This window comes from Microbacterium xylanilyticum (assembly GCF_054654695.1).
In genome coordinates this window covers 2,635,319-2,745,935 of sequence record NZ_BAAIEN010000002.1, presented here as the reverse complement: position 1 = coordinate 2,745,935, position 110,617 = coordinate 2,635,319, and the positions used below count along the sequence as shown (strand labels likewise).

108 protein-coding genes, 2 pseudogenes and 2 riboswitches (2 of these 112 cut by a window edge) are annotated in these 110,617 nt (G+C 71.0%); of the genes and pseudogenes, 61 read left to right on the top strand and 49 right to left on the bottom strand.

From position 1 onward, the window contains the following. Together ACYQ1L_RS13825 and ilvA are read left to right on the top strand one after the other, a co-directional pair. A protein-coding gene (locus ACYQ1L_RS13825) for an AI-2E family transporter (protein WP_460004656.1) crosses the window boundary here: on the top strand, positions 1 to 984 show its 3' portion. It extends 213 nt beyond the left edge of the window; only the last 984 of its 1,197 coding nucleotides appear in the window; its start codon lies beyond the left edge, outside the window; the stop codon is at positions 982 to 984. Continuing rightward, entirely contained in the window at positions 981 to 2,246 is a 1,266-nt protein-coding gene (gene ilvA / locus ACYQ1L_RS13820) for a threonine ammonia-lyase (protein WP_460004655.1), read from the top strand. Before ACYQ1L_RS13825 ends, ilvA begins: the two co-directional genes overlap by 4 nt. 61 nt (positions 2,247 to 2,307) lie before the next feature. Here ilvA and greA read toward each other — a convergent pair whose 3' ends face one another. Continuing rightward, on the bottom strand, positions 2,308 to 2,796 hold the full coding sequence (gene greA / locus ACYQ1L_RS13815) for a transcription elongation factor GreA (protein WP_159575413.1): 489 nt from the start codon (positions 2,794 to 2,796) through the stop codon (positions 2,308 to 2,310). An 88-nt stretch (positions 2,797 to 2,884) separates the two neighbouring features. Then, complete coding sequence (locus ACYQ1L_RS13810; protein ID WP_460004654.1) at positions 2,885 to 3,271, bottom strand: DUF4307 domain-containing protein; 387 nt, start codon at positions 3,269 to 3,271, stop codon at positions 2,885 to 2,887. 156 nt (positions 3,272 to 3,427) lie between these two features. On the opposite strand from ACYQ1L_RS13810, the gene ACYQ1L_RS13805 reads away from it, so the two are divergent. Then, positions 3,428 to 3,691 carry a hypothetical protein gene (locus tag ACYQ1L_RS13805; protein WP_460004653.1) on the top strand — a complete coding sequence of 88 codons (264 nt, stop codon included), beginning with the start codon at positions 3,428 to 3,430 and terminating at the stop codon, positions 3,689 to 3,691. Between the two features lies 1 nt (position 3,692). On the opposite strand, the gene trhA is transcribed toward ACYQ1L_RS13805, so the two are convergent. Further along, positions 3,693 to 4,430, bottom strand: a complete 738-nt coding sequence (gene trhA / locus ACYQ1L_RS13800) for a PAQR family membrane homeostasis protein TrhA (RefSeq protein WP_460004652.1) — start codon at positions 4,428 to 4,430, stop codon at positions 3,693 to 3,695. Between the two features lie 104 nt (positions 4,431 to 4,534). Here trhA and ACYQ1L_RS13795 point away from each other — a divergent pair, with 104 nt between their 5' ends. From ACYQ1L_RS13795 to phoH2, 3 genes are all read left to right on the top strand, one after another. Further along, positions 4,535 to 5,320, top strand: coding sequence for an isoprenyl transferase (locus ACYQ1L_RS13795; protein WP_460004651.1), 786 nt, complete (start codon positions 4,535 to 4,537; stop codon positions 5,318 to 5,320). 146 nt (positions 5,321 to 5,466) lie between these two features. Next, positions 5,467 to 6,582 carry a PLP-dependent aminotransferase family protein gene (locus ACYQ1L_RS13790; RefSeq protein ID WP_460004650.1) on the top strand — a complete coding sequence of 372 codons (1,116 nt, stop codon included), beginning with the start codon at positions 5,467 to 5,469 and terminating at the stop codon, positions 6,580 to 6,582. Between the two features lie 262 nt (positions 6,583 to 6,844). Beyond that, the gene (gene phoH2 / locus ACYQ1L_RS13785) at positions 6,845 to 8,131 is read left to right on the top strand and encodes an RNA 5'-3' helicase PhoH2 (protein ID WP_460005828.1); all 1,287 of its coding nucleotides are present in this window, start codon (positions 6,845 to 6,847) and stop codon (positions 8,129 to 8,131) included. Between the two features lie 123 nt (positions 8,132 to 8,254). Here the strand turns inward: phoH2 and ACYQ1L_RS13780 are convergent, their stop codons facing one another. The 6 genes from ACYQ1L_RS13780 to xseA form a co-directional block, all read right to left on the bottom strand. Then, on the bottom strand, positions 8,255 to 9,085 hold the full coding sequence (locus ACYQ1L_RS13780; protein ID WP_460004649.1) for a DUF559 domain-containing protein: 831 nt from the start codon (positions 9,083 to 9,085) through the stop codon (positions 8,255 to 8,257). Positions 9,086 to 9,354: 269 nt separating this feature from the next. Further along, complete coding sequence (locus ACYQ1L_RS13775; RefSeq protein WP_460004648.1) at positions 9,355 to 10,749, bottom strand: class II fumarate hydratase; 1,395 nt, start codon at positions 10,747 to 10,749, stop codon at positions 9,355 to 9,357. A gap of 41 nt (positions 10,750 to 10,790) precedes the next feature. Then, on the bottom strand, positions 10,791 to 11,441 hold the full coding sequence (locus ACYQ1L_RS13770) for a carbonic anhydrase (protein ID WP_460004647.1): 651 nt from the start codon (positions 11,439 to 11,441) through the stop codon (positions 10,791 to 10,793). After that, positions 11,438 to 12,091, bottom strand: coding sequence for a DUF4245 family protein (locus ACYQ1L_RS13765; protein WP_460004646.1), 654 nt, complete (start codon positions 12,089 to 12,091; stop codon positions 11,438 to 11,440). Before ACYQ1L_RS13765 ends, ACYQ1L_RS13770 begins: the two co-directional genes overlap by 4 nt. Then, a complete protein-coding gene (locus ACYQ1L_RS13760) occupies positions 12,088 to 12,351 on the bottom strand; it encodes an exodeoxyribonuclease VII small subunit (RefSeq protein WP_460005827.1) in 264 nt (87 codons plus the stop codon). The genes ACYQ1L_RS13765 and ACYQ1L_RS13760 overlap by 4 nt, the downstream gene beginning before the upstream one ends. Before the next feature lie 15 nt (positions 12,352 to 12,366). After that, complete coding sequence (gene xseA, locus ACYQ1L_RS13755) at positions 12,367 to 13,698, bottom strand: exodeoxyribonuclease VII large subunit (protein WP_460004645.1); 1,332 nt, start codon at positions 13,696 to 13,698, stop codon at positions 12,367 to 12,369. 222 nt (positions 13,699 to 13,920) lie between these two features. Here xseA and ACYQ1L_RS13750 point away from each other — a divergent pair, with 222 nt between their 5' ends. The 6 genes from ACYQ1L_RS13750 (at position 13,921) to ACYQ1L_RS13725 (ending at position 18,865) form a co-directional block, all read left to right on the top strand. Further along, on the top strand, positions 13,921 to 14,937 hold the full coding sequence (locus ACYQ1L_RS13750; RefSeq protein ID WP_159577411.1) for a 4-hydroxy-3-methylbut-2-enyl diphosphate reductase: 1,017 nt from the start codon (positions 13,921 to 13,923) through the stop codon (positions 14,935 to 14,937). Positions 14,938 to 14,991: 54 nt separating this feature from the next. Next, positions 14,992 to 15,759, top strand: a complete 768-nt coding sequence (locus tag ACYQ1L_RS13745) for an IclR family transcriptional regulator (RefSeq protein ID WP_460004644.1) — start codon at positions 14,992 to 14,994, stop codon at positions 15,757 to 15,759. A gap of 174 nt (positions 15,760 to 15,933) precedes the next feature. Further along, complete coding sequence (locus ACYQ1L_RS13740) at positions 15,934 to 16,941, top strand: thiamine pyrophosphate-dependent dehydrogenase E1 component subunit alpha (protein ID WP_460004643.1); 1,008 nt, start codon at positions 15,934 to 15,936, stop codon at positions 16,939 to 16,941. Beyond that, the gene (locus ACYQ1L_RS13735; RefSeq protein ID WP_460004642.1) at positions 16,938 to 17,993 is read left to right on the top strand and encodes an alpha-ketoacid dehydrogenase subunit beta; all 1,056 of its coding nucleotides are present in this window, start codon (positions 16,938 to 16,940) and stop codon (positions 17,991 to 17,993) included. Before ACYQ1L_RS13740 ends, ACYQ1L_RS13735 begins: the two co-directional genes overlap by 4 nt. Further along, positions 17,990 to 18,220 (top strand): lipoyl domain-containing protein, encoded by a 231-nt coding sequence (locus ACYQ1L_RS13730; protein WP_460004641.1) that lies wholly within the window; start codon positions 17,990 to 17,992, stop codon positions 18,218 to 18,220. The genes ACYQ1L_RS13735 and ACYQ1L_RS13730 overlap by 4 nt, the downstream gene beginning before the upstream one ends. Before the next feature lie 90 nt (positions 18,221 to 18,310). Then, entirely contained in the window at positions 18,311 to 18,865 is a 555-nt protein-coding gene (locus ACYQ1L_RS13725) for a DUF6264 family protein (RefSeq protein ID WP_460004640.1), read from the top strand. Positions 18,866 to 18,921: 56 nt separating this feature from the next. On the opposite strand, the gene ACYQ1L_RS13720 is transcribed toward ACYQ1L_RS13725, so the two are convergent. Further along, a complete protein-coding gene (locus ACYQ1L_RS13720) occupies positions 18,922 to 19,512 on the bottom strand; it encodes a DUF4822 domain-containing protein (protein ID WP_460004639.1) in 591 nt (196 codons plus the stop codon). A 253-nt stretch (positions 19,513 to 19,765) separates the two neighbouring features. On the opposite strand from ACYQ1L_RS13720, the gene ACYQ1L_RS13715 reads away from it, so the two are divergent. Together ACYQ1L_RS13715 and ACYQ1L_RS13710 are read left to right on the top strand one after the other, a co-directional pair. Beyond that, a complete protein-coding gene (locus ACYQ1L_RS13715; RefSeq protein WP_460004638.1) occupies positions 19,766 to 20,269 on the top strand; it encodes a sigma-70 family RNA polymerase sigma factor in 504 nt (167 codons plus the stop codon). Further along, on the top strand, positions 20,266 to 20,940 hold the full coding sequence (locus ACYQ1L_RS13710) for a zf-HC2 domain-containing protein (RefSeq protein WP_460004637.1): 675 nt from the start codon (positions 20,266 to 20,268) through the stop codon (positions 20,938 to 20,940). Before ACYQ1L_RS13715 ends, ACYQ1L_RS13710 begins: the two co-directional genes overlap by 4 nt. Before the next feature lie 131 nt (positions 20,941 to 21,071). Here the strand turns inward: ACYQ1L_RS13710 and fbaA are convergent, their stop codons facing one another. Next, a complete protein-coding gene (gene fbaA, locus ACYQ1L_RS13705) occupies positions 21,072 to 22,100 on the bottom strand; it encodes a class II fructose-bisphosphate aldolase (protein ID WP_460004636.1) in 1,029 nt (342 codons plus the stop codon). Positions 22,101 to 22,284: 184 nt separating this feature from the next. On the opposite strand from fbaA, the gene glpX reads away from it, so the two are divergent. Both glpX and ACYQ1L_RS13695 read left to right on the top strand, forming a co-directional pair. Further along, complete coding sequence (glpX, locus tag ACYQ1L_RS13700) at positions 22,285 to 23,277, top strand: class II fructose-bisphosphatase (RefSeq protein WP_460004635.1); 993 nt, start codon at positions 22,285 to 22,287, stop codon at positions 23,275 to 23,277. 170 nt (positions 23,278 to 23,447) lie between these two features. Next, a complete protein-coding gene (locus tag ACYQ1L_RS13695) occupies positions 23,448 to 23,660 on the top strand; it encodes a UDP-N-acetylmuramyl pentapeptide phosphotransferase (RefSeq protein WP_159575438.1) in 213 nt (70 codons plus the stop codon). Here ACYQ1L_RS13695 and ACYQ1L_RS13690 read toward each other — a convergent pair. Then, a complete protein-coding gene (locus tag ACYQ1L_RS13690; protein WP_460004634.1) occupies positions 23,635 to 24,921 on the bottom strand; it encodes a DNA recombination protein RmuC in 1,287 nt (428 codons plus the stop codon). The two genes, ACYQ1L_RS13695 and ACYQ1L_RS13690, sit on opposite strands and share 26 nt — an antisense overlap. A 56-nt stretch (positions 24,922 to 24,977) precedes the next feature. After that, positions 24,978 to 25,580, bottom strand: a complete 603-nt coding sequence (locus tag ACYQ1L_RS13685; RefSeq protein WP_460004633.1) for a 3'-5' exonuclease — start codon at positions 25,578 to 25,580, stop codon at positions 24,978 to 24,980. An 81-nt stretch (positions 25,581 to 25,661) separates the two neighbouring features. On the opposite strand from ACYQ1L_RS13685, the gene ACYQ1L_RS13680 reads away from it, so the two are divergent. Continuing rightward, positions 25,662 to 26,393, top strand: coding sequence for a class I SAM-dependent methyltransferase (locus ACYQ1L_RS13680; RefSeq protein ID WP_460004632.1), 732 nt, complete (start codon positions 25,662 to 25,664; stop codon positions 26,391 to 26,393). Between the two features lie 36 nt (positions 26,394 to 26,429). Here the strand turns inward: ACYQ1L_RS13680 and ACYQ1L_RS13675 are convergent, their stop codons facing one another. Continuing rightward, positions 26,430 to 28,076, bottom strand: a complete 1,647-nt coding sequence (locus tag ACYQ1L_RS13675; RefSeq protein WP_460004631.1) for a histidine-type phosphatase — start codon at positions 28,074 to 28,076, stop codon at positions 26,430 to 26,432. 153 nt (positions 28,077 to 28,229) lie between these two features. Here ACYQ1L_RS13675 and ychF point away from each other — a divergent pair, with 153 nt between their 5' ends. Further along, positions 28,230 to 29,300: a redox-regulated ATPase YchF gene (ychF, locus tag ACYQ1L_RS13670; RefSeq protein WP_460004630.1), complete on the top strand. Its 1,071-nt coding sequence runs from the start codon at positions 28,230 to 28,232 to the stop codon at positions 29,298 to 29,300. A gap of 39 nt (positions 29,301 to 29,339) precedes the next feature. Here the strand turns inward: ychF and ACYQ1L_RS13665 are convergent. The 3 genes and pseudogenes from ACYQ1L_RS13665 to ACYQ1L_RS13655 all read right to left on the bottom strand — a co-directional run bounded on the left by ACYQ1L_RS13665 (position 29,340) and on the right by ACYQ1L_RS13655 (position 34,241). Beyond that, positions 29,340 to 30,517 (bottom strand): annotated as a pseudogene (locus tag ACYQ1L_RS13665) (IS3 family transposase). Between the two features lie 320 nt (positions 30,518 to 30,837). Then, a complete protein-coding gene (locus tag ACYQ1L_RS13660; protein ID WP_460004629.1) occupies positions 30,838 to 33,600 on the bottom strand; it encodes an N-6 DNA methylase in 2,763 nt (920 codons plus the stop codon). Positions 33,601 to 33,731: 131 nt separating this feature from the next. Continuing rightward, complete coding sequence (locus tag ACYQ1L_RS13655) at positions 33,732 to 34,241, bottom strand: recombinase family protein (protein ID WP_460004628.1); 510 nt, start codon at positions 34,239 to 34,241, stop codon at positions 33,732 to 33,734. A 56-nt stretch (positions 34,242 to 34,297) separates the two neighbouring features. Here ACYQ1L_RS13655 and ACYQ1L_RS13650 point away from each other — a divergent pair. Then, positions 34,298 to 35,490 (top strand): IS3 family transposase gene (locus ACYQ1L_RS13650; protein WP_460002364.1). Its coding sequence is split into 2 segments (ribosomal slippage): positions 34,298 to 34,582 and positions 34,585 to 35,490, totalling 1,191 coding nucleotides; the frame shifts between segments, so codons are not numbered across the junction. Positions 35,491 to 35,500: 10 nt separating this feature from the next. Here the strand turns inward: ACYQ1L_RS13650 and ACYQ1L_RS13645 are convergent. After that, entirely contained in the window at positions 35,501 to 35,698 is a 198-nt protein-coding gene (locus tag ACYQ1L_RS13645) for a recombinase family protein (protein ID WP_460004627.1), read from the bottom strand. Further along, positions 35,695 to 35,853: a hypothetical protein gene (locus tag ACYQ1L_RS13640; RefSeq protein ID WP_460004626.1), complete on the bottom strand. Its 159-nt coding sequence runs from the start codon at positions 35,851 to 35,853 to the stop codon at positions 35,695 to 35,697. The genes ACYQ1L_RS13645 and ACYQ1L_RS13640 overlap by 4 nt, the downstream gene beginning before the upstream one ends. A gap of 93 nt (positions 35,854 to 35,946) precedes the next feature. Between ACYQ1L_RS13640 and ACYQ1L_RS13635 the strand changes: the two genes are divergently transcribed. Continuing rightward, the gene (locus tag ACYQ1L_RS13635) at positions 35,947 to 37,344 is read left to right on the top strand and encodes an FRG domain-containing protein (RefSeq protein ID WP_460004625.1); all 1,398 of its coding nucleotides are present in this window, start codon (positions 35,947 to 35,949) and stop codon (positions 37,342 to 37,344) included. 142 nt (positions 37,345 to 37,486) lie between these two features. On the opposite strand, the gene ACYQ1L_RS13630 is transcribed toward ACYQ1L_RS13635, so the two are convergent. Then, positions 37,487 to 38,167 carry a class I SAM-dependent methyltransferase gene (locus tag ACYQ1L_RS13630; protein ID WP_460004624.1) on the bottom strand — a complete coding sequence of 227 codons (681 nt, stop codon included), beginning with the start codon at positions 38,165 to 38,167 and terminating at the stop codon, positions 37,487 to 37,489. A 51-nt stretch (positions 38,168 to 38,218) separates the two neighbouring features. Here ACYQ1L_RS13630 and ACYQ1L_RS13625 point away from each other — a divergent pair, with 51 nt between their 5' ends. After that, positions 38,219 to 38,980 carry an alpha/beta fold hydrolase gene (locus ACYQ1L_RS13625; RefSeq protein ID WP_460004623.1) on the top strand — a complete coding sequence of 254 codons (762 nt, stop codon included), beginning with the start codon at positions 38,219 to 38,221 and terminating at the stop codon, positions 38,978 to 38,980. Positions 38,981 to 38,983: 3 nt separating this feature from the next. On the opposite strand, the gene ACYQ1L_RS13620 is transcribed toward ACYQ1L_RS13625, so the two are convergent. Continuing rightward, a complete protein-coding gene (locus ACYQ1L_RS13620) occupies positions 38,984 to 39,763 on the bottom strand; it encodes an alpha/beta fold hydrolase (protein WP_460004622.1) in 780 nt (259 codons plus the stop codon). Positions 39,764 to 39,848: 85 nt separating this feature from the next. Here ACYQ1L_RS13620 and ACYQ1L_RS13615 point away from each other — a divergent pair, with 85 nt between their 5' ends. Together ACYQ1L_RS13615 and ACYQ1L_RS13610 are read left to right on the top strand one after the other, a co-directional pair. Beyond that, positions 39,849 to 41,621 carry a GNAT family N-acetyltransferase gene (locus tag ACYQ1L_RS13615; protein ID WP_460004621.1) on the top strand — a complete coding sequence of 591 codons (1,773 nt, stop codon included), beginning with the start codon at positions 39,849 to 39,851 and terminating at the stop codon, positions 41,619 to 41,621. 63 nt (positions 41,622 to 41,684) lie between these two features. Continuing rightward, a complete protein-coding gene (locus ACYQ1L_RS13610; protein WP_460004620.1) occupies positions 41,685 to 41,846 on the top strand; it encodes a hypothetical protein in 162 nt (53 codons plus the stop codon). A gap of 53 nt (positions 41,847 to 41,899) precedes the next feature. On the opposite strand, the gene ACYQ1L_RS13605 is transcribed toward ACYQ1L_RS13610, so the two are convergent. Then, a complete protein-coding gene (locus ACYQ1L_RS13605; RefSeq protein WP_460004619.1) occupies positions 41,900 to 42,277 on the bottom strand; it encodes a VOC family protein in 378 nt (125 codons plus the stop codon). Between the two features lie 59 nt (positions 42,278 to 42,336). On the opposite strand from ACYQ1L_RS13605, the gene ACYQ1L_RS13600 reads away from it, so the two are divergent. From ACYQ1L_RS13600 to ACYQ1L_RS13580, 5 genes are read left to right on the top strand one after another with little or no spacing between them, the layout of a single operon-like run. Continuing rightward, a complete protein-coding gene (locus ACYQ1L_RS13600; RefSeq protein ID WP_460004618.1) occupies positions 42,337 to 42,690 on the top strand; it encodes a DUF2695 domain-containing protein in 354 nt (117 codons plus the stop codon). A gap of 19 nt (positions 42,691 to 42,709) precedes the next feature. Next, positions 42,710 to 43,285: an alpha/beta fold hydrolase gene (locus ACYQ1L_RS13595; RefSeq protein ID WP_460004617.1), complete on the top strand. Its 576-nt coding sequence runs from the start codon at positions 42,710 to 42,712 to the stop codon at positions 43,283 to 43,285. Further along, on the top strand, positions 43,285 to 43,839 hold the full coding sequence (locus ACYQ1L_RS13590) for an isochorismatase family protein (RefSeq protein WP_460004616.1): 555 nt from the start codon (positions 43,285 to 43,287) through the stop codon (positions 43,837 to 43,839). The genes ACYQ1L_RS13595 and ACYQ1L_RS13590 overlap by 1 nt, the downstream gene beginning before the upstream one ends. 42 nt (positions 43,840 to 43,881) lie before the next feature. After that, positions 43,882 to 44,706 (top strand): DNA-formamidopyrimidine glycosylase family protein, encoded by an 825-nt coding sequence (locus ACYQ1L_RS13585; protein ID WP_460004615.1) that lies wholly within the window; start codon positions 43,882 to 43,884, stop codon positions 44,704 to 44,706. 48 nt (positions 44,707 to 44,754) lie between these two features. Continuing rightward, positions 44,755 to 45,360, top strand: coding sequence for a DUF1345 domain-containing protein (locus ACYQ1L_RS13580; RefSeq protein ID WP_460004614.1), 606 nt, complete (start codon positions 44,755 to 44,757; stop codon positions 45,358 to 45,360). Between the two features lie 132 nt (positions 45,361 to 45,492). On the opposite strand, the gene ACYQ1L_RS13575 is transcribed toward ACYQ1L_RS13580, so the two are convergent. Then, positions 45,493 to 45,792 (bottom strand): Fe-S cluster assembly protein HesB, encoded by a 300-nt coding sequence (locus ACYQ1L_RS13575; protein ID WP_159575462.1) that lies wholly within the window; start codon positions 45,790 to 45,792, stop codon positions 45,493 to 45,495. Positions 45,793 to 45,971: 179 nt separating this feature from the next. Between ACYQ1L_RS13575 and ACYQ1L_RS13570 the strand changes: the two genes are divergently transcribed. Then, positions 45,972 to 46,130 carry a hypothetical protein gene (locus ACYQ1L_RS13570; protein WP_460004613.1) on the top strand — a complete coding sequence of 53 codons (159 nt, stop codon included), beginning with the start codon at positions 45,972 to 45,974 and terminating at the stop codon, positions 46,128 to 46,130. Positions 46,131 to 46,153: 23 nt separating this feature from the next. On the opposite strand, the gene ACYQ1L_RS13565 is transcribed toward ACYQ1L_RS13570, so the two are convergent. Further along, entirely contained in the window at positions 46,154 to 47,647 is a 1,494-nt protein-coding gene (locus tag ACYQ1L_RS13565) for an MDR family MFS transporter (RefSeq protein ID WP_460004612.1), read from the bottom strand. A gap of 276 nt (positions 47,648 to 47,923) precedes the next feature. Between ACYQ1L_RS13565 and ACYQ1L_RS13560 the strand changes: the two genes are divergently transcribed. Then, entirely contained in the window at positions 47,924 to 49,798 is a 1,875-nt protein-coding gene (locus tag ACYQ1L_RS13560) for an ABC transporter ATP-binding protein (protein WP_460005826.1), read from the top strand. A 71-nt stretch (positions 49,799 to 49,869) separates the two neighbouring features. On the opposite strand, the gene ACYQ1L_RS13555 is transcribed toward ACYQ1L_RS13560, so the two are convergent. From ACYQ1L_RS13555 to ACYQ1L_RS13525, 7 genes are all read right to left on the bottom strand, one after another. Further along, positions 49,870 to 50,643 (bottom strand): SDR family NAD(P)-dependent oxidoreductase, encoded by a 774-nt coding sequence (locus tag ACYQ1L_RS13555; RefSeq protein WP_460004611.1) that lies wholly within the window; start codon positions 50,641 to 50,643, stop codon positions 49,870 to 49,872. 60 nt (positions 50,644 to 50,703) lie between these two features. Beyond that, on the bottom strand, positions 50,704 to 51,645 hold the full coding sequence (locus ACYQ1L_RS13550; RefSeq protein ID WP_460004610.1) for a glycosyltransferase family 2 protein: 942 nt from the start codon (positions 51,643 to 51,645) through the stop codon (positions 50,704 to 50,706). 186 nt (positions 51,646 to 51,831) lie between these two features. Further along, positions 51,832 to 53,031 (bottom strand): cysteine desulfurase family protein, encoded by a 1,200-nt coding sequence (locus tag ACYQ1L_RS13545; protein ID WP_460004609.1) that lies wholly within the window; start codon positions 53,029 to 53,031, stop codon positions 51,832 to 51,834. Then, positions 53,028 to 53,900, bottom strand: a complete 873-nt coding sequence (nadC, locus tag ACYQ1L_RS13540) for a carboxylating nicotinate-nucleotide diphosphorylase (RefSeq protein ID WP_460004608.1) — start codon at positions 53,898 to 53,900, stop codon at positions 53,028 to 53,030. The genes ACYQ1L_RS13545 and nadC overlap by 4 nt, the downstream gene beginning before the upstream one ends. Then, positions 53,897 to 55,447 carry an L-aspartate oxidase gene (nadB, locus tag ACYQ1L_RS13535; RefSeq protein WP_460004607.1) on the bottom strand — a complete coding sequence of 517 codons (1,551 nt, stop codon included), beginning with the start codon at positions 55,445 to 55,447 and terminating at the stop codon, positions 53,897 to 53,899. The genes nadC and nadB overlap by 4 nt, the downstream gene beginning before the upstream one ends. Beyond that, a complete protein-coding gene (nadA, locus tag ACYQ1L_RS13530) occupies positions 55,447 to 56,766 on the bottom strand; it encodes a quinolinate synthase NadA (protein WP_460004606.1) in 1,320 nt (439 codons plus the stop codon). Before nadA ends, nadB begins: the two co-directional genes overlap by 1 nt. Then, positions 56,763 to 57,524: an NUDIX hydrolase gene (locus tag ACYQ1L_RS13525; protein WP_460004605.1), complete on the bottom strand. Its 762-nt coding sequence runs from the start codon at positions 57,522 to 57,524 to the stop codon at positions 56,763 to 56,765. Before ACYQ1L_RS13525 ends, nadA begins: the two co-directional genes overlap by 4 nt. A 107-nt stretch (positions 57,525 to 57,631) precedes the next feature. On the opposite strand from ACYQ1L_RS13525, the pseudogene ACYQ1L_RS13520 reads away from it, so the two are divergent. Then, positions 57,632 to 58,378: pseudogene (locus tag ACYQ1L_RS13520) on the top strand (DUF817 domain-containing protein); the annotation flags it as partial. Here the strand turns inward: ACYQ1L_RS13520 and ACYQ1L_RS13515 are convergent. Next, positions 58,366 to 58,506, bottom strand: a complete 141-nt coding sequence (locus ACYQ1L_RS13515) for a hypothetical protein (protein WP_460004604.1) — start codon at positions 58,504 to 58,506, stop codon at positions 58,366 to 58,368. The pseudogene ACYQ1L_RS13520 and the gene ACYQ1L_RS13515 sit on opposite strands and share 13 nt — an antisense overlap. A gap of 36 nt (positions 58,507 to 58,542) precedes the next feature. After that, a riboswitch (glycine riboswitch) is annotated at positions 58,543 to 58,636 on the top strand. Between the two features lies 1 nt (position 58,637). Next, positions 58,638 to 58,742: riboswitch (glycine riboswitch) on the top strand. Positions 58,743 to 58,796: 54 nt separating this feature from the next. Between ACYQ1L_RS13515 and gcvT the strand changes: the two genes are divergently transcribed. The 8 genes from gcvT to ACYQ1L_RS13475 all read left to right on the top strand — a co-directional run bounded on the left by gcvT (position 58,797) and on the right by ACYQ1L_RS13475 (position 68,509). After that, a complete protein-coding gene (gene gcvT / locus ACYQ1L_RS13510) occupies positions 58,797 to 59,903 on the top strand; it encodes a glycine cleavage system aminomethyltransferase GcvT (RefSeq protein WP_460004603.1) in 1,107 nt (368 codons plus the stop codon). Further along, entirely contained in the window at positions 59,900 to 60,277 is a 378-nt protein-coding gene (gene gcvH / locus ACYQ1L_RS13505; RefSeq protein ID WP_460004602.1) for a glycine cleavage system protein GcvH, read from the top strand. Before gcvT ends, gcvH begins: the two co-directional genes overlap by 4 nt. 56 nt (positions 60,278 to 60,333) lie before the next feature. After that, a complete protein-coding gene (gcvP, locus tag ACYQ1L_RS13500; protein WP_460005825.1) occupies positions 60,334 to 63,150 on the top strand; it encodes an aminomethyl-transferring glycine dehydrogenase in 2,817 nt (938 codons plus the stop codon). A gap of 218 nt (positions 63,151 to 63,368) precedes the next feature. After that, a complete protein-coding gene (locus tag ACYQ1L_RS13495; protein ID WP_460004601.1) occupies positions 63,369 to 64,217 on the top strand; it encodes a peptide ABC transporter substrate-binding protein in 849 nt (282 codons plus the stop codon). 183 nt (positions 64,218 to 64,400) lie between these two features. Next, a complete protein-coding gene (locus ACYQ1L_RS13490; RefSeq protein ID WP_460004600.1) occupies positions 64,401 to 65,327 on the top strand; it encodes an ABC transporter permease in 927 nt (308 codons plus the stop codon). Further along, the gene (locus ACYQ1L_RS13485; RefSeq protein ID WP_460004599.1) at positions 65,320 to 66,261 is read left to right on the top strand and encodes an ABC transporter permease; all 942 of its coding nucleotides are present in this window, start codon (positions 65,320 to 65,322) and stop codon (positions 66,259 to 66,261) included. The genes ACYQ1L_RS13490 and ACYQ1L_RS13485 overlap by 8 nt, the downstream gene beginning before the upstream one ends. Continuing rightward, complete coding sequence (locus ACYQ1L_RS13480) at positions 66,258 to 67,931, top strand: dipeptide ABC transporter ATP-binding protein (RefSeq protein WP_460004598.1); 1,674 nt, start codon at positions 66,258 to 66,260, stop codon at positions 67,929 to 67,931. The genes ACYQ1L_RS13485 and ACYQ1L_RS13480 overlap by 4 nt, the downstream gene beginning before the upstream one ends. Positions 67,932 to 67,936: 5 nt before the next feature. Beyond that, positions 67,937 to 68,509 (top strand): PH domain-containing protein, encoded by a 573-nt coding sequence (locus ACYQ1L_RS13475; protein ID WP_460004597.1) that lies wholly within the window; start codon positions 67,937 to 67,939, stop codon positions 68,507 to 68,509. Positions 68,510 to 68,703: 194 nt separating this feature from the next. Here ACYQ1L_RS13475 and ACYQ1L_RS13470 read toward each other — a convergent pair whose 3' ends face one another. Next, on the bottom strand, positions 68,704 to 69,543 hold the full coding sequence (locus ACYQ1L_RS13470; protein WP_460004596.1) for a type IV toxin-antitoxin system AbiEi family antitoxin: 840 nt from the start codon (positions 69,541 to 69,543) through the stop codon (positions 68,704 to 68,706). A 358-nt stretch (positions 69,544 to 69,901) separates the two neighbouring features. Then, entirely contained in the window at positions 69,902 to 70,699 is a 798-nt protein-coding gene (locus ACYQ1L_RS13465) for a CPBP family intramembrane glutamic endopeptidase (RefSeq protein WP_460004595.1), read from the bottom strand. A 117-nt stretch (positions 70,700 to 70,816) separates the two neighbouring features. On the opposite strand from ACYQ1L_RS13465, the gene typA reads away from it, so the two are divergent. Then, complete coding sequence (typA, locus tag ACYQ1L_RS13460) at positions 70,817 to 72,727, top strand: translational GTPase TypA (protein ID WP_460004594.1); 1,911 nt, start codon at positions 70,817 to 70,819, stop codon at positions 72,725 to 72,727. 114 nt (positions 72,728 to 72,841) lie between these two features. Here typA and ACYQ1L_RS13455 read toward each other — a convergent pair whose 3' ends face one another. Beyond that, a complete protein-coding gene (locus tag ACYQ1L_RS13455; protein WP_460004593.1) occupies positions 72,842 to 73,390 on the bottom strand; it encodes a helix-turn-helix domain-containing protein in 549 nt (182 codons plus the stop codon). 65 nt (positions 73,391 to 73,455) lie between these two features. On the opposite strand from ACYQ1L_RS13455, the gene ACYQ1L_RS13450 reads away from it, so the two are divergent. The 7 genes from ACYQ1L_RS13450 (at position 73,456) to ACYQ1L_RS13420 (ending at position 78,522) form a co-directional block, all read left to right on the top strand. Beyond that, positions 73,456 to 74,196 (top strand): AzlC family ABC transporter permease, encoded by a 741-nt coding sequence (locus ACYQ1L_RS13450; RefSeq protein ID WP_460004592.1) that lies wholly within the window; start codon positions 73,456 to 73,458, stop codon positions 74,194 to 74,196. Beyond that, positions 74,193 to 74,507, top strand: a complete 315-nt coding sequence (locus tag ACYQ1L_RS13445; RefSeq protein ID WP_460004591.1) for an AzlD domain-containing protein — start codon at positions 74,193 to 74,195, stop codon at positions 74,505 to 74,507. The genes ACYQ1L_RS13450 and ACYQ1L_RS13445 overlap by 4 nt, the downstream gene beginning before the upstream one ends. A gap of 9 nt (positions 74,508 to 74,516) precedes the next feature. Then, on the top strand, positions 74,517 to 74,978 hold the full coding sequence (locus ACYQ1L_RS13440) for a histidinol dehydrogenase (protein WP_460004590.1): 462 nt from the start codon (positions 74,517 to 74,519) through the stop codon (positions 74,976 to 74,978). Between the two features lie 9 nt (positions 74,979 to 74,987). Continuing rightward, a complete protein-coding gene (gene fdxA, locus ACYQ1L_RS13435) occupies positions 74,988 to 75,308 on the top strand; it encodes a ferredoxin (protein ID WP_045251441.1) in 321 nt (106 codons plus the stop codon). Positions 75,309 to 75,312: 4 nt separating this feature from the next. After that, positions 75,313 to 76,425, top strand: coding sequence for a succinyldiaminopimelate transaminase (gene dapC / locus ACYQ1L_RS13430; protein ID WP_460004589.1), 1,113 nt, complete (start codon positions 75,313 to 75,315; stop codon positions 76,423 to 76,425). 141 nt (positions 76,426 to 76,566) lie between these two features. Then, positions 76,567 to 77,862 (top strand): citrate synthase, encoded by a 1,296-nt coding sequence (locus ACYQ1L_RS13425; protein ID WP_460004588.1) that lies wholly within the window; start codon positions 76,567 to 76,569, stop codon positions 77,860 to 77,862. Between the two features lie 306 nt (positions 77,863 to 78,168). Further along, positions 78,169 to 78,522 carry a cupin domain-containing protein gene (locus ACYQ1L_RS13420; RefSeq protein ID WP_460004587.1) on the top strand — a complete coding sequence of 118 codons (354 nt, stop codon included), beginning with the start codon at positions 78,169 to 78,171 and terminating at the stop codon, positions 78,520 to 78,522. A gap of 105 nt (positions 78,523 to 78,627) precedes the next feature. Here the strand turns inward: ACYQ1L_RS13420 and ACYQ1L_RS13415 are convergent, their stop codons facing one another. After that, positions 78,628 to 80,007: a DEAD/DEAH box helicase gene (locus ACYQ1L_RS13415; RefSeq protein WP_460004586.1), complete on the bottom strand. Its 1,380-nt coding sequence runs from the start codon at positions 80,005 to 80,007 to the stop codon at positions 78,628 to 78,630. A gap of 218 nt (positions 80,008 to 80,225) precedes the next feature. After that, on the bottom strand, positions 80,226 to 81,629 hold the full coding sequence (locus ACYQ1L_RS13410) for an MFS transporter (RefSeq protein WP_460004585.1): 1,404 nt from the start codon (positions 81,627 to 81,629) through the stop codon (positions 80,226 to 80,228). 138 nt (positions 81,630 to 81,767) lie between these two features. Here ACYQ1L_RS13410 and ACYQ1L_RS13405 point away from each other — a divergent pair, with 138 nt between their 5' ends. Continuing rightward, entirely contained in the window at positions 81,768 to 82,337 is a 570-nt protein-coding gene (locus tag ACYQ1L_RS13405; protein WP_460004584.1) for a TetR/AcrR family transcriptional regulator, read from the top strand. A 4-nt stretch (positions 82,338 to 82,341) separates the two neighbouring features. Here the strand turns inward: ACYQ1L_RS13405 and dapD are convergent, their stop codons facing one another. Next, a complete protein-coding gene (gene dapD, locus ACYQ1L_RS13400; RefSeq protein WP_460004583.1) occupies positions 82,342 to 83,295 on the bottom strand; it encodes a 2,3,4,5-tetrahydropyridine-2,6-dicarboxylate N-succinyltransferase in 954 nt (317 codons plus the stop codon). A gap of 65 nt (positions 83,296 to 83,360) precedes the next feature. Between dapD and dapE the strand changes: the two genes are divergently transcribed. From dapE to ACYQ1L_RS13385, 3 genes are all read left to right on the top strand, one after another. Next, entirely contained in the window at positions 83,361 to 84,434 is a 1,074-nt protein-coding gene (gene dapE, locus ACYQ1L_RS13395) for a succinyl-diaminopimelate desuccinylase (protein ID WP_460004582.1), read from the top strand. After that, positions 84,427 to 85,665 (top strand): hypothetical protein, encoded by a 1,239-nt coding sequence (locus ACYQ1L_RS13390; protein WP_460004581.1) that lies wholly within the window; start codon positions 84,427 to 84,429, stop codon positions 85,663 to 85,665. The genes dapE and ACYQ1L_RS13390 overlap by 8 nt, the downstream gene beginning before the upstream one ends. 79 nt (positions 85,666 to 85,744) lie before the next feature. Beyond that, positions 85,745 to 85,918: a DUF3117 domain-containing protein gene (locus ACYQ1L_RS13385; RefSeq protein ID WP_159575493.1), complete on the top strand. Its 174-nt coding sequence runs from the start codon at positions 85,745 to 85,747 to the stop codon at positions 85,916 to 85,918. A gap of 84 nt (positions 85,919 to 86,002) precedes the next feature. Here the strand turns inward: ACYQ1L_RS13385 and ACYQ1L_RS13380 are convergent, their stop codons facing one another. After that, positions 86,003 to 86,638, bottom strand: a complete 636-nt coding sequence (locus tag ACYQ1L_RS13380; protein ID WP_460004580.1) for an O-methyltransferase — start codon at positions 86,636 to 86,638, stop codon at positions 86,003 to 86,005. Between the two features lie 97 nt (positions 86,639 to 86,735). Here ACYQ1L_RS13380 and ACYQ1L_RS13375 point away from each other — a divergent pair, with 97 nt between their 5' ends. After that, complete coding sequence (locus ACYQ1L_RS13375; protein WP_460004579.1) at positions 86,736 to 87,203, top strand: twin-arginine translocase TatA/TatE family subunit; 468 nt, start codon at positions 86,736 to 86,738, stop codon at positions 87,201 to 87,203. Between the two features lie 39 nt (positions 87,204 to 87,242). On the opposite strand, the gene ACYQ1L_RS13370 is transcribed toward ACYQ1L_RS13375, so the two are convergent. From ACYQ1L_RS13370 to ACYQ1L_RS13360, 3 genes are read right to left on the bottom strand one after another with little or no spacing between them, the layout of a single operon-like run. Beyond that, the gene (locus ACYQ1L_RS13370; RefSeq protein WP_460004578.1) at positions 87,243 to 88,370 is read right to left on the bottom strand and encodes an Mrp/NBP35 family ATP-binding protein; all 1,128 of its coding nucleotides are present in this window, start codon (positions 88,368 to 88,370) and stop codon (positions 87,243 to 87,245) included. Then, positions 88,367 to 88,888, bottom strand: coding sequence for a DUF1003 domain-containing protein (locus ACYQ1L_RS13365; RefSeq protein ID WP_460005824.1), 522 nt, complete (start codon positions 88,886 to 88,888; stop codon positions 88,367 to 88,369). The genes ACYQ1L_RS13370 and ACYQ1L_RS13365 overlap by 4 nt, the downstream gene beginning before the upstream one ends. Next, on the bottom strand, positions 88,888 to 90,159 hold the full coding sequence (locus tag ACYQ1L_RS13360) for a magnesium transporter (RefSeq protein WP_460004577.1): 1,272 nt from the start codon (positions 90,157 to 90,159) through the stop codon (positions 88,888 to 88,890). The genes ACYQ1L_RS13365 and ACYQ1L_RS13360 overlap by 1 nt, the downstream gene beginning before the upstream one ends. 88 nt (positions 90,160 to 90,247) lie before the next feature. Here ACYQ1L_RS13360 and ACYQ1L_RS13355 point away from each other — a divergent pair, with 88 nt between their 5' ends. The 3 genes from ACYQ1L_RS13355 to ACYQ1L_RS13345 are packed head-to-tail and all read left to right on the top strand — an operon-like array spanning position 90,248 to position 92,906. Further along, the gene (locus ACYQ1L_RS13355; protein WP_460004576.1) at positions 90,248 to 91,021 is read left to right on the top strand and encodes a YflT domain-containing protein; all 774 of its coding nucleotides are present in this window, start codon (positions 90,248 to 90,250) and stop codon (positions 91,019 to 91,021) included. After that, on the top strand, positions 91,018 to 91,731 hold the full coding sequence (locus ACYQ1L_RS13350; RefSeq protein ID WP_460004575.1) for an alpha/beta hydrolase family protein: 714 nt from the start codon (positions 91,018 to 91,020) through the stop codon (positions 91,729 to 91,731). The genes ACYQ1L_RS13355 and ACYQ1L_RS13350 overlap by 4 nt, the downstream gene beginning before the upstream one ends. Beyond that, positions 91,728 to 92,906, top strand: a complete 1,179-nt coding sequence (locus ACYQ1L_RS13345) for a MalY/PatB family protein (RefSeq protein WP_460004574.1) — start codon at positions 91,728 to 91,730, stop codon at positions 92,904 to 92,906. The genes ACYQ1L_RS13350 and ACYQ1L_RS13345 overlap by 4 nt, the downstream gene beginning before the upstream one ends. Positions 92,907 to 93,067: 161 nt before the next feature. Here the strand turns inward: ACYQ1L_RS13345 and ACYQ1L_RS13340 are convergent, their stop codons facing one another. Both ACYQ1L_RS13340 and ACYQ1L_RS13335 read right to left on the bottom strand, forming a co-directional pair. Next, positions 93,068 to 94,498, bottom strand: coding sequence for an aminopeptidase P family protein (locus ACYQ1L_RS13340; protein ID WP_460004573.1), 1,431 nt, complete (start codon positions 94,496 to 94,498; stop codon positions 93,068 to 93,070). A 105-nt stretch (positions 94,499 to 94,603) separates the two neighbouring features. After that, positions 94,604 to 96,115 carry a S8 family peptidase gene (locus ACYQ1L_RS13335; RefSeq protein WP_460004572.1) on the bottom strand — a complete coding sequence of 504 codons (1,512 nt, stop codon included), beginning with the start codon at positions 96,113 to 96,115 and terminating at the stop codon, positions 94,604 to 94,606. A gap of 173 nt (positions 96,116 to 96,288) precedes the next feature. Here ACYQ1L_RS13335 and ACYQ1L_RS13330 point away from each other — a divergent pair, with 173 nt between their 5' ends. Next, complete coding sequence (locus ACYQ1L_RS13330) at positions 96,289 to 96,684, top strand: DUF3054 domain-containing protein (RefSeq protein ID WP_460004571.1); 396 nt, start codon at positions 96,289 to 96,291, stop codon at positions 96,682 to 96,684. A gap of 100 nt (positions 96,685 to 96,784) precedes the next feature. Here the strand turns inward: ACYQ1L_RS13330 and ACYQ1L_RS13325 are convergent, their stop codons facing one another. After that, a complete protein-coding gene (locus ACYQ1L_RS13325) occupies positions 96,785 to 97,819 on the bottom strand; it encodes an endonuclease/exonuclease/phosphatase family protein (protein ID WP_460004570.1) in 1,035 nt (344 codons plus the stop codon). Between the two features lie 130 nt (positions 97,820 to 97,949). Here ACYQ1L_RS13325 and ACYQ1L_RS13320 point away from each other — a divergent pair, with 130 nt between their 5' ends. Continuing rightward, the gene (locus tag ACYQ1L_RS13320; protein ID WP_460004569.1) at positions 97,950 to 98,834 is read left to right on the top strand and encodes a PHP domain-containing protein; all 885 of its coding nucleotides are present in this window, start codon (positions 97,950 to 97,952) and stop codon (positions 98,832 to 98,834) included. A gap of 162 nt (positions 98,835 to 98,996) precedes the next feature. On the opposite strand, the gene ACYQ1L_RS13315 is transcribed toward ACYQ1L_RS13320, so the two are convergent. After that, positions 98,997 to 100,517, bottom strand: a complete 1,521-nt coding sequence (locus ACYQ1L_RS13315; protein WP_460004568.1) for a DEAD/DEAH box helicase — start codon at positions 100,515 to 100,517, stop codon at positions 98,997 to 98,999. Positions 100,518 to 100,716: 199 nt separating this feature from the next. On the opposite strand from ACYQ1L_RS13315, the gene ACYQ1L_RS13310 reads away from it, so the two are divergent. Then, positions 100,717 to 101,430 carry a ferritin-like fold-containing protein gene (locus tag ACYQ1L_RS13310; protein WP_460004567.1) on the top strand — a complete coding sequence of 238 codons (714 nt, stop codon included), beginning with the start codon at positions 100,717 to 100,719 and terminating at the stop codon, positions 101,428 to 101,430. A gap of 18 nt (positions 101,431 to 101,448) precedes the next feature. Here the strand turns inward: ACYQ1L_RS13310 and ACYQ1L_RS13305 are convergent, their stop codons facing one another. Next, positions 101,449 to 101,736 (bottom strand): hypothetical protein, encoded by a 288-nt coding sequence (locus tag ACYQ1L_RS13305; RefSeq protein ID WP_460004566.1) that lies wholly within the window; start codon positions 101,734 to 101,736, stop codon positions 101,449 to 101,451. 16 nt (positions 101,737 to 101,752) lie between these two features. Beyond that, positions 101,753 to 101,977: a DUF3107 domain-containing protein gene (locus ACYQ1L_RS13300; RefSeq protein WP_159575509.1), complete on the bottom strand. Its 225-nt coding sequence runs from the start codon at positions 101,975 to 101,977 to the stop codon at positions 101,753 to 101,755. Between the two features lie 178 nt (positions 101,978 to 102,155). Here ACYQ1L_RS13300 and ACYQ1L_RS13295 point away from each other — a divergent pair, with 178 nt between their 5' ends. After that, on the top strand, positions 102,156 to 105,398 hold the full coding sequence (locus ACYQ1L_RS13295) for an ATP-dependent helicase (protein WP_460004565.1): 3,243 nt from the start codon (positions 102,156 to 102,158) through the stop codon (positions 105,396 to 105,398). After that, positions 105,395 to 108,937: an ATP-dependent DNA helicase gene (locus ACYQ1L_RS13290; protein ID WP_460004564.1), complete on the top strand. Its 3,543-nt coding sequence runs from the start codon at positions 105,395 to 105,397 to the stop codon at positions 108,935 to 108,937. Before ACYQ1L_RS13295 ends, ACYQ1L_RS13290 begins: the two co-directional genes overlap by 4 nt. Here ACYQ1L_RS13290 and ACYQ1L_RS13285 read toward each other — a convergent pair. Next, complete coding sequence (locus tag ACYQ1L_RS13285) at positions 108,883 to 110,322, bottom strand: phosphotransferase (protein ID WP_460004563.1); 1,440 nt, start codon at positions 110,320 to 110,322, stop codon at positions 108,883 to 108,885. The genes ACYQ1L_RS13290 and ACYQ1L_RS13285 overlap by 55 nt on opposite strands. A 68-nt stretch (positions 110,323 to 110,390) precedes the next feature. Between ACYQ1L_RS13285 and nudC the strand changes: the two genes are divergently transcribed. Further along, positions 110,391 to 110,617, top strand: partial view of an NAD(+) diphosphatase gene (gene nudC, locus ACYQ1L_RS13280; RefSeq protein ID WP_460004562.1) — the 5' end (the start) only. 730 nt of this gene lie beyond the right edge of the window; the window shows 227 of its 957 coding nt (coding positions 1-227); it begins with the start codon at positions 110,391 to 110,393; the stop codon falls past the right edge of the window.

Sequence of the window (110,617 nt, the reverse complement as noted above, 5' to 3'; positions counted from 1 at the left end):
ATCGCCATCCTTCTCACGGCCCTGCTCTGGCCCGTGTTCAGCGCGATGCTGCGGGCGCGCTGGCCGCGCTGGCTCGCGATCGTCGTGGCGCTGATCGGCACCGTCGCGATCGTGGGTGGCCTGCTGTGGCTCGCGGTCTGGCAGATCACGCAGCAGTGGCACGGCGTGCAGGCGCGCACCGTCGCCGCCTGGGACCAGCTGCAGCAGTTCCTCATCGACGGACCGCTGCACCTCACCCGAACGCAGATCACGGATCTGCTCGACCAGGGCGCGAAGTTCCTCAGCGAACAGGGCGAGCTGCTCAAGTCGGGGGCGATCGCCGTCGGCTCGACGTTCGGGCACGTCGCGACCGGCGCCGTGCTGACGCTGTTCATCCTGCTCTGCCTGCTCGCCGACGGCGGCGGCATCTGGGCGTGGACGGCGAAGCTCTTCCCTCGGGACTCGCGCCGCGCGATCGACGCCGCCGCGCGCAACGGCTGGGCGACCGTGATCAACTACGCCCGTACGCAGATGCTGGTGGCGTTCATCGACGCGCTCGGCATCGGCCTGGGCGCCTTCCTGCTCGGCGTGCCGCTGGCCGTCCCCGTCGCCGTGCTGGTGTTCCTCGGATCCTTCATCCCGATCGTCGGCGCCGTGGTCACCGGCACCCTCGCGGTGTTCCTCGCGCTCGTCTACAACGGCCCGTGGATCGCCCTGTGGATGCTCGTCGTGGTGCTCGCCGTGCAGCAGATCGAGGGACACATCCTGCAGCCGATCCTGATGGGGTCGGCGGTCAAGGTGCACCCGCTCGCCGTCGTGCTCGTGGTGGCCGGCGGTGCGCTGATCGCGGGCATCCCCGGTGCGCTGTTCGCGGTGCCGCTCGCGGCGTTCGTGAACGTGGCGGCCGTGACCATCAACTCCGGTGCCTGGCGCACCGGCGCCGATCCCGACGGCGACTACATCTGGCGGACCGTGCCGCGGGCGCGGAGAAGGAGTGCGCGATGACGCAAGCGATGACGAATGAGACCACCCCCGCTTTCGCCGGGATCCCGACGCTCGCCGAGATCGAGCAGGCCGCCGCCGGACTGGACGGCGTCATCGTGCGCACCCCGACGCTGCCGTCGGTGGCGTTGACCAGGGTGCTCGGCTCCCCGGTGACGCTCAAGATGGAGAACCTGCAGCGCACCGGTTCGTTCAAGATCCGCGGCGCCGTGCACCGCCTCTCCCGGCTCACGGCGGAGGAGCGCGCCCGCGGCGTGGTCGGCGCGTCCGCCGGCAACCACGCCCAGGGCGTCGCGCTGGCCGCGCAGGCGCTGGGCATCCCCGCGACGATCTTCATGCCCATGGGCGTGCCCGTGCCGAAGCTCCTCGCGACGCGCGGCTACGGCGCCGAGGTCGTGCTCGAGGGGGAGACGGTCGCCACGTCGCTGCGCCTGGCCGCCGAGTTCGCCGAGCGCACCGGCGCGGTGCTGATCCCGCCGTTCGACCATCGCGACATCGTCACCGGTCAGGCCACGCTCGGCCTCGAGCTCATGGAGGACGTCCCCGACGTCGAGACGATCCTCGTCGGCATCGGCGGAGGCGGCCTCATCGCCGGCGTCGCCGCGGCCGTCAAGGCCCGCGCCGCGGAGCAGGGTCGCACGGTGCGCATCATCGGCGTGCAGGCGGAGAACGCCGCCGCCATGGGTCCGTCGCTGGCCGCAGGGCATCCGGTCGAGATCGTCACGCAGCCCACGATCGCCGACGGCATCCTCGTCGCCCGGCCGGGTGACGTGCCGTTCGCGATGATCCAGGAGCTCGTCGACGAGGTGGTGACCGTGAGCGACGACGACATCGCGCGGGCGCTGCTGCTGCTGCTGGAGCAGTCGAAGGTGGTCGTGGAACCGGCGGGTGCGGTCGGGGTCGCGGCGATCCTCGCGGGCAAGGTGAGCGGGACCGGCAGGACGCTCGCCGTGCTCTCCGGCGGCAACATCGACCCCCTGCTGCTGCAGCGCGTGGTCTCGCACGGTCTGGCCGCCTCGGGCCGCTACCTGACGCTGCGCATCCCGCTGCCCGACCGCCCCGGCCAGCTGGCCCGGGTGTCCGAGCTCATCGCGCACGCCGGCGCGAACGTGATCGAGGCGATGCACACCCGCCATGGTCACGGCCTGCAGATCAACGACGTCATCCTCGAGCTCAGCGTGGAGACCCGCGGCCCGGAGCACTCCCAGCTCACGCTGGACACGCTGCGGGCGGCCGGCTTCGAGCCGGTGGTCGTGCAGGACTGACCGCAGACGACGAACCCGCCGGCCCTCGATGGCGCGGCGGGTTCGTCATGCGGGATGCGGCTCAGCCGACGAAGGTCTCCACCTTCAGGATCTCGACCTCGATGGAGCGGCCGTTCGGCGCCTCGTACGAGGTCTTGTCGCCGACCTTGAGACCCTGGATGGCGGATCCGAGGGGGCTCGCCTCGCTGTAGACGTCGAGGTCGGTGCCGCCGGCGATCTCGCGGCTGCCGAGGAGGAAGACCTCCTCGCCGCCGGCGACGGTGGCGGTGACGACCGTGCCGGGCTCGACGATGCCGCGGCTCGGCGGGGCTTCGCTGACCTTCGCCGTCTTCAGCAGCGTCTCCAGGGTGCGGATGCGCGCCTCGATCTTGCCCTGCTCGTCCTTGGCGGCGTGGTAGCCGCCGTTCTCCTTGAGGTCGCCCTCCTCGCGTGCGACCTCGATGCGCTTGGCGATCTCCTCGCGGCCGACCGTGGAGAGGTTCTCCAGCTCCGCGACAAGACGGTCGTACGCCTCCTGCGTGAGGAAGGGGACCTGTGCGTCGTTCGACACGGTGAACTCCTTGCGAATCGGATCCGGGAGATCCCGGATATGCCAAGACGCCCCGGCACCTGCCGGGGCGTCGATCAACAGGATGAGCCTAGGACACCCAGCAGGAGTTCACCAAACCCGTCGTCGCGGGCGCGACGATCGGGACGTGCTCGGTGAAGGCGCGCATGTGCGTGTCGGAGGCGGGGTAGGAGACCAGACGCCACCCCACGATCCCGAACTCCTCGTCCTGGGCCTCCACGATGCAGTGCACCGGCCGGTTGACCGGCGCGGAGATCTGGAAGGACACGGTGACGCTGTGGTCGTCGACGAGGTGGTAGCCGGTTCCCGTGACGTCGACGGTGTCGGCCGAGCCCTGCCAGGTCCACCACCCGAACACGCCGACGACGACCGCGGCCACGGCGATCACGATGATCATCGGGAGACGACGGCGCCGTCCGCGGCCGTAGCGCTCGTCGAGCTGGGCGGGGGTCGTCACGGCGGGGTGCATCCGATCGTTAGGCTGGTGGTTCCAGGTTATCCCGCGCGCGGCCCTGCGCCCGACCGGCCGGACGACCCCGGAAGCCCACGGCGACGGCGGGCTCGACCCTGAAGGGCCCGCCGGCCCGGAGGGCTGAAGACGAAAGGCGATCCGATGCTCGAGACGATCCTGGCTGCTGCGACGGCGACCCCCACTCCCACCCCGACTGTCGACCCGAATCTGGTCACGCCGGGTCCCGTGGGCTTCGTGATCGTGGCGGTGGTCGTCGTCTTCGCCGCACTGCTCATCTGGGACATGCAGCGCCGCATCCGGCGGGTGCGGTACCGCGAGGAGGTGCGCGCCGAGCTCGACGCCGAGGAGGCCGCAGCGCGCGGCGAGACCGCGCCGGACGCCGGCGAGGACGGCCCGAAGGCCTGACTCAGCCCGGGAAGCCCAGCGACGGGTGCAGGGGCGCCAGCGAGATGAGCAGGCACGCGGTCCAGTGGCAGAGGAACGCCAGCACCGTGCACACGTGGAAGATCTCGTGGAAACCGAACTTCCCCGGCCACGGGTTGGGCTTCTTCAGCGCATAGACGATCGCACCGCCGGTGTAGAGCAGTCCGCCCACGCAGACCAGCACCATCATCGCGACGTTGGCGTTCACCAGATCCACGATGTACATGACCGCCGCCCAGCCGAGCAGCAGGTAGAGCGCGACGTACAGCCAGCGCGGGGCGTGGATCCAGAACACCCGGAACAGGATCCCCAGGATCGCCCCCGACCACACCAGCGTCAGCAGCAGCATCCCCTTCGCCGGCGGCAGCGCCAGCGTCGCGAGCGGGGTGTACGTGCCCGCGATCAGCAGCAGGATGTTGGCGTGGTCGATGCGCTTGAGCACCGCCTTGGTCTTCGGCTTCCAGTTGAAGCGGTGGTACAGGGCCGAGTTGCCGAACAGCAGCATCGAGGTCACCATGAACACCGCCGCCGCCCACTTCGCGACCCCGCCCTGGGCGAGCACGATGAGCACGATCCCAGCCGCGATCGCGACGGGGAAGGTGCCGGCGTGGATCCAGCCCCGCCAGGTCGGCTTGATGTCGATCTGCGCGTCGACGGCGGCGGCCTCCAGGAGAGGCAGCTGGGGCACTTCCGGTGCAGCGGTTCGGGTCGCTCTGCGCATGCTTGCACTCTAGGCCGCGGCGCATGCCGTACGCCGTACATACCCCGTGTGCGACATGGGAACGCGCTGATCGTGGGACGTCGTGCGCGCGGTAGCGTATTCACGTGAGCGCACGGTCCGATCAGTCCGGGAACGGCCCCCTCTATCGGCTGTACACCCGACGGCTGCGACGGAGGCTGGATCCGCAGTCGGTGCCGCATCACATCGCGATGATGATCGACGGCAACCGCCGGTGGGCGCGGCAGCTCGGGTACGCGACGCCGGCGCACGGGCACCGGGCGGGCGCGGCGAAGATGCGCGAGTTCCTGGGCTGGTGCGACGAGCTCGGGGTCGGCGTGGTGTCGCTGTACCTGCTCTCGGCCGACAACCTGCGCAAGCGCGACTCCGCCGAGCTCGCCGACCTCATCGAGATCATCGGCGAGCTCGCCGACGCGCTGTCCCGCGAGGGCAACTGGCGCGTGAAGCACGTGGGCCGCGCCGAGATCCTCCCGCCCGAGCTCGCGCGGGTGCTGGCCGAGGCCGAGGAGCGCACCCGCAGCCACACCGGCCTGCACGTGAACCTCGCCGTCGGCTACGGCGGACGCAATGAGATCGTCGACGCGGTGCGGTCGATCCTCGCCCAGCACGATGCCTCCGGCGGCACGATGGAGGACCTCGCCGCCCATCTCACCCCGGAGATGATCGGCGAGCACCTCTACACGGGCGGGCAGCCGGATCCCGATCTCGTCATCCGCACCAGCGGCGAGCAGCGCCTCAGCGACTTCCTGCTCTGGCAGAGCGCGCACAGCGAGTTCTACTTCGTGGAGGCGCTGGGGCCGGATCTGCGTCAGGTCGACTTCCTGCGCGCGATACGCGACTACGCCGACCGCGACCGCCGCTTCGGGCGCTGACGGCCCCCTGCGGGCGCCTCGCGGCGTTGTCGTCGGCGGCGCACCATCGTGCGCCTTCCCTCCTCCGCCGTGCGAGCCGCTCCGCAGGGCCACTCACCGGCTGGTGGCCTTCAGGGGCGGCGTCGGCCCCGTGTCAGACTGGCGGGATGCGTGCGATCGACGAGTACACGGCCGCCTTCGGCGAGGACCCCGGGTATCTGAACTGGGCGGCGTTCGGGCCGATGTCCCCGGCGGCGACGACCGCCCTGCGCGACACGGCGGCGTTGCTCGCGACCGGACGGGCGGACGACATCGCCGCGGCGTCCGGGAACGACGCTGCGGCGCGGCGCGACGTGGCGGCCCTGCTCGACGCGGACGCGGATGAGGTCACCCTGCACCCGTCGTCCACGCATGCGCTGCAGCAGGCGCTCGCCGGGCTGGACGGCACGGTCATCGCCTCCGCCGCGGAGTTCCCCAGCGTCACGATCACCCTCGACCGCGCCGCGTCCGCCTCGGCGGGGCGGCTCGCGCCGCGGTGGATCTCACCGGCGGGCACCCGGGTGACGCCGGACGCCGTCGCCGCGGCACTGGATCCGGCGGTCAGCGCGCTCGTCGTCAGCCAGGTGGACTTCCGCTCCGGCTACCGTGCCGACCTGGGGGCCCTGCGTGAGACGCTCGGCCCCGAGCGGCTGCTGATCGTCGACGCCGTGCAGTCGTTCGGCGTGGTGGACGAGGACTGGGCGGTCGCCGACGTCGTCGTGGGGCACGGCTACAAGTGGCTGCGCGCGGGCCGGGGCACCGGCTTCGCGCGTTTCACCGCGCGTGCCCGCGAGGCGATCCGCCCCGTGCTGAGCGGGCGGATCGCGACGGCCGCCGCAGGTCTGCCCGCCGACGCGCTGCCCGAGCCGGCGGCGTCGGCGCAGGCGTACGCCGTCAGCGCGGCGGATCCGCTCGCCTCCGCACGGCTCGCCGCGGCGGCCGCGGAGCTCCGCGCGGTGGGCGTCGCGGACGTCGCCGCGGTGCTGGCCGCGCGCGTCGACGCGGTGCTGGACATCGCCGACCGGCATCGGATCCCGGTGACCTCGCCGCGGGAGACCGTGCGGCGCGCCGGGATCGTGGTGCTGGCGCCGCGGGATCCGGAGCGGCTCGCTGCAGCGCTCGCGGCCGCAGGCGTCGCCGTCACCGTGCGCGACGGGGCCGTGCGCGTCTCACCGCACGCGGGCACGTCGGCGGACACCCTCGACCTTCTCGACGACGCGCTCGCCGACGTCGCGAACAGTTAACACGGACTTAACCGAACAGAGGGCGTGTCCCTCCTGCGCGATGTCGGCGGGGGGTCTTACGTTCATGGCATCGGACACGGCGTCCGATCGAGTCGGCCTCAAGGATCGCGACTCGTGGCCCTGGTCGACTCGCCTAGCACCGGGAGAATTCCCGGGTCGGGAGAGGGTTGTGGCCGCACGCACCGCACTGAAGAGCAGCACCCGCACCAGCGCCGCCAGTGAAACGGCAGGACCTCGAGGAGGTGCAACGCCCGACCAGGATCTGAAGACGTACGTGCTCGACACGTCCGTGCTGCTGTCGGATCCGCAGGCGTTCTTCCGCTTCGCCGAGCACTCCATCGTCCTGCCGGTCGTCGTGATCGGCGAACTGGAGGGCAAACGTCACGATCCCGAACTCGGATACTTCGCCCGGCGCGCGCTGCGCCACCTCGACGAGTTGCGCATCGAGCACGGCCGGCTCGACTTCCCGGTCCCGATCGGCGACGGCGGCACGCTGAGGGTCGAGCTGAACAACACCGACCTCTCGGTGCTGCCCAGCGGCATCCGTCTCGGCGACAACGACAGCCGGATCCTCGCGGTCGCCATGCACCTCGCGGGCGACGGTCAGGACGTCACCGTCGTCTCCAAGGACCTCCCGATGCGGGTCAAGGCGGCCTCGCTGGGCATCAACGCCGAGGAGTACCTCGCCGAGCAGGCCGTGGACTCCGGCTGGACCGGGATCAGCTCGATCTCGCTCTCCGGCGACGAGATGAGCGACCTGTACGAGAGCGAGGTCGGCACGAGCGAGGAGGCGATCGGCCTCCCCGTGAACACCGGTCTCATCATCCACTCGGAGCGGGGCTCGGCCCTCGGCCGCGTGACCGGCGACGGGGAGTACTCGCTGGTCCGCGGCGACCGCGAGGTGTTCGGCCTGCACGGACGCTCGGCCGAGCAGCGCATCGCGATCGACCTGCTCCTGGATCCCGACGTCGGCATCGTCTCGCTCGGCGGCCGCGCGGGCACCGGCAAGTCGGCGCTCGCCCTGTGCGCGGGCCTGGAGGCGGTGCTGGAGCGCCAGCAGCAGAAGAAGATCATCGTGTTCCGCCCGCTGTTCGCCGTCGGCGGCCAGGAGCTCGGGTACCTGCCGGGCGACAAGGACGAGAAGATGAGCCCGTGGGGGCAGGCGGTGTTCGACACGCTCGGATCCGTGGTCTCCGGCAACGTCATGGACGAGGTCGTCGAGCGCGGAATGCTCGAGGTGCTGCCGCTCACCCACATCCGCGGTCGCTCGCTGCACGACGCGTTCGTGATCGTGGACGAGGCGCAGTCGCTGGAGCGCAACGTGCTGCTGACGGTGCTGAGCCGGATGGGCCAGAACTCCAGGGTCGTCCTCACGCACGACGTCGGCCAGCGGGACAACCTGCGCGTCGGCCGCCACGACGGCATCGCGAGCGTCATCGAGACCCTGAAGGGCCACAACCTCTTCGGGCACGTGACGCTGCAGCGCTCCGAGCGTTCCGCGATCGCCGCCCTCGTCACCGAGCTGCTGGAGGGCGGAGAGCTCAGCTGACGCCTGGGCGCCGGCCCGCGCGACGCGACGGGCGCGACGCCTGCACGATCCCGCGACGGATGCACGACGGATCCGCGACGCGGGCCGTGCAGGCGTCGCATCGTCGTGCAGGTGTCGCGGCGTCTAGGCATTGATGCGCGCGAGGGCGGCCAGGATCGCCGCCTGCACGGACGGCCAATCGTGCACGACTTGGGCGTAGTCGAAGCGCAGGGTCTCGTATCCGCGCGCCGACGCGGCTGCATCTCGTCGCAGATCCTTGTGGCGTTGCACGGATCCGTCGTGGTTCTCCTTGCCGTCGACCTCGATGATGAGCCAGCCGCCGGCGACGAAGTCGACGTTGCCGACGCCAGGGACGCTCACCTGGCAATCCAAGCGGATCCCCAGCAGGTGCAATCGCAGCCGCAGAAGCGACTCGAGTCCGCTGTCCGCGTCATGGCGCGCGAGGTCGACCAGCCAGCGTGCGGTGCGGGGCAGTGCTTCTCGGATCCGATGTCGCCCGGCGGAGCTCAGCAGGCCCTTCCGCCAGGCGGACTCGAAGGAGGCGAAGAACGCCTCGTCCCCGTCACACCGGTGGAGGTGGACCAGCGCGCTCTCCACATCGACGACGCCGAAGCGAGTGTCTCCGTCGAAGAAGTGGCTGACGCATCGACATCCTGCGTGCCGATGCACCCGACCGTTCCGGCCCACCCACACGTGCGGAGGGAGATCCTTGTGAAGCACCCAGACGCCGCGCGTGACCAATGCGGTACCGCAGGTCAGCGAGCCGCCGTGCATGGCGGCTTCCAGAACATCGAGACGCGCGCCGGGGGCGGCGAATACTCCGGCGCGTACACGTCGTATCCGCCCCGCCGCGACGGCTCGTGCGAGCGCACTCCGGGTGAAACCGAACGGGCGGAGATGGTCGCCGCGGGCGACGCCGCCGAGTCGAGCGAGAGTGATGGCCGGATCCAACATGCCAACCACTCTGGAGACCCCGCGCACCAGAGCGAGGGGTTCACTCGAAATCGGTGTCGTGGACGCCGCGCGCCCTCATTGTGCAGGACGAGCGACCGCGGCGCTCGCACGATCGTGCTGCGGATGGGCGATGGATCCGGCCGATTGGTCGTGCAGGCGTCGCGAGGTCGTGCAGGCGTCGCACGCCCGGCACGGCACAGACGTGAACGCGCCGCGAAACGACGGATGCCGCGCCCCGGAGGGGACGCGGCATCCGTGCGAGTGGGGGATCAGCCGGCGTGCGTCATCGACAGCAGGTCGAGCTTGGCGTCGAGGTCCTCGAGGGTGATCTCGCCGCGCTCCACGTAGCCGAGGTCGATCACGGCGTCGCGGACCGTGATGCCCTTGGCGACGGAGTGCTTGGCGATCTTGGCGGCGGCCTCGTAGCCGATGACCTTGTTCAGCGGCGTCACGATCGACGGGCTCATGCCGGCGAACGCGGCGGCGCGCTCGAGGTTGGCCTGGAGGCCGTCGACGGTCTTGTCGGCGAGCACGCGGACGGCGTTGGAGAGCAGCCGGATCGACTCGAGCAGCGCAGTGCCCATGACCGGGATCGCCACGTTCAGCTCGAACGAGCCGGAGGCGCCGGCCCAGGCGACGGTCGCGTCGTTGCCGATCACACGGGCGCACACCATGAGCACGGCCTCGGGGACGACCGGGTTGACCTTGCCCGGCATGATCGAGGAGCCCGGCTGCAGGTCGGGGATGTGCAGCTCCCCGAGACCGGTGTTCGGGCCCGAGCCCATCCAGCGCAGGTCGTTGTTGATCTTGGTCAGCGAGACTGCGATGGTGCGCAGCGCGCCGGACGCCTCGACGAGGCCGTCGCGGTTCGCCTGGGCCTCGAAGTGGTCCTTGGCCTCGGTGATCGGCAGCTCGGTCTCCGCCGCGAGCAGCGCGATGACCTTCTGCGGGAAGCCGAGCGGCGTGTTGATGCCGGTGCCGACAGCGGTGCCGCCGAGCGGAACCTCGGCGACGCGGGGGAGGGCGGCCTGCACGCGCTCGATGCCGAGGCGGATCTGGCGGGCGTAGCCGCCGAACTCCTGGCCGAGGGTGACCGGGGTGGCGTCCATGAGGTGGGTGCGGCCGGACTTCACGGCGTCCTTCCACAGCTCGGCCTTCGCCTCGAGGGCGACGGCGAGGTGGTCGAGCGCGGGGATCAGCGTGTCGATGAGCGCCTGGGTCACGGCGATGTGCACCGAGGTCGGGAACACGTCGTTCGACGACTGCGAGGCGTTCACGTGGTCGTTCGGGTGCACCGTCGCCCCGAGGATCCGCGTCGCGAGGGTCGCGAGCACCTCGTTCATGTTCATGTTCGACGACGTGCCGGATCCGGTCTGGTACGTGTCCACCGGGAACTCGCCGTCGTGCTTGCCCGCTGCGACCTCGTCGGCGGCCTGGGCGATCGCGTCGGCGATGGCGCCGTCGAGCGTGCCGAGCTCCTTGTTGGCGAGGGCGGCGGCCTTCTTGATCCGGGCCAGCGCGGCGATCTGCGCGGACTCCAGGCCCTTGCCGGAGATCGGGAAGTTCTCCACCGCGCGCTGGGTCTGCGCCCCGTAGAGCGCGTTCACGGGCACGCGCACCTCGCCCATGGTGTCGTGCTCGACGCGGTATTCGATGTCGGTCACTGCTGTTCCTCCAGATGTGACGGGATGATGTGGGGGGATGTTCAGGGGGCGTCGCTCAGACCCGCGGTGACGACGGGCACGGCCGTGCCCTCGTTCAGGCGGTAGTTGGCGCCGACGATGCCGAGACGGCCGTCCGCCACAGCCTGGGCGATCAGCTCCGAGGACTGCAGCAGGTCGCGCACGGTGTTGCGCAGGTGCTCCTGGCCGACGAGCTCGGGATCGATGTCGGCCACGGTGGATCCGCCCTGCTCGGCCAGCACCTTGCGCGCCGCCGGGACGATCGGGGCGACGAGCTTCCAGATGTGCGGGGGGAGCGGGGCCGCGTCGATCGCGGTGCCGTCGATGGCCGCGCGCACCGCGCCGCAGCTGTCGTGCGCGAGGACGACGATGAGCGGCACGCCGAGCACGGCGACGGCGTATTCCAGGCTGGCCACGATCGACTCGCCGATGACCTGCCCGGCGTTGCGCACCACGAACAGGTCGCCGAGGCCCTTGTCGAAGATGATCTCGGCGGCCAGGCGCGAGTCGGAGCAGCCGAACAGGGTGGCCATCGGCGCCTGCCCGTCGACCAGCTCGTGGCGCTTCCCGACGTCCTGGTTCGGGTGCTCGGGCGTTCCGGCGACGAAGCGCCGGTTCCCTTCGACCATGAGCCGCCAGGCCTCGTCAGGGGTCAGGGTGGTGGTGTCGGTCATCGTCCGCCTTTCAGGTCATCGATCTGGGGGCTTATCTTCGCGACCAGCTCGGCGGTGCCGGCCTTGCCGAGGGCGCCGTAGACGAGGACGTAGTCCTTGCCGATCTGGGTGCCGAGGGCGTAGTCGATGTTCGCCGACTGGTCGGGGTGGGGGAAGACGTACTCGTCCCACGTGCGCGCGCCGATCTTCACGACGCCCTCCGGCGCCGTGCCGCGCAGGGGCGTGAGGGCCCAGCCAGCGTCGGCGTCGAACGCCTGCGCGATGTGGGCGTAGCCGCGGGCGTCGTCGGCCTGTGGCGCCACCGTGATGTCCCACACGACGGGCTTGCCGTCGATGAGCACGGCCTTGTTGACGCGCCAGTTGTTCGGCGGCTTCGGCAGGAGGACGGGGCGGTTCAGAGTGTTCTCCGCGTTCTTCGCCGCCGCAGGGAGGTCGACCGCGTTGGCGCCCGTGAAGTCGCCCCGGGGCACGATGAGCACGATGAGCAGGACCACGCCGACGGTCGCGATGAGAGCGGCGATGAGCCCGCGGAAGGTCTGGCTGGACCGGTAGGCGGCGGAGGAGGCCGCCTTGCGGTCCGCGGTCTCCTGGGGAGTCTCCGGACGTCCCAGCTCGGCGACCACGGGCGGCTGTTTCGGTGTGCGGCTCATCGCTCGCCCTCTTCGCCCTCGACGCGCGAGCGGGCGGAGTCGAGACGGCGCTTGGCGCCGAGGAGCCACTCCTCGCAGCGCGCGGCGAGGGCTTCCCCGCGCTCCCACAGGGTGAGCGACTGCTCCAGCGTCGGCGCGCCCTGCTCGAGCTCGGCGACGACGCGCACCAGTTCGTCCCTGGCCTGCTCGAAGCTCAGCGACGCGGGATCGGCGACGGTCGGCGCAGAGGTCCCTGCGGAGGCGGACGGCTCGTTCGACACAGTCACGCCACCATCCTACCGGCGCTCATCCGGCGCCCCGCCCGGTGCGACCGGGCCCGCACCGGTCGCGCCGGGGTCGGGCGACTCCGCGATCTCGCCCTCGGACAGCGCGCGCAGCGACCCGCGGTCGACCGTCACCGTCAGCACGGTGCCGGCCGGGGCGTCGGCGGCATCGCGCACGATCCGACCGTCGTCGCGGTGCGCGATGGCGTAGCCGCGGGCGAGGGTCGCAGCGGGGGAGAGCGCGCGCAGCGAGGCGCGCAGCTCCGCGGTGCGGCGGGCGGCGGCGTCGACCGTGCGACCGAGCGCATCGCGGGAGCGGGCCGCGAGCAGCCACACCTCCTGGGCGCGGCGTTCGATGAGCGGATCCGGGTCGCGCAGCACCGGCCGCGAGCGCAGCTGCTCGAGCTGTGCGATGTCGTGCGCGATCCGCTGCGACACCCGGGTGGTGGCCCTCGCCCGCAGCTGCGCGACGAGCGCGCGCTGCTCGCCCACGTCCGGCACCACGCGCTTGGCGGCGTCGGTGGGGGTGGAGGCGCGCAGATCGGCGACGTCGTCCAGCAGCGGGTGGTCGTTCTCGTGCCCGATCGCGCTCACCACCGGGGTGGCCGCGGCGGCGACGGCCCGCACGAGGCGCTCGTCGCTGAAGCCCAGCAGGGTCTGCGGATCCCCGCCGCCGCGGGCGATGATGATCACGTCGACGTCGGGATCCGCGTCCAGCCGCTTGAGCGCGGCGAGCGTCTCGGGCACGCACCGGTCGCCCTGCACGGCGGCGTGCACGGTGCGGAAGCGCACCTGCGGCCAGCGCAGCTCGGCGTTGCGGTGCACGTCCTTCTCGGCGTCGGAGTTCTCCCCGGTGATGAGCCCGATCACGTGCGGAAGGAACGGCAGCGGCTTCTTGCGGGAGGCGTCGAACAGGCCCTCCTGGCGCAGCTGCACGCGCAGCCGCTCGAGCCGTTCGAGCTGATCGCCGAGTCCGACGTGCTTCATGGCCGAGACCGTGAAGCTGAAGTCGCCCGCCTTGACGAAGTAGTCGGCCTTGACCGCGGCGACGACGTGGTCGCCGACGGCCAGGTCGGCCGGGATCCGCGCGCGCACGCTCGACCAGATCCGGATCGAGATCTGCGCGTCGGAGCGGCTGTCCTTGAGCCGGGCGAAGACGTTGCCGGCGCGCAGATTCCAGCTGGTGATCTCGCCCTCGACCCACACCGTGCCCCACTGGGCGACGAAGTCGCGGATGGTGGCGTTCAGCCGGGCGATCGAGGTCGGCGCATCCGCGGTGGAGTCGCGCGGGGAGACGGCATCGGCGGGCGGGGTCTCGCCGGCGACTGCGTGGAAGACGGTCATCGCATCCTGTCGGTCGGGCCGCGCGCAACCGCGCAGCCGCCCCCTGGGCGGGGAGGGGAGAGGGCGGGTTCAGGATAACTCGGGCCCCCGACGCGGTGCGGCCCGGGCGGACGGAGCAGGGCCATCCCGGCCTCCTGCCAGGAGGGCGCCGATAGAATCGAGGACGTGAGCTCACCCGTCGCGCTGCCCGTGCCGCAGATCCCCCGTCGCCGTCCCGAGGGCGTGCGCGAGCCCCTGCAGGACCGTCCGGTCGACGGCGCCAAGCGCGTGCTGCTCGCGGCTCCGCGCGGATACTGCGCCGGGGTCGACCGTGCCGTGGTCGCCGTGGAGAAGGCGCTGCAGCGCTACGGCGCCCCCGTGTACGTGCGCAAGCAGATCGTGCACAACATCCACGTGGTGACCGAGCTCGAGGCGCAGGGCGCGATCTTCGTCGACGAGGTGGACGAGATCCCCGAGGGCTCGCACGTGGTGTTCAGTGCGCACGGCGTCTCCCCGATGGTGGTCTCCGCGGCGGAGGACCGCCATCTGCACGCGATCGACGCCACCTGCCCGCTGGTGACGAAGGTGCACCGCGAGGCCGTGCGCTTCGCCCGCGACGACTACGAGATCCTGCTCATCGGCCACGACGGGCATGAGGAGGTCGAGGGCACCGCCGGCGAGGCGCCGGACCACGTCACCGTGGTGAACTCCCCGGCCGAGGCCGACACGGTCGAGGTGCGCGACCCGAGCAAGGTCGTCTGGCTGTCGCAGACCACGCTGTCCGTCGACGAGACCATGGAGACCGTGAACCGGCTGCGCACGCGGTTCCCCGAGCTGCAGGATCCGCCCTCCGACGACATCTGCTACGCCACGCAGAACCGTCAGGTCGCGATCAAGAAGGTCGCGGCCGAGGCGGATCTGGTGATCGTGGTCGGATCCGCGAACTCGTCCAACAGCGTGCGCCTGGTCGAGGTCGCGCGCGAGTACGGCGCCAAGGCCGCCTACCGCGTGGACTACGCCGACGAGGTGCGCCAGGAGTGGCTCGACGGCGTGGCCACGGTGGGCGTGACCAGCGGCGCCTCCGTGCCGGAGGTGCTGGTGCAGGAGGTGCTGGCCGCGCTCGCCGAGGCCGGCTACGGCGATGTCGAGGAGGTGCGCACGGCCGAGGAGGACCTGATGTTCTCGCTGCCGAAGGAGCTGCGCCAGGACGTCTCCGGGCAGCGCGACGAGCGCGCTCTGGGCGGGCGCACCTCGCGCTGAGCAGGGCCGCCGCCGCGGTATCCTGACCGGGAACGGGTGGACGAAGGCGGCACCATGCAACGCGAGCAGACGCTGATCGGCTCGGTCCAGCGCGCCCTGTCGCTGGTCGACGTCGTCGCGAACTCGGCGCGCCCGGTGCCCGCCAAGAGCCTCGCCGCCGCCTCCGGGCTGACCCTCGGCACGACGTACAACCTCGTGCGCACGCTGGTGCACGAGGGCTACCTGCAGACGGAGCCCGACGGACTCGTGCTGGGTCCGCGGTTCCCCGGCTTCAGCGCGGAGCGCGACGGGCGCGGCGTGTTCCTCGCCCGCGTCAGGGCCGCCCTGAACGAGGCGACCGATCAGCTCGGCGTCACCGCGTACCTCTCCCGGTACAGCGACGGCGAGGTGCACCTCATCGACATCGTGGACGCGCGGCGCAGCCCCCGCGTGGAGCTGTGGGTGGGCCTGCAGGACAGTGCGCACGCCACCGCCCTGGGCAAGCAGATCCTCACCGAGCTGCCGCGCGAGCAGCGCCTCGACTACCTGGCCCGCCATCCGCTGGGCGAGCTCACGCCGCACACCATCAGCGACCGGCGCGCCCTGCTCACGCAGCTCGAGCATCCGCGGGACTGGACGCTGGAGCGCGAGGAGTACGCCATCGGGCACACCTGCGTGGCCGTGCCTGTCAGCGCGCCGGGGGTGACGGCCTCGCTCGCGGTCTCCGTGCCGACGGACCGCCGCGACGTGCAGATCGACGACCTCGCCCGCCGGCTCGGCGTGATCGCGGGCCGCCTCTCGCTGCAGCTCGGCGCGGACCGCTTCGGCCAGTTCCAGGTCTGATCGGCGACGACGACAGTCCCGACCGCCGCCGTTCACGACCCCGGGCGATTTCACCATCTGAAACGCCTTCAGCATGTGAAAACGCGGCACTGCCGCGCCCGCGGCGCGCTGCCTACCGTGTGATCCAAGACCCCTGGGGCCTCGACGACGAGGTCCCGACCCGAGGAGGAGATCATGGTCGATCGATCCACGCTCACGGATCCGGAACGCGTCGCGCTGTATCGCACGATGGTCCTGATCCGCACCTACGAGGAGGCGATCCTGCGCGAGTACCACGCGGACAAGTCGCCCGGCTTCGACATCGGCGCGGGCCTGGTGCCCGGCGAGATGCACCTGTCGGCGGGGCAGGAGCCCGTGGCCGCCGGCATCGGCGCGCACCTCAGCGCCGACGACGCGCTCACCGCCACGCACCGCCCGCACCACGTCGCGATCGCGCACGGCATCGACCTGCGCGCGATGACGGCGGAGATCTTCGGACGCGAGACCGGCCTCGGCCGCGGCCGCGGCGGGCACATGCACCTCTTCGACCCCGCCACGCACTTCTCCTGCTCCGGCATCATCGCCGAGGGCCTGCCGCCCGCACTCGGCCAGGCGTTCGCGTTCCAGCGCGCCGGATCCGATCGCGTCGCCGTGGCGGTCACCGGTGAGGGCGCGGCGAACCAGGGGGCCTTCCACGAGTCGCTCAACCTCGCCGCCCTGTGGAAGCTCCCCGTCGTCTTCGTCGTCGAGGACAACGACTGGGGCATCTCCGTGCCGCGTGCCGCGTCGACGTCGGTCGCCTCCAACGCCGACCGCGCCGCCGCGTACGGCATGCCCGGCGTGCGCGTCGAGGACAACTCCGTCGAGGGCGTGTGGCAGGCGGTCGGCGAGGCCGTCGGCCGGGCGCGCGCCGGCGACGGGCCGAGCCTCATCGAGGTGCACACGCTGCGGCTGTGGGGCCACTTCGAAGGGGACGCGCAGGGGTACCGCAGCGACCTCGAGGGCGTGCCGGGACGGGATCCCATCCCGACGTACCGCGACGCGCTGCTCGCCGACGGCGCGCTCACCGAGGCCGACGCGGCGGCGATCGCGGCGGCCGCGGTCGACCGCGTCGAGGACGCGATCGCCTACGCCAAGGCCTCTCCCATCCCCGACCCCGCCGACGCCCTCGCCTACGTCTTCGCCGAAGGAGCACGCTCATGAGCACCACCATCGATCTGCCCGCGACCCTGCCCGTCGAGCCGGAGCCGGGGCGGCGCAAGCTGTCCACGGCGAAGGCGGTCTCCGAGGCCATCGCCCAGCAGATGCGCACCGACGACGGCGTCTTCGTGATGGGGGAGGACGTCGGCGCCTACGGCGGCATCTTCTCCGCGACGACGGGACTGCTCGACGAGTTCGGCCCCACCCGCGTGCTGGACACGCCGATCTCCGAGACGGCGTTCATCGGGCTCGGCATCGGTGCGGCAGTCGAGGGCATGCGGCCGGTCGTCGAGCTCATGTTCGTCGACTTCTTCGGCGTCTGCATGGACCAGATCTACAACCACATGGCGAAGATCCACTTCGAGTCCGGTGGCAACGTGAAGGTGCCCATGGTGCTGATGAGCGCGACGGGCGGCGGCTACTCCGACGGATCCCAGCACTCGCAGAACCTGTGGGGCACGTTCGCGCATCTTCCCGGCATGAAGGTCGTCGTCCCGTCCAACCCGTACGACGCGAAGGGGCTCATGACCGCCGCGATCCGCTCGGACGACCCGGTCGTGTACCTGTTCCACAAGGGCGTCATGGGGCTCGGCTGGATGAAGAAGAACCCGCGCTCGATCGGCGCCGTGCCCGAGGAGGCGTACGAGGTTCCGATCGGCAAGGCGCGGGTGGCGCGGGAGGGCAGCGACGTGACGATCGTCACACTGTCGCTCTCGGTGCACCACAGCCTCGACGTGGCGGAGAAGCTCGCCGCGGAGGGCATCGGCGTCGAGGTCATCGACCTGCGCAGCCTCGTGCCGCTGGATCGCGATGCGATCCTCGCCTCGGTGTCCAAGACGGGCCGGCTGATCGTCGTCGACGAGGACTACCAGTCCTTCGGGGTCAGCGGCGAGGTCATCGCCTCGGTCGTGGAGCGCGATCCGGCCGCACTGAAGCACGTCTCCCGCGTTGCGGTGCCCGACGTGCCGATCCCGTACGCGAGCGCGCTCGAGTGCGCGGTGCTGCCCACGCCCGCCCGCATCGAGGCGGCCGTCCGCGAGGCGATGGCGTCATGACCGAGGTGACCTTCCCGGAGATGTCCGCCGAGGCCGGTGCGACGGGGGTGATCGTCACCTGGTTCGCATCCGAGGGGGAGCAGGTCCAGGCCGACGACCTCATCGCCGAGGTTGCGATGGACAAGGTCGACATGGAGATCCACGCCGAGTCATCGGGGATCCTGCGCATCGTGGTCCCCGAGGAGACCGAGGTCGCGCAGGGCAGCGTGATCGCCCGGATCGAATGACGGACTCGGATCCCGCCCCGTGAACCCCGGCGGGGCCTCGCGAGCCGTGCTCCCACGACGCTCCGAGGCCCCGCCGGTACCATGGGGCGCGTGTCCGATCCTCGTCCGCACCCCGCCGATTCCTCCCCGCCCCGCCCGCAGTTCGGCGAGTACGCGACCCCGGAGGAGCAGAGCCGGCGCGCCGGGCGCCCCCTCCCGTCGCCGGTTGTGCCCGCTCCGGTGCCGAGCGCGGAGCCCGCGGTCACCGCGGCGCCCGCGGAGAGCCGGCCGGCGCACCCGGTCGACCGGATCGCGTCGATCGCGCTGCTGGCCTACGGCCTGTGGAACGTGATCACCTCGATCTTCCAGTTCCTGAACCCGTCTGCGATCATGGCGACGATGCTGCAGGCGCTGGGGATCTCCGGGACCTTCTCGAACTACGAGCAGGCGAGGGTCTGGGGCATCGTCGCGGGGGCGATCCTGATCGCGGGCTGGCTCGTGACGGCCGCGTGGACCGTGCAGCGGCTGCGCCGGGGCAGGCTCACCTGGTGGGTGCCGGTGCTCGGCGGCGTCGTGTTCGTCATGCTCTCGTCGTTCTGCATGATGGTGCCGTTCTTCTCGGATCCCGCCGTGGTGTCGTTCCTGAACGGGCAGCTCAAGAAGTAGTCCGTCGACGCGAAGAGGCCGGCTCCTGGAGGAGCCGGGCTCTTTCGATCCGTGGATCAGCGGGCGTTGCCGTTGTTGAAGTGGTAGTCGCCGTTGCCGGTCGCGCTGCTGCCGTTCGCGCCGGGGCCGCGGCCGTCGGTGCCGGGCTCGACGTGGTTGGTCTTCGTGTGCACGATGTCGTAGTAGACGCTCGTGTCGGCCGCGTTCGGGAACACGCGGTACGTGAAGACGTTCTTGTTCAGCTCCACGATCGGGACGACGCGCTGGAACAGCACGTTTCCGTTCGCGTCCTTGGCGGCGATCCAGCGGGTGGCGCCGTCGGCGGGCACGTCCCAGTCGCCGTGCATCTTCGGGCTGTCGTCGAGGTTGTACATCGTGAAGGTGCCGTCGGCCTTGAAGTACGCCCAGCCGACGAAGTTCTTCACGGCCGGGTCGTCGAGGGCGACGCGGTCGCCGTGCGCGTCGAGGGCGCTCGTGGTCTTCCAGGGGGTGGACGCCAGGGTCTGGAACGGGGTCAGCGCCTCCGCGGCGAAGGGTGCGGTCACGGCGGCCGGGGCCGCGGCGGCGGCGGTCGTGGGGACGACGGCCACGGCGGCCAGGGCGATGGTCGACGCGGCGATCAGCTTGCGGGAGAAAGTGATGTTCATGTCCTCCACGCTACGAACCGGCCCTCACCCGCCACATCAGCCGATCGGCTACTTCGGGGATGCCCGAGCGGATGATCCGGTGCCGGCATGCGGGGCGATCATCGTGATCGCCGCGGATCGGAGGGCGGGAGCGCCGTCATACTGGGGGAACGACGCGGGAGCGCCGGTTCGTCGCATCCGCGGGAGCGGCGGATCCGCGCAGCGTGATGAACCTTCGGGCCGCGGATCTCGTTTTCCCCGATGAGGAGGTTCGATGGACGACGACGACGAGCGGCTGGCCGCGCTCTACGACGTGCACGCCGGTCCCATCCGCCGGTACGTCATTCGGCTCACCGGCAGCAGCTCGTCCGCGGACGACATCGTGCAGGAGACCCTCCTGCGAGCGTGGCGCACGCCGCGGATCCTGGAGCAGGAGGCGGCGACGACCCGCGCCTGGATGTTCACCGTCGCCCGGCACCTCGTCATCGATGAGGCGCGCAGCGCCCGCCGGCGCCACGAGCATCCGGTCGCCGAGGTGCCGGAGCGCATCGCCGGGGACGCCACGGACCGGCTGTTCGATGCGATCCTCATCGAGGATGCGCTCGCCGAGCTCAGCGCCCAGCACCGGGCCGTCATCGTCGCCGGCTACTACGGCGGGCGCAGCGTCGACGAGATCGCGCAGGAGCTGGGGATCCCCTCCGGCACGGTGAAGTCTCGGATGCACTATGGACTGCGGGCTCTGCGGCTCGCCCTGCAGGAGAGAGGGGTGATCCGGTGAGCGTCGATCCGGACCCGTTCGCGACCTGGGATGCCGCCTTCGCCATGGGCGCCCTGTCCGCGGCCGACCGCGCGCGCTTCGAGGCGCACCTCGCGGAGTGCGCCGACTGCCGCGCCGCCGTGGCCGAGCTCACCCCGACGGTCGGTCTGCTTTCGCGGCTCAGCGCCGAGGACGCGGGCCGGATCGGGTCCGCCGTACCCGATCCGGCCGCCCCGAAGCTGCTGTCGATCGCGCACGCACGGCGCCGGCGTCGCCGCCGCGCGCTGTGGGCCGGCGTCGGCATCGCGGCCGCCCTGGCGATCGCCGTGCCCGTCACCGTGGTCGCGATCGCACCGCGGCCCGCCGTGTCGGTGGTCCTGGAGGGCGCCGCGTCCGTGCCGGTCAGCGCCACGGTGTCGCTGACTCCCGTGGCCTGGGGCACGCAGATCGACATGGCGTGCCTGTACGGCGCGGACGCCCCCGATTCCGGATGGACGTACGTGCTCACTGTGGTGCAGCGGGACGGCACCACGTCGGACCTGTCCACGTGGAAGGTCCAGCCTGGCCTCACCGCGAAGCTCTCCGCAGGCACCGCGACGGCACTGGGCGACATCCGCGCGGTCGAGATCCGCACCGCAACGGGCGCCGTCGTCCTCAGTCACGACATCCGCGGCGGATCGTCCACGGGCTGAACCGGACCGCGCGCAGAGGATCGGACGGGTCCAGGACGGGCCCGGCAGCCGGATCCGCGGCTGCCCCCCAGACGGCGGGAGCGCCGCCGGGACGGATCCCGACGGCGCTCCTGGATGCGGCTGTGCTGCGATCAGCTCTTCGACTGACCGTACGAGCCGAGCTGGCGCGTCGACTCGATGACGCGCTGGGCCATGGCGGTCTCGGCGACCTTGCCCCACGCGCGGGGGTCGTAGAGCTTCTTGTTCCCGACCTCGCCGTCGACCTTGAGCACGCCGTCGTAGTTGCTGAACATGTAGCCGGCGATCGCGCGCGTGAACGCGTACTGCGTGTCGGTGTCGATGTTCATCTTCACGACGCCGTTCGCGACCGCGAGCGCGATCTCCTCGTCGGTGGATCCGGATCCGCCGTGGAAGACGAGGTCGAGCGGCTTCGGGCCGGTGCCGTACTTGGCGGCGACCTGCTCCTGGATCTCGCCGAGCAGCTCCGGGCGCAGCTTGACGTTGCCCGGCTTGTACACGCCGTGCACGTTGCCGAAGGTGAGTGCGGCGATGTAGCGGCCCTGGTCGCCGAGGCCCAGCGCCTGCACCGCCTGGTCCACGTCGGCGAAGGTCGTGTAGAGCGCCTCGTTCGAGCCCTCGTGCTTGACGCCGTCCTCCTCGCCGCCGACGACGCCGATCTCGACCTCGAGGATCGCGTTGATCGCCTTCATGCGGGGGAGGAGGTCCTTCGCGATCTCGATGTTCTCCGTCAGCGGCACGGCCGAGCCGTCCCACATGTGCGACTGGAAGATGGGGTTGCGGCCGGCCTTGACCTCCTCCTCGGAGGCGGCGATGAGCGGCTCGACGAAACCGGCCAGGGCGTCCTTCGGGCAGTGGTCGGTGTGCAGCGCGACCGTGACCGGGTAGGACTTGGCGATCTCGGTGGCGAACTTGGCGAAGGCGAGGGCGCCCGTCGCACGCGCCTTGACCGTCTGACCGGCGAAGTAGTCGGCGCCGCCCGTGGTGACCTGGATGATGCCGTCGGAGCCGGCCTCGGTGAGACCCTGCAGCACGGCGTGGATCGTCTGCGAGCTGGAGACGTTGAACGCGGGGTAGGCGAATCCGCCTGCCTTCGCGCGGTCGAGCATCTCGGCGTACTGCTCCGGGGTGGCAACGGGCATGGCTTCTCCTGTGCTGGATGACGGGGGTCGGTGCCACTCTAGCGCCGTAGGATCCGCGATTCAGAGCGGATGACTTCCCGCCCGCGACGGCGGATCTTCCGCTCGGTAAAGAAGCCGCGATCTTTCATGATCTGAGCCCAGAAATCTGCGGATCCGTAACCGCGCGGCCCCTACGCTGAGTGCCATGGTGAGCCTCACAGCCGATCTCAGCCCCCTCAGCCCTGACCGCAACCTCGCGCTCGAGCTAGTCCGTGCGACGGAGGCGGCGGCGATCCGCGCCGTCCCGTTCATCGGGCGCGGCGCGAAGGAGGCGGCCGACGGCGCCGCGGTCGATGCCATGCGCGCTTTCCTCGGCACGGTCGACTTCGACGGACGCGTGGTGATCGGCGAGGGGGAGAAGGACAACGCCCCGATGCTCTTCAACGGCGAGCACGTCGGCAGCGGTGTCGAGTGGGCGCAGCAGTACGACATCGCCGTCGACCCGATCGACGGCACCACGCTCACCGCCGACGGCCGGCAGAACGCGGTCTCCGTGATCGCAGTGTCCGACCGCGGCACCATGCTCGACGCGTCGAGCGTCTTCTACATGGACAAGCTCGTCACCGGCCCCGCCGGTGTCGGGGTCGTCGACATCCGGCTCCCCGTCGCGGAGAACATCAAGCGGCTGGCCGGGGCGCTCGGCAAGCCCGTCCAGGAGATCGTCGTCTCCGTGCTGAACCGCCCCCGCCACGAGAAGCTCATCCAGGAGATCCGCGAGGCCGGCGCCGGCACGCGCCTGATGAGCGACGGCGACGTGGCCGGCGGCATCAACGCCGCCCGTCACGGTGCGCGCACCGACATGTGCATCGGCATCGGCGGCAGCCCCGAGGGCATCGTCACCGCGTGCGCGATCAAGGCGCTCGGCGGGCACATCCAGGGACGCCTGTGGCCGCGGGACGACGACGAGCGCCAGCGCGGGATCGACGCCGGTCTCGACATGGACAAGGTCTACGAGGCCGACGACCTGGTGCGCGGCAACAACACCATCTTCGTCGCGACGGGCGTGACCGACGGGCAGCTCGTCGCCGGCGTCCGCCGCGAGGGCGACTACCTCTACACCGAGAGCGTGGTGCTGCGCAGCGCGTCCGGCACGCTGCGCCGCATCGCGTCGGAGCACCTCGTCTCGAAGTGGCTCTGACGCGAGCGTGACCCTGCGGCGGCCCGACGAGCTCGGCCGCCGGCGCCGGGGATAACGACCTGATCGCATTCCGTCTGATTCATCCACCACCTGGCACAATGGTGGAGGCGCCTTCGGCGTGCACGGCGCATTCGGCGCGACGCGGAATGCGGAGCAGGAAGGTGATGAGGATGGCTGCGGAGAACATCTATCGCCATGAGACCGTGACCGACACCGGCACGGTGAAGGTCGTCGAGATGGAGGCGTCCCGCCGCCCCGACGTGCTCTTCCGCGTGCGCCGCGAAGAGGGCCACGAGATCAGCGCCTGGTGGATGATCGGCGCCTTCGTCCTCTTCTCCGCGACCGTCGTCTTCCTCCTCAGCGGGGTTCCGGGGAGCGCCTGACCTCCTCCGCCGCGTCGCCGGCTGCTGCGTCGCCGGGCGTGGCCAGCCGCGCGCGCAACTCGCCGACGTCCGCCTGAATGCCGTCCGTCGCATCGACGACGGGCACCGTCAGCTCCTCCGCCGTGAACCTGCGCGTCGCGCCCGTCACGAGCGTCGGTGCCGCCAGTGCCTCGGCGTCCACGCCGGGGAACTTCCGGGCTGTCACGAGCACCCGACCCTCGAGCGAACCGGCGAAGCGGTTGTAGCTGTCGACGGTGCGCTCCAGCGCGCGGCGCAGGTCGTCGGCATGGCCGGCGAGCACGCCGAGCCGCTCGTACAGCTGCGTGCCGAGGTCGAGCAGCACGGCAGCCTCGGCCGACAGCTCCTGCTGCTTCCAGGTGTAGGCGACGGTCTTCAGCACGGCCCACAGGTTCACCGGGGTGGCCAGTGCCACCCGCTTCGTGAAGGCGTAGTCGAGCAGGGCCGGATCCTCGTCGAGGGCCGTCGACAGCAGCGACTCACTGGGCAGGAAGCAGATCACGAACTCGGGGCTGGTCTCGAGCCCCGACCAGTACGCCCGCTTGGCGAGCGCGTCGACGTGCGCGCGGACCGCCTTGACGTGCTGCTGCATCAGCGTGCGGCGCTGCGGATCCTCGGTGCCGAGGGCGCCGGCGGCGAGGAAGGCGTCCAGCGGGGCCTTCGCGTCGACCGCGATCGAGGCGCCGCCGGCGAGACGGATGACCATGTCGGGGCGGCCCTGACCGGCGTCGGACCGGATCGTGGTCTGCAGGTCGAAGTCGACGTGCCGGGTGAGACCCGCCGCCTCCACCACGCGGCGCAGCTGGGTCTCTCCCCATACCCCGCGCGCGGAGGTGGAGCGAAGGGCCCCGGCCAGCGACTCCGTGGTGGAGCGCAGCGCCTCGCCGCTCTCCTCGGCGCGGCGCAGCTGCTCGCTGAGCTGGCCGAACTGCGCATGCCGCTCCCGCTCCAGCACGGTCACCGTCTGCTGCATGCGGTGAAGGCTCTCGCGCACCGGGGCGAGGGCGGTGAGCACCGCGTTCTCCTGTCGCGCCCGCTCCGCCGCGTCGTGCTGCTGCAGCCGCGCGTGCTCGACCGCGTCACGGTACAGATCGTGCTGGCGGTCGCGCTCCTCGCGCACCACGGCGAGCTCGGCGTCGGCGCGGGCGAGGTCTGCCGCGCCCCGGCTGCGACCCAGGTACCAGCCGACGGCGAGGCCGGCGGCCGCGGCGACAGCGGTGATGAGCAGTGCGAACGCGTCCATGCGTCCATGATGGGCGGGGCCTCCGACATCGCCGGGGGACGCGCCGTCGGGCGGCCTCAGGCGGCGGCGGGCACCTTCGCCGGCGCCGCCGGGGCGAGCGGCCCGCCGACGGCCACGCCGACCCGCTCCGCGAGCTGCTGCACGGTGCCGGATCCGGTGCGCCGCGCCGCGTCGATCACGATCTGCGCGCAGGCGCGGGCGTCGGCGAGTGCGTCGTGGTGCGGGAACTCGCCGAACCCGGCGGCCGCCGCGGCGACCGGCAGCTTGTAGGACTCGAGGTCGTAGACCTTGCGCGCCACTGCCAGGCTGCACAGCGAGCGGTACGGCGGGCAGTCGTCGCCCGTGGCCTCGCAGGCGCGGCGGATGACGTTGAGGTCGAACCCGGCGTTGTGCGCCACGAGCACGTCCGCCCCGGCGAACGCGCAGAGCCGGTCGAGCTGCGCGCTCCAGTCGTCGGCGTCGGCGACCTCGTGCGCCTGGATGCCGTGGATCCGCACGTTCCACTCCTGGAACTGGTCGTGCCCGGCAGGCGGACGGATCAGCCATCCGGTCTGCGCGACGACGACGCCGTCCCGGACGCGGACCAGGCCCACCGAGCACGCGGAAGCAGGGGAGGAGTTCGCCGTCTCGAAGTCGATCGCGGTGAAGTCCAGAGCCACGCCTCCACCCTCCGCCGACGGCGCCCGATGGCCGGGCAGGCGCGCCGCGGAGGCCGAGATCGGCGGGCGTAGTCTCGAGCCATGGTGGAACGTGCGACGAGCTTCGGATCCGAGACGGGCAGCTACGAGAAGGGCAGGCCGGAGTACCCGGCCGAGGCGGTGCGGTGGATGCTCGAGGTAGTGCCGGAGGGCGCCGCGATCGTCGACATCGGCGCCGGGACGGGCAAGCTCACCCGGGCCGTGCGGGCGCTCGGAACCGTCGTGACGGCCGTGGATCCGGATCCGCAGATGCTCGCGGTCCTGCGCGAGAAGACGCCCGGGGTCGAAACGGTCGCGGGCACGGCGGAGGCGCTGCCGCTCGCCGACGCCAGCGCCGATGCGGCCGTGCTCGGGCAGGCGTGGCACTGGGTGGATCCGGTGGCGGCGTCGGCGGAGATCGGCCGTGTGGTGCGTCCCGGCGGGGTGCTCGGGCTGATCTGGAACGTGCGCGATGAGCGCACCGACTGGGTGCGCCGGCTCTCGACGGTCATGCACGGGAGCCCTGCGGAGGAGATGGTCGCGAGCAATGCGGTGCGTGTGGCGGCACCGTTCGGGCCGCTCGAGGAGCGCCGCTGGGAATGGACCAGGGAGATGACCCGCGCCGAGCTGCATGCCATGGCGAGCTCGCGCAGCTATCTCATCACGGCCTCGGACGAGGAGCGCGCGCGTGTCGCCCGCGGCATGGACGAGCTGTTCGACGAGCTCGGACTCGCCGACGGCGGCACGCTGACCATGCCGTACGTCACCGCGGCCTATCGGGCGACCCGCGACTGACCCCGGGCGTCGGCGGCCCGGGGTCAGTCGCGCGGCTCAGCGCCGGCCGGGGCCGCCCAGCAGCGGGCTCTCCGTCGTCGCGATCCCGGACAGGCAGCGCTTCAGCTCCGTCAGCTTGACCCAGTGGGATCCGGGAGCGACCGGGCTGCAGCCGTCGCGGAACGGCACCTCGCGCTCGTCGACCAGCATGCGCACGAGCGGCGTCCACCGCTTCCTCGTGGACGGATCGACGCCCGGGCGCTGCACGGCGTCCCACTGCACGTTCGCCGCCATCGGCGAGACGAGCGATCCCCGCCACGGGTTCGTCGCCGTGTCGTACACGTCGGCCGGCGACGCCGGGGCGGCCACGTCCGGGGCCTGGACCGTGGACCCGGGCAGGTGCAGCAGCGCGGCGAACGGCATGATCGTCTCGGCGTGCGCGAAGCGGAAGGTGGCGGCGACGTCGCCGCCGGCAGCGCGCGCGTCGATCACCGAGAAGAAGTCGTCCAGCAGCGGCTGCGCCACGCGGTAGGTCTCGTCGTGGCCGGCGAGGCTCGGCCCCTTCTCGTAGAAGTCCTCGGCGTCCAGCAGCGTGGCGAACCACTGCGCGTCCGCCTCCCGGCCCGCGAAGTACGGCGAGAAGTCGAAGGCGTGCGGGGGCATGTTCTCCTCCTCCATATCCGCGGCGATGATGTACAGGTTGTACAGCGTCATCGCGGCGTCGACCGGGGTCTTGATCGACTTCATCGGGTCGCCGCACGCGTCCGGATCCGCGACGGGATCGGCGCCGGGCGCGCACGCGCGCGGGCCGCCCTTCGTGCCGTTCGCCGTGTTGTACCAGCGGTGCGCGGCGTCCGTGCCGATCGCCGCGATGAACGCGGGCGTGAAGATCCCAGAGAGCACGTCTTCCGCGCTCGTCACCGAGGCGGGCAGCGACTCGATGTAGTCCATGGCAGCCGCGATCGTGCCGCCGTCGGCCGTCTGCGCCGCGATGTAGTCCTCGTACGCCTGGGCGCGGAGGCGCTCGGGTGAGCCCGCGGCCTTCTCGGTGCCGTCGGGGTTCTCCACCTTGTGGAAGTAGAGCAGGTCGGGTCGGGACTCGAGCGGCACGTCCGCGGATGGGGTGCGCGACCCGCTCGCCGCGTCCGAGAATCCGCGGAGGAAGTTCTCGCCGGATTCGGTGGCGCGAGCCTCGCCCGAGGTCTCCGCGACGATGCGGTCCTTGTGCGCGGCGGCTGCGGCGAAGAGCCCGGCGTTGCGCTGATACGCCCGCGCGCCGATGCCCTGGTGCTGCGCGGCGCCCTGGCCGGTGAGCATGCCGTACCCGTTCTCCACGTTCGCGGCGGTCAGGGCGTCGATGTTCGCGAGCAGCGCTGCACCGATCTCGGGGGAGCGGAAGCCGCCCTCCACCTGAGCGGTCTCCGCCATGCGCCGCAGCAGCGCGTCGTACTTGTAGCCGGCGAGTCCGCGGGACCCGTGCCGTGCCACCGACTCGGTGGCCAGGGGCCGGTACCCGGAGGGTGCCGGCTGGTACGCCGCGATGTCGTCCGCGGTCGGAGCGATGTACGGCTGCTTGCTGCTGTAGCGGTTGTCGGATTCGGTTCCGAGGGCGGACGCCGGCGGCGCGGCGATGCCGGCGACGAGCGCGCCGAGGGCGACGGCGGCGAGTCCGGCGCGGACGCGGCGGAGAGCAGGGGCGGGCACGATTCCTCCTGGTGACGGGTCGCGGCGCGCGAAGGCGCGCGCCGCCGCTCAGCGTCCCGGCGCCGCGTGAACGGGAGGTGGACGGCCGGTGGCCGGACCGTTGCCGCATCCCCGGATCCTGAGCGGGTACGCGCCCCGGTAGACTCGTACCCCGTGGCTCTCACCATCGGAATCGTCGGCCTGCCCAATGTTGGCAAGTCCACCCTCTTCAACGCGCTGACCAAGAACAACGTGCTCGCGGCGAACTACCCGTTCGCGACCATCGAGCCGAACGTCGGCGTGGTGAACCTGCCGGACGCGCGGCTGAACAAGCTCGCCGAGATCTTCGGCAGCGAGCGGATCCTGCCGGCCACGGTGTCGTTCGTCGACATCGCCGGCATCGTCCGCGGTGCGAGCGAGGGCGAGGGGCTGGGCAACCAGTTCCTCGCGAACATCCGCGAGGCGGACGCGATCGCGCAGGTGGTGCGCGGCTTCGCGGACGACGACGTCGTGCACGTCGACGGCGCCATCGACCCGAAGAACGACCTCGAGACGATCAACGCCGAGCTCATGCTCGCCGACCTGCAGACGCTGGAGAAGGCGATCGTGCGCATCGAGAAGGAGGTGCGCGGCCGCAAGACCGACGCCTCGGTGCTGGAGACGGCGAACGCGGCCAAGGACGCCCTCGAGCGCGGCCAGCTGCTCTCCACGAGCGGCATCGACCTCGCTCCCATCAAGGAGCTCGGCCTGCTCACCGCCAAGCCGGTCATCTTCGTCTTCAACGTCGACGAGTCGGTGCTCACGGATCCCGACCGCAAGGCCGAGCTCGCAGCGCTCGTCGCGCCCGCGCAGGCGATCTTCCTGGACGCGAAGATCGAGTCCGAGCTCATCGACCTGGATCCGGAGGACGCGGCGGAGCTGCTCGCCTCCACCGGTCAGGACGAGTCGGGCCTCGACCAGCTCGCCCGCATCGGCTTCGACACGCTGGGCCTGCAGACCTACCTCACGGCCGGCCCGAAGGAGGCCCGCGCCTGGACGATCGGCAAGGGCTGGAAGGCCCCGCAGGCCGCCGGCGTGATCCACACCGACTTCGAGAAGGGCTTCATCAAGGCCGAGGTCATCTCGTTCGACGATCTGGTCGCGACCGGATCCGTCGTTGAGGCGCGCGCCAAGGGCAAGGCGCGCCTCGAGGGCAAGGACTACGTCATGCAGGACGGCGACGTCGTGGAGTTCCGTCACAGTTAGGCATTTGGGCGTGAAGCAGGAATCGGTGACAGATTCGGTTTAGGCCGCGAGAGATTGCGGCTCGGTTAGCTTGGCTTCGAAGTCGATCGGCGTCAACCCGCCGAGGGTGTCCTGTGCTCGTTGGCGGTGATACTTCCGCTCGATCCAGACGACGATCGCGAGGCGCAGTTCCTGCCGGGTGGCCCACCGCTGCTGGTTGAGGACGTTCGTCTGCAGCAGCGACCAGAACGACTCCATGGCGGCGTTGTCTCCGGCGGCGCCGACGCGACCCATCGATCCGACCATGTCATGACGGCGCAGCTCGCGGGCCATCGCCCTGCTGCGGAACTGGCTGCCCCGGTCAGCGTGCAGGATGCACCCGGCGACCTCACCGCGACGAGAGACGGCGTTGCGGACGGCATCGACGGCGAGCTTCGCGGTCATCCGGTCGCTGATCGAGTAGCCGACGATGCGGTTGGAGAACACATCCTTGATCGCGCAGCAGTAAAGCTTGCCTTCGCTCGTCCGATGCTCCGTGATGTCCGTGAGCCACAGCCGGTTCGGGGCATCGGCGCGGAACACCCGCTGCACGTGATCGTCGAACACCGGCGGGCCGGTCTTCTTGCCCTTCCCACGTCGCCGGCGCTGCGCGGACGAGAGGATCCCGGCCTGCGAGCACAGCTTCCACGCCGTGCGCCGGCTCATCCGCCATCCCGCCCGGCGGGCTTCGTCGGCGAGGTATCAGTATCCGAACGTCGGGTCGTCGTGATGCGCGTCATGCAGCGCGTTGATCCGATACGCGCGGAGCATGTCCGCGTCCCTGACGGGATCGTTTCGCCACCGGTAGTAGGGCTGTCTTGCGAGCTTGAGGACCCGGCACGACACCGTCACGGGAATCCCCGCGTCGGCGAGCTCAGATACGAGCGGGTACGTCATTTTGGGGAGCCACCGAGTCTCAGGTTCGCCTGCGACAGATACGCCGCCGCTCGCCGGAGGACCTCGTTCTCCTGCTCGAGGAGGCGGATCCGCTTCTTCAGTTCACGTGCCTCGGCAGCGTCCGCGGCGGTCTGACCAGGACGGTTGCCTTCCTCGACGTCGGCCTGACGGAGCCAGTTCTGCAACGTCGCCTCGCTGATACCGAAGTCGGTCGCAACCTGCTTGATGGTGACGCCGCTCTCGCGGCTGCGAGCAACCGCGACAACGTCTTCGCGGAACTCTCTGGGATAGGGACCGGGCATGATGACATCCTTCCCGCCAGCGCCTCCCAGCACTAACGATCAGTTGTCACCGATTCGTTCCTCACGCCCGCACGAACACAGGCGATGCGTGGGCAGATCGCGATGAGGACACGCGGATCGACCGCTTGTAGAGTGCCCCGCCGTTTGGACACCCAAGGTTCGACTTTCACCACAGTGCAATCCGTTGAGCCGCGGCGTTGCCTGAAGGGCCCCCTTCATGCATCTCTACCCGGGCGGTCTGCGTAGGCGAACTCGACTACGCACCCGGACAACCCCAGGCGGGTTTCCCCGCGAAACCTGAGCTGGCCATTACTTGTCTGTCACACGCCAGCGACGCCCGCGCTATCAACTTCGAGCTCGCCGTCCTCCGAGAGAGCAGTCACTTCAGCGTTGAGACCCTGAAACAGCTCCGCCTCAAGCACAGCCACTTGATCAAGAAGCTGCTCGATTTGTTCTACCTGGACCCGACGTCCCTCCAGAACGCGCCCCTGTTCCTCCAGTGAGGGGAGCACGATGAGAATTCGCCCGAGCTCGTCTTCCGTAATGGCGGGATAATTCCCTCCGCTCTGGCGGTAGTACATCTGGCGGCGACTCGCTTCGCTACGCAACGCGTACCAGAGGTACTCCGGGTGTACCTGGGTCTCATCTACATCCCGCAGGACACTAAAGCCCGTAGTCGCTACAGCGCCGTCGAAGGTGCTGTCCAGGAGCACAATGGCACCGCGATCTGGACGCGTGAGGCTGACCAATAGGTCTCCATCGCGTACCAGCATCCGCGCGCGGGACGGAGCGTCGGCCACGGCCTTCACCGATGCTCGCGCTCGCCCCCAGCGCCGATCGACTCCGCCGATCTCGATATAGCGGAAGCTGTCGCCGTCCGCCTTCTTAGGGTTCCACCGCTCGTCGGAAAAGTTGACCAGCTTGTCGAGCGTCGTCGCGCCGCGACGAATCAAGTCATCGATCATGGCAAGGTGCTGTGGATGGTTGTACTGGACGTCCATCCGAACAGAAAGGTCCCCGTGCCGGGCAATGTAGGTCGTCTCGGGGTCCGTGCCCGCGGGCAGCAGTTCGTCGCTGTGCAGCGCCACCGCTCGTTGAAAGTAACGCCACACGGCCAACAGTCCAGAGTCCGGTAGGACCCGCCGCCCCTGCTCTTCCCATTGAGCCTTGCCGCCTACAGTGGCGCGTGCAACGAGATGGACGCGCGTCGACAAGAGGTCAGTCCTCCGAGTCTCAGTGCGCTCACTCGACGATGCCTCGTCAATCTCGACGTCGTAGAGAGTTCGGCCTGCTGCGTCGTATCCAACAGATTGCACGGACGCCATCAGGACCGCGGCATCCGACAACGAGGCCGCACTCTCATCCTCTCCCAGCCGTCTCACGAAGATGATGCTGGTCTTCACATTCGCGTTGTAGTGACTGAAAGCATGCTCCGGCAGACTCACGACCGCCATAACTTGGAAGTGCTTGAGCATCCACTCTCGTACAGGCTTCAGCGAACCGTTATTGAGGATGCCTTCGGGAAGAATGATTGCCGCTCGACCGGAGCCGGGCTTCAAGAACTGGTGGATCCGTTCAAGGAAGAGGATCTCCGTCTTGACGTCGCCGCGCGCAGGGTTCTTCTTCGATGAGATCGACCGCCGTGGTGCCCCAACGGCGGCGCGCAGGTCGTACTGGTCGAGGAAGTCATCGCCTTTCTCGCTCGACTTCACCGTGGCCCCGAACGGCGGATTCGAGAGAACGACGTCAAATGAACCCGCGGTCAGACCCTTGCGTTCGGCGCTCAGCTTTCGCATGAAGTCAAGCGCGTCGTGACCGACGACGTTCGTGTGGCCGTCGTCATGGATGATCATGTTCATCTTGGCGACGCGCGCAAGCTGTTCGTTGATCTCGATGCCGAAGAGGTTGTTCTGCGCAAAGTCATGCCACATGCGGTAGTGCGCGTTGAACTGCTCCGGGTCCACGTTGTGATCCGGGTACATGTCGTTGGCCTGAGTCCGCACGAGGTCCAGAGCGTGCAGAAGGAAGCCACCCGAGCCGCACGCCGGGTCCAGCACGCGGTCGTCAGTGCCAGGCTCGAGCGCTTCGACGCAAAAGTTGATGAGGTCTCGCGGGGTGAAGTACTGACCAAAGTCACCCTTGAAGAACCCGCCCATGAAGGCTTCGAACGCCATACCTTTGGTGTCCAGGTCGGTCTTACTCAGGCTGATCGCTTCGATGTGCTCAACCAGAGTCGCCAGCGGCGCAGCGGCGACCTTGAGCGAATCCTCGAACACCTCAGGGTCACGACGCTGCTCGCTCGCGTACAGCGCCACGAGACGTGATCTAAGTTGGTCGTTCGTCTCGTCCGTCTTGCGCTGGAAACTGTACGGCTCGCCGACCTTGGCGTGGCGCTTCTCGTCCTGCACTTTGATGAACACAATCTTGCAGAACTCGTCAAACGCCTCGATGGGGCTGCGCTTGCCGCCCTCCCAAAGGGTCTGATGACACTTACCGATGACTGTCCGCAGTGCGTCACGGCTAACGGGCGCGATATCAGAACCGGCGACCCCCCGCAGGTATCTCCAATCGGGCGCTTTGCCGTAACGCTTCGGAAGATCGGCAATCCGGTTTCGATTGCGCTCGAGAACCTTGGCTGATGTGAAGTCGAGGATGCGGCGCGTGAGGCCGGCGACGGCTGCGGCGTAAGGTGCGCCAAGATTGGAGCGATTACCACACGCCTGCTCGACGGCCTGGTCGAAGACCTTGTCAGTGACACCGCCGGGTTTGCACTCGATAACGATGAACGGGTCCTTCTGTTCATCATCTCGATACACCACTAGGTCGGCCTTGTCGCTGGCAGTCCGTCGTGGGACGACGACCTCGAAACCGATCCGCTCAGGGGCGTACTCGTAGCGGTAGATCAGCTCTGCAAACAGCCCGGCCCGGACCTTTTCCTCAGGGTCAGACCACCTTTCAGTGTGGCCTGAGGGATGGTAAACGATCCGGGTGATGCCCCGGACTTCCCGGAAGCTGATATGGCCGTCCGCAAGCGCGTCCGCGATGAGGTCTTCGGAGGTCAATATGCTGTCCTTGGTCGTCATCCGCCTGTATCGATCCAGCGTCTCGCGCAGCGCACGAGGAGCCAGATCCAACTATCACCCTAACTAGAAGAGACCCAGTGGCTGGGAGGCACGGCCGCATCCGTACCGCCTGCGGCCCGGTCGCGACTTGATCAGTGAACCGCTACTTCGCCCCGCCAACGGGATGTAAGACGTCTCTGGACCTTGCAGACCGCGTTTTCGGTCCACAGGACTCCGGTAGCCGTGGTGAGACCTTCAGCGTTGAGCGCGGCAGCAGTTGCCCCTAGAGTGTTCGTCGCTCGAAGCTGTAACAGGCGTGCCGCCGTGGCTTCGGGGAGCGTCGACATCCGGCCCATGTGACGACCGGCTCGCTTCGCCGCCTGCATCGCGGCAGATGTGCGCTCGCCAATTACGCGGCGCTCCCACTGCGCGACCGACATCATCACGTTGGCGACCAGCTCGCCCGTGGGGCTGGAGGTGTCCACGCCGAGGTCGATAGCGACGAGTGCCCACTTGCGCGCGCGGGCAAGCTCCAGCACGCCTGCGAAGTCAACGACGCTACGGCTCAGGCGGTCGAGCTTGGCAACCACGATGCCGTCAACGTCGCGGCGCTTCGGGCTGACGTTGAGTCGGTCGAGCGCGGCCTGTAGGGACTGCTGCACGAATAGGTGACATCTGATCTGGCTTGCCCGAGGGGTTGGCCTGGAAGGATGTTGCTGTGCCGAAGCCCTACCCCACTGAGTTCCGTGACGATGTCGTGCGCGTCGCGCGAAATCGTGAGCCCGGTGTGACGATCGAGCAGATCGCGAAAGACTTCGGTGTTCACCCCATGACGTTGCAGAAGTGGATGCGTCGCGCCGACATCGACGAGGGAGCCAAGCCCGGCCAGTCCCGAACCGAGGCGGCCGAGATCCGCGAATTGCGGAAGCGAAACCGGCTCCTCGAACAGGAGAACGAGGTCCTGCGGCGTGCGGCGGCGTATCTGTCGCAGGCGAACCTGCCGGGAAAAGGTTCTACCCGCTCGTGACGGAGCTCGCCGCCGCAGGGATTCCTGTGACGGTGACGTGCCGGGTATTGAAGCTCTCCCGCCAGCCCTACTACCGCTGGCTGGCGAACCCCATCACCGATAGTGAGGTGGTGGAGGCGTATCGCGCGAACGCGCTATTCGACGCGCACCAGGACGACCCCGAGTTCGGGCACCGCCTCCTCGCCGACGAGGCCCGCGACAACGGAGAGGCGATGTCGGATCGGACGGCGTGGCGGATCGCGTCGAGTAACGGCTGGTTCAGCGCGTTCGGCAAGCCCAAGCGCGGCAAGGGCCGCCGACCCGGCCCTCCCGTCCACGACGACCTGTGCGCGGTCGTCGACGAGGACGGGCGTGTGCGGCACGTGTTCACAGCGGAGGCGCCGAACGAACTGTGGCTGACCGACATCACGGAACACCGGACCGCGGAGGGCAAGCTCTACCTCTGCGCCATCAAGGACGTCTACTCGGGACGGATCGTCGGGTACTCGATCGACTCCCGGATGAAGTCCCGTCTGGCCGTCCAAGCCCTCGAGAACGCTGTTGCGATGCGCGGCGACGTCGCCGGATGCATCGTGCATTCCGACAGGGGATCTCAGTTCCGAAGCCGGAAGATGCTCCGCGCCCTCAGCCGGCATCGCATGGTCGGGAGCATGGGCAGAGTAGGGTCCAGCGGAGACAACGCAGCTATGGAATCGTTCTTCGCGCTGCTGCAGAAGAACGTCCTCAACCGCCGAACCTGGACCACCCGCGAGCAACTCCGCATCGCGATGGTGACCTGGATCGAACGGACCTACCACCGTCGCCGACGCCAGGCACGCCTGGGCCGTTTGACGCCCATCGAGTTCGAGACCATCATGAACACGACCGTCGCACTGGCGGCGTGACTATAACCTGTCACCTATCCGTGCAGCAGTCCCGTAGTTGGGGCCGGTCGAGCGACTTAGCGCTAAGGCCTGCATCCTCGTACCAAACGATGTCCCAGCCCTGGGCGTCTGCGTAGCGCTGGATGGTCTCGCGCTGGGCCTCCAATCCCAGGCCGCTGTTGGCCTGCTCCTCGGTGCTGACCCGCAGGTAGCCGATCATGGTCGTCATTGCTCGTCCTCCTCTACCTCGTGGAAGCTCGCGTCTGCTGCCGTCTGCCGGGGAGTGCGCTTGCCGCCCTCGGCTGTCGTCCAGGTGTACTCGTCCTGCCAGCGGTCGCAGAGAGACGCCCGTTGTGGTTTGTCGCCGGGGCTTTCGGTTCCCAAGAAGCGCTCCTTTCAGTCGGTAAATCAACCGATTGTTGAAGCTTTTATGGCCTGATAGGGACCCTTCGAGCAAGCGGCGCGATAACCTCAGCTGTGACCAAGGACGACCCCGAGGACGACACGCCGGCAGAGGCATCCTCGCAGGCCCAGCCCGACGATGAGACCGGAGGGCCCAGCGCCGATGGGACCGGCCCTGGACCTGCTAACCCCACCGCCGCTGGCACAGACCAGTACGGTGCGATCATCAAGTCGATCCTTCTGGGCGCCGAAGCCACGCGCGGGATGCGGGAACAGATGGCCGCCACGCTCGCGCCCGCGATCAGGTCGATCCGGGAACAAGTAGCCAAGGATGCTGCGGCGTTTGCTCTAGGACTCGAGGCCTACAGGTCGAGCCTTCCTTCGCCCGAGGTCATCGCGGGCCTCGCGCGTCAGCTTGATCAAGCACCGGCGCTGACCCGCGCGAGCGACTTTGAAGAGCCAGGCCCGCCCCAAGGGGTCTACTCGGACGCGATGATTTCGGCTGCCAGCTACTTTGCGGGGACTGAGGAGGTCATTGAATCTTTTGATGATCTGCATGCGGCGATAACCAAACTGATCTCCAAGACGCCTGATCTTCCGCTTGTGTGGCGCGGGGTACGGAACGCCGAGTGGGGGCTGCATAGCCACCTTTACCGACACCTAATGCAGGTAAACGGCGTTGTGCCGCCCGCACAGCGGCCAGCGCAACCGCAGCCCTATCCGGACGAGGACCAGATGGTTACCGCCGAAACGGAAGTTCTCCGTATCGCGCGCAACGACTGGCGGTTCGACAACCTTTCTGCGTTGGAGACGTTTGCGCGAGTGCAGCACTTCGGCGGACCGACACGCCTGATCGACGTCACGAAAAATCCGTATATCGGCGCATGGTTCGCCGTCGAGTTCGACGCGAACACCGAGGATGATGACGCTCGCCTGTTTGCGCTCGCCACAATGCCGGTCACGCGGGAAGGCAAGCAGCCGCCGCCTGACTCGAGGTTGTGGTTGGACGAACTCGGTGCGGCGCGTGACCCTTACTGGCACGCAATGCGGACAAACGCTGATCGCCAACTATTCGACTGGGGAACCGGAGCCAGGCGTCGAGTGTGGGTGCCCCCGGCGTACGATCCGAGAATCTCCGCGCAGAACGCGGCATTCATCCTTGACGGTGTGCCGATCACGTCATCCAAAATCGCTCCGTACTTCAAGATTGAGGGAAGTTCGTACTGGCGACGTAACGACCTGCTCGCTTCCGCGTCCATATACGCGAAGATGTTCAGACCGACCGCAAAGCCGCAATACAACGCTCGGAACTTCGCGCCGACGTTCAGCTTCCGAATCACCGCGAAGGCGAAGCATGAGATTCGCGACGTTATGGAATCGCGCTTCGGCTACAGGCGGTCCTACATCTACCCGGACATGTCTGGGCTAGCGAGCCATCTGAAATCTCTGCCGCTGGACGGCAGTGCAGGTTAGTCGCTTCTTCCTGCGGCCACGGCTCTGTCGGCGGTGAACACGTCCTGCCCCGTGTGTACGGCGCGTCGTAGTCTGCTCATGAAACCATAATGCCTAACTTTGACGTAACCCGGTGGAGTTCCGCTTCAACGTCTGATCATCCTCAGGCAACCGCGGGCTTCGTCCACTCGATCGTGTGGCGGAAGCCCAGTCGGCGGCGGATCACCGCGCCGGGCATGGTCTGCCGCACCGCGTCCCGGATCTGGGCGAGCGTGTACTCCGGATCCTTGACGGGGAAGGGCGGAGCCGCGTCTGCTTGTTGCGCCACCCAGGGGTGCTTCACGAAGCCGATGATCGGGTTGGTGAGCATCGAGGCCACATCCCACAGCTGATCCGCTGCGGAGTCGGGCCGGGCCAGCCCGACGCACAGGAAGCGTCCGCCGGGCTTCAGGATCCTGTCGACCTGGCGGAGCGCCGGCATGAGGTCGAGGTGATGCAGCACGGCGATCATCGTGACCACGTTTTTGCCCTCGGAAACCTGTTCCAACGGGGTGGCGTCCACGGTGACGTTCGCGAGGCCCGCGCACCGGGCGGCGCTCGCCTCGCGCATGCCGGCGTCGATGTCGATGCCATGGACGTGGTCGAAGTGCTGCGCCAACCGAGCGAGGAGCTCGCCTCGACCGCACCCGATATCGAGCGCTTCGCCGCGTCCCGCAGGCAGTCGCGCGACCATCCAGGAATGGAACGCGTCGTTGTGGCTCCACGGGTGCCGGGCGTTCAGGGCGCGCATCGCGGCGGCAGCCCGGGCGCCCATCCCGGTGCGCAGCGCGTTCCTCACCTGCACCTGCCTCAGTGTGCCATGGCCCGACCGCGGCCGACGGCCTACCGTGGAGTCGTGGACGTACCCGCGGGCAGCACCATCGTGCACTTCGTCGAGCACGGGAGCGGTCGCCCTGCGCTGATCCTGCACGGAGCCGGGGTCGACCACCGCGAGGCGGAGGCGTGCTTCGAACCGGCGTTCGCGGGGACGGAGGGGATCCGGCGGATCTACCCCGACCTGCCCGGGATGGGGCGCACCGCCGCCGAAGGCATCGACAGCGCCGACGACGTCGTCGGGGTGCTGCTCGACTTCGCCGAGCGGGTCGCTCGCGACCAGCCGTACCTCCTGGTGGCGCATTCGGCCGGGGCGCACTTCGCCCTCGGGGTGGCCGCGCGACACCCGGAGCGTGTGGCCGGGCTCGCGCTGATCTGCCCGCTCCTGCCCGATATCCGAGACGTGCCGGAGCACCGCGTTGTCGCCGGGTCGGGGGACCTCGGCGACGAGACGTTCCGGGAGTACTTCGTCGTGCAGACGCCGGAGACGCTCAAGCGGTATCAGGAGTTCGTCGTCCCGGGGGCGGAGCTCGCCGACGAGGCCGCCATGGAGCGGATCGCCGCGCGCTGGGAACTCGCACCGGGAGCGCCGTTCGACAGACCCGCCTTGATCGTGGCGGGCCGACTCGACGCGACGGTCGGCTATGCGGCCGCTCTGGACCTCGCGGATCGCTGGTTCCGGGCCACGGTGGCCGTGCTCGACGACACGGGGCACGCGCTGCCGCACGAGAAGCCGGAGCTGCTGCGCGCGCTGATCGGGGACTGGGTGAGAAGGACCCAGTAGGGCTCAACCATGTCGGGCGACGTCATGCTTGAGCACCTGCGGCCAGGTGTCCACGTCGACGGGGTCGCTCGCCACCGACAGGGTGGCGCGGGGCAGCAGGGACGCCAGCGTCTGCGCCGTCGCGAGCGGGTGTCCCGGATCCTCGATCCACGCCAGGATCGTGGTCGGGACGTCGATCCGGCTGATCACGTCGTGGGCGGGAAGGTCGCTCATCGCGGCACCGCGCAGCAGCGACGGCAGCAGCGCATCGGCGACGTCGGGCACGGTCTCGGGCGCGCCCACGGTCGCGGGCGGGGGCGTTCCGCCGCGATGGGCGGCGACCAGGGCGTCGACGCCCTCGGATTCGACGAGGGCCGCGTCGTTCCGGTAGTTCTGCGCCTGCGCGGCGCGGGTCTCCCACGCGGTGGGCGGCACCGTGAGCGTGAGGCCGGCGAACCGGTCGGGTTCGCGGGCCGCGGCATGCAGCAGCGTCGCCGCGCCCATGGATGGCCCGACGCCGTGCACCCGCTCGCCCGGAAACCAGTGATCGAGCAGCCGCAGCAGGTCGTCGGCGAGATTGGGCCAGGTGTAGTCCTCCGCGACCTTGCGCCCGGTCGACCTGCCGTGACCGCGGGCGTCGTACCGCAGCAGGCGCGTTCCGCTCAGACCTCGACCGAGGTCCAGGTTCAGGACGCGATCCCTCGCCCGGCTCGAGGTCAGGCCGTGCAGCTGCACGACGGGGTGTCCGCCCTCATCGCTGAGCGCGACGGCGAGCTCCGCGCCGGTGACCTCGAAGGTGGGCATCGGTCTCCTTCCGCTCCCGGGTCGCGCGTGCCGGATCCGCGGGCGCGACGCTGATGCCAGGCTAGCGGGACGCTAGGGTACTCCCATGCGTCTGACCCACGTCACGCAGTTGCGCCTCCCGTTCGGCCGGCTCTGGGAGTACGACGTCAGCGCCTCCAAGCTCGGCGCGCGCCTGCCGGTCTCCTTCGACCAGGGGATCCACGTCGGCCTCGGAGACAGGCCGGGATCGTGGATGGCGATCTCGTTCCGCCTGCCGCATCGGGCGACGAAGGAGGAACTCGCGGACGCGTGGCTCGCGGTCATCGGACGTCACGGCACCCTGCGCACCGCGTTCGCTCCGGGCGAGGACGGTCGACCCCGGCTGCATGAGATCGCGATCGGTCCGGGATCCTGGCTCGAGCACGACATCCTTCCGGGGCAGGCCGTCAACGACGCTGTGCGGGACGTGCTCGACGCGGCGTGCTCTCCGTACCGCAGTCCGTCGTACCGGCTGTGCGTCCTCGAGAACGCGACCGAGACCATGGTCGTGATCGGCTCCGACCATGCACATGTGGACATGTGGTCGATGCTCGTCCTCGCCCGCGACCTCATGACGGCGCTGGACGCGGCGCGCGACGGCCGGGAGCCCTGGTCGGCGCCGGTCGCCGCGTTCGTGGACCACACCCGGTCGCTGCTCGAACGCGACCCGGCGCCGGACGAGGTGCGGCGACGGTGGGCCGACATCATCCGCGACAGCGGCGGGGTGATGCCCCGGTTCCCGTTGCCGCTGGGCGCACCCGAGGCGCAGCGCGAAAGGGTCGAGGTGCGCGATGTGCTGGATCCGGACGACAGCGTGGCGTTCGCCGCGCAGGCACGGGACAGCGGAGTGTCGACGCTGGCGCTCGCCGTCGTCGCCATGACGGCGGTCACGCGAGAACTCGCGGGCACGCCGTTGCGGGCGATCTTCCCGGTGCACAGCCGCTACGAGGACACCTGGCACGATTCCGTGGGCTGGTTCATCACCAACTCCGTTCTCGAGTCGTCGGTCGCCGAGCCGCGTGAAGCGGCCGCGGCGGTCAAGGAGGCCGTGCAGCTCGGGTCGTGGCCGCTGGCCGATGTGCTCGCGCCCTGGGGCGGGATGCCGATCGCGCCGGGGATGTTCGCGATCTCCTGGCTGGATCTGCGCCGGCTGCCGGTGCGGATCGACTCCGTCGGGCTCGACGCGCAGTACGTCGGCGCGGCGATCGACACCGACGGGGTCATGCTCTGGTTCATCCTCGACGAGTCCGGTCTGCACCTGCGGTGCCGGTATCCGGACACGGCGGAGGCTCGGGACAATGTCGGCCGATGGCTCGACCTGCTCGTGGCGCGGCTGCAGGCGGAGGCGAAGACGTCGGTGAGGGGGCTGCTCCACGTGGCGGGCCGCACGTACCGGATGGAGCGGGCGGAGCGAGCGGACATCGAGGCGATCGCGGCGCTGCTCGCCGACGACCCCTTCGGCGCGGAGCGCGAGGACGTCGAACTCGGCCGATACGAGTCCGCGTACAGCGCGGTCATGCGCGACCGCTCGAACTTCCTCGGAGTGGTGCGCGATGACGCGGGGCGCATCGTGGCCACCGTGCAGCTGACCGTCATCCCCGGCCTTTCGCGCGGCGGATCCACGCGGCTGCAGATCGAGGGTCTGCGGGTCGCGCCCGCCGAGCGTTCGCAGGGCCTCGGCACGGCGATGCTGGAGTGGGCCCATGACTTCGGCCGGTCCCGCGGGGCGACCCTCGCCCAGGTGACGACCGACGAAGCCCGGGATCGGGCGCGCGCCTTCTACACCGGGCTCGGCTACCGCACGGCGCACGTGGGGCTGAAGCGGCCGCTGCTCGACTGATCCGCGTGCCGGCCCATTGCGCTCGGGCGTACCCTGACGGTGTCTTCCCGAGGAGGCGCACTCATGACCGACACCGGTGCACGGCCCGAATCCGCACACGTTCCAGAGCCCGGGGAACCGAGCATCCCCGAGCTCGAGGCGGATGAGAACATCGCTCCGCGCCCGGAGGAGGAGATCGCCGATCTGCTGCGCGCCGAGCCCGACGCGGACGATCACATCGGCTGAGCCGGACCACCGGCGTGCTCGCGTCGCGTCGACGTCGGCGGGCGCGGCGCGCCTCACGACGGTGCGAAACCGGTCCGTCCCGCGGCATCGATGACGCAGAAGCGGTTGCCCTCCGGGTCCTCCATGATCACGTAGTCCGCATCCGCCGGCCTGCCCGACCAGTGCACTTCGCGGGCGCCGAGGCCGGAGAGCCGGGCGACCTCCGCCGCTTGGTCCTCGGCGTAGAGGTCGAGATGGATGCGCGGCGGAAGGATCCGCTCGCTCGGCATCATGTCGAGGGACACGTTCGGCCCTCGCCCATCGCGCGACTGCAGCACCACGAACTCATCGTCGTGCGGCTCGCGGACGACGTAGTCCAGCGCGGCCGTCCAGAACGCCTTCTGCCGCTCCAGATCATCGACGCGGATGACGACGGATCCCACGACCAGCATGGTCGCCACGATACCCGGGCCCACGCTGGATTGTCCGTGGCCAGTGGCAGTGTGCGCGCATGAGCACCTCACAGATCGAGATCGAGGCGGAGCAGATCGTGCGTGCGCTGAGCGAGGAGCTGTTCGCGCCCGGGGACGGCGAGTGCCTGGTCTGCTTCGTCGACCGCCAGCTGACCGCGCACGGGTGCAACGGCACGCACCGGTTCACCGAGCACTATCGGGAGGTCCGCGCGCCGCGAGCGACCGCGCTGCTGCGTCGTCTGAGCCAGCAGGGAGCCTGCTGCTGCGATTGCGAGATCTTCCTGAACGCCTATGAGCTCGTGCGGGCGGACGACGCCTCCTCCTGCGGCGGGGTGCGCTCGGGATCCGTGCAGCCGTGTGCACGATGGCGTCGCCAGCGGCGAGGGTGGTGACACTCGATACGATGGCTCGGTGACTACCGAGAACCACAGCATCTTCGAACCCGATGGCCGCGCAATCCCCTACGTCGACGAGATGTCGGAGGGCGACGGTCCGGTTCTGGTGCTGATTCCCGGACGCGGTCTGGAGGGCGGCGCGCTCGGGTCTGTCGCGCACATCCTCGCCGGCGAGGGGATCCGCGTGCTGCGGATCGGCAGCCGCGCGGATGACGAGGCCACCCTCGAGGAGCGTGTGCAGGACGCGAGCGACGTGATGGACCACGTCGGCATCGGTGCGACCTGGATCGGCGGCCACGGCGTCGGCGGCACGGTCGCCCGCGCGCTGTCGGCCAAGCGCACGGATCGCGCGCTCGGCGTGCTGCTGCTCGGCGTCGAGGACGTCGACGTGCCGCTCGCTCCGTCGGTGCCGGTCCTGATCATCCAGGGATCCGAGGACGACGTGATGCCGCCGGCGAACGGCGAGAAGCTGCGCAAAGCCGCTCCGGAGCGGACCAGCGTCGTGACCATCGAGGGCGGCGGGCACCTGTTCCCGGTGAGCGATCCGGTCGACACCGCGTTCGCCATCGAGGACTACCTGGCCTGGGACTGATGCCCACGGAAGCCGCAGAGGCGGACGCCCGCACGGTCCTGCTCGTGATCGACATGCAGGCGGGTGTGCTGCCCGGTTGCTTCGATGAGGAGGGCGTGCTGTCGCGGACCGACGCGCTCGTGCGGCGGGCCCGCCGCGAGGGCGTTCCGGTGGTCTGGGTGCATCACGACCCGGTCGGAGTCGGCACCGCCGACTGGGAACTCGCCGCGCCTCTCGAGCGCGTCGAGGGTGAGCCGCTCGTCCGCAAGAGCTACCGCGACGCGTTCGCCGAGACGGACCTCCGCGCCGTGCTCGACGACCTCGGTGCGACGCGGCTGGTCGTCGCCGGGGCGCAGCCCGACTTCTGCGTCCGCACCACGACGCAGCGCGCCGCGGCGGAGGGGTACGACGTGACGCTCGTGCGAGACGCGCACACGACCACGGACGCCACGGCGGACGGCGTGACGATCACCGGCGCGCAGATCGTCGCGCACACGAACATGTATTTCGCCGGGCTCCGCTACCCGGGGCAGGTGTTCGCCATCGCACGCCACGACGAGGTCGCACTGGTCTGAACCCGCTGAGCCGATGTCCGCGCCCGGTGCGAGGATGGGCTCATGCCTGAGTCGCCGGAGGTGCAGGCGCTCGTCGAGTTCCTCGACGATCGGGTGGTCGGACGCGAGATCGCGGAGATCGATGTCGCGGAGTTCCGCATCGTGAAGACGCGTGGCCGGCCGCCGGGTTCGTTGATCGGTGCACGCATCGCGGGTCTGCAGCGCTTCGGCAAGCACGTCGGGTTCGACACCACGGCGGGATGGCTGATGCTCGGGTTCGGGCGCAACGGATGGATCCGCTGGCACGCGCCGGAGGATCCGCCGAGCGAGGAAGCGGTGCCGGAGGTCGCCCGGATCGGGCTGGACGACGGTGCGGCGATGCAGATCGTCGACACGGGGGACTTCCTCGCCGTCACCACGTCCGTCGTTGACGCTCCCGCCGACCTCTCCGGTATCGCCGGGCTGGGGCCGGATCCGCTGGCCGACGGCTTCACCCGCGACGCGTTCGAGCGGGCGCTGGGCACTCGCCGCAAGCAGATCAAAGCACTGCTGCAGGAGCAGACCTCGCTCGCGGGCATCGGCAATGCCTACTCCGACGAGATCCTGCACCGCGCCAGGATCGCCCCTGCCGTGCACGCCGCGGTGCTCGACGCCGACGAGCGGCAGCGGCTGTTCGAGGCGACGGTCGACGTGCTGCGCGGTGCCGCCGCGGATCGGCGTGGCCTGCCGCCGGACCAGCTGAAGCAGGCCAAGGTCGCGGCGATGGCCGTGCACGGCCGTGGCGGAGAGGCGTGCCCGGTGTGCGGAACCACGATCGTCGATCGTGTGTTCGGCGGCGCCTCGGCGCAGCTGTGCCCGCACTGCCAGCCCGGACCCTCCCCGGCGTGAGGCGGCGCCCGGGATAGCATGCGGAGGTGAGTTCGCTTCCTCTGAGCCATGGCTGGCGCGTGCGCACGCCCGTCGCGATCCTGGTCGGCATCGTGGTCGGATACTTCGTCACGCCGCTGCTCGGCCCTGCTCGCCGCCTGGGGCGCGCTGGCGCTCGTCAGCACGGTGTGGATCCTGCTCGTCACGTGGCGCATGGACGCCGAGCAGACCCGCACCCACGCCACCGAGGAGGACCCGGGGCGCAGGATCGCCCGGCTGATCGCCGTGACCGGCAGCTTCGTGAGCATCGCGGCGGTGCTGGTGGTGGTGCTGGAGGCGCGGCACGCGGCGGGGTGGACGCAGTTCGCGCTCGCCGGTATCGCGGTGCTCAGCGTCGCGGCCTCCTGGGCGCTCATCCAGACCGACTACATGCTGCGGTACGCCAAGCTGTACTACGACGGATCCCGCGGGATCATGTTCAACCAGCCCGAGGATCCGCAGTACACCGATTTCGTGTACTTCTCGGTCGGCCTGGGGATGACCTATCAGGTCGCCGACACGAACGTCACCCGCAATGCGATCCGCCGGCTCGTGATCGCGCAGACCACGATCGCCTACGTGTTCGGCGCGCTGATCCTCGGCACGATCATCAACCTCGTCACCGGCCTGGGCTGACCGCCACGGCGTGACCGCACCGGCGTGACCGCACCGGCGTGACCGCAGCGCCGCTCGCGCGAGCCTGGCCCGGGCAGGAAAAGGGCTCGAGCGGACGGCGCGGAGCCGACCACCCGAGCCCGGCGCGGACCGTCAGACGGCCTGCGGCAGAAGGGAGAAGGACACGGCGCCCTCCTCGTTCACGTTCGCATCCAGGACTTTGTCGTCCAGGACGATGGCGGCCTCCCCTTCCAGGAAGACCGGGGCGCCGGGCAGATCCAGGATCTGATCGTCCGGCTCCGGCGCGACGACCACGTCGGCGGCCAGACGGGGTTCGCCCGTCTGCGCCGGTGCGTCGGCCGTGTGGATGCGCAAGCCCGCGCCCTCCGTGTCGGTGCGACGACGGACGAGCGTGGTGACCAGCGCGGTGGCGTTGTCGGTCAAGGTGAGCACGAGGCACTCCTTCCGGTTTCGGTCATACCGCGGTCACGGCATGTCCGGGCCACGATTCCTCGTCCGGGCCGCGCTCTCAACCGCGCTGCGGCGTTTCGGCTCGATTCGGAGGTTCTTCCCACCTGGGCGGGGTCGTCGGCTCCGACGCCGGTCCGCGCCGGCGGGCGTACCATCGAAGGATGACCACCGCAGCCGGATCCGAGCAGCAGACCCCCGCGGACGCCGAGCGTCCGGCGCTCGGAAGCGCCCGGGGTCTGACTCTGCTTCCCGGCCTCGACGCGCTCGACGTCGGCCTGTGCATCGACGGCGCCTGCCGCCTCCCCGGCGCGAAGGATTGATCCCGCGCCGGGAGTGCTTGCGGTCAGTGCGCGGCGGGTGCGGCGCTCTCCTCGGGAGCGAACTCGCCGTGCGGCTGGTCCTCCGGCTTGCGGATGATGAACGCGCCGACGATGGTCACGGTCGCGATGACGGCGCCGATGATGAACGTCGCCCGGGAACCGGCGGCGACCGCCGTCGGCACCGTGGTTCCGCCCTGCCCGTTCACGATGAGGGTGAAGACGGCCATCATCACGGCGATGCCCGCCGCTCCGGCCACCTGCTGCACGGTGCCGATGACCGCGCTGCCGTAGGAGTAGAACTTCGGCGACAGCGAGGCGAGGGAGGCCGTGAACAGCGGCGTGAACGACAGCGCCAGCCCCACCGACAGGAGGGTTTGCGCGATCAGCACGATCCAGACGGGCGTCGTGGGGGCGAGCGTCGTGTAGAACCACAGCGTCGCGGCGGCGAGGATGGATCCGGGGATGAGCAGGATCTTGGTGCCGCGGGCGTCGTAGATGCGACCGATGACGGGGCCCAGCAGGCCCATCGCGAGGGCGCCCGGCAGCACCACGAGCCCTGCCTCGGTGCTCTCCAGGCCCAGCGCCTTCTGCAGGAAGAGCGGGATGACCGTGATCGTGCCGAAGAACGCGAGCGACAGCAGGAACATCTGCAGCATGGAGAGGGTGAAGTCGCGCGAGGTGAACACCCGGAGGTCGAGCAGCGCGTCGTCCTTGCGCTGCAGCACCACCTGGCGCCACAGGAACGCCAGCAGGCCCAGCGCGCCGACGACCAGCGAGATCACGAGCGGCGCCGGCGATGCACCGCCGCCGGCAAGGGCGCCGGTCTGGCTGAGGCCGAACACGAGCCCGCCGAAGCCGAAAGCACTCAGCACCACGGAGAACACGTCGAGAGGTGCGTCGGTGCGCTCGCCCACGTTCGTCAGCCAGCGCCACCCGATGAACATCGCGACCAGGGCGATGGGCAGCACGACCACGAAGATCGCACGCCAGCTGAAGTGGTCGAGGAGGAAGCCCGAGAGCGTCGGCCCGATCGCAGGAGCGAGCGAGATGACGGTGCTCACGCGTCCCATCATCCGTCCCCGGCTCTGCGCCGGGACCAGGTTCATCAGCGTGGTCATGAGCAGCGGCATCATGATCGCGGTTCCCGAGGCCTGCACCACGCGGGCGAGCAGCAGCATCGGGAACCCGATCGCGACCGCGGCGATGAGCGTGCCCGCGGAGAACAGCGTGAGCGCACCGAGGAACATCTGTCGCGTCGAGAACCGGCGCAGCAGGAAGCCGGTGGTGGGGATCACGACGGCCATGGTGAGCATGAACGCGCTCGTCACCCACTGCGCCGCGAGCGGGTCGATGTGAAGATCGTCGATGAGGTGCGGGATCGCCATGCTCATCGTCGTCTCGTTGAGGATGGCGACGAACGCCGCCGCGAGCAGGACCCAGATGACGGCCATGTCTCGACGGGGGATGAGGGAGGATCCGGCGCTGGTCGGCACGGATCCGGCTTCGATGGCGGACATGTGTTCCTCCGGCTCTGCGGGGGCGAAAAAGGGGGATGGGACGCGGCAGCGAAGCCGGCGACTCTCAGCGTAACCACAGGGTCGAACATTCCATTCCCGGCAGGGGCTCGGCGCTGCTCTCGGCAGCGCTGGACCCGCTCGCAGGGCGTTGCGCCGTGAGCGGACGGCACGGGTGCCACAGCCGGGGCATCGGCGCGGGGACATACGCTTGCGAGGTGCCGAGGGTGCAGGCGGCCCGCGGCGGGCAGGGGTGAGCTCATGAGCATGATGGTGAGGATGGGCGGCATGCGCGGTGCACGACCGGTCGACGAGGCGGCCCAGCGCCGGCAGAACGCGGAGGCCCCGCGCATCCCCGACCTCGGGCGGCGCGTCGTCGCCCTGTTCCGTCCCTATCAGGGTCGGATCCTGGTGACCGGCCTGCTCGTGATCCTCGGCGCCGCGCTCGGCGTCATCCCGCCGCTGCTCGTGCAGCGCGTGTTCGACGACGCCTTGTTCCCGCACGGCCGGAGCGCGCCGCGACTGGATCTGCTCGTCCTGCTCGTGGTCGCGATGATCGGGCTCTACCTGCTGTCCTCCGGGCTCGGCGTGGTGCAGACGTGGCTGACCTCCACGGTCGGCAACAGCGTCACCGGGGATCTCCGCGTGCGCCTGTTCGAGCACCTGCAGGCCATGGAGCTGGGCTTCTTCACCCGCACCAAGACGGGCGTCATCCAGTCCCGGCTGCAGAACGACGTCGGCGGCGTCTCCGGCGTGCTCACCAGCACTGTGACGAGCATCCTGGGCAACACCGTGACGGTGATCGCCTCGCTCGTCGCGATGATTCTGCTGGACTGGCGGCTGACCATCATCGCCGTGTGCGTCATGCCGATCCTGGTTCTCGTGCAGCGCCGCGTCGGGCAGGTGCGCGCACGCATCGCCGGCCAGACTCAGGAGTCGCTCTCGGAGCTGACCGCGATCACGCAGGAGACCCTGAGCGTGTCGGGGATCCTGCTCTCCAAGTCCTTCAACCGCCAGCGCTCCGAGTCGGCCCGCTACCAGGCGCAGAACCGCACCCAGATCCGGCTGCAGGTGCGTCAGGCGATGAGCGGGCAGGGCTTCTTCGCCGTGGTGTCGGTGCTCATGTCCAGCGTGCCGGCGATCATCTACCTGGTCGCGGGGTTCCTCGTCGCGGGCGGAACCGGATCCATCACGGCGGGCGCCATCGTCGCGTTCACGACCGTGCAGGCGCGGCTGCTCATGCCGCTCATCGGGCTCATGCGCGTCGCGCTCGAGGTGCAGACCTCCCGCGCCCTGTTCGCCCGCATCTTCGAGTACCTCGACCTCGTGCCCCAGATCCAGGACGCGCCGGACGCCCTGCCGGCGACCGCCGCTCCCGGGCCGCGCGGTCAGCTCGAGTTCCGCGACGTGCGCTTCCGCTACCCGGATGCGTCTCCGGCGGCCCGCGACACCCTGCAGGGGATCTCGTTCACGGCGGAGCCGGGGCAGCACGTCGCGTTCGTGGGGCCGTCGGGCGCGGGCAAGACGACGATCCTGTACCTCGCGCCGCGCCTGTACGAGGCGACCGGGGGGCAGGTGCTGTTCGACGGCGCCGATGTGCGCACGCTCACCCAGGAGTCGATCATCGACGAGATCGGCATCGTGTCGCAGGAGACGTACCTGTTCCACGCGACGATCCGGGAGAACCTGCTGTACGCCAAGCCCGACGCCACGGATGAGGAGCTCGTCGCGGCGTGCACGGCGGCGAACATCCACCATGTGATCGCGGGGTTCGAGAACGGCTACGACACGGTGGTGGGCGAGCGCGGCTATCGCCTGTCCGGCGGGGAGAAGCAGCGGATCGCGATCGCGCGGGTGCTGCTGAAGGATCCGCCGGTGCTGCTGCTGGACGAGGCGACCTCGGCGCTGGACACGGTCTCGGAGCGGGTCGTGCAGGAAGCGCTGGACGAGGCGGCGAAGGGCCGCACCACGCTCACGATCGCGCATCGGCTGTCCACCGTGATCGGCGCGGACGTCATCCACGTCGTCCAGGAGGGGCGGATCGTCGAGTCGGGCACCCACGCGGAGCTGCTCGCCCAGGGCGGGCTGTACGCCGATCTGGCCGCGCAGCAGGTCGCCGCGGCGCGGATCGACACGGACGTCCGCTCCGCCTGAGGTTCGGCGGGTTCCGCCGGGGCACCGCGAACAGGCGGCCCCCGACGGAGTTCCGGACCCGGGGGGAGCGCTCAGTGCGCGCTCATCCCGCCGTCGACGAAGAGGGAATGCCCGGTGACGTACGCGGATCCCGCGCCGGCGAGGAACACCGCTGCACCCGCGAAGTCGGAGGGCAGGCCGTTGCGGCCGACCATCGTCCGTGCGGCGAGCGCGGCGATGCGCGCCGGATCCTCCTGCAGGCGCGCGTTGAGCGGGGTGAGCACGAACCCGGGCACGAGCGTGTTGCTGGTGACCCCGGTGCCGCCCCAGGCCTCCGCCTCGGAGCGCATGAGCGATTCGACCGCGCCCTTCGAGACACCGTAGATCCCGCTGCCGACGAAGGCGCGGTGCGCCTGCTGCGAGCTGATGTGGATGAGCCGGCCGTAGCCGCGCTCGGCCATCCCGGGCGCGTACCGCTGGCCGAGCAGGAACGGCGCCAGGGCGTTCACCGTCATCGTGGCGTCCCAGTCGTCCTCGGTGATGTCGCCGAAAGCGGGCCGGATGTTGATGCCCGCCGAGTTCACGAGGATGTCGGGCTCGCCGAACGGCTCGGTCGCGGCCTCCGCGGCCGCACGGATCCCGTCACGGGTGCCGAGGTCGCCGACGACGCCGGCGGCTCGGCACCCGGCATCGGTGAGCTCGCGCACCGTCTCGTCGATGCGATCGGCGCCGCGGGCGACGATCACGGTCGCGGCTCCGGCGCGGGCGAGTGCGGTCGCGATGCCGCGGCCGATGCCGGAGCTTCCGCCGGTGACGACGGCGGTGCGGCCATCGAGCGAGAAGAGTTCGGAGAGATAGGCGTTCATGGTGGTCCTGAGTCTGAGAGACGCGCGCACGCCCGCGCCGGCATGCGGAGCTGGGCCCGGCTACCAGCGCAGCGCGGCGGCGAGTGCGGGATCGACACGGGCGTCCGCGAACTCGGGGAGTGCCTCGAGATCGTCCAGGAACGCCCGGACCGCCGCAGGATAGGCGGGGTCGGGGTGGGTGCCGGCGATCTCCTGGAGCGGCGGCAGGTCCATCGCGAGGATGAGCTCGAGCCTAGCGGTCACCGCGGCGTGCGCGCCCGCCTCGTGCAGCACGGCGATCCCGCCACGCAGCGCGGCCAGGTAGTCGCGCAGCACCGGCAGGCGGTCCTTGCCCTGGGTGATCGACGAGCCGTCGGCGCGGAGCCGCCACTGCACGACCACGTCGGGGATCACGTCGAAGGCGCGCGCGGTCGTGTACATCCGCTGTGCCACGATCTGGTCCTCGTACGCGACCTCCTCGGGGAAGCGCAGCCCCGCCCAGAACGCCGTGCGGCTCAGCTTCGACCAGGCCACGATGTTCGCGGAAGCGGCCGGGTGCGCGAAGATCGTGGTGCCGAGTCGCTCGGGATCCGTCGCCGCCGCGACCCATGGCTGCACCCGCCCGGGCACGTAGCGGTGGCCGTCCCAGCGGGAGCGCACGTAGGCGCCCGCCACGAAGTCGCTGCCCGTCGCCGCGATCGTTCCGGTCATCCGCTCCAGTGCCGTCGGTGTGAGTTCGTCGTCGCCGTCGAGGAAGCCGAGATACTCGGTGTCGACGAGCTCGAGCGCGGCGTTGCGGGCACCGCCGAGACCGCGGGCCTCAGTGTGCCGCAGGACCGTGAAGCGAGGATCCGCGCTCGCCGCGGCGTCGAAGATCCGCCCGGTGTCGTCGACGGATCCGTCGTCGACGAGGATCGCCCGCCAGGAGGGCAGCGTCTGCGCGCGCAGCGAGTCGAGGGCGGCGGGGGCGAAGGCGGCGATGTCGCGACCGGGCACGATCACGGTCACGAGCGGGGCGGGCACCTCGCCAGTCTAGGAGCGGAGGACGGGTACGAGGGCGGGGGCCCGTGTCGGAAAGCCCCGAGGGATGTCGGCGCGTCGGGAGCGGATCCGGGCGGATCCTGTCGCGACACGCGGTCCCTCCGCCGATTTCCGACGGCAGGAGAAGTGCTCCGCTACGCGCGCACCGCCGCCATGGCGTCGTCTCCGCTACGCGCGCACCGCCGCCACCGCGTCGGCGACGAGGGCCGCCAGCCGCTCCGGAGTGTCGCCCGCGAGCCCCGCGCGACCGAGCGTGAACCGCACGGAGGTCTGGGCGATCGCGGGCGGGAGGCCGCAGGCGAGAAGCACGTGCGAGGGCTCGTCGCTGCCGGCGGCGCACGCCGATCCGCTGGACGAGACGACCCCGCGGCGCTCCAGCTCCAGCAGCACGGACTCGCCGGAGACCTCGGGGAACACGAAGCTCGCCGTGCCCGGCAGCCGTCGCACCGGGTCGCCGGTGAGCCGCGCGGACGGCACCGCGGCCAGCACCCCGGCGATGAAGCGCGCGGATTCGGCGCCGACCCGGGCGGCGACCTCCTCGCGCTCTGTCTCGGCGAGCTCCAGCGCGGTCGCCAGCGCCACGGCGCCGGCGACGTTCTCGGTGCCGGACCGCCGACCGCGTTCCTGCCCGCCGCCGTGCACGAGCGGCTCGAGGGGCACCCGCCCGCGCACGGCGAGGGCGCCGATGCCCTTGGGGGCGCCGAGCTTGTGCCCGGCGATCGTGATCGCGTCGGCGCCGAGGCCGGCCAGGGGGAGCCACCCCGCGGACTGCACGGCGTCGATGTGCGCGGGCACGCGCGCCGGCGCCGCGGCGGCGACGATCCCCGCGACGTCCTGGATCGTGCCGATCTCGTTGTTGGCGTGCCCGACCGAGATCAGGGCCGTGCCGGGGCGGATCGCGGCGGCCACCGCGGCGGGATCCACCCGCCCGGCGCCGTCCACGTCGATGAACGTCGAGGCGACGCCGTGGAAGCGCTCGAGGTAGTGCACCGATTCGAGGATCGACTCGTGCTCGATCGGGGTCGTGATGATGTGCGTCCGCGCATGGTCGGTCTCAGACGGCCGCCCGTCCACCGTCGCGGCGCCCGGCCGCGCGGCCCCCGCGAGCGCCGCGAGCACGATCCCCTTGACGGCGAGGTTGTTCGCCTCGGTGCCGCCGGCGGTGAACACGATGTCTCCGGTGCGCATGCCGAGCACGCGCGCGACGCGGGCCCGGGCATCCTCCAGCGCGGCGGCCGCGGATTCGCCGACCGTGTGGTGGCTGGACGGGTTGCCGAAGTCCCGGGTGAGGAACGGCGCCATCGCCTCGAGCACCTCTCCGCGCAAGGGCGAGGTCGCTGCGTGGTCGAGGTACAGGGGAGCGGTCATGGCCCGTCGATCCGGACGTCGAGCCCGAGGTCGAGGGCACGTGCGGAGTGCGTGAGGGCCCCCACCGAGATGACGTCGACCCCGGTGCCGGCGATAGCGCGCACGGTGTCGAGGTTCACCCCGCCCGACGCCTCCGCGGTGGCACGGCCACCGATGAGGGCGACGCCCGTGCGCAGGTCGTCCAGGGAGAAGTTGTCCAGGAGCACCGTGTCTGCTCCGCCCTCCAGGACCGCGGGGATCTGGTCGAGCCGGTCGACCTCCACCACGACGTGCGCGGTGTGCGGCAGCGTCGCGATGGCCTCACGCAGCGCCGTCGCGACGTCGCGGTCCCCGCGCGTCAGGACGGCGAGGTGGTTGTCCTTGGCCATCACGGCGTCCGAGAGCGAGAAACGGTGGTTGCGCCCGCCGCCGGCGACCACAGCGTGCCTTTCGAAGGCGCGCAGCCCCGGAGTGGTCTTGCGGGTGTCGGCGATCCGCACCTGCTTCCCGTCCGGCCCCGCGCCGTCGACCGCGGCGACGTACGCGGCGGTGAGCGTCGCGATGCCGCTGAGGCGCTGGGTGAAGTTCAGCGCCACCCGCTCGGCGGTCAGCACGCTCCGCGCGGCCCCTGTGACGGTCGCGAGCACGTCGCCGGCCTCGAAGGCGTCGCCGTCGGCGAAGTGCAGGTCGACGACGGTCGCCGGATCCGTGAGCCGGAAAGCCGTCGCGAACACGTCGCCGCCGGCCAGCACGCCCGGCTCCCGCGCGACGAGATCGGCGGTCGCCGCGGCATCGGCGGGCAGCAGCGCGGTGCTGGTCAGGTCGCCCCAGGGGGCGTCCTCCTCGAGGGCGGCGCCGACGACGCGGTTCAGGACGGCGGGGGTGATCATCGGGCTCCGATCAGGGCAGGGGAGGGTTCGAGGTGGTGGGCGCCGACCGAGACCGGTCGGGCGAGGGCGGCCGCGGTCATCGCCTCCGCGATGAGCAGCAGGTTGCGGTCTTCCACGCCGGTCCTCGTCGGTGCGGCGGAGGCGTGCCACCCGCGGATCGTGGTGAGGGCCTCGGTGAGCCCTTCGGCCGTGCGCAGCGGGCCGACGTGGTCCCACATGAGCTCCTGCAGCGCGGGACGGGAGAACGGACCGGGGGTCCTCCGGTCACTGAGCTTGTCGAAGTGATGCGGCGAAGCCCCTTCGACCAGCTCAGGGACCGGGTGAGGCTCAGGGACCGACTGCAGGATCTGCCCGTCAAGGGTCGGCCAGGGCTTCCCGAGCGCTGCGGCGGCCCTGGCACCGAACACGGCGCCCTCGAGCAGCGAGTTCGACGCCAGGCGGTTCGCGCCGTGCACACCGGTGCGAGCGCACTCGCCGACGGCGAACAGGCCGGGCAGGGTGGTGCGCCCTGCGGTGTCGGTGACGACGCCGCCCATGAGGTAGTGCGCAGCCGGGGTCACCGGGATCGGCTCGCGCGCCCAGTCGAAGCCGCGCTCGCGGGTCACCCGGTCGATCGTCGGGAAGCGCGCGGCCAGCCGGCCGGCGCCGAGCGCTGTGGCATCCAGGCGCACCGGCCCGCCCTGCGCGGCGGCGCGGCGCACGATGGCCCGGGCCACGACGTCGCGCGGCGCGAGCTCGCCGTCCGGGTGCGCGTCGAACGCGAACCGGCGGCCCTCGTCGTCGATGAGGATCGCGCCCTCACCGCGCACGGCCTCGGAGATCAGGAACGCCGGCCCATCCGAGGCCAGGATCGTCGGGTGGAACTGCACGAACTCCAGATCCGCGACGGCGGCTCCGGCGCGCAGCACCGCGGCGATCCCGTCGCCTGTGCAGACCGCGGGAGCGGTCGTGTGCTGGAACAGCTGCCCGGCGCCGCCCGTCGCGAGGATCACCGCGTCTGCCGGGACCTCGTCGATGCGCCCGCCCACGAGGATCCGTGCGCCGCGCACGGCTCGGCCCGAGACCACGAGGTCGACGAGCACCGCGTGCTCGCGGACGGGGATCCCTGCCTCCCGCACGCGCGTGCACAGGGCCGCGGAGATCGCAGCCCCGGTGGCGTCGCCGCCTGCGTGCGCGATGCGCGCCGCCGAGTGCGCCGCCTCGAGCCCGAGCCGCAGCTCCCCTGCCGCGTTGCGGTCGAAGGGCACGCCGCGCGCGACGAGCTCGGCGATGCGCCCGGCCGCGTCGCCGACGAGCACCTCCACGGCGGCGGGGTCGGAGAGGCCCGCGCCCGCGGTGAGGGTGTCCTCGGCATGCGCGGCGGGGGAGTCGCCCGCCCCGTACGCGCCCGCGATCCCGCCCTGGGCGAGCGCGGTCGCGCCGTCGCCGAGCGCGTCCTTGACGGCCACCTCGACGCGGTGGCCGGCCTCGTGGGCATGCAGCGCAGCCGTGAGACCGGCGATCCCGCCGCCGATCACCAGCACGCTGAGCCCGCCGCGGGCGCTCATCAGGCCCCTTCGACGGGCTCGGGGACCGCCACCGGGGGCTTCGCGGCGAGCATCCGCTCCAGGGCGATCCGTGCGGGGTCCGCGACGTCGGCCGGCACCGTGATGCGGTTCGGGGTGCGGCCCGCGACGAGCTCCTCGAGCACCCAGGCCAGGTAACCCGGGTGGATCCGGTACATCGTCGAGCACGGGCAGACCACCGGATCCAGGCAGAAGATCTCGTGCTGCGGGTACTGCGCGGCGAGCCGGCGGACGAGGTTGATCTCGGTGCCGACGGCGAAGGTCGTGGGCTCCGTGGCGGCGGCGATGGCCTTGCGGATGTAGTCGGTGGATCCGGCGGCGTCGGCCGCGTCCACGACCTCCATCGGGCACTCCGGGTGCACGATCACGCGCACGCCGGGGTGCTCTGCGCGGGCCTGCTCGATCTGGGCGACCGTGAAGCGGCGGTGCACCGAGCAGAACCCGTGCCACAGGACGACGCGTGCCTCCTGCAGCTCCGTGGCGGAGGAGCCGCCCAGCGGGCGGCGCGGGTTCCACATCGGCATCTGCTCCAGGGGCACGCCCATCGCCTTGGCGGTGTTGCGCCCCAGGTGCTGGTCGGGGAAGAAGAGCACCCGCCGACCGCGGGCGAACGCCCACTCGAGCACCGTGCGCGCATTCGACGAGGTGCACACGATCCCGCCGTGCCGGCCCACGAAACCCTTGATCGCGGCGGACGAGTTCATGTACGTCACCGGGACCACCGGGACGAGGCCGTCCTCATCCGCCACGTCGAGCGGCCCGTACACTTCGGCGAGCTGCTCCCAGCACTCCTCGACCTGGTCGATGTCGGCCATGTCCGCCATCGAGCAGCCGGCCGCGAGGTTCGGCAGGATCACGGCCTGGTCGGCGCCGGAGAGCAGATCCGCGGTCTCCGCCATGAAGTGCACGCCGCAGAACACGATGGCCTCTGCATCCGGATGCTCCTTCGCGGCCGTCGCGAGCTGGAACGAGTCGCCCACGTAGTCCGCGTGCTGCACGACCTCCTCACGCTGGTAGAAGTGGCCGAGTACGACGACGCGCTCGCCGAGGGCCGCCTTGGCGGCGCGGATCCGCTCGTGCAGCTCCGCCTCGTCGGCCTCGCGATATGCCGCGGGCAGCTCGCCCTGACGCGGGGCGCCGGTCGGGATCACGTCTCCCATGGAGGAACCCGGTCCGTAGCCGGGGATCGCGTCGAAGTTCCACGGACCTGCAGCGAGGTCCGTCGTGCAGGTGGACTCCGTGGAGGCGCCGGTGACGATCAGGCGCAGCGCATGGTCGACGGAGGGATCGATGAGGGTCATGACGGGCTCGTCTCGGTGAGGGTCGGGTGGGGGAGGGATCGGGTCGGGTCCGCGGTGCTGATCTCCTCGGGGGAGAGCGGCCCGCGCTCCGCGAGTTCGGCGTCGCCGGCGTCGCGGTAGAGCCGGGCGGGCCGATGGCTGCCCGTCCGGAACGCGTTGGTGGGGATGAGGGTCCGTGTCGCGTCCACCTGCCGGCGGAAGTTCGCGGGATCGAGCCGGCGGCCGAGGATGGTCTCGTACGCCTCGCGCAGGTCGGCCAGGGTGAACTCCGGCGGGAGGAAGCCCTGGGCGACGCGGCTGTAGCCGGCCTTGTTGCGCAGTCGCCACAGCGCGTACTCGATGATGTCCGCGTGGTCGAAGGCGAGCGGGGGCAGATCCTGCGCATCGAACCAGGCCACGTTCTCGGGGTCGGAGCCGACCGCGCGGGTGGCCTCCTCCTCGCGCACGAGCGCCCAGTAGACCACCGAGATCACGCGGCTCGGCGAGCGGTCCACCGCGCCGAAGGCGTACAGCTGCTCCAGATAGCTCGGCGCCAGGCCCGTGGTCTCGGCGAGGGTGCGTGCCGCTGCCACCGCCAGGCTCTCCTGTGCATCGAGCCAGCCGCCGGGCAGGGCCCAGGCGCCTTCGTGCGGGTCGCGGGTGCGGCGCACGAGAGGCAGCGCGAGCCGAGGCGCCTGGCCGCCGTCGCGGCGCAGGGTCAGGATCACGGTCGACACCGCGACGCGGATCCCGTCCTCGGGGATGGTGCTTCTGGTCATGCTGACTCTAACCTCCGATCGTCATCTTATAGTCATGGTGACACGAACTCCACCTCATTACGGCGCACTCCCAGCCGGGCGGCAGCGGCGGCCGCTAGCGTCGGGCCATGCAGCAGCCGACGCGGCTCGAAGCGCGGGTCGACGCGCGCGCTCGCCGGATCCTCGCGAGCGCTCCCTCCACCGGGGTGCGGGGCCTTCGCGTGGAGGCCGCGGTCTTCCTCGCCAAGCAGGCCTGGGCGTGCGCGTTCGGTGCGGCGCTGCTGGTGGCGATCGTGCTCGTGCGCACCCTCTACCCGGGCGATCTCGCCCTCACCCGCAACGATCTGCTCACGCTGATCGCGGTCCTCATCCAGGTGGTGATGCTCGCCACGCGCCTGGAGTCCGGCCGCGAGCTCTGGGTGATCATGCTGTTCCACGTGACGGGGACGGCGATGGAGCTGTTCAAGACGGACATCGGATCCTGGGCCTACGAAGCGGACGGCTTCCTGAGGATCGGGGCCGTCCCGCTGTTCAGCGGCTTCATGTACGCCGCGGTCGGCTCGTACATGGTGCGCGTGCACCGCCTGTTCGACCTGACCTTCCTGCGCTATCCGCCGCGCTGGGCCACCGTCGTACTCGCCGTGATGATCTATGCGAACTTCTTCACGCACCACTGGATCTGGGACGCGCGCTGGGTGCTCACGGCCCTCGTGGTCGCGCTCTGGCTGCCCACCGTCATGCACGCGCGGGTGTGGCGGCGCACGCTGCGGATCCCGCTGCTGCTGCCGTTCGCCGGGGTCGCGGTGTTCATCTGGCTGGCCGAGAACATCGGCACCGCGAGCGGTGCCTGGCTGTACCCGGATCAGGTCGGCGGCTGGCAGCCGGTGTCGCTGTCGAAGGTGTCCAGCTGGTTCCTGCTCATGATCATCTCGGTCGTGCTGGTGACCCTGGTGTTCCCGCCGCGTACGCCCGGGAACACGGCCGCGCGAAGAGGGCCGCGCACGGTAGGATGGCGCAGGAAAACTGAACACGTGGCCGCATGGTCCGCGCGGGAGAGTCCGGTGATCGCAGCCGGACACCGAAGGAGCAAGCCTCCCCGCCAATCTCTCAGGTAACCGCACCGCGCAGATCCGGCCGCTCTGAAAAGCGATTCCGAGTGAGACGACTCGGGATCCGCCGACGGTGAAAGCCCTCGCGCACGCGCGCAGGCGAAGCTCTCAGGCTCATGACAGAGGGGGAGTTCTCGGATCCGCGCGCCGCACGGATCCTCACCGATCCGCACGGGAGAGCTCCATGACAGACGCCCGCTACACGCCCCTCCGAGAGCGCCACGAGGCGCTCGGGGCTTCGTTCACCGACTTCGGCGGCTGGCAGATGCCGGTCCGCTACACGTCCGACCTGGCCGAGCACCACGCAGTGCGTCAGGCCGCGGGCATCTTCGACATCTCGCACATGGCCGAGTTCACGATCAAGGGCGTGGGCGCGGCTGACTACCTCGACTACGCGCTCGCCGGCCGCCTGTCCGCGCTGCCGGTCGGCAAGGCGAAGTACTCCCTGCTGCTCGCCGAGGACGGCGGCATCATCGACGACGTGATCGTCTACCGCCTCGGCGAAGACGACTTCCTCATCATCAGCAACGCCGGCAACCGGGATGCGGTCCGCGAGGCGCTGCAGGCACGGATCGCCGGCCGCGACGTCGCGGTCATCGACGTCTCCGACTCGTACGCGCTCATCGCCGTGCAGGGGCCGAACGCCGAGGCGATCCTCGCGGCGACCGCCGGCATCGCTGACGTCTCCATCCCCTGGGCGGAGCAGAAGTACTACGCGTGGGCCTCGGCGAGCTACCGAGGCAAGCCGCTGCTGCTCGCCCGCACCGGCTACACCGGCGAGGACGGCTTCGAGCTCCTCGTCGACGCCGCCGACGCAACGGCGCTGTGGGACGAGGTCCTCGCCGCCGGTGCCGCACACGGGCTGGTTCCCGCCGGCCTGGCCGCCCGCGACACGCTGCGCCTCGAGGCGGGCATGCCGCTGTACGGCCACGAGCTGAACCTCGAGACCAGGCCCGCGCAGGCGGGCCTCGGCCGGGTCGTGGTCGCCGACAAGGAGAGCTTCGTCGGCAAGGACGGCGTGACCCCCGCCGAGGGTGCGCGCGTGCTCGTCGGGCTCACCGCAGAGGGGCGCCGGGCCGGTCGTGCCGGCTACCCGGTCGTCACCGAGGACGGTGCGGCGGTCGGCGAGATCACCAGCGGCGCCCTCAGCCCCACGCTCGGCCACCCCATCGCCATGGCTTTCGTCGACCCCGCCGTCGCCGACGGCTCCGTCCCCCTGTTCCTCGACGTGCGCGGCACGAAGATCCCCGCCACCGTCACCGCCCTGCCTTTCTACCGGAGGAAGAAATGACCGATCTGAACACCCTGCGTTACAGCGAAGAGCACGAGTGGGTCGCCGTGGACGGCGCCACCGCCACCGTCGGGATCACCGACTTCGCCGCTGACGCCCTCGGCGACATCGTCTTCGTCGAGCTGCCCGCCGTCGGCACCACGCTGAGCCGCGGCGACGTCTTCGGCGAGGCCGAGTCGACCAAGTCGGTCTCCGAGCTCTACGCTCCCGTCGACGGCACGGTCACCGCGGTCAACGACGCCGTGGTCGACGACCCGGCTCTGCTGAACTCCTCGCCGTTCGAAGACGGCTGGCTCATCCGGGTCGAGGTCGGCGAGGGCGCCACGGACGGCCTCCTCGACCGCGACGCCTACGTCGCGCACACGGAGAAGTGAGAGTGACTGCGTTCCTCGACCGCCACATCGGCACCACCGCCGACGCCCAGCGCACGATGCTCGACGCGATCGGCATCGCCTCCGCTGCCGACGAGCGTCCCGTCGACGCACTGATGCGCGAGGCCGTCCCCGCGTCGATCCGCTCCGCCGCCGACCGCGTCAGCGTGCTGCCGGCCGCGGCGAGCGAAGCCGAGGCCCTCGCCGAGCTGCGCGCTCTGGCCGACCGCAACACCGTGAACCGGCCGATGATCGGCCTGGGCTACTACGGCACCATCACCCCGAGCGTGATCCAGCGCAACGTGCTGGAGAACCCGTCCTGGTACACCGCCTACACCCCGTACCAGCCGGAGATCTCGCAGGGCCGGCTCGAGGCGCTGATCAACTTCCAGACCATGGTCTCGGAGCTGACCGGCCTGGACACCGCCAACGCGTCCATGCTCGACGAGTCCTCCGCGGTGGCCGAGGGCATGCTGCTCGCGCGCCGCGGATCCAAGTCCGGATCGAACGTCTTCGTGGTCGACGCGGATGCGCTGCCGCAGACCAAGGCGCTGCTCGCGACGCGGGCCGACGCCGTCGGCATCGAGCTGCTCGAGCGCGACCTCGCCGGCGGTGAGACCCTTCCCGAGGAGCTGTTCGGCGTGTTCGTGCAGTACCCGGGTGCGTCCGGGCGGATCTGGGATCCGTCCGCGGTCATCGACGCCGCGCACCTCGCCGGCGGCCTCGCGGTCGTCGCCGCCGACCTGCTCGCGCTCACCCTCATCGCCTCGCCGGGCTCGCTCGGCGCCGACGTCGCCGTGGGCACCACGCAGCGTTTCGGCGTGCCGATGGGCTTCGGCGGTCCGCACGCGGGCTACATGGCGGTGCGCAGCGGGCTGGAGCGGCAGCTGCCGGGCCGCCTGGTCGGCGTCTCGCAGGACGCGGACGGCCACCCGGCCTACCGCCTCGCGCTGCAGACGCGCGAGCAGCACATCCGCCGCGAGAAGGCCACGTCGAACATCTGCACCGCCCAGGTGCTGCTCGCCGTGATGGCGTCGATGTACGCGGTCTACCACGGGCCGGAAGGCCTGAGGGAGATCGCCACGGGCGTCGCCTCGAAGGCGCGCTTCCTGGCCACGCAGCTCGAGAAGGCCGGTGCCGAGATCGTGCACGCGGACTACTTCGACACCATCACGGTTCGGGTGCCGGGGCGCGCCGACGCGATCGTGGCCGACGCGCACGCCGCCGGGATCCTGCTGAACCCGGTCGATGCGGACACCGTCAGCATCGCGACCGACGAGACCACGACGTACGAGGACATCCTCGCCGTGGCCACGGTGTTCGGCGCGGGGGAGGGCTCCTTCGCCTACATCCCGGTCACGAGCGTGCCCGCGGCCCTCGCCCGTCAGGACGAGTTCCTCACGCACCCCGTGTTCCACGCGCACCGCTCTGAGACCGCCATGATGCGGTACCTGAAGAGCCTCGCCGACCGCGACTACGCGCTCGACCGCGGCATGATCCCGCTCGGATCCTGCACGATGAAGCTCAACGCGGCGACCGAGATGGCGGCGATCACCTGGCCCGAGTTCGCGCAGCTGCACCCGTTCGCCCCCGAGGCCGACGTGCAGGGATCCCTCGAGCTGATCGACCAGCTCGAGGCGTGGCTCGCCGATGTGACCGGCTACGACGCGGTGTCGCTGCAGCCGAACGCCGGATCGCAGGGCGAGCTCGCGGGCCTGCTCGCGATCCGCGGCTACCACCTCGCCAACGGCGACGACCACCGCACGGTGTGCCTGATCCCGTCGTCCGCGCACGGCACCAACGCCGCCAGCGCGGTGCTCGCGGGCATGAAGGTGGTCGTGGTGGCCACGGACGAGCTGGGCAACGTCGACCTCGACGACCTGCGGGCGAAGATCGCTCAGCACGCCGACGAGATCGCGGCGCTCATGATCACCTACCCGTCGACGCACGGGGTGTACGAGCACGACGTGCTCGACATCACGGCGGCCGTGCACGCCGCCGGCGGCCAGGTGTACATCGACGGCGCGAACCTGAACGCCCTGCTCGGCTACTCCCGGTTCGGCGATCTCGGTGGCGACGTCTCGCACCTCAACCTGCACAAGACGTTCGCCATCCCGCACGGCGGCGGCGGCCCCGGCGTCGGCCCGGTGGCGGCGAAGGCGCACCTCGCGCCGTACCTGCCCGGGCACCCGCAGGCGCAGCGTGCCGCGCACGCGGGCGGGTACGTGTTCGAGGGCGGACCGGTCTCGGCCGCCCCCTACGGATCCGCCGGCGTCCTGCCGATCTCCTGGGCGTACGTCCGGATGATGGGCGCGGACGGCCTGCGCGACGCCACGGCAGCCGCCGTCCTGGCGGCGAACTACGTCGCGGCGCGCCTCGGCGAGCACTACCCGGTGCTGTACACCGGCGAGCAGGGCCGGGTCGCTCACGAGTGCATCCTCGACCTGCGCCCGCTCAAGGAGGCGACCGGCATCACGGTCGACGATGTCGCCAAGCGCCTCATCGACTACGGCTTCCACGCGCCCACCATGTCGTTCCCGGTCGCGGGCACGCTCATGGTGGAGCCGACGGAGTCGGAGGACCTCGGTGAGCTGGAGCGCTTCGTGGAGGCCATGATCCAGATCAAGGCGGAGGCCGACGAGGTGGCCGCCGGCGTCTGGCCGGCCGACGACAACCCGCTCGTGCACGCCCCGCACACCGCCGCGTCGCTCATCGAGGGGGAGTGGCAGCACGCCTACACCCGCGAGAAGGCGGCCTATCCGGTGCGCGCCCTCATCGCGGGCAAGTACTGGCCGCCGGTGCGCCGGATCGACAACGCGTACGGCGACCGCAACCTCGTGTGCGCCTGCCCGCCGGTGGAGGCGTTCGCGCTGTAGGCACGGCAGGATCCGCAGCCGATGAGGCGCCCCGGGGGAGCTCTCCCGGGGCGCTCCGGCGTTCCAGCGGATCTGAGACCCGGTGTCAGGTCACCAGTGAATAACGGTTAACGTCGGAGATTCGCCCGATCGGCATCGCGGCGGTTACGCTCGATTATCCCTACACACTCGATGATGAGTGTGCAGTTTGCTGTCAACGGTCCACAGGAGGACACAACGTGAAGCGCAACAAGATCGACGTGATCGACCAGATCCCGTCGTCCGCGCAGCAGACGTTCGAGTCCGACCTGGGCGACCGCGCCGTCAACCAGCCGGCCGCGATCTTCCAGTCGTTCACGATCCCGGGCAACGCCGAGCACTTCACCGGTGACGAGGGCAAGCTGCGCAAGGAGGCCATCTCGATGGCCATCGACCGCGCCGCGATCACCAAGACGATCTTCAACAACACCCGCACCCCGGCTAAGGACTTCACCTCGCCGGTCATCGCGGGCTGGTCCGACTCGATCAAGGGCTCGGATGTGCTGAAGTTCGACGCGAAGAAGGCGAAGGAGCTGTGGGCTGAGGCCGACAAGATCTCGCCGTGGAGCGGCTCGTTCCAGATCGCGTACAACTCGGACGGCGGCCACCAGGCCTGGGTCGACGCTGTGGCGAACCAGCTGAAGAACAACCTCGGCATCGACGCCTCCGGCAACCCGTACGTGGACTTCGCCACGCTCCGCAAGGACGTGAACGCCCGCACGATCAAGACCGCCTTCCGCACCGGCTGGCAGGCCGACTACCCGGCGCAGTACAACTTCCTGCAGCCGCTCTACGGCACCAAGGCCTCGTCGAACGACAGCGACTACTCGAACCCCGAGTTCGACAAGCTCGTCGCGAAGGGCGCCTCGGCGACCAGCCAGGCGGACGCCACGAAGGACTACGAGCAGGCACAGGAGATCCTCTTCAAGGACCTGCCCGCCATCCCGCTGTGGTACTCGAACGTCAACGGCGGCTTCGCCAAGGGCGTGAACAACGTCCAGTTCGGGTGGAACTCGGTTCCGCTGTACTACGAGATCACCAAGGGCTGACCGGCCCGAGGGATCACACCCGCGAGGCGGTGACGATCACGTCACCGCCTCGCGCGCTGTCAAAACAGTGCCAACCCAAAGTGTCGTGCGCGTCGAACACGTGACACGATTCTCAGTGAGGCGTCGCACCTGCACGGATCGTGCGGGCTCCCGAGGCGCCTCCTCATCTGAAAGGAGGGGCGGATGGTCGGCTACATCCTCAAACGCCTCTTGCAGGTGATCCCGGTGTTCCTCGGGGCCACACTGCTCATCTATTTCCTGGTCTTCGCCATGCCTGGCGATCCCATCGCCGCGCTCTTCGGCGACAAGCAGCCCAGCAAGCAGCTGCTCGCAGCGCTGACGGCCCAGTACCACCTGGACCAGCCGTTCATCGTGCAGTACTGGTACTACCTCACCGGCATCTTCCGGGGCGACATGGGCACCACGTTCTCCGGTCGCTCGGTCAACGACGTCCTGGCGGCGACGCTGCCGGTCACAGGACGTCTCGCGGTGATGGCGATCGGCATCGAGTTCGTGCTCGCGATCATCATCGGCACGTTCTCGGCCCTGCGCAAGGGCAAGATCTTCGACAACTCGATGCTCGTCCTGTCGCTGATCTTCATCTCGCTTCCGATCTTCGTAATCGCGTTCCTCGCCCAGTACTTCCTCGCGGTCAAGCTGCAGTGGTTCAGCCCGACGGTCGGCGGGGACAACGACTGGGGGGACCTCTGGCTGCCCGCCATCGTGCTGGGCGTGAGCCTGTACGCCACGAGCATGCGCCTGATGCGCGGATCCGTGATCGACACTCTCAACCAGGACTGGGTGCGCACCGCCTACAGCAAGGGACTGCCGCGACGGCGCGTCATCCCGGTGCACGTGCTCCGCAACTCGCTGATCCCCGTGATCACCAACTCCGCGACCAACTTCGGCGTCCTGCTCGTCGGCGCGACCGTCACCGAGGGCATCTTCAACGTGCCCGGCGTCGGCAACACGCTGTTCCACGCGACGCTGCAGCACGAAGGCCCGACGATCGTCTCCTTCGTGACGGTGTTCGTGATCATCTACGTGCTGGTCAACCTGGTGGTCGACCTGCTGTACGGCCTGCTCGACCCGAGGATCCGCTATGTCTGACACCAGCGCGACGCATTACGTCGCTCCCATCCCCGAGGGCACGATCGCGGTCGACGCGATCAAGATCGCGGAGAAGCCGTCCAACCTCTGGCGCGACGCCTGGGCGGACATCCGCCGTCGTCCGATGTTCTGGATCTCGCTCGTGATCGTGCTGATCATCGTGCTCATGGCCGTGTGGCCCACGCTGTTCACGCAGACCCCGCCGAACAGCAACTGCCAGCTGTCCAACTCCAACGGCGGTCCGACCGCCGGTCACCCGCTGGGCTTCACCTTCCAGGGCTGCGACATCTACGCGCGCACCGTCTGGGGTGCGCGCACCTCGCTGTCGGTCGGCCTGCTCGCAACCCTGATCGGATCCGTCATCGGACTGGTGATGGGCGCCCTGGCCGGCTTCTACGGCGGCTGGCTGGACTCGCTGCTCTCCCGCATCGGTGACATCTTCTTCTCGATCCCCTACATCCTCGCCGCGGTCGTGGTGATGAGCGTGTTCGCGCAGTTCCGCAACGTGTTCACCCTCGCGTTCGCGATCGGCGGGTTCGCGTGGGCCTCCACGGCTCGCGTCGTGCGCGCCGAAGTGCTGCGGGTGCGTCAGGCGGACTTCGTGATGGCGTCCCGCGCGCTCGGGAAGTCGCGGTTCGGCACGCTGCTGTCGCACGTCATCCCGAACGCGATCGCCCCGCTGCTCGTCGTCACGACGCTGAGCCTCGCCGCCGCGATCGTCGCCGAAGCGACCCTGTCGTTCCTCGGGGTCGGCCTCGGAAGCGGCACCATGAGCTGGGGCAACGACATCAGCCAGGCGCAGCAGTCCCTGCGCGTCGCGCCGATGGCGCTCATCTATCCGTCGATCGCGCTGACCGTCACGGTGCTCGCGTTCATCATGCTGGGCGAGCTCGTGCGAGACGCCCTCGACCCGAGAGCGAGGGCGCGCCGATGAGCACCACCGCTGACATGCCGCTGCTGCGCATCCGCGACCTGAAGGTCGCCTTCGACACCCAGAAGGGCTCCCGTGAGGTGCTGCACGGGGTCGACCTCGACCTGTACCGAGGCGAGACCCTGGCCATCGTGGGCGAATCCGGATCCGGCAAATCGACGACCGCGTCGGCGATCGTCAACCTGCTGCCCGGCACCGGCCACGTGACCGCAGGCAGCATCACGCTCGACGGTCAGGAGCTGACCGGGCTCACCGAGGGCCAGATGGAGAAGATCCGCGGCCGGGAGATCGGCTACGTGCCGCAGGATCCGATGTCCAACCTCAACCCGGTGTGGTCGATCGGCTTCCAGGTCAAGGAGGCGATCCGCGCCAACGGACTCGCTCAGGGCCGCAAGGAGGTCGAGGCGCGGACCATCGAGGTGCTGCAGCAGGCCGGTCTCGCCGACGCCGCCAAGCGTCTGCACCAGTACCCGCACCAGTTCTCCGGGGGCATGCGCCAGCGCGCGCTGATCGGAATCGGCCTCGCGGCCGACCCGAAGCTGCTCATCGCGGACGAGCCCACCTCGGCGCTGGACGTGACGGTGCAGCGCGTGATCCTGGATCACCTCGCCTCGCTGACGCGCGAGAAGGGCACCTCGGTGCTCCTGATCACGCACGACCTGGGTCTCGCGGCGGAGCGCGCCGAGAAGATCATCGTCATGCAGAACGGCGAGATCGTCGAGGCAGGTCCCAGCCGGGAGATCCTGGAGAACCCGCTGCACCCGTACACGAAGAAGCTGGTCGCCGCGGCTCCCAGCATCGCGTCGCAGCGGATCCAGGCCGTCCACGAGCGGCAGGGCATCGAGACCAGCGACGACATCGCCGGCATGCCGCCGACGGTCTCCGTGCGCGACCTGACCAAGGACTACAAGATCCGCCAGGGCCAGTTCCGCAGCGTCCCGTTCCGCGCGGTCGACAACGTGTCGTTCGACATCCCCAAGGGCAAGACGCTGGCGCTGGTCGGCGAGTCCGGCTCGGGCAAGTCGACCGTCGCGAAGATGGTGCTCAAGCTCGAGGACGTGACGAGCGGCTCGATCAAGATCGACGGCGTCGACACCGCGGGCCTCTCGAACCGCGAGACGCTCGCCCTGCGTCGCCGCATGCAGCCGGTGTTCCAGGATCCCTACGGTTCCATGGACCCGCTGCGCAACATCGGCAACACGATCTCGGAGCCGCTGGAAATCCACGGCGTGGGGGACACCGCCTCGCGGCGAGAGCGCGTGCTCGAGCTGCTGGACCAGGTCTCGCTCCCGCGCGAGCTCGCCACCCGGTACCCGAACGAGCTGTCCGGCGGACAGCGTCAGCGCGTCGCCATCGCGCGCGCCCTGGCGCTCAAGCCCGACATCGTCGTCCTGGACGAGGCGGTCTCGGCGCTCGACGTGCTGGTGCAGGATCAGATCCTGAAGCTGCTCGCCGAGCTGCAGAGCGAGCTCGACCTCACGTACCTGTTCATCACGCACGACCTCGCGGTCGTGCGCGTCGCGGCCGACCTGGTCTGCGTGATGGAGAAGGGCAAGCTGGTCGAGCAGGGCACCGTGGACGAGATCTTCGCCAACCCGCAGCAGGAGTACACGGAGCGACTGCTCCAGGCCATCCCGGGCGTCTCGATCACCCTGGGTGGTCGCAGCGCGTGAGCTCGATGGATCAGATGCCCGTGGGGGCGCGGACCTACCGCGCCCCCACGGGCATCGCCGTTCTCGTGGTCTGCGCGGCACTGGCGGTGTTCCTGCTCGGCGACGCCGTGGTGCGCGGCAGCTGGGGTCTCATGCTCCTGTTCGCCCCGTGGGTGCTGCTCGTGCTGTGGCTCATCTACGTGGTCAGCGTCGCGTCGATGGTGCACGTCGACGAGGAGGGCGCGAAGGTGCAGAACCTCCTTCGGCGCACCCGGTTCGGCTGGCGCCGGGTCACGGAGCTCGACCTGCGCTGGCAGCTGGACTTCACGCTGGACGACGGCCGCACGCTGGCGTGCTGGGGCGGCCCCGGCCGGATCCAGTCGCCGCGCATGAAGCGCTCCGGCGAGATCACGGTCCCGCAGAGCCTGCAGGCGCTCACGGACGTCCGCGCCCTGTGGGAGAACGCCGTGGAGCGCCCGGCCGGTCCGGCCGGGGAGGGCGCGGACGCGCCGATCCGGCGCAGCTGGGACTGGCCGGCGCTCGGTGCCCTGCTCGTGATCGTCGTCTGGGCGACCATCGCCGTCGCGGTCACCCGCTGATCCGCGCGCGCGGCGGCGCCTCAATGCGCGGCGGGGCCGGCGGGGCGTGGGTCGCCCGGCCCCGCCCTCGTTGACCGCGAGACTGCAACTGAGCGACGAGACTGCAGCACGCTGTTGCAGTCTCGTCGTGTGATTGCAGTCTCGGATCTCCCGCGGGCTCCGCGGAGCTGGGAGATATCCGGGGTATCCGTCGCTCAACGCAGAGCAAGGCGCAACGCGGCAAGCATGCCCGCGTCGGAGGGCTTGACGCGAGGGATCCCCGCCCGGAGAAGCATCGTTGTGAGCAAGTCGGGCGTACGCACCTCTGGCCAACCCCACCGCAGGTCGTTGGTCACTCGCCGGCGCAGCCGCCGTTGCCGGAGCTTCTCCGCTCGGATGATGGCCTGCGGATCCCCGAACTCTCCGGAGTACTTCACGTCGCCGTCGGATTCGCCGATCACGCCGCAGCTGCGCCAGAAGAAGTCCACGCGATCCTCCTCGCCTTCGTCCAGGAACACGACCTGCAACTCGGGCAGTTCGAAACCACCGAACTCCATGACGGCCAGACTGATCGATTCGAGTGGGCTCTCCGGGATGCCGGTCGCGCGTTCCAGCGCCCAGCGTGCCCGGGCACGAAAGCGAGACGACAGGCGTGCCTCGTTGATCGCGCGCAGGCGGTCAGTCGAGATTCGGGACTGTGCCCTCAGTAGCATGTCCGCATAGGCGAGCCCGATCCCCGGAGTGCTGTCACGCACAGCGTCGACGATGGTGTCCGGGACCGAGGTGACCAGGATCCCGTCCACGTGGCGAACGTCGCGCTCGTCGCGCGACACGACGAACCTCACCGGACCCGAGACTCGCGCGGTCCCGGTGGAACCCAGCAGATGCACGGGATCCGAGGGGCGGGACAGGCTGATACCGTACAGAGCCGCGGCTGAGTGGCCGCACACGACATGATCCGGGAAGCGAGCGCTGGCCGCGTGCACTTTCGCGAGATACTGCTGGCCTCGCTTGAGCCTCGTCCAGTTCGCCGTCGCGGCGTAGACGCCGGGCACGATCCGAGTGAGCTCGCCGCGCCGGTGCGCGTTGTGCAGCCGAGGGCCGTTCGTCGCCCCGGATGCACGGATCAGCGCGATCGGCGAGGGCTGCAGCGTCAGGGGTTCTCTCGTGCGCATGCGTCCATGGTCGGCCGGCCCGCGAACCCCCGGGCCGATCCCTACGAGAACCGTTCACATCTCACCGCCAAGCCTCATTGTTGAGGGCGCACGATCACCACCGGCTATGGCCCGCGAGACTGCAACTGAGGGACGAGACTGCCGCAGGCTGTTACAGTCTCGTCGCGTGGTTGCAGTCTCGCGGATCTGAGGCGGGATCCGGGATCCGGGATCCGGGATACCGCCGGGTCCGCGCGCCTCAGTGCGCGGGGAGGCCGAAGAGCGCGGGCCACGTGGTCGCCGCCCACGGGTAGCCGACGAACGCTGCGGCGTCGATGAGGAAGTGCGCCACGAGGAACGGCAGCAGCCGCCCGGAGCGCAGGAACAGGGCGCCGAACAGCAGCCCCATCCCGAGGTTGCCGATGAACGCCCCCGGGCCCTGGTAGAGGTGGTACGTCGCCCGCAGCGCGGACGTCGCCAGCACGATGGTCCACGGCCCCCAACCGAGCTGTCGCAGCCGAGCGAACAGGTAGCCGAGCACGACGAACTCCTCCTCAGTGGCGGCGCGCGCAGCCGAGAGCAGGAGCACGGGGATCGTCCACCAGTACGCGCTCTGCGCACCCGGATCCACGGCCACGAAGAGGCCGGTCAGCCGGCCCGCGATGTAGAGCCCCAGCCCGGGGACGCCGATGGCGAGCACCAGAACGGCGCCCCACCCGGCGTCGCGGCCGACGCGGCGCCCGTCCAGGCCGAGTGCGCCCAGGTGCGGCCGCGTCGGCAGCCACAGCAGGAAGCACACCAGCAGCACCGGAACCACGGAGAAGCCGATCCCGAGCAGCTGGTAGACCAGGTCGAACACCTGCCGGTCGGAGAGCGCGGGATTGAGCGTCGCGGTCTGCTGCGCCAGCGGCGTCGAGCGTGAGAAGCGGTCGACGAGTTGCACCACGGAGTACACCGCGGACTGCCCCAGCCCGAGTGCGAGCACGATCGCGATCTCCCACCGGAGCCGCCTCCGCGACGGCGCATCCGGCGGGGGCGGGGGCAGAGCGATCCTCATGCGTCGAGCGTACGGCGGAGCCGTATGGATCCGTCGCGCAGAGGCCGTCCAGGTGCGGTGTTGTATCCTGAAGAGTCCGGAATCCCGGGCGAAACCCCATCTGCATTGGATTCCTTCATGGCGCACGCCCTCCGTTCCGATCTCCGCAACGTCGCCATCGTCGCGCACGTCGACCATGGCAAGACCACGCTCGTCGACGCCATGCTCCGCCAGACCGGATCCTTCGGCGAGCACGCGCACGTCGAGGAGCGCGCCATGGACTCCAACGACCTGGAGCGTGAGAAGGGCATCACGATCCTCGCCAAGAACACGGCGATCACGTACAACGGCAAGCACACCGACACTCCGATCACGATCAACGTGATCGACACCCCGGGCCACGCGGACTTCGGCGGCGAGGTGGAGCGCGGTCTGTCCATGGTCGACGGCGTCGTGCTGCTCGTGGACGCGTCCGAGGGCCCGCTCCCGCAGACCCGCTTCGTGCTGCGCAAGGCGCTCGAGGCGAAGCTGCCGGTCATCCTGCTGGTGAACAAGACCGACCGCCCCGACGCGCGCATCGCCGAGGTCGAGGAGGAGGCCCACGACCTGCTGCTGGGCCTCGCCTCCGACCTTGTGGACGACGTGCCCGACCTCGACGTGGACGCGCTGCTCGACGTCCCGGTGGTGTACGCCTCCGGCCGCGCCGGCGCCGCCTCGCGCACCCGCCCGGACAACGGCGCGCTGCCCGACAACGACGACCTCGAGCCGCTGTTCGAGGCCATCCTCGAGCACGTGCCGGCCCCGGCGTACGACGACGAGGCTCCGCTGCAGGCCTGGGTCACCAACCTCGACTCCTCGCCGTTCCTGGGTCGACTCGCGCTCCTGCGCGTCTTCAACGGCACCCTGAAGAAGGGCCAGACCGTGGCGTGGGTGCGCGGCGACGGATCCACCAGCAACGCGCGCATCACCGAGCTGCTCAAGACGAAGGCGCTCGAGCGCTTCCCGGCGGAGTCGGCCGGCCCGGGCGACATCGTCGCCATCGCCGGGATCGAGAACATCACGATCGGCGAGACGATCGCGGATCCGGAGGACGTGCGTCCGCTGCCCGCCATCACGGTCGACGACCCGGCCATCTCGATGACCATCGGCACCAACACCTCGCCGCTCATGGGCAAGGTCAAGGGGCACAAGCTCACCGCGCGCATGGTGAAGGACCGCCTCGACCGCGAGCTCATCGGCAACGTCTCGATCAAGGTCGTCGACATCGGCCGTCCGGACGCCTGGGAGGTGCAGGGCCGCGGCGAGCTCGCGCTCGCGATCCTGGTCGAGAACATGCGCCGCGAGGGCTTCGAGCTCACCGTCGGCAAGCCCCAGGTGGTAACGAAGAAGATCGACGGCAAGACGTACGAGCCGTTCGAGCACCTCACGATCGACACGCCGGAGGAGTACCTCGGCGCGATCACCCAGCTCCTCGCGAACCGCAAGGGCCGCATGGAGAACATGACCAACCACGGCACCGGCTGGGTGCGCATGGAGTTCATCGTCCCGTCCCGCGGCCTCATCGGCTTCCGCAGCGAGTTCCTCACCACGACGCGCGGCACCGGCATCGCGAACGCGATCTCGCACGGTTACGAGCCGTGGGCCGGTCAGATCACGACCCGCCAGAACGGCTCCATCGTGGCCGACCGCGCGGGTGTCGTCACGCCGTTCGCGATGATCGCCCTGCAGGAGCGCATGTCGTTCTTCGTGCAGCCCACCGAAGAGGTCTACGAGGGCATGGTCATCGGCGAGAACTCGCGTGCCGACGACATGGACGTGAACATCACCAAGGAGAAGAAGCTCACCAACATGCGCTCCTCCACGGCGGACAACTTCGAATCCATGACGCCGCCGCGCGTGCTGACGCTCGAGGAGAGCCTCGAGTTCGCCCGCGACGACGAATGCGTCGAGGTCACGCCCGAGAAGGTGCGCATCCGCAAGGTGATCCTGGACGCGACCGTCCGCGGCCGCGAGGCCTCGCGTCTGAAGCGTCAGGACGCGAACGCGTAACCCGCGCACTCCTCTTCCTCGAGACCCCCACCTGCCGCCGAGACCCCCACGGATCCGCGGATCTGCGTGGGGGTCTCGGCGCTGCGTGGGGGTCTCGGCGCTGAGCGGCGCGGGTCAGCGCAGCTCGGAGATGAGCACCGCGGAGGTGCCGGCCTCCAGCGCCTCGAAGACGTGCCCGGCGTCGCCGGGGTAGGAGAGGTAGTCGCCGGGGCGCAGCTCCACGGCCTCGTCCGCCGGGCCGACCAGCGCGCGGCCGCCGATGAGCACGACGTGCTCGGTGGTGCCGACGTGGTGCGGCTGCGAGCGGCGCGGCTCCCCGGGTTCCGCCTGGATGATGTAGATGTCCCGGCGCGCCCCCGGGGGGCAGGCGGCGACCAGCGTCGCCACGTAGGGCGCGGCGGCGGACGGGACGCCGGCGTGCTCACCGGCGCGGATCAGGGTCGGCGCTGTGGTGCGCTCCTCGACGAACGCCGCGAAGGGCAGCCCCAGCGCGTCCGCGATCGCCCACAGCGTCTCCACGCTCGGACCGGTGGATCCGCTCTCCAGCTGGGACACGGTCGCCTTGGACACGCCGGCGCGGCGTGCGAGCTCGGAGACCGAGATCCCGGCAGCCTCCCGCTCGCGCCGCAGGGACCGGGAGATGCGCTCGCGGAGATCGTCCATGCGGCCAGTATCCCAAACGATCGTTCGCCTTGACAAACACTTATCTCGTGTTCAGAATGATCGTCATGCGTTCAGAGGGGCGAACGATCGGCGAGGACGACGCCACCGCGGAGGTCCGCACCGCCCGCAAGGAGGCACTCGGCGTCGCGCTCGCGACGAGCGCCTACGGGATCTCCTTCGGCGCACTCGCCGTGGCCAGCGGCTTCGACGTCTGGCAGACCTGCGTGCTGAGCCTGCTCATGTTCACCGGCGGATCCCAGTTCGCCTTCGTCGGCGTCATCGGCGCGGGCGGCCTCGCCGCCGCGCCGGCCGCGATCGCATCGGCGTTGCTGCTCGGCGTGCGCAACGTGGCATACGGGATGCGGATGTCGCCGGTGATCGGCCGTGGTGCGCTGCGGCGTGCGGCGGCCGCGCCGTTCACGATCGACGAGTCGACCGCGGTCTCGCTCGCGCAGACGTCGCCGCGGGCGCGCACCGTCGGCTTCTGGGTGACTGGCCTCGGCATCTACGCCGGCTGGAACCTGACGACCCTGCTCGGAGCGCTGCTCGGCGACGTGCTCGGGGACCCGAAGACCTACGGGCTCGACGCCGCTGCGGCGGCGGCGTTCCTCGCCCTGCTGTGGCCGCGGCTGCGCCGGCGCCAGGCGATCGCCGTGGGGATCGCCGCCGCGGCCGTCGCCACCGTGCTCACTCCCGTGCTGATCCCGGGGCTGCCGGTGCTCGTCGCGGCGCTCGTCGCGATCGTCGTCGGCTGGTTCAACTGGCTGGGGCGGAAGGACGCGCCCACGGGGGAGGTGCCGGCATGACGCTGTGGAACGCCGTGCTGCTCGCGGCGATCGGCTGTCTCGCGCTCAAGGGCGCCGGCTATCTGGTGCCGGCCTCGGTGCTGGAGGCTCCCCGTCCTGCGCGCATCACCGACCTGCTCACGGTCGCCCTGCTCGCCGCGCTCGTGGCGGTGCAGAGCCTCGCCTCCGGGCAGCACATCGTCGTGGACGCCCGGGTGCCCGCGGTCCTGGTGGCGGCGGGGTTGCTGTGGCTGCGGCAGTCGTTCCTCGTCGTCGTCGTCGCCGCGGCCGTCGTCGCCGCTCTCCTCCGGCTCCTGGGATGGGCCGCGTAAGCTCGAGACGTGCGTGGATCATGGCTCAACCGGGCGCTCTCGTGGGTGGCGCTGTTCATCGTGGGCGCCGTCTTCGGCCTGGCCACCACGGTCACGCACGCCTCCTCCCTCTGGGGTGCGGGCTGGGCCGGTCTCGCCCTCGGCGTCGTCGCCTGCGGCGGGATGCTGCTCGCCGTGCGTCTGCTGCTGCATGATCGCTGGGGCGCGCTGATCACGGGGCTGGGCATGCTGGCCGGGATGATCGTGATCTCCGGGCGCGGCCCGGGTGGATCGGTGATCGTGCCGAACGATGTGCTGGGCGTGGTCTGGACCTGGACCGTCGCCGGAATGGTGCTGCTCGTGGCCGCCTGGCCCGATTTCGGCCGTATCCGCCGGATCCAGCAGGAGCAGGCGGCCCGTGCGGCGCAGCAGCAGGCGGCCGGCGCCGCGCAAGAACCGCACGCGCGAGAGGGCTCCGCCGACGGGTCGTAGACTGGATCCGTGACCTACGTGATCGCTCTTCCCTGTGTCGACGTGAAGGACCGCGCCTGCGTCGACGAGTGCCCTGTGGACTGCATCTACGAGGGTGAGCGTTCCTTGTACATCCACCCGGACGAGTGCGTGGACTGCGGTGCCTGCGAGCCGGTCTGCCCGGTCGAGGCGATCTACTACGAGGACGATCTCCCCGAGGAGTGGGCCGACTACTACAAGGCCAATGTCGAGTTCTTCGACGAGATCGGATCCCCCGGTGGTGCCGCCAAGGTGGGCGTGATCCACCACGACCACGCGATCATCGCCGCGCTGCCGCCGCAGGGCGAATAACGGCATGTCCGTCCGCGACCTCTCCGACTACCCCTGGGACGCGGTCACCCCGTTCCGCGAGCGCGCCGCCGCCCACCCGGACGGCATCGTGGACCTCGCGATCGGATCCCCGGTGGATCCCACGCCTGAGATCATCCGCCGCGCGCTCTCCGAGGCGACCGACGCGCACTCCTACCCGCAGACGGTCGGCACTCCGGCGCTGCGGGAGGCGATCGTCGAGTGGTACGCGCGGCGCCGCGGAGTGCCCGACCTGCGCGTGGACAACGTGATGCCGACGATCGGCTCGAAGGAGCTCGTCGCGCTGCTGCCGACGCTGCTCGGGCTCGGCCCCGGCGACATCGTGGTGCAGCCCCGGGTCGCCTATCCGACGTACGCCGTCGGTGCCCAGGTCGCCGGCGCGACCGTGGTCAGCGAGGACGACCCGGCGCGCTGGCCGGAGGGCGCGAAGCTCATCTGGATCAACACCCCGGGCAACCCGGACGGACGCACCTGGACGGTCGACGAGCTGGCTGCGGCCGTGCGTCGTGCGCGCGAGCTCGGCGCGACCCTGGCGAGCGACGAGTGCTACGCCGAGCTCGGGTGGGACGGGCCGTGGGCCACGGAACGTGTGCCCAGCGTGCTGGATCCGCGCGTCACCGGCGGCACTCGTGCGAACCTGCTGAGCGTCTACTCGCTGAGCAAGCAGTCGAATCTCGCCGGCTACCGCGCCGCGTTCGTCGCCGGGTGCGCTCGCATCGTCGGGGAGATCCTCACCGCTCGCAAGCACCTCGGACTGATGCCGCCCGCCCCCGTCCAGCACGCGATGGAGGTGGCGCTGCGCGACGACGAGCACGTGGCCGCGCAGAAGGAGCTGTACCGCCGCCGCCGGGAGGTGCTGCGCCCCGCGCTCGTCGAGGCGGGCTTCCGCCTCGACGGCTCCGAGGCGGGCCTTTACCTGTGGGCGACCGAGGGGCGCGACGCCTGGGAGTCGATGGGACGGCTCGCCGACCTCGGCATCCTGGCCGGCCCCGGACCGTTCTACGGCGACCACTCGGCTGAGCACGTGCGTCTGTCGCTCACGGCGCCGCTGGAGCGCATCCAGGCGGCTGCCGGCCGTCTCCGTGCCAGCGTTTCGTAGGGTTCCGCACCCGTTCGCGCCGCAGTCTTGGTCGTTTTCACAGTAGGTCCGGACGGGGGATAGGCTGTAGCAGCGTCGCGATCCGCGCCCACCGGCACCGATCGCACATCCCCCAATCGACAGACGCATGAGGAGGTCTGCGTGAGCGCAGCGGGCGAGCGGCCTACGAAGGCGACGCTGACAGTAGGCGAGACGACCGCGGAGTTCCCGGTCCTGCACGGCACGGACGGGCACGCCAGCATCGACTTCTCCACCCTCACCCGGCAGACCGGCCACACCGGGCTGGACTACGGGTTCGTGAACACGGCGTCGACGAAGTCGGCGATCACGTTCATCGACGGAGACCAGGGGATCCTGCGCTACCGCGGGTATCCGATCGAGCAGATCGCGAACGCCTGCAGCTACCTCGAGGTCGCCTGGCTGCTCATCTACGGCGAGCTTCCCACGCCCGCCGAGCTGGCCGAGTTCGACGAGAAGATCCGCCGCCACACGCTGCTGCACGAGGATCTCAAGCACTTCTTCCAGGCGCTGCCCGACAACGCGCACCCGATGGCGGTGCTCTCCTCCGCGGTCGCGGCGCTCTCGACCTATTACGAGAACGAGTCCGATCCGCACAACCGCGAGCACGTCGAGCTGAACACGATCCGGATGCTCGCCAAGCTCCCGGTCATCGCGGCCTACGCGCACAAGAAGAGCATCGGCCAGGCGTTCCTGTACCCGGACAACTCGCTGAGCTTCGTGGACAACTTCCTCAAGCTCAACTTCGGCGTGCACAGCGAGCCGTACGAGATCAACCCGGTCATGTCCAAGGCGCTCGAGCTGCTGCTCATCCTGCACGAGGACCACGAGCAGAACGCGTCCACGTCCACCGTGCGCCTGGTCGGCTCCACCGGCGCGAACCAGTTCGCCTCCATCTCCGCGGGCATCCAGGCGCTCTCCGGCCCGCTGCACGGCGGCGCGAACGAGGCCGTGCTCACGATGCTCGGGCAGATCCGCGACTCGGGTCAGAGCATGCAGCGCTTCGTGGAGCGCGTGAAGAACAAGGAAGACGGCGTGAAGCTCATGGGCTTCGGGCACCGGGTCTACAAGAACTACGACCCGCGCGCCAAGCTCGTCAAGGCCGCCGCGGACCAGGTGCTCGCCGAGCTCGGCGTCACCGACCCGCTGCTCGACCTGGCCAAGGAGCTCGAGGAGATCGCGCTCGCCGACGACTACTTCCGGGAGCGCCGGCTCTACCCGAACGTCGACTTCTACACCGGCGTGATCTACAAGGCGATGGGCTTCCCCACGCGGATGTTCACCGTGCTGTTCGCGATCGGCCGTCTGCCCGGGTGGCTGGCGCAGTGGCGCGAGCTCAACCTCGATCCGCAGACGAAGATCGGCCGTCCGCAGCAGCTCTACACGGGCTCGCCGGAGCGCGAGTTCCGCCGGAACTGAACCCGGCCCGGTGACGCGCGGATCCTGGCGCATCCGGCGCGCTCCACGCCGCGCCTCCGCCGCCTCTTGACGTCGTTCGGCGCCGGGTGTAGGACACAGGTGACTGGGGGCGGCAGGGACGGTCGAGGTCGATCTGACGACGCCGCAAGGCGGTGCAGGACGTGGCTGGCGCCATGACCCCGAATCCGCACACGACGATCATGTCCAGGCGGCGCGGGCGCGCTCGGCCGCGTCCGGCGCGGCATCATGAGCGTCCCGGGTGAGCGCCGCCGGTGCCGTCCACCCGATCACCCGCGGGAGGTTCTCATGTCTGACAAGCACAACATCGAGACGCCGCACGAGCGGCGCCCCTTCCACGACCACGGTCACATGGACGTCGTCACCCTGGGCGACTTCACGATGGGGCGGGGCGTGTTCGAACCCGGCTGGCGCTGGTCGAACGACGTCAAGCCGATCGCGGGCACGGAGTCGTGCCAGACGCACCACACCGGGATCTGCCTCGAGGGGCGGATGACCGTGCGGTTCGACGACGGCACGGAGCTGGAGATGGGTCCCGGCGACGTGGTCGACCTCAGCCCCGGCCACGATGCGTGGACCGTCGGGGACACCGCCTGCGTGTTCCTCGACACCGGTGTGAAGGGATATTCGAGGCCTGCGTGAGCCCGCGGTGCGCACGAGACAGCGCACACCGCAGCGTGCACGACAGCGCACAACGGCCGCGAGACGGGAAGGTCTCGCGGCCGTTGCGGTGTTCTGCGGCGCTCGTCAGCGCGCGGTCGGGGTGCCCTGGGGGCGCGACGACCGGCGCCGGCGCCGCCGAGCGGGTGCGGGAGCGGCGACGTCTCCGGAGGCGTTCGCCCGGCGCTGGGCGCTCTGTCCCTGGCGCGGCTGGTTCTGACGCGGGGCGCCGGCGTTCCCGGCCGGCTTCTTCTTGGCCGGCTGCTGCTGCACGGGCTTGGGCGCCGGCTTGACGTACGCCGCCTTCTCGCCGACGAGCTCCATGACGGCGGGGGAGGCGGGGGACACCTGCTCGATGCCCGCGCTGATCTGCGCCTTGCGGAGCAGGTCCTTCACGTCGCGCCGCTGCTCCGGCAGCAGCACGGTGACGACGGTGCCAGCGGCGCCCGCACGTGCCGTGCGGCCGGAGCGGTGCAGATACGCCTTGTGCTCAGCGGGCGGGTCGACGTGCACGACCAGGTCCACGTCGTCCACGTGCACGCCGCGCGCGGCCACGTCGGTGGCGACCAGCACGCGCACGCCGCCGTCGGCCGGATCCGCCGAGAACGCGGCGAGGTTGCGCTCGCGGGCGTTCTGGCCGAGGTTGCCGTGCAGGTCCACGGCGGGGATCCCGGCCGTGGTCAGCACCTTGGCGAGCTTCTTCGCCTGGTGCTTGGTGCGCGTGAACAGGATCCGTCGTCCGATGCCGGAGGCGAGGGTGTTGACGAGCGTCTTCTTCGCGTCGGCGTCGGCGACCTCGAGCACACGGTGCGTCATCTCGCCCACGGGGACGCTGGCCTCGTCGACCTCGTGGCTGACCGCGTTCGAGAGGAAGCGGCGGGCCAGGACGTCGATGCCGTTGTCCAGCGTCGCGCTGAACAGCAGGCGCTGCCCGCCCTGCGGGGTGGCGGTGAGGATGCGGGTGACCCCGGGCAGGAAGCCCAGATCGGCCATGTGGTCGGCCTCGTCGAGTACCGTGATGCGCACCTCGTCGAGGCGCACCACGCCCTGCTTCATGAGGTCCTCGAGGCGGCCGGGGCAGGCCACCACGATGTCGACGCCGCGGCGCAGCGCCTCCTCCTGGGGGCGCTGGCTGACGCCGCCGAACACGGTCGTGACGCGCAGCCCCGCGGCCTTGGCGAGGGGCGCGATGGTCGCCGCGATCTGCGTGGCGAGCTCGCGCGTCGGCGCGAGCACGAGGCCGCGCGGGTGCTGCGGCCGCGACGTCGCACCGGTGAGGCGCGCGACGAGCGGGATCGAGAACGCGAGGGTCTTGCCGCTGCCCGTGCGGCCGCGACCGAGCAGGTCACGGCCGGCGAGCGAGTCGGGCAGGGTGCCCTGCTGGATCGGGAAGGCTTCGGTCTTGCCGTCGCCGGCGAGCACCGCGGCAAGAGGCGCGGGCACGCCGAGATCGAGGAAGGAAGGCATGGATATCTCCTGGACCGGGTGTGCCGGTCGCATACGGGCGTCTGCGTGACGCGAAAGGTCGCCGCTCGAGAACCGGATCACGAGGGGGAGCGGTGCTCCGCTGCCGTGGAGAAGAACTCTGCCCGTTCCGAGGGGGAATGGGAGGATCCGGGAAGGCGACGAGAAGCCGGATGATCCGACGTCCCGTCCATCCTATCCCGGATCCCGGATCCCGCCGTTCAGGCCGCGTCGGCGAGCACCGGTACGGCGGTCGACGTCGTGGTCGCCGGCGCGGTGCGCGTGCGCACGGCCCACACGATCACGCCGGCCAGCAGCGTGCTGACGGCGACGAGCGCCCACGCGGCGGCGAAGCCGGAGGCCGTGCCGTGCGCGGAGGAGCCGAACACGATCGCGCCGGTCGCGGCAGAGCCGATCGCGGATCCGATCGTGCGCAGGTTCGCGTTCACGCCCGTCGCGACGCCCGTGACCTGCGCCGGCACGCTCTGCACGACGATGCCTGCCGAGGCTGCGTAGGCGAGCCCGCAGCCGATGCCGAACCCTGCGCCGGCGAGGGCGAGCTGCCACGGTGCGGAGTGCGCGAGCGCGGCGGCGGCTCCGGACACGGCCATCAGGCCCGCGCCGATCACGAGCAGCGTGCGCAGGGAGAGCACGCGGTTCAGGGCGCCGGTCGCGAAGCCGATCCCGCTCATGCCGATGAGCATGGGAACCAGCATGAGCCCGGCATCGCGGACGGAGAGTCCGGTGCCGCCCGCCGCGGAGGCGAGCTCGAGGAACTGCGGCAGGTAGCCCCAGAACGCGAACACCCCGGCGCCGATGAGCAGCGAGGCGGCGTTCACCGGCCAGATCGCCGGAGAGGCGAGCAGGCGCAGGTCGACGAGAGGCTCCGCAGAGCGCAGCTCCGAGACGATCCAGGCCGCGAAGGCGAGGGCGGCGACCCCGAAGAGCCCGAGCACGGCGGGTGAGATCCAGCCCCAGCGTGCGCCGGTGCTGAGCGGCACGAGCAGGGCCACCAGCCACAGCGACAGCAGCACGGAGGAGCGCGTGTTGACGCGTCCCGGCGCGCGCACCCCGGTGTCGCGGACCGCGGTGAGGGTGAGGAAGGCGCCGAGCGCGGCGACGAGGAACGGCACCGCGAACGTGCCGCGCCAGCCCACGAGGTCGGCGAGCGGGCCGGCGAGCACGGTCCCCGCGGCGCCGCCGATGCCGATGACGGCGCTCACGATGCCGATGGCCCCGGTCACGCGCTCGCGGGGGAGGGCGTCGCGGAGCAGCCCGTAGGCCAGCGGGAACAGGGCGCCGCCGATGCCCTGCAGCACGCGGGCGGCGATGAGCACCTCGAGGGACGGGGCGACCGCGGCGAGCACGTCGCCGGCTGCGGTGACGCCGAGGGTCGCCAGGAAGGTGGTGCGGCGGCCGCGCAGGTCGCCGACGCGGCCGAGGGTCGGGGTGGCGACCGCCGCGGCGATGAGCCAGGCGGTCATCGTCCAGCTGGCCGCGTCGGCGGTGACGCCGAACTCGGCCTGCACCAGGGGGACGAGCGGGATGACGAGGTTCTGCAGAAGTGCGATGGAGGAGACCGCCACGGCGATGGCGACCAGGATCGAGGTGGATGAGCGGGACATGAGTTCCCTTCCGGAGCCTGGAGAAGAGGGGTAAAGTGGGAGGAGACCTCCGAACGGAGGGTGCCTCCGGATTGAGATTAACGGAGGGTGCCTCCGCTTCGCAAGAGGTTCCCGAGACTTTTCTGGAAGGACGGCACGATGGGCGGTCAGAACCGGGCGACGACCACGCTGGAGGAGCGGCGTCCGCGGCGCGCCGACGCGGCGCGGAACTTCGACGCCCTCGTCGCCGCGGGCCGGGAGGCGTTCGCCGAGGACGGATCCGGGGCATCCCTGGAGGACATCGCCCGTCGCGCCGGCGTCGGCATCGGCACGCTGTACCGCAACTTCCCGACGCGGGACGACCTCATCGAGACGCTGTACCTGCGCGAGGTCGCCGCGCTCGCCGATGCCGCCGACGAGGTGGCGGACCTCGAGCCCTGGGCGGCGCTGGAGGCGTGGCTGAGCCGGTTCGTCGAGTACGTGGGCACGAAGCACGTGCTGCTGGACGGGCTCAACCGCGAGTCATCGGTGTTCGCGGAATGCCGCGGCGTGATGCTCGGCGCGGGCGAGCCCCTGCTGGCCCGCGCTCAGGCGGCCGGTGCTGTCAAGAAGGACGTCGCGATCGCTGACGTCGTCAAGCTCATCGCGGGCGTGAGCGCGGTCGCGTACGACGACGAGGAGCAGCGCCGCCGCGTACTGTCACTCGCGATCGGGTCGCTCCGCGCCTGACGGCTCAGGCGTGCAGCGCCTCGTTCAGGGTCACCCCGACGCCGGCGCGGCGGACCGCCTCGACCGCGCCCGACAGCGAGTTGCGGCGGAACAGGATCCCGTTCTCGCCGCTGAGCTCGGCGCCCTTGACGACCGGTCGTCCGCCGTCGGCCGTCGGCGCGGCGTCGGCGAGCACGATCTTCGTGCCGGCGGTGACGTACAGGCCGGCCTCGACGATGCAGTCGTCGCCGAGCGAGATGCCGATGCCGGCGTTCGCGCCGAGCAGGGTGCGTGCGCCGATGGAGACGCGGTGCGTGCCGCCGCCGGACAGCGTGCCCATGATCGAGGAGCCGCCGCCGATGTCGGATCCGTCTCCGACCACGACGCCCTGCGAGATCCGGCCCTCGACCATCGAGGCGCCGAGCGTGCCCGCGTTGAAGTTCACGAAGCCCTCATGCATGACGGTGGTGCCGGGGGCGAGGTGCGCGCCCAGGCGCACGCGCGAGGCGTCGGCGATGCGGACGCCCTGGGGCAGGACGTAGTCGGTGAGCCGGGGGAACTTGTCCACGCCCGAGATCTGGATCCCGGCGCGCTGCAGCTGCGCGCGCAGGCGGGCGGCGTCGGCGGGCAGCATCGGGCCCGCGTTCGTCCAGGCGACGTTCGGCAGGTGCGCGAAGATGCCGTCGAGGTTCAGCTCGTTCGGGCGCACCAGCAGGTGCGAGAGCGCGTGCAGGCGCAGGTAGGCGTCCGCGGTGGATGCCGGCGCCTCGTCCAAGTCGATCGTCAGCTGCACGGCCTCGACCGTGACGTTGCGGCGCTCGTCGGGGCCGGCCAGCGCCTCGAAGGCGGCGGCGGAGGCGGCGAGGTCGCCGGCCGACGGCGCGCCGGTGCCGATCTCGGCGAACCAGGCGTCCAGGACGGTGCCGTCTCCGGCGATGGTGGTCAGTCCGGAGCCGTGGATCGTGCGCGCGTCGGTCATGCGTCCACGCTACCGAAACCCGCCGTCCAGCTTCGCCTTCATGACGCGGCGCTAGGGTGGGAGGCATGCCGCTCGATCTCACCGCCTCCGCGGCGGACATCACCCGCGCGATCTGCGACATCCCCAGCGAATCGGGATCCGAGGCGCACCTCGCCGACCTGATCGAGGAGGCGATCTGCGACCTGGGGCACCTCGAGGTGATCCGCGAAGGCAACACGATCGTCGCCCGCACGAACCTCGGGCGGGCGCAGCGCGTCGCGATCGCGGGGCACATCGACACCGTTCCCATCAACGGCAACGTGCCGACGCGCGACGTCGAGATCGACGGCGAGCCGATGATCTGGGGCCGCGGGACGGTCGACATGAAGGCAGGGGTGGCGGTGCAGCTCAAGCTCGCCGCCGAGCTCACGGAGCCCGCGGTGGACATCACCTGGATGTGGTACGACAACGAGGAGGTCGAGGCCGCGCGCAACGGGCTGAAGCTCCTCGCCGAGGGCCGCCCCGATCTGTTCCAGGCCGACTTCGCGATCCTCGGCGAGCCGTCCAACGGCGAGGTGGAGGGCGGATGCAACGGCACGCTGCGGGCCGTGGTGCGCACCACGGGCGTCCGGGCGCACTCCGCGCGTGCGTGGATCGGCGAGAACGCGATCCACCGCGCGGCGCCGATCCTCGCCCGCCTGGCCGAGTACCGGCCGCGGGAGATCGCGGTCGACGGGCTGGTGTACCGCGAAGGGCTCAACGCCGTGCGGATCAGCGGCGGCATCGCCGGCAACGTCATCCCCGACCTGTGCGAGATCGAGGTGAACTACCGGTTCGCGCCGAGCAAGTCCGCCGCCGACGCCGAGGCGCACGTGCGCAACGTGTTCGCCGGCTTCGCGGTGGAGATCACCGACGTCGCGGAGGGGGCGCGCCCGGGGCTGGACGCCCCCATCGCGCAGCAGTTCGTCGCGGCCGTCGGCGCGACGCCGAAGCCGAAGTACGGCTGGACCGATGTGGCGCGCTTCTCCGCGCTCGGCATCCCCGCCGTCAACTACGGACCGGGGGATCCGCATCTCGCGCATCATGACGAGGAGAGGGTCCCGGTCGCGCAGATCACGGCCACCGAGCAGGGGCTGCGCTCCTGGCTCCGCGGTGTCTGAGCGCGCCGCCCTGCCGCGCCGGGCGGCACGGCTCTACGCCCGCACCCCCGCCTGGGCCGGCATCCTCGGGATCTACCTGGCCGCGCGGCTGATCACCACGGTCCTGCTGCTGATCGCGACCCAGCTCTCCGGCGCTCCCGGATCCCGGTTCGGGCCCCACGCGACGATCGTCTCGTTCATGAGCGGCTGGGATGCGCAGTGGTACTGGTACATCGCGGTGTACGGCTATCCGACCACGCTGCCGCTCGGCCCGGACGGGCACGTCACCCAGAACTCATGGGCGTTCCTGCCGCTGTACGCGTGGGTGTCCCAGGTGGTCGGGCTGCCGTTCGGCGCGGGCGGATGGCCGATCGGCGCCGCGATCGTCTCGCTCGTGGCGGGCTACCTCTCCTGCCTCGTGCTGTTCCGGATGATGCGGGGCAGGATCGGGCGGATGGCGGCCGTCTGGACCGTGGTGTTCTTCGCGGCAGGCCCCCTCGGCGCCCTGTTCCAGGTCGGCTACGCCGAGGTGCTGAACATGCTGTTCCTGCTCCTCGCCCTCGACGGGCTGATGCGTCGCCGCTACGTGCGGCTCTATCCGCTCATCGTGCTCATGGGCTTCACCCGGCCCGGAGTGCTGGCCTTCGCGCTCATGCTCGGACTCATGCTCGTGCTGCGCTGGCTGCGGCGCGGAACGGATCCGCTGTCAGGGCGCGAGATCGCCCACTACCTCGGACTCGGCGCGCTCGCGGTGGTGGTGGGGTTCGCCTGGCAGGTGATCGCGGGGATCGCGACCGGCGTGCCGAATGCGTATCTGGAGACCGAGCTCAGCTGGCGCGGCTTCTGGATGCCGCAGACGGGGAAGCCGTCGTTCGCGCCGTTCGAGGGCTGGCTGTCGGCGATGCCGTACTGGGCGAAGCTCCTCGGGCTGCCCGGATGGGTCGGCCTGGCCGTGCTCGGCCTGCTCGTCGTACTGTTCGCGGCGGCGCTCATCGCGGGCCCCGGCGTGCGTCGGCTGGGCCCCGAGATCCGTCTCTATGCGGCCGGCTACGTGCTGTATCTGCTTGCGGTGTTCTTCCCGCAATCGAGCACGCTGCGGCTGCTGTTCCCGCTCGCGCCGCTGTGGGGTGCGGTCGGCTGGCACCGTTCGTGGTGGCTGCGCGGGGCGGTGCTGGTGCTGTGCCTCTGGCTGCAATGGGTATGGATCGCGAACGTGTACGGCTACGCCGACACGTTCTGGCGCGTGCCCTGACCGATGCCGGCGCGGTAAGCGGTGTCCGGGCACCCACTAATATGGAAGCTGTAGACCACCGAGGAAAGGGAGCACCGCGATGGCAGCGATGAAGCCGAGGACCGGCGACGGACCGATGGAGGCCGTGAAGGAGGGCCGGCTGATCATCGTGCGCGTCCCGCTCGAGGGCGGCGGGCGTCTGGTCGTCTCCGTCAACGACGCCGAGGCGAAGGAGCTTCACGACGTGCTCAGCAGCGTCGTATCAGCCGCCTGACGACTCGCACGATTCCACGAATCAGAAGAGGGACCGCCGATCTCGGCGGTCCCTCTTCTCGTGCATCCGTCCGGTGGCCGCGCGTCAGCTCTCCGCGACGCTGGTCAGCTGCAGCAGGCCCTCGCCCACGGTGCTCAGCGCCGCCAGCACCGCGGGGGACTGCTGGGTCTCCTGGATGAGCGAGCGGTACGCGACCGTCACGTCGTCGCGCTGCACCGGATCCGCCACGCGTCCGCCGGCGAGCACACGGGGCACCAGCACCGACCCGCCCGCGCGGACCAGGCGCAGGCCGTGCTCGACGTACTCGATGACGTTCTCCGGATCCGCATCGACCAGCACGATGTCATAAGCGGCCTCGTTCATGCGCGGCAGGACGTCGGCGGCCCGGCCGGCGATGAAGCGCGCCCGGGTGGGGGCGATCCGTGCGTCCTGGAAGGCGGCGCGCGCCGCGGCGAGGTGCTCCGGCTCGTTGTCGATGGAGGTGAGCACGGCCTTCGGCGCGCCGCGCAGCAGCCACAGCCCGGAGACGCCGGCGCCGGTGCCGATCTCGACGATCGAGCGGGCTCCGGTGGCGGCGGTGAGCACCGCGATCTGCGCGCCCACGGCAGCGCTGATCGGCTGCGCGCCGAGCTCGATCGCGTGTGCCCGGGCACGGGCGATCTCGTCCGGTTCGATGATGGCTTCGCGGACGTACCGCGCGTTCGCGTCCTGCTCGCTCACTTCGACTCCCTGGCGGCCCGATGGATGCGCCGCATGCGTTCCCAGCGTAGGTGCAGACCGTGCGCGATGCGGCCAGGCGCGGCGGTACCCTTGTGACATGTTCTTCGGCATCACCATCGAGAAGCTGCTCGTGATCGGCGTGATCGCGGCGCTGATCGTGGGTCCCGAGCGGCTCCCGCGGTACGCGGAGTCGTTCGCGCGTATGGTCAAGAAGGCCGGCGACTATCTGCGCGGCGCGAAGGAGCGCATGCGCGAAGAGGTCGGTCCGGAGATCGATGAGCTGGACTGGCGCAAGCTCGACCCGCGCCAGTACGACCCGCGCCGCATCATCCGCGACGCCCTGCTGGACGACACCCCCGTCGCGCCCCGCCCGGCCGCCCCGACGCCGCCTGCGGAGCCGGGGCCCGCCGCCGCTCCCGCCACCGGCTCGGCGGCCGCCCTGCTGGCGACCGCCACCGCCATGAACGCGGCATCGGCAGGCGCCGAGCCGGCCGCGCCCGCGTCCCGGGCGCCGAAGGTCCTCTCCGCCGAAGAGCTGCCGCCGTACGACAGCGAAGCCACCTGACGGTCCTGCGCCGAAGGACGCGCGGACCGTTCCACGGCTCTAGCGTGGGCTGAACGGCAGCCGGCGTCCGGAGAGCCCGCGCCCGGCCTGATCCACCGCGTCGGCGACGGCCAGGATCGCGCGCGCCGCGGGGTCGGCCGGATCGACCAGCACCACGGGAACGCCGGCGTCCCCGCCCGTGCGCAGCGCCGGGCTCAGCGGCACCGAGGCGATCAGCGGAACCGGATCCGCCCCCTGCGACAGCGCATCGGCCACCGCCTGCCCGCCGCCCGCACCGAACAGGTCGAGCGAGGTGCCGTCGGGCAGGGTGAGCGCGGCCATGTTCTCCACGACGCCGATCACGCGCTGCCCGGTCTGCCGCGCCACCAGGCCGCTGCGGATCGCGACCTCGGCGGCCGCCTCCTGCGGAGTGGTCACCACGAGCACCTCGGCATGCGGGAGCAGCTGGCCCAGGGTGATCGCGATGTCGCCGGTGCCGGGCGGCATGTCGATGAGGAGCAGATCGAGGTCGCCGAAGAACACGTCGGTGAGGAACTGCTGCACGGTGCGGTGCAGCATGGGCCCTCGCCAGGCCACGACCGACTCGCCCTCGCGCAGGAACATCCCGATCGAGACCGCCTTCACGTCGTGCGCGACCGGAGGCAGCATCAGGTCGTCGATGCGGGTGGGCTGGGTCCCGGGCGCGATGCCGAGCAGCCCGGGGATGGAGAAGCCGTGCACGTCGGCGTCGATCAGCCCGACCCGGCGGCCGCGTGCGGCGAGCGCCACCGCGAGGTTGGCCGTCAGCGACGACTTGCCGACGCCGCCCTTGCCGCTGGTGACCGCGATCACGCGCGTGAGCGCGTCCGGGCCGAACGGCATCTGCCGCGGCGCCCGGCCGTCGCGCAGCCGCTCGGTGAGCGCGCGCCGCTCCTCCGGGGTCATGACGCCGACGGCGACCTCGACCGCGTCGATGCCGGGCACCGACGCCGCGGCCGCGTGGACGTCCGCCTCGATCCGGGTCGCGGCCGGGCAGCCCACGATGGTCAGGGCGATGCCGACGTGCGCGACGCCGTCGGTCACCGTGATGTCGCGGAGCATGTCGAGGTCCGCGAGCGGACGACGCAGCTCCGGATCGGTCACGGCGCCGACGGCACGACGGACCGCATCGGCGAGCGCTTCCGTCACGGGGTCTGCTCCGCCGGATCCTCGTCGCGCAGCTCCGCCAGCATCGCCTTGAGCTCGGCGCGCAGCACCTCACGGGTGACGCTCTGCGACGACCGCTCCTCGAGCGCCATCCGCAATGCGACGATCTCGCGCGCCAGGTACTCGGTGTCGGCGAGGTTGCGCTCCGCACGCTGGCGGTCCTGCTCGATCTGCACCCGGTCGCGGTCGTCCTGCCGGTTCTGCGCGAGCAGGATCAGGGGAGCGGCGTAGGACGCCTGCAGCGACAGGATCAGCGTGAGCAGGGTGAAGTTCGTCGCGGCGGGGTCGAACTGCAGCTCCTTCGGCATCGCGATGTTCCACCACAGCCACACCGCGACGAACACGCTCATCCCGATGAGGAAGCCGGAGGTGCCCATCGCGCGTGCGAAGGCCTCGGAGAAGCGCCCGAACCGGTCGCTCGACTGCTGGGCACCGCCGCGGCCGAGCATGCCGCTGCGCCCGCGCGGTGCGTCCAGACCCTGACGGCGCGTGCGCGCCATCATCCTGCCGCTCCCTGCGCGCGAGCGGGCTGCTCATCCGCGTCGTGCGAGCGCCAGTCGTCCGGCAGCAGGTAGTCGAGCACGTCGTCGACGCTGATCGCCCCGACCAGGCGGTGCGCCTGATCCACGACCGGCAGCGACACGAGGTCGTAGCTGGCGAGCATGCGCGCCACCTCCGCCGCGGACGCCGTCACCGGCACCGGTTCGAGGGTGTCGTCGACGATCGCGCCGAGTCGCTCGTGCGGCGGATAGCGCAGCATGCGCTGGAAGTGCACGACCCCGAGCAGGCGTCCGGTGGGCGTCTCGAACGGCGGGAGCGTGATGAACACGGCCGCGGCGAGGGCAGGGTGCAGCTCGTGCCGGCGGATCAGCGCCAGCGCCTCGGCCACCGTGGCGTCGGCGGACAGGATGATCGGCTCAGGGGTCATCAGGCCGCCGGCGGTGTCGGGGCTGTAGCGCAGCAGCATGCGCACGTCCTCCGCCTCCTCCGGCTCCATGAGCTCGAGGAGGTGCTCCAGCCGGCCCTGGGGCAGCTGCGCGAGGAGGTCGGCCGCGTCGTCCGGCTCCATCTGGTCGAGGATGTCCGCCGCGCGCTCGTCGCCGAGCCGGTCCAGGATGTCCATCTGGTCGTCCTCGGGCATCTCCTCGAGGGCGTCGGCGAGGCGCTCGTCGGGCAGCTCCTCGGCGACCTCGATGCGGCGCTGCTGCGGCAGGTCGAGCAGGGTGTTCGCGAGGTCGGCGGGGTGCATCTCCGCGTAGGTCGCGACGAGCTGCTCGGCGGACTGGGCCTCGCCCGGCCCGTGGTGCTCGCGCACCTCGTTCCAGGTCGCGAACGTGGTGGGGCCCTTGGCGAACGGGGAGGCGCTGGTCTTCGGCTTGCGCAGGAAGAGCTGGTTCACCGACCATTCGCCGAGCCGGTTCGGCTCGATCGCGACGTCCTCGATGACCGCCGTGCCCGAGGCATCGGCGAAGTCGACGCGGCGGCCGATCAGCTCGGCCATGATGCGCACCTCTCCGTTGCGCGGCTTGAACCGGCGCACGTTCATCAGTCCGGAGGTGATGACCTGCCCCGTGCTGATCGAGCCGACGCGTCCGATGGAGAGGAACACCTGCCGGCGGCCGGGGATCTCGCACACCAGCCCGATCACCCGCGGGGCCGCGCTACTTCGGTACACGACGACGACATCTCGGACTCTGCCGATCCGGTCGCCGGCGGGGTCGAACACGGCGCACCCGGCCAGGCGCGCGACGAAAACCCGCTGTGTGCTCATGGTTCCAGCGTACTGTCCTGCGCCTGCGGATCCGGGGCGGGTGACGGCATCCTGCGGACTCGGAGCGCCCGCGTGGGACAATGGTCGGATGAGCATGCTGAACGCGTCGGGTCCCGCGGGCGAGATCGGGGAGACGGTCGCCACGGTGACCGAGTACGAGGCTGCGCAGAAGCTCGTCTCGCAGCTGATCTCGGGGGAGATCCCCGCACGCGCGATCGCGATCGTCGGCGTCGGCGTGCAGACGGTCGAGCGCGTCACCGGGCGGCTGGGCTACGCGAACGCAGCACGCTCCGGCGCTGTCAACGGCCTGCTCATCGGCCTGTTCCTGTCGGCGATCTTCGTGCTGGGCAACCCCGCCGTCCCCATGCAGGCCTTCATCGGGATCCTGTTCGTGGGCGTCGCGATCGGCATGATCCTCAGCCTCATCACGTACTCGATCGTGCGCCGCCGCCGTGATTACGCGAGCGTGATGCAGCTGCGGGCCGACCACTACGACGTGACGGTCCTCCCGGCGTCGGTCGGCAAGGCGCGCCAGGTGCTCGGCCGTTCGGTGACCCCGATCCCGCGCCCGGCTTCCGCCGCCGCTGAGCCCCCTCGCTACGGCGAGCGCATCGAGGAGCCGCCGCGCTATGGCGAGCGCGTGATCCCGGAGCGTCCGCCGATGCCGCCGATGCCGCCCGCGGCGCAGGTGCCCGTCGAGGAGACGACGCCGCCTGCCGTTCCCGCGGAGGAGGCGGCGCCCGCAGCGGCCCCGGACGCCCGCGGCGCGGACGAGCCGACTCTGGAAGCTCCGGCCGACCCCGCCGAGGGCGAGAAGCCGGCCGACGGCGAGCACCCGGCGGGCGACGGCTCGTCCCGATGACCGGCGCGGTCGAGGAGCGGTTCCGGGTTCCGGTGCCGCTGCCCGCTGGATCCGTCGAGGTGTCCGCCGCTTACGGCGTCCCGTCCGCCGGGTCGTCGTCGGACCGCGCTCCGACCGTCGTCATCGCGCACGGCGCCGGCGCCGGCATGGACCACCCGTTCCTGCTCGGGTTCGCTGCGGCGCTGCAGGACGCCGGGCTGCGGACGCTGCGCTTCACCTTCCCGTACCTCGAGGCCGGGCGCCGGATGCCCGGCCCGGCCGCGCATGCCATGCTGACCTGGCGGGCGGTGGTCGCCGCGGCACGGGAGCGCGGGAGCGGATCCGTGTACGCCTGCGGCAAGTCCTACGGCGGGCGGATGGCGTCGATGGCCGCGGCGGAGGAGCCGGGGCTCGACGTCGAAGGGCTCGCCTACCTCGGCTACCCGCTGCACCCGCCGGGCCGGCCGGACAAGCCCCGCGTCGAGCACCTGCCCGCGGTGCGGCAGCATCAGCTGTTCGTGGAGGGCACGAACGACCCGTTCATCCAGCCGCTCGCGCAGCTCGAGGAGGCCGTCGCGTCGTGCCGGCACGCGACCATCGCATGGATCGAGGGCGCCGGCCACTCGTTCGAGGTGAAGGGGCTCAAGCGCTCGCCGGCGGCCGTCGGAGCGGCGCTGGCGCCGGTCGTGAGCGAGTTCGTGAGGGAGCGAGAGGCAGGAGCAGGCGCATGAGCACCGCGGAGGAGCTGGACGCGATCGGGATCGACCGGCTGCGGGTGGCCGGCAGCGTGAAGTGGTCGGTGTTCCCCGAGGCGATCGGCGCATTCGTCGCCGAGATGGACTTCCCGCCTGCGCCCGCGGTCGCCGACGCGGTGAAGGAGGCGGTCGACCGGGGCCTGACCGGCTACCTGCCGACCGCGGTGCGCGAGCGCATGGCGGAGGCCGTGGCGCGCTGGCAGCGGGACCGCTACGGCTGGGACGTGGCCGCGGAGCGGATCCGCCCGGTGCCGGACGTGCTGACCGCGCTGCGCGCCACGATCGACTTCTTCACCGCCCCCGGCTCGAAGATCGTGCTGCCGACGCCGGCGTACATGCCGTTCCTGACCATCCCGGCCATGCACGACCGCGAGATCATCGAGGTGCCGATGCTCGTCGAGGACGGCCGCCACGTCTACGACCTGGGCGGCATCGACCGCGCGCTCGCCGACGGCGGCGATCTGCTGATCCTGTGCAACCCGTACAACCCGCTCGGCCGCGTGTTCGAGCGCGCCGAACTCGAGGCGGTGGCCGCCGTGGTCGAACGGCACGGCGCGCGGGTGTTCTCGGACGAGATCCACGCGCCCCTGGTGTTCGCGCCGCACCGACACGTGCCCTATGCGAGCATCAGCCCCGCGACCGCGGCGCACACGATCACCGCGGCCAGCGCGTCCAAGGCGTGGAACCTGCCCGGGCTCAAGGCCGCCCAGGTGATCCTGACGAACGACGCCGATGCGCAGACGTGGGCGCGCCCCGAAGTCGCCTGGGCGGAGCACGGTACCGCGAACCTCGGCGTCGTCGCCACGACCGCGGCGTTCGACGACGGGCGCGAGTGGCTCGCCGAGACCCTCGACTACCTCGACGGGAACCGCCGGCTGCTCGGCGAGCTCCTCTCCGAGCACATCCCGGCGATGGGCTACCGCGCCCCGGAGGGGACGTACATCGCCTGGATGGACGCGCGCGACCTCGGCATCGACGGATCGCCCGCCGAGTTCTTCCGCGAAAGCGCCGGCGTCGCCATGACGGACGGGATCGCCTGCGGTGCGGCGGGGGAGGGCTTCTTGCGCTTCATCCTCGCCACCCCGCGCCCGATCATCGAGCAGGCGGTCCAGCAGATGGCCGCGGCGCTCCGCGAGCACGTCGCAGGCTGACCGCGAGCGCGCCGGTTGAGGGCGTCGTGGATCGACGCGAGAACAGGCGCTCACGCGAGAACAAGCAGTCCGGATCCGGATCCGCCTGATCTCGCGTGTTCGCCTGACCTCGCGTGTTCACCTGAGCGTGTCTTCGGCGCCCCCTTCAGAGCGCCGGACGGTCAGGACGCGGAGCCCTGCACGCGAGCGATCCAGGCCTCGACCTCGGCCGAGGTGCGCGGGATCCCCGCCGAAAGGTTCACCGGGCCGTCCGCCGTCATGAGGATGTCGTCCTCGATGCGCACGCCGATGCCGCGGTACTCCTCGGGCACCGTGACGTCGTCGATCTGGAAGTACAGGCCGGGCTCGATGGTGAACACCATGCCCTCCCGGATCAGTCCGTCGTAGTACATCTCGCGGCGCGCCTGGGCGCAGTCGTGCACGTCGATGCCGAGGTGGTGGCTGGTGCCGTGCACCATGTAGCGGCGGTGCTGCCCGCCGTTGTCTGCGTCCAGCGCCTCCTCCGCGGTGACGGGGAGCAGACCCCACTCGGCGGTGCGGCGGGCGATCACGTCCATCGCCGCCGCGTGCACCTCGCGGAACGGCACGCCGATCTTCGCCGCGGCGAAGGCGGCGTCGGCGGCCTCCACGACCGTGTCGTAGATGCGGCGCTGCACGTCGGTGAACGTGCCGCTCACCGGCAGGGTGCGCGTGATGTCGGCGGTGTACAGGCTGTCGGCCTCCGCGCCCGCATCGATGAGGATGAGATCCCCCGGCAGCACCGCGCCGTCGTTGCGGGTCCAGTGCAGGTAGCAGGCGTGCGGGCCGGACGCGGCGATGGTGTCGTAGCCCTCCCAGTTGCCGTCGCTGCGGGCACGCTGGTGGAACACGCCCTCGACGATGCGCTCGCCGCGGGGGTGCGCGATCGCACGGGGCAGGTCGCGGATGATGTCGTCGAATCCGTTCGCGGTGATCTCCACGGCGCGGCGCATCTCGGCGATCTCGAAGTCGTCCTTGACCAGGCGCAGCTCGGAGACGAACCGGGTGAGGTCGGCGTCCTGGTCGACGACGAGGTCGTGGTCGCCGGCGGCGAAGTCGTCGAGGTGCGCCGTGGCGAGCCCGAGGTCGGCGGCGACGCCGGCGAGCGCCGGGCGGGGTCCGATCCAGAACTCGCCGATCGTCGCGTCGGAGTAGAACTCGCTCGTGGTGCGGTCGGCGCGCTCGCGGAAGTACAGCGTGACGTCGTGGCCGTCGGCCGTGGGCTCGAAGACGAGCAGCGAGTCGGGCTCGGCGTCGGCGGCCCAGCCGGTGAGGTGCGCGAACGCCGAGTGCGCGCGGAACGGGTAGTCCGTGTCGTTGCTGCGCTGCTTGAGGGATCCGGCGGGGATCACCAGGCGCTTGCCGGGGAACGCCGCGGACACCGCGGCCCGGCGGGCGGCGGCATAGGCGGCCTGTGCGCGCGGCGCGGGAAGGGTCTCCGGGCGCTCGGCCCAGCCGGTGGAGATCGTGTCGAGGAAACCCTGCGGGAAGGGCTGGCGGCGGTTGGCGGAGGTCGAGGGGGTCGCGGTGGCGGCGTCGCCCTGCTGCTCGATCGTGTCGTGCTCGGAGGTCATGGATCCATCCTCTCACCGCGCGATGAAGCCCGGATCCGCTCTCGCACGGGGAGGGGCCCGGCCCGCCGGGATCGGCGGACCGGGCCCCTCCGGCGCCACGTCAGCTCACTGCACGGCCTTGAGCGCGTTCACGATGCCGTGGCCGTAGTAGCTGTTCAGCTCCGGCGTGCCGACGCACGCGGGCGCCGGGATGCCCGGCACGACCTGCGGCGCCGAGCACGGCGTCGGGGTCGCATCGTCCTCGAGCTTCTGCACCAGTTGGGCCGGTGTCAGCTCGGGGTGCGCCGACTTCATCAGCGCGAGCACGCCGGCGACGTGCGGGGACGCCATCGAGGTGCCGCTCTTGAGCCCGTACTTGCCGCCCGGGATCGTGGACAGGATCCGGGATCCGGGGGCCGCGACGTCGATCTCGCCGAGACCGCGATTGGAGAAGTAGGACAGGTCGCCGGTCTGGCGGATCGAAGAGACCGTCACGACTCCGGGGACCTGCGCCGGGATGTCCTTGCAGCCGGCGTTGATCGTGCGCGGGGTCGGGGTCGCCGCGTCGTCCGGGCTGCCCAGGTCCTCGGTGTTCACCGTCAGATCGAGGTGCGAGTTGCCGGCCGCGGCCGCGCTCACCACGCCCTTCTCGGACGACCAGTTCACGGCGCGGGCGACCGCCTCGCGGACCGCGGCCTGATCGGGCTGATCGTCGCACCAGAACTCGAACGGATCGACGTAGTAGCTGTTGTTGGTCACGTCCATCCCGCGCTGCGCTGCCCACATGAAGCCGCAGACCGCGTACTCCGGGTAGATGAAGCCGTCGTCGTTCACGACCTTGACCGAGGCCAGCCGCACGTTCGGGGCGACGCCGACCACGCCGACGCCGTTGCGCACGCCGGCGATCGTGCCGGCCACGTGGGTGCCGTGATCGGAGGTGGTCGGGTACCAGCCGCCCTCGCTCTGGTCCGGACGGCCGCCTGCCGTGCAGTTCACCGAGTCGGCGACGTCGATGTTCGCCTGCAGATCAGGGTGGGTCGGGTCGATGCCCGAGTCGAGCACGCCGACGAGCACGTTGCGGCTGCCGTCGGTGACCTGGTGCGCCTGATCCGCCTGGATCATCGTCATGTCCCACTGCTGGCCCTCGAGCGCGTCGGATCCGGTCGCGGGCACCGGCTCGGTGGGCTCGTCGCCGTTCACGGGCTTATTCTTGCCGTGGTTCCAGCCCGAGGAGCCGGGGCCCCAGGGCGCCTGCGGACCGGTGACCTTGTCCTTCACCTCGACCGTTCGGGTCGCGCCGACCGATGCCACGACATTGCGGCCCTTGGCCTTCACGGTGTCGCGGAACGCGGCCCGGTCGGATTGCGCGATCACGACGCCGATCTCGGGCCAGCTCTGCACGACGACGCCGCCGGCGTCGGCCACGGCCTTCTCGGCCTTGCGGGTCTGACCGGGGTTCGCCTGACCGGTGTTGACGACGTAGCTCATCACGGTGCCGTCCGGCGGAGTGATCGGCACCGGCGTGGAGGGTTCGTTCGTCGCTGCGGTGGCGCTGACCGATCCCGCCAGCACCAGGCCCATCGCTGCGACGGTGCAGGCGATGGTGCGGAACGGGCGCGGGGATTTCGACGTCCTCATCATGAGGGTCCTCTCGTGGGGGTGGATGCCGGTTCGGCGACCGGCGCGGGCGGATGGCCCTGCCATCGTTTCTAGCGGGCGTTCCCAGCCATTTCAACGGTTGCTGATAGGCCGCTCTCAGGGTAGGGGCAGGCGTGACGCGGCACCCCAGGTTCGGCGTCTAGCGTGGAGGCATGACCGATTCCGCATCCGTCCGCCGCCGTGTCCTCTCCTGGCCGTGGCCGCTGGGCATCGACGCGCTGCTCGTGGTGATCTTCGCTGCGATCGGGCGGGCGAGCCACGAGCACTCCCTGGGCGCCCTCGGCGTGCTGGAGACGGCGTGGCCGTTCCTCGTGGGGCTCGTTGCGGGCTGGGCGCTGCTGCGGGCGTGGAAGGCGCCGACCGCACCGCTGCGCACCGGGGCGCTCCTCGTCGTGGTCACGGTCGCCCTGGGAATGGTCCTGCGCGTCGTCAGCGGCGGTACGACCGCGGTCGCCTTCATCGTCGTCGCCACGGTCACGCTGCTCGTGTTCCTCGTCGGCTGGCGCGGGATCGCGGTGCTGGTGGCGCGCCTGCGCGCTCGCCGCTGAGCCTGCGCTCGCAGCTGAGGCGGGGCGCCCGCTGTTGAGCGGCGCTCCCTCGCGCCCGCCCGTGCCAGCGCCCGCGCCCGCGCCTGCGTCCGCGTGGGAACTACCGAGCCACGCGCTCCAGCTGCGCGATGAGGGCACGATGATCGCTTCCCTCGGGATCCGCCGGCAGCACGGCGGCACCCGAGGGTCGCCACTGCTCGGTCGCCATGACGTGGTCGATCGGCGCACCGAGGAGCGCGGGCACGGACGTCGGCCACGTGCCGACGGCGCCGGACCCCGTGCGCGACGCGGCGTCGCGGCAGGCGCCGAGATCTCCGCCGGCGGTGCCCAGCGCCGCCACGTGGTCGAGCGTGGCGTTGAAGTCGCCGGCGAGGATGACGTTCTTCCCGGCGGGGCACTGGTCGGCGACCCAGCGCAGATCCTGCGTCCAGCCGTCCATCTCGTCCTGGCGCGGGGCGACGGTGTGCACGGCGACGACGATCGGCCCGTCGCCGCTCACCGGCATGACCACCGCGCTGGGCACGGAGGACGTATTGCTCGTCCCGTCCGCGGACGACGGGATCACGGAGTAGTCGCCGAGGGCGGGCGAGATGAGCACGGTCGTCTGCCAGGAGTCGGGGCCCTGGGTCACCTCGGGCCGGTACTGCACGTGGTGCACCCACATCGGATGCCCGGCGTCGCGCAGCTTCAGGGCGATGTCCTCGCCCACCGTCTCGGTGGTCTCCGGCAGTGCGACGATGTCCGCCTGCTGTGCGACGACGGTCCGCGCGATCTCGTCGGCGGAGACGGCCTCTCCGGCCGTGTTCCAGGCGAGCACCCGCACGCTCGACGCGGTCTTCTCCGGCAGGGCGTCTGCGGTGTCGATCCCGCGCAGGGCGAGCACGGCCGCCGAGGCGCCGCCGCCGAGCAGGGCGACGATCGCGATCGAGGCGGCGAAGCCGCGCAGCGGCCGGGCCAGCATCAGCAGCAGGGCGAGTACGAGGATCCCGGCGAACGCGAGCACGAGCACGGCCCGGGAGGCGACGACCTGCGTGAGCGGGAAGGTCCGCTCGAGGTGGAAGAACTGCGGCCAGGTCACGATCGCGGTAGCGATCGCGAAGAGGACGGTGAGCAGGATCCCGATCAGTCGAAGCATCGTCCTCGAGCCTAGGCGAGCCGATCTGTGAGCCGTCTGGTCCGCACCGCCGGATCCGCCGTGCGCATCCGCTGCAGCATCGCGCACGACGGCGACGGCCGGACGTCGGCAGGATCGCTACGCTCGGAGGATGACCGATGCCGATCCCACGCCGCGACCCGCCCTGTTCGCAGGCCCGATCGATCTGCATCTGCATTCGAACCGCTCCGACGGCACCGAGGACCCCGCCGTCCTCGTGGGCCGCGCCGCGGAGCACGGACTGGGCACGATCGCGCTCACCGATCACGACACCACGGCCGGCTGGGCCGAGACCGCGGGGGCCGCGGCGGAACACGGGATGACCTTCATCCCCGGGATGGAGCTGTCCTCGAAGGACGGCTGGCGCAGCGTGCACGTGCTCGCGTACCTGTTCGACCCGGAGGATCCGGATCTCGTGGCGGAGACCGCACGGATCCGCGACGACAGGATCGGCCGGGCGGAGCGGATCGCGCGGAACATCGCCCGCGACTACCCGCTGCGCTGGGAGGACGTGCTGGCGCAGACCGACCCGGATGCCACGGTGGGGCGCCCGCACATCGCGGACGCTCTGGTGGCACGGGGGATCGTGCGCGATCGGGGAGAGGCGTTCGACGGGATCCTGCATCCGCGCGAGGGCTACTACGAGGGGCACTACGCACCGGACCCGCTCACCGCGATCGAACTGATCACCGCGGCCGGCGGGGTGGCCGTGATCGCGCACCCCGCGGGCCGGGAGCGGATGTCCGACACCACGCTGCGACGCCTCATCGACGCGGGCCTCGGCGGCCTGGAGATCGACCATCGCGAGAACACGCCGGAGGGGCGGGCCTGGCTGCACCGGATCGCGGCCGAGCACGACCTCATCATCACCGGATCCAGCGACTACCACGGCGCGGGCAAGCCCAACGTGCCGGGGGAGAACACCACCACCCCGGCGATGCTGCAGCGCATCATCGACCGCGGGTCGGGCTCAGCCCCGGTGTACCCGGTCGGCTGAGCCGCAGCGGTCGGGCGCCCCGCGCTCGACGCCCGGCGCCCGGCGCCCGGCGCCCGGCGCTCGGTGCCGAGACCCCCTCCAGTCGCCGAAACCCCCACGCAGATCGCTCTCTGCGTGGGGGTCTCGGTGCTCAGTGGGGTCTCGGCGTGGCCGGGAGCGCGCTCAGGCCCCGGTCTGCGGGGCGCTGCCCGCGGCGGCACCGCCGGACGGGCGGCGACGACGGCGCCGACGCTGCGGGGCGGGCTTGCCGTCGTGGTGCTCGGGGCCCTGGCCGTCGTGCGTGCCGGAGCCCTCGGCGCCGCGGTCGGCGTCACCGGCCGGCGCGTCCTTGGATGCCCGACCCTCGGCGCCCTCGGCGAACGTGGATCCCACGCCCTCCGCGGCCCGACGGCGACGCCGGCGACGGCGGGTGGTGCCCTCGCTCGTGCCCTCGGCGGCGGCCTCGGTGGCCCGCTGCGGCTCGCGCTGCTTGCGCGCCGGCTTCTCCGACACGGGCGCGGTGACGAGGCGGCCCTTCGTGCCGGCGGGGATGTTGAGATCCTCGTACAGGTGCGGGCTGGACGAGTAGGTCTCGATCGGCTCCGGCTGGCCGAACTCGAGGGCGCGGTTGATCAGGGCCCACTTGTGCAGGTCCTCCCAGTCCACGAACGTGACCGCGATGCCGGTGCGCCCGGCGCGGCCGGTGCGGCCGGCGCGGTGCAGGTACGTCTTGTCTTCGTCCGGGATGGTGTGGTTGATCACGTGGGTGACGTCGTCCACGTCGATGCCGCGGGCGGCGACGTCGGTCGCGACGAGAACGTCCTTCTTGCCGGCCTTGAACGCGGCCATCGAGCGCTCGCGCTGATCCTGGCCCATGTCGCCGTGCACGCCGCCGACGTTGAAGCCGCGGTCGCTGAGCTCGTCGACGAGGCGCTGGGCGGCGCGCTTGGTGCGCGTGAAGATGACGGTCTTGCCGCGGCCTTCGGCCTGCAGGATGCGCGCGATGACCTCGTCCTTGTCGAGCGAGTGCGCGCGGTAGACGAGGTGGCGGATGTTCGCCTGGGTGAGGCCCTCGTCGGGGTCGTTCGCGCGGATGTGGATCGGGTTCGACATGAACCGCCGGGCGAGGGCGACGATCGGGCCCGGCATGGTCGCCGAGAACAGCTGGGTGTGCCGCACCGCCGGCACCTTCTGGAAGATCTTCTCGATGTCGGCGAGGAAGCCGAGGTCGAGCATCTTGTCGGCCTCGTCGAGCACCACCTCGGTGGCGTGCGAGAGATCGAGCAGACGCTGGTTGGCGAGGTCGATGAGGCGTCCGGGGGTGCCGACCACGATCTGCGCGCCCGCCTTGAGCTGCTCGATCTGGCCCTCGTATGCCTTGCCGCCGTAGATCGCCACGACGCTCGTCGAGCGTCCAGAGGTGAGCAGGTCGATGTCCTCGTAGACCTGCACCGCCAGCTCGCGCGTCGGCACCACGATGAGCGCCTTGACACCCGGCTCCGGGTCGAGGCCGAGGCGCTGTACGACCGGGATGCCGAAGCCGAAGGTCTTGCCGGTGCCCGTCTTCGCCTGGCCGATGATGTCCTGGCCGGGAAGGCCCAGCGGGATGGTCTGCTCCTGGATGGGGAACGCGTCCACGATGCCCTTGGCCGCGAGCGCGTCCACGATGTCCTGATCGATGCCGAGATCGGCGAAGGAAGTCACAGTCTTTGATTGCCTGTCCGGCGGGCCTTGCGAGCGCGGCGCCGCCTGGTTGATGGGGTCCACGCCGAATCCGTATGCACAGGCGCGGGGCTCCGATCCGTCGCCGGAGCGGGATCCAGCCTACCCGAGCGACCCGGATCCGCCGGAGCGCCGATCTCGGATCCCGGTCCGGATCCCGCCGCTCCACTAGGCTGGCCGCGTGGTGAGGTGGTTCTGGCAGCGCGACAAGTCGCCCCGACGCACCCTCGTGCTGCGCTCCCGGGGCGAAGCGGGCGATGCGACGCGCGTGGACTTCGCCGAGCTCGCACCGGAGCTCAACACCTTCCTCGGCCAGGCCGCCTATCTCCAGCTGGGCTACTTCGAGACGCTGACCCGGCTCATCCGCGCGACGAGCGATCTGTCGGAGAAGGAGATCCTCTCCCGCGCCGCGGGCGCCGCGCTCGCCAAGCATCGCGGGATCGTCGACCTCATCACCGCGCACGGCGACGACCCGACCGAGGTGATGCTGCCGTTCCGCGAGCAGCTGGACGCCTTCCGCCGCAAGACCCTGGGGCCGCGCGTCGCCGAGACGATGCTCGCGGTGTACCTCACCGCCGGCATGCTCGACGACTTCTACGTCGCGCTGGCCTCCAGCTACGGCGAGACCGGCGCGAAGGTCGCGAAGATCCTGTCCGAGGCCGACGACCGCGGCGAGATCATCGGGATCATCGCCGCCACGATCGCGAGCGACGAGCAGTGGCGCTCCCTGCTGTCGATGTGGGGACGGCGTCTCGTCGGCGACACGATCCTGGTGGCGCGCGCGGCGCTGCGTCCGCACCTGCCGGGGGCGGAGGACGACAAGCTCGAGCCGGTGTTCACCGAGCTCATGGCCGCGCACGCCCGGCGCATGGACGCGATGGGCCTCGCCTCCTAACCGAACGGCTTTTCCGGCTCAGATGCCGAGGGCGGCGCGGCGCGCGGAGTCCTGGCGCACCCGCACACGGGTGACGACCACGCCCGCCGCGGCCGAGATGACGACCGCTCCGCCGAGGGCGATCAGCCAGAGCCAGACGCTGGACTCCGCGAGACCCGCCCACTGCCCGAGCGTGTAGGCGGCAGCGGCGACCGCGGTCGCGATCGCGGGGACGAGGGCGACGCCGCGCACCGGGCGATGCGGGAGCGCGAAGTGCACGATCACCCCCAGTGCGCAGGCGGCGATGAGCGCGAGCAGGATGTACATGCCGCGGCCTCTGGTGTCAGGCCACGAAGCCGACGCGACGGGACTCCTCGGTCCCGAGCTCGACGTAGCCGAGGTTCGCGGTCGGAACGATGTAGGAGTTGCCCTTGGTGTCGGAGAGGGACACGTGGCTCGCACCCTGATCCAGGGCGCCGGCGATCTGCGTCCGCACCTCGTCGGCGGACGCCGACGTCTCGAAGCTGAGCTCGCGGCCGGTGTTGATGATGCCGATGCGGATCTCCACGGAATGCTCCTTGAAAGTCATGCTCTGCGAAAGCGGGGTGTCCGGTCACTCTATCGCGGGCCCGGCGGGCCGGGATCGCACGTGGGGCGGTGTTCGCCGAGGGCGATTCGCAGCGGCCAGCGCGGCGACGTGCCTCGGCGCCGGGACCGATGTCCGCCGCGGCCGATAGCGTGGAAGCATGCTCGACGCCCCCGCCCCGACCCCTGCGCAGGCGGCCGTGATCGACGCACCGGTCACTGCCGTCGGCACGGTGATCGGCGGCCCGGGCACCGGCAAGACGCACACGCTCGTGGAGCGCACCGCCGCCCTGCTCGGGGGCGGGCTCGCGCCCGAGCAGCTGCTCGCGCTCACGCCCAGCCGTCAGGCCGCCACCGCCCTGCGCGACCAGATCGGCGTGCGCGTCCGCGTCGCCACACCGGGCCCCCTCGCGCGCTCGATCGGCTCATTCGCGTTCCAGCTCGTCCGCGGCACGATGGTGCACGCCGGACTCGAGCCGCCGGCGCTGCTGACCGGCGCCGACCAGGACCGGATCATCGCCGACCTGCTCGACGGCGACGCCGAGGACGAGCGCGAGGGGATGCCCAGCCGCTGGCCGGAGCACCTCGGCTCCACCGTGCGCTCGTCGCGGGCGTTCCGGTCGGAGCTGCGCGCCTTCCTCGCCGAATGCACCGAGCTCGGCGTGACCCCCGGTGAACTTGAGGCGTCGGAGCGTCCGGCGTGGCGGGCGGTGGGATCCTTCGCCCGGTCGTACCGGCGGGTGCTGGACCGCGCCCGCTCGGCGCACCGCGACGCCGCCGACCTGCTCGCCGAGGCCGCGACGATCCTGCGCACCGCCGAGCCGGAGATGCTCGGGGCGCTCAGCCGGCTGGCCGTGGTGCTCATCGACGACGCGCAGGAGCTGACCGCGGGCGGCGTGGCCCTGGTCGCCGCGCTCCGCGCCCGCGGCATCGCGGTGCTGGCGTTCGGGGATCCGGACATCTCGTCCGGCGCGTTCCGCGGCGCGGGCCCCGAGCTGTTCGCCGACGTGGTGCGGCTGCTCGGCGACGTGCACGTGCTGGACGAGCCGCACCGCCAGGATCCGCCGCTGACCGCGCTCACCCGCACCGTGGTGCAGACCATCGGCGCCTCGGGCCGGGTCGAGCACCGGCGCGCGCCGGAGCTCGACGCTCCGGCGGATCCGGATGCCGTGCAGGCGTTCGTGGCCCCGTCGCCGCATGAGGAGCACGACGTCATCGCGCGCACTCTCCGGGAATGGCACCTCCTGCACGGCGTCCCGTGGGAGCGCATGGCCGTGATCGCGCACGACACCCGGCAGGTCGCCGCGCTCGAGGCGGAGCTGGCGGCCCGGGAGGTGCCCACGCGAGCCGCCGGCGTGCAGCGCCCGCTCGGCAGCGAGCCCGTGGTGCGCGACATCGTGGGCATCGTGCGGCTCGCGCTCACCGAGCCGGCGGAACGGGATCCGCAGCTGCTCGCCGACGCGCTGCGCACGCCGTTCGGCGGGCTCGACGGGGTGGGCCTGCGCCGGCTGCGCGCCCGGCTGCGCCACCTCGAACTGGAAGCCGGCGGATCGGCTCCCGCCCGGCTGCTGCTGCGGGACGGCATCGCCGAGCCGGCGCAGCTCGCCCGGGTCGACACCGCCGAGGCCCGCACCGCCGACCGGTTCGGCACCATGCTCCGCGAGGTGCGCGAGGCGTGGCTGCGAGGCGAGACCATCCACGAGCTGCTCTGGCGGGTGTGGGACGCCTCGCGCGCCCCGGACGGACGCCGTCTCGCCGTCGCCTGGCAGGAGATCGCCGAGGCATCAGGACCGGGTGGTGCCAGGGCGACCGGGACGGAGACCGCCCGCGCGCTGGACGCCCTGGTGGCGCTCTTCGACGCGGCCAAGCGCTCGGTCGAGCGCGCGCCGGAGAAGGGGCCGGAGGCGTTCATCCATGACATCCTCGACAGCGAGGTCCCCGAGGATTCGCTGTCCGCCCCGGAGCGGCCGGGCACCGTCACCCTGATGACGCCGGCGACCGCGCTCGGCACGGAGTTCGACGCCGTCGTGATCGCGGGCGTGCAGGACGGCGTCTGGCCGAACGTGCGCCTCCGCGGCGGCCTGCTGGAGACCTGGCGCCTCGGCGAGGCGGTGGCTGCGGCGCGATCCGGCGAGCCCGAGCACGTGCACTCCACGCTCGACCGGCGCCGCGCCGCGCTGCACGACGAGCTGCGCCTGTTCGTGCGGGCGATCTCGCGTGCGCGTCACCGGCTGCTGGTCACGGCCGTGGACGACGACGACCAGGGCCCCAGCGCGTTCTTCGGGTTCCTGCCGGATCCGCTGCCCGTCGACGAGCGTCACGCGCATCCGCTCACCCTGCGCGGCCTGGTGGCCCGGCACCGCCGGGTGCTGACCACGTCGGCGGATCCCGCGGCGCGGGCGGAGGCCGCCGGGCAGCTGCACCTGCTCGCCGAGGCCGAGGTGCCCGGGGCGGATCCGGACGGCTGGTTCGGCGTGCGCCCTCCCTCCGACGACCGCCCTCTGCGCGACCTCGAGACCGGATCCGTGCCGGTGTCGCCGTCGCGCCTGGAGGCGTTCGAGGAGTGCGGGGTGAACTGGGCGGTCGCCGCGCTCGGCGGCGACACGGTCGCGCCGCCCTCGGCGGGCATCGGCACGATCGTGCACGCCGCGATGGAGCTCGTGCCCGACGGCGACCTCGAGGAGATGCGCCGCATCCTCGACGAGCGCTGGGGCGAGCTCGACTTCGAGACCCCGTGGATCGACGCCAAGGAGCGGCGCCGTGCGGATCTGTACCTGCAGCGCCTGCACGGCTACCTCGCCGAGGTGCGCCGGCAGGGCGGACGCGTGGTCGCCGCGGAGGGCGGCTTCCGGTTCGCCGTCGATCTCGGGCCGGAGCCCGCGGCGCATCCGATCGACCCGGAGAATCCCGCGCGGCAGGCGGTCGTGAGCGGATACATCGACCGGGTCGAGGCGTACCCGGCCGGCTCCGGGGAGCACGAGGCCGCGCGGGGCCGCACCTGGAACGCGATGACGGCCGCCGCGGAGGGGGAGCGCGTGGTCGTGGTCGACCTGAAGACGGGCAAGTACGAGCCCGAGACCGAGGCGAAGGTGGTGGAGCACGCGCAGCTGGCCGCCTATCAGCTCGCCGTCGAGCAGGGGCAGGTGCCCGGCGCGGACCCCGCGGCGCTCGCCGGGGCCCGGCTCGTGCTCGTCGCGCAGACGATCGGGCAGAGCCCCTACCGCGTGGCGCACCAGCACCGCCTGGGCGACGAGGCGCGCGCCGCGTTCCTGGAACGGGTGGCCGAGGCGGGGCGCGGCATGGCCGCCTCGAGCTTCACCGCCCAGGTGGAGGCGCACTGCGCCGACACCCAGGTGCGGATCAGCCCTTGCCGGATCCACTCCATCCCGGCGGTGAGCGCATGAGCGTCACGACCGACGTGGCTCCGGCGGACGTCGCGAGCGGGGGCGCCTGGGTGGGCGGCCACGGGATCGCCGCGACCGACATCGCAACGTCCCTCGGCCTGCCCACCCCGACCGAGGCGCAGCAGCGCGTCATCGAGGCGCCGCCAGGGCCGGCCCTCGTGGTCGCCGGTGCTGGCAGCGGCAAGACCGAGACCATGTCCGGACGCGTCGTCTGGCTCGTCGCCAACGGCTTCGTCGAGCGCGACGAGATCCTCGGCCTCACCTTCACCCGCAAGGCCGCCGGGGAGCTCGCCGAGCGGATCTCGCTCCGCCTCGACCGCATCGACGAGTACGGCCGGCGCGGCCTGCTGCCGCACCTGCCGGAGATCGTGCGCAGCGGCGCCCTGGAGCGGATCGGCACGGCAGGATCCGCCGCGCAGCGGGCGGCGGTGCAGCGCGAGGTGCTGGACGGCCTCGCAGAGCGGTACGGGACGGGCTGGGATCCGACGGCTCCGCGAGACGCCGCGGACCTGATCATCCGCCCGCGGGTGTCGACGTACAACGCGTTCGCGGACGGCATCGTGCGCGAGCACGCCGCCCACATCGGCCGCGATCCGGACGCCGCCATGCTCAGCCAGTCGGCGTCCTGGCTCGTCGCCCGTGCCGTGGTGCTGCGGGCGGAGATCCCGGGGCTGGAGGAGGTCGACCGCTCGGTGAACGGCGTGATCGACGCCGTGCAGCGGCTCGCCGGCGACGTGCTGGACCACCGCGTCGACCTCGATGCGATGGTGCGCATCGCGGTGCGGCAGGCCGACGAGTTCGAGCCCTACCGCGGCAACGCCGACGTGGCGAAGGCGGTGGAGAACCTCCGCGCGATGCCGATCCTCGCGGACCTCGTGCGCGAGTACATCGCCGAGAAGTCGCGCCGTGGCGTGCTCGACTTCGCGGACCAGGTCGGCGGTGCCTTCGACATCGTGCAGGCGTCGCCCGAGGTCCGCGCAGAGCTGCGCGCCCAGCACCGGGTCGTGCTGCTCGACGAGTACCAGGACACCTCCGTGATCCAGACCCGGTTCCTCGCCGCGCTGTTCCGCGACGGCGCCGTGATGGCGGTGGGGGATCCGCATCAGTCCATCTACGGCTGGCGCGGCGCCAGCGCCGACAACCTCTACGCGTTCGGGCGCACGTTCGCCGAGGAGCAGACGGCGCGCACCTACAGCCTGATGACGAGCTGGCGCAACGACGAGCGCATCCTCGACGTCGCGAACCGGGTGCTGCAGCCGCTGCAGCGGCCCGGGCTGGACGTGCCCGCGCTCGAGCCGCGGCCGGGATCGGGGCGGGGATCGGTGCAGGTGCGCTACGCCGAGACCGTCGACGACGAGGCCGCGGAGGTCGCCGCGTGGTTCGCGGAACGCCGTGCGGCGCACGACGAGCAGACGGCGGGGCGCCCGCACACCGGCGCGATTCTGTTCCGGTCCAAGCGGCACATGCAGACGTTCGCCGGGGCGCTCGCCGCCCGGGGGATCCCGCATCGGATCCTGGGCCTCGGCGGATTGCTCGCGACCCCCGAGGTGGTGGACGTGGTGTCCGCCCTGCGGGTGATCCACGACCCCACCGCCGGGTCGGCGCTGATCCGGCTGCTGGTCGGGCCGCGGTTCGCGGTCGGCGTGGCCGACATGGCCGCCCTGTACGACCTCGCCCGTGAGCTCGCCGTGCGGGACGGGGCGCTCGCCCCGCTCACCGACGAGCTGAAGCAGCGCCTGCGCTCCTCCCGCGGAGCCGATGAGGCGGTCTCGATCGTCGACGCGGTCGACTTCATCCGGACCGCGCGGGACGATTACCGGCTGCTCGCGGGCATCAGCCCCACCGGTCGGGCGCGCCTGCGCGAAGCGGGGGAGATGCTGGAGCGGCTGCGGCGCGCTGCCGGACAGCCGATCCTCGAGCTCATCCGCACGATCGAGACCGAGCTGCGTCTGGACATCGAGCTCGCGGTGAACGAGACCCGCGGCCCCGCCCGCGTCGCCGCGACGCAGCTGCGCGCATTCGGCGACGAGGTGCGCGCGTTCCTCACCGCGGACGACCGAGGCACGATCTCCAGCCTGCTGGCGTGGCTCGACAAGGCGGAGATGACGGACGAGCTGATGCCGCGCACCGAGCCGCCCGAGCCCGGCGTGGTGCAGCTGCTCACGATCCACGGTTCGAAGGGGCTGGAGTGGGACGCGGTCGCCGTGGTGCGGCTCGTCGAGGACGAGCTGCCGGGCCGGATCGCCGACGCCCAGGGCTGGTTCGGGTTCGGCGTGGTGCCCTTCGCGCTGCGCGGGGACAGCGACGCCCTGCCGCGGTTCCGCTGGGATCCGGAGGCGGCGAAGGACGCGGCAGGAGAGGACCCGCGCAAGCGCGAGAAGGCCGCCCTGGACTCGCTGGCGGCGGGCATCACGAAGGCGTATCCGCACGGTGGCGCGCTGCGGCGGTTCAAGGACGAGTATCGCGAGTACCAGCGCGCCGAGGAGCGCCGCCTCGCCTACGTCGCGGTGACCCGCGCCCGCACCGACCTGCTGCTGACCGGTTCGCACTGGTCGGGGCAGAAGAACATGCGCAAGCCCAGTCCCTACCTACTCGAGGCGATCGACGAGCTCGGGCTCGACCCGGTGCCCGCGCCGGCGAGCGAGGACAACCCCTACGAGGGCACGGCGCGCACGAGCGTGTGGCCGATGGATCCGCTCGGCGGGCGCCGTGCCCGGGTGGCGGCGGCGGCCGACGAGGTGCGGCGCGCGATGGCGGATCCGCGGCCCGCCGAGCCCACCGAGGAACTCGCGCGCCTGCTCGCCGAGCGTGCGGCCCGGCAGCGCGGGACGGTCGCCGACGCCCCCACGCGCGTGCCCGCGTCGCGGTTCAAGGACTACGTCGCCGACTACCGCGGCACGATCCGCACGCTCACCCGGCCGATGCCGGAGCGCCCCTACCGGCAGACGCGCCTGGGCACGCTGTTCCACGCCTGGGTGGAGCACCGCTCCGGATCCGTCGGTGTGGGCACCTCGCTCGACGATGCGCTCTGGGACCGCGATGACGACCTCGCCGTGCCGGAGGGCCCCGGCGCGGCGGTTTCCGCCGGCGACGGCTCGGCGGCGGATGAGATCGCGCGCGCCGACGCCGAGGACCTCGCGCGCCTGCGGGAGATCTTCGAGCGCAGCGAGTGGGCCCCGCTCAAGCCGATCGCCGTGGAGACCGAGATCGACTTCGCCCTGCCGGTCGGGGAGGGCGAGCCCGCGCGCATCGTCATCTGCAAGCTGGACGCCGTGTACCGTCGCGAGGATCGCGGCGGCCGGATCGAGATCGTGGACTGGAAGACCGGCCGCCCGCCGGCGAGCGCGGCCGAGCGCGAGGAGCGCATGCTGCAGCTCGCGCTGTACCGGCTCGCCTACCACCGCCGGTACGGGGTGCCGCTCGACGAGATCGACGTGGCGCTGTTCTACGTCGCCGACGATCTCGTGCTGCGGGGCGAAACCGTCTACTCGGAGGAGGCGCTGGTCCAGCGCTGGAACGCGGCCCGCGCCGCGCGGTGAGCATCGGCGACGTCGGCCTCTGAGCCCGCGATCCCGCCCTCGCTCGGCAGCAGCGTGCCCGGGCGCGCCGGGCGGTCGTCGTCCTCGGCACCGGTTCCCGGCTTCCCGTCGTCCGGCGCCGCGGGGTCGCGCAGGTCGCTGAGGTCCTGCGTGGCGTTCGGATCCAGGTCCTCGAGGGCTCCGGTCGCGGTGAGGTCCTGCGCGTGCGGCGCGTCGTCCCCGGTGCCAGGGTCCTGCGCCGGCGCGTCCTCGCCGGGCGCGTCGGCCGTCGACGCGGTCTGCGCGGTCCCGCCTCGCGGGCCGAACGCGGACGTGTCGTCCATGGCGATGCCCGCGAACTCGCTGGCGTCGTAGGTGTCGGTCCGCATGGAGGTGTCGACGCGGTTCGCGCCGGTCGCCGGCACCCGCTCCAGCGCGGACATCGCCTCATCCACGCCCGCTCCGGCACTCGCGCGCGGTGCGAGGTCGTCGTGGATGCCGTCGGCCAGCGCGTCCAGCAGCTGGGCCGCGTCGTCGACGATGTCGGAGCGGTGGGTGTCGTGGCCGTGCAGCAGCCACCGCGCGAGCTCGAGCTCGGCGAGCAGGCGGGCGCGGATCCCCAGGCCGGCGTCGGGAGCGCGCAGCGTGGCGGAGGCGTAGGCGTCCAGCACGTCGTCGCGGGCCTCCGCCGCCATCGTGAGCCATGCAAGGTCGACGGCGGGGTCGCCGATCGACAGCCCGTGCCAGCCCAGCACGCCGGTCACCCGGGGGCCGCGCTCGTCGTCGTCGGCGAACAGGAACGACTCCGCGTGAGCGCCGCCGAGCGTGACCGCCGACTCGAAGCGCCACAGCTCGTCCGCCTCCACGGCCTCACGCCAGCGCACGGTGAGCCGCGCCGACACGCGTCCGGTCGCCGCCGCGCGATCGATGAGCACGCGCACGTCGTCGCGCGCTTCCGCCGGAGTCCGCTCGGCGAGCCCGGCTCCGCGCACCACGGAGGCGGGCAGCGCGTGCACCCCGGCGATCGCCTTACCGATCGCGACCGCCGCGCCGGGTCCGGGCGGGATGTCGGCGGCGTCGATCTGGAAGCCCGGCAGCAGCGTGGTGACCAGGGCTCGGGCGTCGCCCACGCGGCCGTCCCCGAGGTGCTGCGGCGCGTCGAAGCGCAGCATCGAGCGGGCCCCGGGGGTCAGCGCGCGCAGCGCCAGGCTCTCCTTCGCGAGCTCGGCCGCGGTGTCGTCGTCGCTCGAGGCGCGGATCGCGACCTCCGTGCCGTCGGCGAGGGTGGCCACGGCCGAGTCGAAGCGGGCGTCGCCGTCCGATGACAGGGCGCGGGCGCCGACGACATCGGCTCCGGGCACCGCCGCCGTGACCGCCGCGGCTAGAGTGAAGGGTGAGCGAGCCATGTCACCAGGGTAGGTCGAGCCTCGTCCGCACAGGGCCCGCCACGCCTGCGAGAAGGGGAGTCGAGACCGTGCCGGAGACCGTTCCCGAACCACTCGCCGATGACGTCGCCGTGCTCGACACGGCCGTGCTCGACGGGGTCGTGCCGGAGGGCGCATCCCTCGACAGGGCCGGCGAATGGCGCGACGACCCCGATGCGATCCCGCGGCTCCGCGCCGATCCGCGCACCGGCGTGCTGGTCGTCCGCGAGCGCCGCGTGCCGCTCGGCGACGACGGCCTCATCCTCGTCCCCGCGGG

Bases quoted from the DNA above. Each gene is read 5' to 3' on its own strand.
- ACYQ1L_RS13325 (WP_460004570.1), bottom strand. From the start codon at position 97,819: ATGCTTCGACTGATCGGGATCCTGCTCACCGTCCTCTTCGCGATCGCT.
- ACYQ1L_RS13590 (WP_460004616.1), top strand. From the start codon at position 43,285: ATGCCCACGGAAGCCGCAGAGGCGGACGCCCGCACGGTCCTGCTCGTG.
- ACYQ1L_RS13340 (WP_460004573.1), bottom strand. From the start codon at position 94,498: ATGACCTCCGAGCACGACACGATCGAGCAGCAGGGCGACGCCGCCACC.
- ACYQ1L_RS13350 (WP_460004575.1), top strand. From the start codon at position 91,018: ATGACCGGCGCGGTCGAGGAGCGGTTCCGGGTTCCGGTGCCGCTGCCC.
- xseA (WP_460004645.1), bottom strand. From the start codon at position 13,698: ATGACCGTCTTCCACGCAGTCGCCGGCGAGACCCCGCCCGCCGATGCC.
- ACYQ1L_RS13320 (WP_460004569.1), top strand. From the start codon at position 97,950: ATGACCGATGCCGATCCCACGCCGCGACCCGCCCTGTTCGCAGGCCCG.
- ACYQ1L_RS13770 (WP_460004647.1), bottom strand. From the start codon at position 11,441: ATGACCGACACCACCACCCTGACCCCTGACGAGGCCTGGCGGCTCATG.
- dapE (WP_460004582.1), top strand. From the start codon at position 83,361: ATGCCGCTCGATCTCACCGCCTCCGCGGCGGACATCACCCGCGCGATC.
- nadB (WP_460004607.1), bottom strand. From the start codon at position 55,447: ATGAGCGCCCGCGGCGGGCTCAGCGTGCTGGTGATCGGCGGCGGGATC.
- ACYQ1L_RS13720 (WP_460004639.1), bottom strand. From the start codon at position 19,512: ATGAACATCACTTTCTCCCGCAAGCTGATCGCCGCGTCGACCATCGCC.
- glpX (WP_460004635.1), top strand. From the start codon at position 22,285: ATGGTGAGCCTCACAGCCGATCTCAGCCCCCTCAGCCCTGACCGCAAC.
- ACYQ1L_RS13620 (WP_460004622.1), bottom strand. From the start codon at position 39,763: ATGCCCACCTTCGAGGTCACCGGCGCGGAGCTCGCCGTCGCGCTCAGC.
- ACYQ1L_RS13600 (WP_460004618.1), top strand. From the start codon at position 42,337: ATGAGCACCTCACAGATCGAGATCGAGGCGGAGCAGATCGTGCGTGCG.
- nadC (WP_460004608.1), bottom strand. From the start codon at position 53,900: ATGATCACCCCCGCCGTCCTGAACCGCGTCGTCGGCGCCGCCCTCGAG.
- ACYQ1L_RS13715 (WP_460004638.1), top strand. From the start codon at position 19,766: ATGGACGACGACGACGAGCGGCTGGCCGCGCTCTACGACGTGCACGCC.
- ACYQ1L_RS13420 (WP_460004587.1), top strand. From the start codon at position 78,169: ATGTCTGACAAGCACAACATCGAGACGCCGCACGAGCGGCGCCCCTTC.
- ACYQ1L_RS13475 (WP_460004597.1), top strand. From the start codon at position 67,937: ATGGATCAGATGCCCGTGGGGGCGCGGACCTACCGCGCCCCCACGGGC.
- ACYQ1L_RS13690 (WP_460004634.1), bottom strand. From the start codon at position 24,921: ATGGACGCGTTCGCACTGCTCATCACCGCTGTCGCCGCGGCCGCCGGC.
- ACYQ1L_RS13585 (WP_460004615.1), top strand. From the start codon at position 43,882: ATGCCTGAGTCGCCGGAGGTGCAGGCGCTCGTCGAGTTCCTCGACGAT.
- ACYQ1L_RS13695 (WP_159575438.1), top strand. From the start codon at position 23,448: ATGGCTGCGGAGAACATCTATCGCCATGAGACCGTGACCGACACCGGC.
- ACYQ1L_RS13465 (WP_460004595.1), bottom strand. From the start codon at position 70,699: ATGAGGATCGCTCTGCCCCCGCCCCCGCCGGATGCGCCGTCGCGGAGG.
- ACYQ1L_RS13525 (WP_460004605.1), bottom strand. From the start codon at position 57,524: ATGACCAGAAGCACCATCCCCGAGGACGGGATCCGCGTCGCGGTGTCG.
- ACYQ1L_RS13765 (WP_460004646.1), bottom strand. From the start codon at position 12,091: ATGAGCCGCACACCGAAACAGCCGCCCGTGGTCGCCGAGCTGGGACGT.
- ACYQ1L_RS13335 (WP_460004572.1), bottom strand. From the start codon at position 96,115: ATGAGGACGTCGAAATCCCCGCGCCCGTTCCGCACCATCGCCTGCACC.
- ACYQ1L_RS13295 (WP_460004565.1), top strand. From the start codon at position 102,156: ATGCTCGACGCCCCCGCCCCGACCCCTGCGCAGGCGGCCGTGATCGAC.
- dapD (WP_460004583.1), bottom strand. From the start codon at position 83,295: ATGACCGACGCGCGCACGATCCACGGCTCCGGACTGACCACCATCGCC.
- ACYQ1L_RS13790 (WP_460004650.1), top strand. From the start codon at position 5,467: ATGCGTGCGATCGACGAGTACACGGCCGCCTTCGGCGAGGACCCCGGG.
- ACYQ1L_RS13385 (WP_159575493.1), top strand. From the start codon at position 85,745: ATGGCAGCGATGAAGCCGAGGACCGGCGACGGACCGATGGAGGCCGTG.
- typA (WP_460004594.1), top strand. From the start codon at position 70,817: ATGGCGCACGCCCTCCGTTCCGATCTCCGCAACGTCGCCATCGTCGCG.
- ACYQ1L_RS13450 (WP_460004592.1), top strand. From the start codon at position 73,456: ATGCGTTCAGAGGGGCGAACGATCGGCGAGGACGACGCCACCGCGGAG.
- ACYQ1L_RS13780 (WP_460004649.1), bottom strand. From the start codon at position 9,085: ATGTTGGATCCGGCCATCACTCTCGCTCGACTCGGCGGCGTCGCCCGC.
- ACYQ1L_RS13570 (WP_460004613.1), top strand. From the start codon at position 45,972: ATGACCACCGCAGCCGGATCCGAGCAGCAGACCCCCGCGGACGCCGAG.
- ACYQ1L_RS13610 (WP_460004620.1), top strand. From the start codon at position 41,685: ATGACCGACACCGGTGCACGGCCCGAATCCGCACACGTTCCAGAGCCC.
- ACYQ1L_RS13805 (WP_460004653.1), top strand. From the start codon at position 3,428: ATGCTCGAGACGATCCTGGCTGCTGCGACGGCGACCCCCACTCCCACC.
- nadA (WP_460004606.1), bottom strand. From the start codon at position 56,766: ATGACCCTCATCGATCCCTCCGTCGACCATGCGCTGCGCCTGATCGTC.
- ACYQ1L_RS13355 (WP_460004576.1), top strand. From the start codon at position 90,248: ATGAGCATGCTGAACGCGTCGGGTCCCGCGGGCGAGATCGGGGAGACG.
- ACYQ1L_RS13580 (WP_460004614.1), top strand. From the start codon at position 44,755: ATGGCTGGCGCGTGCGCACGCCCGTCGCGATCCTGGTCGGCATCGTGG.
- ACYQ1L_RS13605 (WP_460004619.1), bottom strand. From the start codon at position 42,277: ATGCTGGTCGTGGGATCCGTCGTCATCCGCGTCGATGATCTGGAGCGG.
- ACYQ1L_RS13345 (WP_460004574.1), top strand. From the start codon at position 91,728: ATGAGCACCGCGGAGGAGCTGGACGCGATCGGGATCGACCGGCTGCGG.
- ACYQ1L_RS13485 (WP_460004599.1), top strand. From the start codon at position 65,320: ATGTCTGACACCAGCGCGACGCATTACGTCGCTCCCATCCCCGAGGGC.
- ACYQ1L_RS13735 (WP_460004642.1), top strand. From the start codon at position 16,938: ATGAGCACCACCATCGATCTGCCCGCGACCCTGCCCGTCGAGCCGGAG.
- ACYQ1L_RS13645 (WP_460004627.1), bottom strand. From the start codon at position 35,698: ATGACGACCATGATCGGCTACCTGCGGGTCAGCACCGAGGAGCAGGCC.
- ACYQ1L_RS13290 (WP_460004564.1), top strand. From the start codon at position 105,395: ATGAGCGTCACGACCGACGTGGCTCCGGCGGACGTCGCGAGCGGGGGC.
- ACYQ1L_RS13360 (WP_460004577.1), bottom strand. From the start codon at position 90,159: ATGAGCACACAGCGGGTTTTCGTCGCGCGCCTGGCCGGGTGCGCCGTG.
- ilvA (WP_460004655.1), top strand. From the start codon at position 981: ATGACGCAAGCGATGACGAATGAGACCACCCCCGCTTTCGCCGGGATC.
- gcvH (WP_460004602.1), top strand. From the start codon at position 59,900: ATGACCGATCTGAACACCCTGCGTTACAGCGAAGAGCACGAGTGGGTC.
- ACYQ1L_RS13660 (WP_460004629.1), bottom strand. From the start codon at position 33,600: ATGACGACCAAGGACAGCATATTGACCTCCGAAGACCTCATCGCGGAC.
- ACYQ1L_RS13410 (WP_460004585.1), bottom strand. From the start codon at position 81,629: ATGTCCCGCTCATCCACCTCGATCCTGGTCGCCATCGCCGTGGCGGTC.
- fbaA (WP_460004636.1), bottom strand. From the start codon at position 22,100: ATGCCCGTTGCCACCCCGGAGCAGTACGCCGAGATGCTCGACCGCGCG.
- ACYQ1L_RS13445 (WP_460004591.1), top strand. From the start codon at position 74,193: ATGACGCTGTGGAACGCCGTGCTGCTCGCGGCGATCGGCTGTCTCGCG.
- ACYQ1L_RS13455 (WP_460004593.1), bottom strand. From the start codon at position 73,390: ATGGACGATCTCCGCGAGCGCATCTCCCGGTCCCTGCGGCGCGAGCGG.
- dapC (WP_460004589.1), top strand. From the start codon at position 75,313: ATGTCCGTCCGCGACCTCTCCGACTACCCCTGGGACGCGGTCACCCCG.
- trhA (WP_460004652.1), bottom strand. From the start codon at position 4,430: ATGCGCAGAGCGACCCGAACCGCTGCACCGGAAGTGCCCCAGCTGCCT.
- ACYQ1L_RS13745 (WP_460004644.1), top strand. From the start codon at position 14,992: ATGCAACGCGAGCAGACGCTGATCGGCTCGGTCCAGCGCGCCCTGTCG.
- ACYQ1L_RS13545 (WP_460004609.1), bottom strand. From the start codon at position 53,031: ATGACCGCTCCCCTGTACCTCGACCACGCAGCGACCTCGCCCTTGCGC.
- ACYQ1L_RS13405 (WP_460004584.1), top strand. From the start codon at position 81,768: ATGGGCGGTCAGAACCGGGCGACGACCACGCTGGAGGAGCGGCGTCCG.
- ACYQ1L_RS13615 (WP_460004621.1), top strand. From the start codon at position 39,849: ATGCGTCTGACCCACGTCACGCAGTTGCGCCTCCCGTTCGGCCGGCTC.
- ACYQ1L_RS13555 (WP_460004611.1), bottom strand. From the start codon at position 50,643: ATGAACGCCTATCTCTCCGAACTCTTCTCGCTCGATGGCCGCACCGCC.
- ACYQ1L_RS13565 (WP_460004612.1), bottom strand. From the start codon at position 47,647: ATGTCCGCCATCGAAGCCGGATCCGTGCCGACCAGCGCCGGATCCTCC.
- ACYQ1L_RS13480 (WP_460004598.1), top strand. From the start codon at position 66,258: ATGAGCACCACCGCTGACATGCCGCTGCTGCGCATCCGCGACCTGAAG.
- ACYQ1L_RS13730 (WP_460004641.1), top strand. From the start codon at position 17,990: ATGACCGAGGTGACCTTCCCGGAGATGTCCGCCGAGGCCGGTGCGACG.
- ACYQ1L_RS13375 (WP_460004579.1), top strand. From the start codon at position 86,736: ATGTTCTTCGGCATCACCATCGAGAAGCTGCTCGTGATCGGCGTGATC.
- ACYQ1L_RS13560 (WP_460005826.1), top strand. From the start codon at position 47,924: ATGGGCGGCATGCGCGGTGCACGACCGGTCGACGAGGCGGCCCAGCGC.
- ACYQ1L_RS13740 (WP_460004643.1), top strand. From the start codon at position 15,934: ATGGTCGATCGATCCACGCTCACGGATCCGGAACGCGTCGCGCTGTAT.
- ACYQ1L_RS13330 (WP_460004571.1), top strand. From the start codon at position 96,289: ATGACCGATTCCGCATCCGTCCGCCGCCGTGTCCTCTCCTGGCCGTGG.
- ACYQ1L_RS13285 (WP_460004563.1), bottom strand. From the start codon at position 110,322: ATGGCTCGCTCACCCTTCACTCTAGCCGCGGCGGTCACGGCGGCGGTG.
- ACYQ1L_RS13490 (WP_460004600.1), top strand. From the start codon at position 64,401: ATGGTCGGCTACATCCTCAAACGCCTCTTGCAGGTGATCCCGGTGTTC.
- ACYQ1L_RS13365 (WP_460005824.1), bottom strand. From the start codon at position 88,888: ATGGCGCGCACGCGCCGTCAGGGTCTGGACGCACCGCGCGGGCGCAGC.
- gcvP (WP_460005825.1), top strand. From the start codon at position 60,334: ATGCTCGACGCGATCGGCATCGCCTCCGCTGCCGACGAGCGTCCCGTC.
- gcvT (WP_460004603.1), top strand. From the start codon at position 58,797: ATGACAGACGCCCGCTACACGCCCCTCCGAGAGCGCCACGAGGCGCTC.
- ACYQ1L_RS13305 (WP_460004566.1), bottom strand. From the start codon at position 101,736: ATGTACATCCTGCTCGCGCTCATCGCCGCCTGCGCACTGGGGGTGATC.
- ACYQ1L_RS13415 (WP_460004586.1), bottom strand. From the start codon at position 80,007: ATGCCTTCCTTCCTCGATCTCGGCGTGCCCGCGCCTCTTGCCGCGGTG.
- ACYQ1L_RS13680 (WP_460004632.1), top strand. From the start codon at position 25,662: ATGGTGGAACGTGCGACGAGCTTCGGATCCGAGACGGGCAGCTACGAG.